Below are 114,212 nucleotides of genomic sequence, written 5' to 3'. Positions count from 1 at the left end.
CGGCCTCGTCTACCGCCAGCACGACGGCCGCTACCGCCTCGGCTCGAGGCTCTTCGCGCTCGCCGCGCAGGCCGTCGAGCACCTGGACGTACGCGGCATCGCGCACCCGCACCTCGTCCGCCTGGGCGAGACGTGCGGGCACACCGTCCACCTCGCCGTGCACGAGGAGGGTGAGGTCGTCTACCTCGACAAGGTCGACAGCCGCTACCCGGTCCGCATGTACTCGCGGGTCGGCAAGACCGTCCCGATGACCGTCGCCGCCGTCGCGAAACTCATCCTCGCCGACCTCCCCGAGCCCGAGCGCCGCGCCGTCGCCGAACGCCTCGACTACCCGCGCTACACGCCCCGTTCGACCCCGGACGCAGCCGCGTACCTCAAGGAACTCGCGCGCGTACGCGAACAGGGCTGGGCCACCGACCTCGGCGGCCACGAGGAGTCCATCAACTGCGTCGCCGCCCCCGTGCGCGGCGCCGACGGACGCGTGGTCGCCGCCCTCTCCGTCTCCGCGCCGAACGTCGTCGTCAGCGCGGACGACCTGCTCAGTCTTCTCCCGCTCGTGCGCCGCACTGCCGACGCCGTGAGCCGGGAGTACGCGGGAACGCCCGTGCCGGGTGGGACCGTGTCGGGATCGCCCGTGCCGGGTGGGACCGTGTCGGGATCGCCCGTGCCGGGTGGGACCGTGTCGGGATCGCCCGTGCCGGGCGCGCCCGTTGCCGCCAGTGAAACGCCGAACAAGGAAGCCTGACCCGCCATGCCGACCGAGAAGACCGCCCTCACCCCCGCCACGCACACCGTCCCGCCCGCGAAGTTCTCCCACGGCGTGAAGAAGGGGAACATCCTCCAGGTCGCCGGCCAGGTCGGCTTCCTCCCCGCCGTCGAGGGCCAGGCCCCCACCCCCGCGGGCCCCACCCTGCGCGAGCAGACCCTCCAGACCTTCGCCAACGTCAAGGCGATCCTTGAGGAGGGCGGCGCGAGCTGGGACGACGTGATGATGATGCGCGTCTACCTGACCGACGTCGACCACTTCGCCGAGATGAACGAGATCTACAACGCCTACTTCGAGGAGCAGGGCCTCACGCAGGCCCCCGCGGCCCGGACGACGGTGTACGTGGGACTGCCGAAGGGCCTGCTGATCGAGATCGACGCGCTGGCTGTGCTGGACAGCTGAGTCCCGGCGGGCGAGTGCGGGGGGCAGGTGTCGGGGGCGCGGTGAGGTGTTCGGGACGGGATGAGGTGGGGCGGGGCCTGTTCGCCGACTTCGTACGGTTGGCGGCTCCGGTGCCTGTCTTGGTTCCGGTTCCGGACCCGCCCTGTCGCCCTCGCCCCCCCCGTTTCGCCCCCGCCTTACGGAGCCGCCGCTTCCCGCCGCCCCGCCCGCCGTCGCGTCTCTTCGCGTACGGGGGCGGGGCGGCGTGCTGTCTGGGTGGGGGCGGTGCGAGACGGTTCGCGGTTGGCCTCGCGTGCCAGGGCGTGGCCTCCGGGTCCGGTCCTCACTCCCCGGGGGCCGCCGCGAGCAGTCCGTTCAGCTCCGGGTACGCGATCCCGTCGGCGAGAACCCCGTACCCGCCCCCGGTGAGCAGGTCCCGCGCGGCCCGCCGCGCCACCGCGTACGCCGCCTCGGCGACCGCCGAGCCGAGACTCACCCGCGCGACGCCCAGCCGTCCCAGCTCGGCGACCGGCGGGGTGCCGGGCCCGGCGAGGACGTTGAGGGGCACGGGGATGCCTGCGGCGAGCGCCGCGATGCTCTCCGCGTCCGTCACGCCGGGCACGAAGATCCCGTCCGCACCCGCGCGCACGTACCGCTGGGCCCGCTCCAGCGTCTCCGCGAGCCGCGTGCGCGGATCACCGAGCCCGCGCAGGTACGTATCGATACGGGCGTTGAGGAACAGATCCCCGCCCGCCCGCTCCACGGCCTCCCGCGCGGCGGCCAAGCGCTCGGCGAACTCGCCGGGCTCCCGCGCACCGTCCTCGATGTTGACGCCCGCGGCCCCCGCCGCGAGCACCTCGGCGACCGTCTCGGCGACCTCCCCCGCGTCCCGCCCGAACCCGCCCTCGATATCCGCCGTCACGGGCACGGCCACCGCCCGCACCACCCGCCCGACGAGCGCGACGGCCCGGTCCCGGCCCAGCACATCCCCGTCCGCGACCCCGAGCGACCAGGCGACCCCGGCACTGGTGGTCGCGACGGCGGAAGCCCCGGCGGCCTCGACCACCCGGGCACTGGCGACGTCCCAGGCGTTGGCGAGGGCGAGGGGCGCGGCGGGGGTGTGGAGGGCGCGGAAGGTGGGGGAGGGGGAGGTTGTGGTGGGGGGTGTGGGGGCGGCCGTCGTGGGGGGTGTGGGGGAGGTCGCGGTGGGGGGTAGGTGCGGGGTGGCGGGGGGTTGGGTGGTGTTGGTCATGGGGGTAGTCAACTGGGGGCGGGGGTGTGGGGCTGGCGGAATTCCGACGTGGGCGTGGGAGGGCTGTACCGGGCTTCGGCGCGGCGTCCGTACTGGGGGGCCCTCGGCGCCTGGTGTCCCCCCCCCGTGACTCCGCACCGGCCCCTGTGTCCGGCACCCGGTTCGGCTGTGCTCCGGCTCCCCGGCGCTGCGCACCTGGTTCCCCTCTGTCCGGCTCCAGGGCGCCCCCCCATCCGGCCTCCCGGCCTCCCGGCCTCCCGGTGCCCCGCACCCGGTTCCCCCTGCCCCGGCTCCCCGGAACCCGCATCCGGTTTTCCTCTGCCCGGCCCCCGGCCCCCGGCACCCCGCATCCGGTTCTCCGCGTCCCTGGCACCCCCCGCCCCGCATACGGCCCCCGGACCCGCCTCTCTGCGGCACCCGCACCTCCTCCTCTCGCCCCCGCGCTTCCTCCTCCCCCGCACCCCCGCACCCCCGCACCCCGCCACACCTCCCCCCACAACCGTCCCCAGCGCATGACCCGCCCTCCCAAAGGGGGGGCCACCTCCACGCGTTCAAGTCTTCCAGCCGCCACCCCCCTCCCCACCCCACCCACCCCCAATCTGTGGACAACCCCGAGGAACCCGCTCACGCCCTCACCTCATCGAGTGAGCGGATTCTCAGGATCTGCCGAGTTGTCCACAGGCGGGGCCTTCGTGGTGCCCGTGTGTGGTGGGATCTGTGTGTCCCGCGCACCCGAACCTGCGTTCCACAGGCGCGTCCGTCATACTGCGCCCCGTGGAGCAGAAGCAGAGTGAACCGAACCTTCCGCCCATCGGCGCCGCCGCCGATCCGGCGTTGATCCCCGGCCTCACGGTGCCGAGTCCTCGTACGGGGACGGACGCGCCCGGTACGGAGCAGGAAGCGGCCCCCGAGGCGCGCCCCGGCACGGACGCCGCCGCGCCCGCACCCGACCCTGACGCGGAGCCGGCCGACGCGGCCCCCGGCCCCGAAGCCGAGGCGCGTACCGGGGCCGACGCCGAATCCGGCTCAGGAGGCGCCCCCGCGGCTGCCGCCCCAGCCGAAGCGGCGGCCGACGACGAGGCCCCCGACGCCCCCACCGAACGGGAGGCAGCCGAGCCGGACGCCAGCACCCCGGCCCCGGCCCCCGATGACGCGGACGCCCCCGCCGACGAGGACGAGGACAAGGCCGAGGCCGAGGAGGCGGACGAGAACCTCCGCGCCGACGCCGCGTTCACCGCCGCCGACCGGCGCGGCTCCGTCACGCTCGACCGCGACGGCGTCCGCTACGCGCTCGACGACCAGGCGTGCGAGTGGACCTGGAGCGAGGTGGCCGCCGTCGAGTACGGCACCTCGCGCATCGGCCGCCGTCTCACCGTCACCGTGCACACCCCCGACGAGCGCTGGTACCCGCACGACGTCCAGGCCCCGGACAAGGCGACACTGAGCCGCTGGACCGAGGAACTGGACACCGCGCTCGACGCGCACTTCGAGGAGTGACGCCGGGGCGGGGCGACCGGCCGCACGGCCCGCCACCCCGCCCCCGCCCGGCAGCCCGGCCTGAACGCCGCCCGCAGCGTCACGGCAGCCGTACGACATAACGGGTACGGGGTACGGGGACGAGCAAGCGGCTCGTCCCCGTACCCCGTACCGCCGTCCCGCCGCGCGGGTTACAGCCCGTGCACGTGCGCGCCCACCGCGTCCGACCAGGAATTCCCCGCCGCGGCGTCCCAGTTGGTGGACCACGTCATCGCGCCCCGGATGCCCGGGTACGTCTTGTCAGGCTTGAAGCTGCCGCAACTCGTGCCCTTGGCCAGGCAGTCCAGCGCCGCGTTCACCACGCCGGGCTCGACGTAGCCGCCGCCCGCCGCGCTCGACGAGGCCGGGACGCCGATGCCCACCTGCGCCGGGTCGAGGCCGCCTTCGAGCTGGATGCACGCGAGTCCGGTGAGGAAGTCGACTGTGCCCTGTGCGTAGACCTGGCCGTCGCAGCCCAGCATCGAACCGCTGTTGTAGTACTGCATGTTGACGACGGTCAGGATGTCCTTCACGTCCAGCGCCGTCTTGAAGTACTCGTTCGACGTCGACTGCATGTCGATCGTCTGCGGCGCCATCGTCAGGACGAAGCCCGAACCCGCCTTCGCGGCGAGGTCGTGCAACGCCTTCGACATGTAAGTGGAGTTGAGGCCGTTCTCAAGGTCGATGTCGACCCCGTCGAAGCCGTACTCCTGCATCTGCGCGTACACCGAATCCGCGAACGCCCCCGCAGAGGCGTCGTCGTTGACGCTGACCGTGCCCTTCTCGCCGCCCACCGAGAGGATCACGCTCTTCCCCTCGGCCTGCTTCGCCTTCACGTCGGCCTTGAACTGCTCCTCGGTGTAACCGCCGAGACCCGCCGAGTCGAGCGAGAAGTCGACCGCGCCTGGGGTCGCGGTCGCGTCCGCGAAGGCGACCGCGATGATGTCGTACTGGTCCTGGACGTCCGCGAGGGTCTGGACCGTCGCGCCGTTGTCGAAGTTCTGCCAGTAGCCGGTGAGCGCGTGCGCCGGTACGGCAGCCTCCTGCTCCGCCGCGCTCGCGGGAGCGATCCCGGCCGTGAGCGCCGTGGCGCCGAGCGCGAGCGCGGCGACGCCCGCGAGCGCCGTACCGAGCGCTCCGCCACGCCTGCGGCTCGCGCGGGAGGAACGACGGTGGGGGGAATGCAGCATGAAAGTGCCTCCAGTGGGGGGAGTTGACGGCGGTGGGGCGCCATCGCCCTCCAAGCTGGTCCAGACCAATATGCGCTGTCAAGAGGCGGTACAGGACTTGTCGCTTCCGGTACGGGCCGCACTCGGCCCCTGGCCCGCCCCCCGCCGGCGACGCGCCCCCGCCCGCCGCGCGCCCCCGTCCGCGACCCGCCCCCGCCCCGCCCATCCCCGCCTCCGCGCTGCCCCGCCCGCGCCCTCCTCTGGCGTCACCTCGCTCCCACCCCCCTCCAGGCCCGATATGTCGCCCCCGCCCCGCCCCGTCGGCCCCGCACAACTTCCCGACACGTGTGGACAGATGTTTCGGCAAGGGCCCGAAGGCCCCCTTCCGTACAGCGCATCCGGACACCGAACCGGTCGGGAAGGGTGGGCAAGCCGCCACAATGGGCCCAACTCCTCCCACGTAACCGCACTTTCCGGCCAAGATCCGGCTTTCAGTCGTGGAAACCCCGCGCGGTCGTAAGGCCCTACGAACCCTGCGAAGTGGGGTGTTGAGGATGCTGCGGCTGGATATGGTGCAGGAGCGAGAGGCGGCGTGCCGCTCGACCCGGCTTCGCGCGCCCGCGCGTACGCGCTCGGGGGATTCGGGGATTCAGGGAGGGGGTGGGACCGTGCCGACCGCTGTCGCAGTGACCGGGAGCGACCTCGTACTCCCCTCGCCGGACCGCCACACGCCCGGCGCCGTACCGCTCGGAGCCGCGACGGGCGCCCCGCTCGCCGAGTCCCTCGCCGAACTCCATGCCTTACTGGAGCAGCACGGCTGGCTCATCGTGCTGCACTCCACCGCCGCCGACCCGGAGACGATCCGCCGGGTGCGCACCGCCCGCGCGGCCCTCGAAGCGGACCGCGTCACCCTCGTCGGCCTCGATCTGCCCCCGCTCGGACTCGCCCTCGTGGCACTCCAGTTGCGGCAGCTCTCCGTCTGCGACTTCACCCCGGGCGTTCTCGCCTCGGCCGCCCGCCTCCTCGCCCACTACGTGCACGCGGGCGCCGTACTCGGCTCGCTCGCCAGGCTCGACCGCGTGCCCGTCCCGCTCGGCTCGCACGCCCGCTCCCGGCTCCCCGGCACGCAGTACGCGGTCCTGGCGCACCCCGAACCCCGCCTCGTCAAGGCCGTGCCGGGCGCCGAACTCCCCGGCCCCGACTTCGCGACCCGCCTCTACCTCGCCCACGGCGACCGCCCCTCGACCTGGCTCGGCGAGACCCTCGCCCGCACCTGGCAGGTCCAGTCCGTCACCGAAGTGCCCCTCCCCAAGGACTCCGCGGCCTGGTGGGGCACGGGCAAGCTCACCGAGTTCGCCGCGGGCATCCCCGACATCTCCGTCCTCTACCAGCTCGTCTCCTCCGTGCGCCGCGAACGCTGCCGCTGGTGCGGGCTCGAATTCCTCGGCGACCGCTGCGGATTCTGCGGCGCCCCCCTCGCCCCACCGGCCCTGCGCGCCCCGGCCGGCCCCCGCGAACTCGGCCGCGAACCCGGCCGCGAGGCAGCGCGCGGGTTCGGCCGAGAGGCGGCCCGCGAGCCCGGTCGCGAGACACCGCGCGATCCGGTACGCGACCTCCCGGCCGCCCGCCGCGCGGCAGCCGCCCTCCCGCACGCCGGACCCCGCCCCGAATCCGGACTCCCCGGCCCGCCGGGCGAGTTGGGCCCCGTCGCCCCCTCGGGCACGGCGCCGCGGTCCGCCCCTCCACCGGGTACGGCCCCGCCCGACCGTCCGGGCTCGTCGCACCCCCCGTACCGCTGACCCGGGGGCCCGCCGACCCGCGGGCCCCACCTCTCCGGGGACTCGAAGCTCCACACCCGTACGGTCTCCGCCCGTAGCACCCGGAGACCGCACCACCCGGAGTCCGCACCATCCCGGAGTCCGACCCGCCCGGACACCCACAACGCCGACATCGCGATCACCCGCCCCGCCCCAACTCCGCCCCGCCCCGGTACCAGCCCCGGCCCCACCCGCCACTCCCCGTTCCCGCCCCGACTCCCGCCCCGATCGAGGTACTCCGGCCATGAACTCACGCCAGCGCCGAGGCGTCGTCCTGATGGTGCTCTCCGCCGTGTGCGCCCTCATCGCGCTCGTCGGGGTGCTCGGAGTCGTCAGAAACGTCAACTCCAAGGTGGGGGACGAGAAGACCGCCTACCGGCTCAAGGACGACATCGCCCCGTACAAGAGCCTCGACGCCTCGCAGTTCGAGAAGGTGTCCGTCCCCGAGCGCTGGCTGCCCGACACCGCCGTCACCCGACTCGGCGCCCTGCGCGGCAAGATCGCCGTCACCACGCTCCACAAGGGCTCGCTGCTCCAGGACGACATGATCGTGAACCGGCCCGCGCTCAGGGCGGGGGAGCAGGAGATCGCGATCATGATAGACGCGGCGACCGGAGTCGCGGGGAAGATCACTCCCGGTTCGTCGGTCAACATCTACGCGACCTTCAAGGGCCAGAACGAGAACCAGAAGGACGAGTCCCGGCTCATCGTCGAGCGCGCCCAGGTCCTCGACGTCGGCAAGCTCACGCCCTTCGACCAGAACAACGACGACAACCGCAACCGCTCCACCGAAGCCGTCCCCATCACCTTCGGGCTCGGCACAACCGATGCCCAACGCGTTGCCTACGCCGAGTCGTTCGCGACCCACGTCCGGCTCGCGCTCGTCGGCGCGGGCGAGCAGCCGCCCGCCGCCGCCGGCCCCGACCGCACGTACACCCTGGACAAGGACAAGTGAGGCGGCGGCCATGAGCACGCGCATCCTCCCGGTGGCGGGCGACCCCGACCTCGCCCGTTCCCTCGTCTCCCTGCTCAGCCAGCTCCCCGAGACCGAACCCGCCCTGCCCGTACCGGACTCGACCGCGCTCCTCGACGCGCTCGACCGGCTCGCCTCGGCCTCGCCCGACGAACTGCCCGAAGTCGTTCTCGTCCACGAACGCGTCGGCCCCGTACCGGCGCTGGACCTCATCCACGAGGTCGTACGACGCTTCCCGCAGGTCGGCGTCGTGCTCGTCACCGCCGACACGGGCACCACCGTCCTCACCGCCGCCATGGACGCGGGCGCCCGCGGCATCCTCCCGCTCCCGCTCGCCTACGACGCCCTCTCCGAACGGGTCCGCGCCGCCGCAGAATGGGCCGCGGGAATGCGCCGCCACCTCGGCAACAGCCCCGAGAGCGCCGCCGGTTCGGGAGGCGGGCGCGTCCTCACCGTCAGCGGTGCCAAGGGCGGCGTCGGCACGACCCTCACCGCCGTCCAGCTCGCCCTCGCCGCACAGGCGTCGGGCAGCACCGTCGCGCTCGTCGATCTCGACCTCCAGTGCGGCGACGTCGCCGCCTTCCTGGACGTCCAGTTCCGCCGCTCCAGCGTCGACCTCGCCGGAATCGCCGACCTCACCCCGCGCGTCCTCCAGGACGCGATGTTCCCGCACCCCAGCGGCCTCAGCCTCCTCCTCGCCCCCGCCGACGGCGAGCGCGGCGAGGAGGTCACCGAGCGCGCGGCCCGGCAGATCCTCGGCGCGCTGCGCGCGCGCCACGACCTCGTCGTCGTCGACTGCGGCTCCCAGCTCACGGCCGCGAGCGCCGCCGCCGTCGAACTCGCCGATCAGGCCCTGCTCGTGGTCACCCCGGACGTCATGGCGGTACGGGCGGCCAAGCGCACCGTACGGCTGTGGGAACGCCTCCAGATCCGCAAGGCCGAGGAGACCCTCACCGTCCTCAACCGCCACACCCGCTCCGGCGAGATCCAGACGGCCCTGGTCTCGCGCATCACCGGCACCGGCACCGCGCGCACCACGGTCCCCGCCGCCTACAAGGAGCTCGCCGGAGCCATCGACGCGGGCCGCGTCCACGAGCTGGACGCGCGCGGCACCGTCCGGCAGGGCCTGTGGGCCCTCGCGGGCGAACTCGGCCTCGTCCAGGTCCCCGAACAGCCCACCGGCGGGCGGCGCCGCAAGAAGGGCGCCCACACCGGGGCGTCCACCGCGCTCGCGCGCCGGGGCGACCGCGGCGCCGTCACCCTCGAATTCGCCGGGATCTTCCCCCTCGTCCTCGTCGTCATCGGCCTCATGTGGCAGTGCGCGCTGTACGGCTACACCTTCAGCCTCGCCGCGAACGCGGCCGACGAGGGCGCCCGCGCGGGCACCGCCGCCGTCGCCGCGGGCGAGGACGGCGCCGGAGCCTGCCGCGCCGCCGCCACCCGCCACCTCCCAGGCGCCTGGCAGGGCGCCGCCATCAGCTGCGGCGGCGCGGGCGACGTCTACCGGACCACCGTCCAGGCCAAGGTCCCCCTCTTCTTCCCCGGCGTCGACGGCGGCTGGACCGTCGAGGGCAAGGCGGGCGCGGCCACGGAGGGGGACCGATGACGGGCGCGGCCCACGCCGTGGCGGACGGCGAGAGCATCCGTACGGGTACGGGGCGGCGTCACGCCCGTACCCCCGGCCCCCGCGCGGCCCGTCCCACCGCGAGCCGTGCCCATCCCACCGCGCGCCGTGCCCGCGACGACCGCGGCAGCTCCCTCCTCGAATTCGCCGGGTTCCTGCCCGTGCTCCTCCTCGTCGGCCTCGCCGCCATCCAGCTCGGCCTCGTCGGCTTCGCCGCGAACCAGGCCGGGACCGGCGCCCGCGCCGGGGCGCGCGTCGCCTCGCAGGCCGAGGGCGGCAACGGGGTCGCCGCGGCGCACGCCGCCATGACCGACGGGCTCGACGCCACCGTCACGCCCGGCGGGGGCGGCGACACCACGACGTACACCGTCGCCGTCCGCGTACCGACCCTGCTGCCCTTCGTCGGCAAGGGCTGGACCGTCACCCGTTCCGCGACCATGCCCAACGACGACACCGGGGAGGTGACCCTGCCGTGAGCCTGCGCTCCCGCATCTCCGCGCCCGAGGACGAGGGCGTACTCGAAGACGGCCGCCTCGTGGCCGGATACCGCGCCAAGCTCCTGGAGGAGATCGACCTCGCCGAGATGTCCGCGCTCTCCGCGAGCGAGCGCCGCACCCGCCTCGAACGCGTGCTCGGCCACCTCATCAGCCGCGAGGGCCCGGTCCTCTCCACGTCCGAACGCAGCCGCCTCATCCGGCGCGTCGTCGACGAGGCGCTCGGCCTCGGCATCCTCGAACCGCTCCTCGAAGACGCCTCGATCACCGAGATCATGGTCAACGGGCCCGACGCGATCTTCGTCGAACGCGCGGGCCGCGTGGAGCGCCTCCCGCTCCGCTTCGCCTCGCACGACCAGCTCATGCAGACCATCGAGCGCATCGTCTCGACGGTCAACCGCCGCGTGGACGAGTCGAATCCGATGGTCGACGCGCGCCTCCCGAGCGGCGAACGCGTCAACGTCATCATCCCGCCGCTCGCGCTCACGGGCGCGACCCTCACCATCCGCCGCTTCCCGCGCGTCTACACGCTCCCCGAACTGATCGGCCTCGGCTCGCTCGACGAGCAAATGCTGCTGCTCCTCGCCGCGTTCGTCCGCGCCCGGCTCAACATCATCGTCGCGGGCGGTACGGGCACGGGCAAGACGACGCTCCTCAACGCGCTCTCCGGCATCGTTCCGGCCCACGAGCGCATCATCACCATCGAGGACTCCGCCGAACTCCAGCTCCAGCAGGCCCACGTCATCCGCCTGGAGTCACGGCCGCCCAACGTCGAGGGCAAGGGCCGCATCACCATCCGCGACCTCGTGCGCAACTCGCTCCGGATGCGCCCCGACCGCATCATCGTCGGCGAAGTGCGCGGTGGCGAGACCCTCGACATGCTCCAGGCCATGTCCACCGGTCACGACGGCTCCCTCGCCACCGTGCACGCCAATTCCGCCGAGGACGCGCTGATGCGCCTGCAGACCCTCGGCTCGATGTCCGAGGTCCGCATCCCCTTCGAGGCGTTGCGCGACCAGATCAACTCCGCCGTGGACGTCGTCGTGCAACTGGGCCGCCAGGCCGACGGCTCCCGGAAGATCACCGAGATCGCGCTCCTCACCTCGCGCGGCCACGACCCCTTCCGCATCACCACCGTCACCCGCTTCGAGACGGCCCCGCTCACGGCCGATCGCGTCGTGCGCGGCGCCTACCGGCACCTCCCGCTGCCCCGCTCGGCCGCCGAGAAGCTGCACCTCGCCGGAGAGGTGCTCCCCGCGGCCTACGGGGTCGCCCCCGACGACGCACTCGACCGGCACACGAGGGAGGCGCGCGGATGAACCCGCCCCCCACCCGCGACCCCCGGCCCAACGCCGCACCCCGCAGGACTTCGTACGAGGAGGCCCCCGCATGACCAACGGACCCGTCCTCCTCGCCCTCGGCGGGACGCTGCTCGCCGGGGTCCTCCTCGTCGTCGCCGCGCGCCTGTGGGCGCAGGGCCGCGCCGAGCGCGAAGCCCTCGTCGACCGCCTCGCGGGCGACAGCCACCTCGGCACCCGTACAAGAGGCTCCCGCCGCCTCGCCGGGCTCGACCGCGCCGTCCGCCGCACCCGCGCGGGCCGCGCTCTGCACCGCCGCCTCTCCTCGACAGGACTCCCGGTCTCCGCAGGCGAGTTCACCCTCTACGCCCTCGCCGGGCTCGCTCTCCTGTGGACCGTCGCCGCCACCGTCCTCGCCCCCTTCTTCGGCCCCATCGCCGCCCTCGTCGGCGCCTGGTCCGCGTACGCCTTCCTCAACTGGCAGCGCGCCAAGCGCATAGAGGCGTTCATCAGCCAGCTCCCCGACGTCGCCCGCCTCCTGGCCAACGCGACCGCCGCCGGGCTCGCCCTGCGGACCGCGCTCGCGATGGCCGCCGAGGAGCTGGAGAACCCGGCGGGCGAGGAACTGAGCAACGTAGCCGACCAGTTGGCCCTCGGCCGCTCCATCGACGAAGCGCTCGACGAACTCTCGCGCCGCCTGCCGTCGCGCGAACTCGTCGTGCTCGTCACGACCTTGGTCCTCTCCAACAAGGCGGGCGGCACCGTCGTCGGCTCCCTGCGCAACCTCACCGTCACCCTGGAGGAGCGCAAGGAGACCCGGCGCGAGGTCCGCACCATGCTCTCCGAGGTCAACGCGACCGCCTTCACGGTCCCCGCGCTCGGCCTCGGCTCGCTCCTCCTCGTCAACGCCCAGAACGACGGCGCCCTCCACCGCGTCACCGGCTCGGGGCTCGGCCAGTTCCTCATCCTGCTCTCCCTCGGCCTCTACACCGTGGGCTTCTTCGTCATCCGCCGCCTCGGAAGGATCGACGTATGAACGGCCGACCGGCACGCGGTACGGAAACCGGCCGACGGGCACGCGGCGCGGAGATCGGCCGACGGGCACGCAGCGCGAAGACCCGCCGACCCGCACCTCAAGCTGGGTCGCACCGACCGGCACCCCGCGTCACTACCCGCCGACCCGCACCCCGCCCCGCGACCCGCCGACCCGCACCCCGCGCCACGACCCGCCGCACGGGAAGGACCGCCGCATGAGCACCGGAACCCTCGGCGTCCTCCTCGCCCTCCTCATGGCCGCCGGTGTCGGCGGCGTCCTCCTCGGCCTGCGCATGTACCGGAGCGAGACCAAGCTCCCCGACGACCTCGCGCTCGCCCTGGAGGTCGGCTCGACCCGCGTCAAGGCGGCCGACTCCGCCGTCGACCGCCTCGGCCTCCGCTTCGCCCCGTACGTCCTCAAGCTCATGGGCCCGCGCCGCGTCGAGGCCAAGCGCCGCCGCATCGACATGGCGGGCAACCCCGGCGGCCTCACCCTCGACCGCTACGCCGCCCGCCGCGCCGTCTACGGCATCTTCGGTCTCCTCATGGCCGCGATCTTCGCGAGCTACGGCTCCCCGCTCTTCGCCTTCCTCGCCCTCGGCTTCGGCCTCGTCGCCGCCGACGCCACCATCTGGCAGGCCGTGCGCGAGCGCCGCGACGTCATCGACCGCACCCTCCCGGACTTCCTCGACGTCCTCGCCGTCGTCGTCAGCGCGGGCCTCGGCTTCCGGCAGGCGCTCGAACGCGTCGCCGAGAAGTACGAGGGCCCCTGGGCCGACGAACTCCGCATCACCCTGCGGCAGATGGACATGGGCGTGAGCCGCCGCCAGGCGTTCGACGAACTGCGCCGCCGCAACAACTCAGAACAGGTCGCCCAGTTCGTCTCCGCCCTCCAGCAGGGCGAGGAACTCGGCTCCCCGATCGCCGAGACCCTCATCCAGATCGCCAACGACATGCGCCGCACCGACGCCCAGCAGGCCCGCCGCCGCGCCGCGAAGACCATCCCCAAGGCCACCATGGTCACCCTCGTCTTCATGCTCCCCGCCACGATGATCCTCATCGCGACGGGCATGTTCCTCGGCTCCGGGTCCGACCTCGGATCGATCCTGGGCGGGTGAGCGAGACGTGACCCCCCTGACCGGGACACCCGAACGCCGCGCACGGCGCTACGGCACGTACGAGACGAACGCGCGGGGCCCGTACGAGACGAACGGCGCGCGGGGCGCGCAGGAGGGCCGGTACGGGAACCGGTACGAGGCCCCGCACGAGCCCGACCAGCACGCCCCCCGCCCGGCGCCCCCCGTCCCCGCGTCCCCGCCTCCGGCCCACGCCCTCGCCGCGCTGTGCCGCCACGTCATCGGCGCCCGCCTCGCCGTCCTCGCCCTCGGCATCCCCTTCGCCCTGCGCTCGGCGGAGCCCGGCGCCTCGCGCACCCTCGCCGTCACCGCCGCGCTCCTGAGCCTGCTCGGCTCGTACGCGGTGCTGCGCCACTGGGAGCGCGTCGTCCCGCTCCTGCTGCGCCACCCCACGCTCCTCGCCGTCGACCTCGCCGCGACGACCGTGCTCCTCCTGGTCGCGACGGCCGCCTCGCCGCTCGGCTACGCGGCCGTCGCGACGCCCCTGCTCGCCGCGCTCCTCTACACCCGCCGCTGGGCCGTCTTCTTCACCGTCCTCCAGCTCGCGATCCTCGCCGCCCTCGCCACGCCGCCCGCCGCGCCCCGCACCGGCGTGCTCCTCGTCGCCGGCTTCTGCCTCGCCGCCGCCGTCGCGGGCGCGACGCTCCGCACTTTCGTGCACCGCCTCCTCGCCGCGAGCACGACCCTCGCCGAGACCCGCGAGCGCCTCGCCGTTGCCGAGGCGCTCGCCGCCGAACGCGCCCGCCTCGCCCGGGACATGCACGACACCGTCGCCAAGACCCTGCACGGCGTCGCCCTCGCGGCCGAGGCACTCTCCACGACCGAGGACCCCGCCGTCGTGCGCGGCGACGCCGCCCACGTCGCGCGTGCCGCCCGCCGCGCGGCCACCGAGTCGCGCGTCCTCCTCGGCGGCCTGCGCCGCCGCACCGACGACCCGGGCGGCCCCGTCGACCTCGTCCCCGAACTCGACGCCCTCCTCGCCGCCCACACCGACCGCACCGCCGCCCCCGCGACCCGCTCGGCCCTCGGCCCCGCCCCGCTCCTCGCCCCCGCCACGGCCCGCACCCTCCTCCTCGTCACAGCCGAGGCCCTGGAGAACACGGCCCGCCACGCCCGCGCGCGCCACGTCGTCCTCGTCTACGGCACCGAGCCCGTCACCGGCCGCCTCGTCCTCGCCGTCCGCGACGACGGCGTCGGCCTGCCGCCCGGCCTCCCCGGCCCCCAGGAACTCGCGGCGCGCGGCCACTACGGACTCCTCGGCCTGCGCGAACGCCTCGCGACCCTGCCGTGCCCCACCCGCCTCACGATCGGCGCGCCGCCGCGCGGACCGGGCACCGAGGTCCGAGCCGAACTGACCCTTCCCACCGACCGAGAGGAGCCCGAGGACCATGCCCATCGCTCCGCCTGAACCGCTGCGGCTCGTCGTGGCCGACGACAACCCGGTCGTACGGGCCGGACTCCGCGCCCTCCTCGAAGGCCGCGCCGACGCGGTCGTCGTGGCCGAGGCGGCGGACGGCCGCCAGGCGCTGGCCGCGACCGAACGCCACCGGCCCGACGGGGTCCTCCTCGACCTGCGGATGCCGGTCGTGGACGGACTGACCGTCCTGCCCCGCCTCGCCCGGCTGGCACCCGTCCTGGTCATCACCTACGGGCGCGACGCGGAACTCCACGCGCGGGCCCGGCGGCTGGGGGCGGCCGGGTGCCTGGTGCACGGGGACTTCACGGTGCCCCAACTCGTGGGGGCGGTGCGACACTTACGGGCGGGAGCCCCCGCCCTCCCACCCCCTTCGCAAAAGCAATCACCTGTGCGACCCTCGTGGGGCGGGCCGCTGAGCGCACGGGAGGAAGAGGTCATGAACCTCATCGCGGCGGGCTTGAACAACCGGCAGATCGCGGCGGCGTGCTTCATCACCGAGAAGACGGTGAAGAACCACATCAACCGCATCTTCGCCAAGCTCCAGACCACCACCCGCAGCGAGGCCATAGCCCGCTGGCTCGGCACGGCCCACCCCGCCCTGGGAGGCCCCCATGCCTGACCTCACCCCTTGGGTCCACGGACCCTCCCCCCACCACCCTCCGTGGCCCTACGGTCACACCACCACTCCGGCCCACCCGGGAGACCACCATGCCCAAGCCCACCACCTGGCTCCCCACCCTCCGACACAGGCTCCGCAGGGACGACGGAGCGGGGTTCGTGGAGTACGCGGGATTGCTGATCATCATCGCGGGGATCTTCGTGCTGATCGACGGTCTGGGGCTCGACGGAAAGATCTCCGGGGCGATTCTGGACGCGGTGAACAGTGTGGTGGGTGGCTGAGAGCTGGCGACGGGCAGGCCGGTCAGGTGCTGCCGCTGTTCGTGTGGGCGACAGCGGCGATCCTCTTCGCGGCATTCGCGTTCTTCGCCTTCGCCCAAGCGGCGTTGGGGAGGAACGGCGCTCAGTCGGCTGCTGACGCGGCTGCGATTGCCGCGGCTCAGGAGGAAAGGGATCAGCTCACCGACGGGTTCGTCGCCGCTCTGGAGCAGGACGGGGACTGGGGCAGGTGGCTGGACGGGCTCGGCAGCGACCCCGTGGACCTCTCCCCGGCGGCAGCACGTCTGGCGTCGTCGAATGACGCGACCGTGGAAAGCCTGCAGCGTGTCGACACGGCAGTGGGGCCGGGTGTCCGTGTGCGAGTGGTACGGAACACCGGTCTCGGGCCGAACGTGGTGGTGGGCATTCAGGGGAAGCGCGCACACGCGGAGGCGACAGCCGCGGTGAAGCCCCTCTGCGCGATCGGCGAGGGCAAGCCGGAGGAGGGCCAGGTCTCCTTCGTCTGCGCGAAAGGCGAGCGTTATTCCTTTGATCCGGAAGAGCTGGACGACGCGCGACTTCCCAGCTCTTCGGAACTTTTCTCGGTGCAACTGACGGACTGATCACATGGAAGGCGGAGTCATGTCTGTTCCCCAACGGCGTGCCCTGAGGGAGCCGAGAAAGGCGGTCGTGGCGTTTTCCCTTGTTGCCGCGATGAGCCTCGCGGTCGCCTCCTGCGGTGGAGGGGGAGACGGGGATTCCGGAAAGGAATCGACAAGCTCATCTCCCGCCGCCACGCGCGAAGACCGACCTTCGTCACCGGCCGCGCAGCCTTCTTCGGAGGAGAGCGGTGACGCCGTCCTCGCCGAGGTCAAGGGCGGGCAGGAACTCGACCTGAAAATCACGAGCGCGCAACGTGATGCAGCAGGTTTCGTCACGGTCAGCGGCACCGTGACCAACGGCAGCGGAAATGCCTGGACAGCTGCCGACTGGCGCGGTGACGAGCGGGAATTGCGTGACAACGGAGGCTCCATCGCCGGAGCCTCCTTGGTCGACGGCGGGGCGAAGAAGCGATATCTGGTGCTCCGCGATACGCAGGGGCGCTGCCTCTGCACTCGTTTTGTCGGAGGTGTGAACCCCGGGGCCACGACGGACTGGTTCGCTCAGTTTCCCGCTCCTCCCGCCTCCACCAAGAAGGTCACCTTTCAGGTCGGGAGTATGCCGCCCGCCGAGATTCCGCTCAGTGAGGCGCAGTGATGGGGCGGCTTCGGGCGGGGGCTGTGGTGGCGGTCGCTTCGGCGACGCTCGTCTTCGGGCTCCCCGGGGGAGTGGCCGGCGCCGATGACGGCCCCACCGTGCCGCCGGGGAGCGTGACCACCTCGCCGCCCCCCGACGTCGATGCGAGCAGTCCCGGGCTCCGTCTCGCCGACGGCGCGCAGCTCGCGCCGGCCAAAGTGCTCGACATCAAGTCCGTCGTCGAGGACCTCGGCGGCGAGGAACGCCGCGAGGACACGAACACCGACGTCAAATTCGCCCTCCAGGCCGAAGTCCTCTTCGACAAGGACAAATTCGCCCTCGACCCCTCCGGCCGGGCCCGCATCAAGGCCATCGGAGAGGAGGCGAAGAAGCAACGGGCCCGCACCGTCCGCGTCTTCGGTTTCACCGACAACCTCGGCAGCTACGCCCACGGCAAAACGCTCTCGAAACGCCGCGCCGACATCGTCCACGACGAACTCGCCCAGTACCTCGGCCCCGAAGTCACCTTCGAGGTCCGCGGCTACAGCGAGGACTACCCCATCGCCGACAACACCACGGAGGAAGGCCGCCGCAAGAACCGCCGCGTCGAGGTCTCCTTCCCCCGCACGGGCTGAGACGGAGGGGCGGGAGCACGCGAGCGAGTATCGGCGCCACCAGTACCGCATTCAAGCCCCCGTCGGCCCGGCCCCGCGCCGGCTCCCCACCCCGAAACCCGCTGGCCACACCCCTCGCACCCGCGTCATGCTCGACCCATGGACTCCACCGCACACGACTTCGACGCCCTCGTCCGTGACGGCGCCACCTCTCCCGTCGAAGGCTGGGACTTCTCGTGGTTCGAGGGCCGGGCCACCGAGGAACGGCCGCCCTGGGGGTACGCGCGGCTGCTCGGCGAACGGATGGGGCGGGCGCGGGTGAGCCTCGACATCGACACAGGCGGCGGCGAGGTCCTGGCAAGCGCGCCCGCCGTACCGCCGTGCGCCGCCGCCACCGAGTCCTGGCCCGCGAACGCCGCGAAGGCCACCGCGCTGCTCGCCCCGCGCGGCATCGTCGTTGTGGCGACGCGCGCGGGCGAGCCGCTGCCCTTCCCGGACGGCGTCTTCGACCTCGTGAGCGCGCGGCACCCGGTCCGTACGGACTGGGCGGAGGTCGCGCGCGTGCTCGCTCCCGGGGGCACGTACTTCTCGCAGGAGGTCGGCCCGTGGAGCGGCGCCGAGGTCAGCGAGTGGTTCCTCGGGCCGCAGCCGGAGGAGACGTGGACCGGACGCGACCCCGAGAAGGCGCGCACGGCCGCCGAGGCGGCGGGCCTGGAGGTCGTGGACCTGCGCGCGGTACGGCTGCGGATGGAGTTCCACGACATCGGCGCGGTCGTCCACTACCTGCGCAAGGTCGTGTGGATGGTCCCCGGCTTCACCGTCGAGCGGTACGAGGACCGCCTGCGCGAGCTGCACGAGCTGATCGAGGCCGAGGGCGGCTTCCTCGCCCACAGCAGCCGCTTCCTCATCGAGGCCCGCAAACCGGTCTGAGCGCGGGGGAGGCCCCGAACAGCTCCTCGACGAACGCGACCCGCCCGGCCACGTCGACACACGGCAGCGGCACGACCTCGTAGCCGTACTCCTCGTACACCGCCGCGATCATCTCGCCCGTGCGCCGCGCCACGGCGGGCGACTGGGCGCGCTCCTCGTCGAGGCGGTAGATGTCCGGCCAGAAGGGCGCGAGGAGGACACGCGGGTGGTACGGGAGCGCGCGGGCCGCGCGGGGGAGCGCGGGCGGCACGGAGAGGTCCTCCAGACGGAGGTAGCCGATCGTGTCGGGCAGGCCCCGGTCGAAGAAGACCGGCGGCCCGGCGCGGTCGGCTCCGGCGTACGTGGCGGCGTCCCGCGCGACCATCAGCTCCGCGAAGCGCGCCCGGTCGGCCCACGGGAGCGCGTCCCCGCCGCACGCCCGCTGCATCCGGATGATGGCGCGACCCGCCTCCGCCGTGATCGGGTGGCCGCGCCGCGCCAGCGCGTCGAGCAGCGTCGTCTTCCCGGCCCCCGGCCCGCCCGTCACCACGACGAACGGCGGCGCGGGGGCGCCTGCCGCGCGCGGTGCGGGCGGACGCTCCGCACAACCGCCTGATTCCGCATCGTTATCGTGCGGGTCTCGTGCAGACGCCATCGATCCCCTAAGTTCAGACCAACGGAAATCGCGTGCGCAAACACGCGTGCTCCGGTACCGCGCGGTGGAGGGGGCCGCGCGGTACCGGTCCGGATTCACGTGGCCCCGAGCGGGCCTCAGGCGGTCGCGTCGTGCCCGGTGTCCTCGACGGCGACACGGGTCCCCGGGGCCAGGCCCCAGCCGGCCATCGCGCCCGCCGCCGCCTCCAGGACGTGCCGCGCCCACGGGCGGGGCAGGCCGAGGCGCCCGGGGCGCATCGTCCGTACGGACCGCACGCGCCACTCGCGGTCGAGGAACGCCACGTCGATCGCGAAGCGCATCCCGAGGGTGTGCACCGCGCTCGCCGGGCTCAGCAGCAGCGCCCCCCGTACCGCGTCCCTCCCCAGCAGTCCGCGCCCCCGCTCCCGCGCCGTCCGCGCGACCTCCAGCGGGACCTCGGAGCCCGGCGAGCCGTCCGGGGCGAGGACCCGCAGTACCGGTCCCGGCGCGAGGGGCTCGCCCGGGTGGCCGCCGGAGGCGGACTCCGTACTCGTCATACCGGCGACGGTAGTCCCCGCGCGCCGTCCGCGTACCGTCCTCTCGTCAAACCGGACGCACCGGCTTCGCCCGTGTGGGTGGGAAGCGCCCCGAACCGCCGCACGGCGGTCCCGCGCGGCCCCGCGCCGGAGAGAAACCGGCGGAAACGGGCACCAAGGGGTCGGGAAGTGAGCGAATCGATCGGCGCCACGTCGCCGCGCGAACCCGGAGAGTAGTGGTACGGCGTGAATGTCGCCGTCTTCCCTCACGAAGGGTTATGGTGGGACTCCCCCCCCTCGGGCCGGTCCGTAACCCCCCCCCCACGGACCGGCCCGTTTTCTTTGCCCGGACATGCCGGAGGCCGGTGGGGCCCCGCAAGGTCCTCACGGACCCGGGCGGCACGGCACCCCACCGGCCTCGTCGCGGCTCCCTCAAGCGGTCAGACCGCCGGGCGCCTCAGCTCACCACTCCACCGTCAGCGCGTCGATCCGCTCCAGCTCCCGCTCCGTGAGCGCGGGCGCCGACACGGCCGCCACGTTCTCGTCGAGCTGGCGGGTCGAGGAGGCGCCGATGAGCGCGGAGGTCATCCGGGGGTCGCGCAGGACCCAGCTCAGCGCGAGCTGCGCGAGGGTCTGGCCGCGACCGGAGGCGATCTCGTTCAGCTCGTTGAGCTTCTTGATCCGCTCCTCGGTCAGCGTCGTCGGGTCCAGCGACTTGCCCTGCGTGGCCCGCGAACCCTCCGGGATGCCGCCCAGGTACTTGCCCGTGAGCACGCCCTGCGCGAGCGGCACGAAGGAGATGCAGCCCATCCCGGCCGTCTCCAGCGTGTCGAGGAGGCTGTCCTTCTCGGTCCACCGCTCGATCATCGAGTACGAGGGCTGGTGGATGAGCGCGGGAACGCCCAGCTCGCGCAGGATGCGGGCCGCCTCGGCGGTCTGCTCCGAGGAGTACGAGGAGACACCCACGTACAGCGCCTTGCCCTGCTGGACGGCGGTCGCGAGCGCGCCCATCGTCTCCTCCAGCGGGGTGTCGGGGTCGAAGCGGTGCGAGTAGAAGATGTCGACGTAGTCGGTGCCCATCCGGCGCAGCGAGGCGTCGAGCGAGTTCAGCAGGTACTTGCGCGAACCCCACTCGCCGTACGGGCCCGGGGTCATCCGGTAGCCCGCCTTGGTCGAGAGGACCAGCTCGTCCCGGTACGGGGCGAAGTCCTGGGCGAGGAGCTTGCCGAAGTTCAGCTCCGCCGAGCCCGCCGGGGGGCCGTAGTTGTTCGCGAGGTCGAAGTGGGTGATGCCGAGGTCGAAGGCGTGCCGCAGGATCTCGCGCTGCGAGTCCAGGGAGCGGTCGTCGCCGAAGTTGTGCCACAGGCCGAGCGAAACGGCGGGCAGCAGCAGGCCGCTGCGGCCCGTGCGCCGGTACTCCATGGTGTCGTAACGGCCGTCCGCCGCCTGGAAGAAAGCGTTGTCTGACATGCGCGAAGAGTACGTGAGGGCCGTGTGACCCGGCGTCGGGGGCCGCCCGCGAACGGCGGTAGGGTGGCGCCTTCCGGAGTGCATTGCCTGCCGCACGGAGGGGCTGACAGACGTGAACATGCGCGACCTCGTGTACCGACTCTACGCACGGCGGGTGCGAGGGCGCCTCGACCACGCGCAGGTCCCCAAGCACATCGGCCTCATCCTCGACGGCAATCGCCGCTGGGCCCGCGCCTCCGGCGGCACCACGGCGCAGGGCCACCGCGCGGGCGCCGAGAAGATCGAGGAGTTCCTCGGCTGGTGCGCCGAGACGGACGTCGAGGTCGTGACGCTGTGGATGCTCTCCACGGACAACTTCGACCGCCCCGAGTCCGAACTCGTCCCCCTCCTCGGCATCATCGAGGACTCCGTCCGGGCCCTCGCCGCCGACGGCCGCTGGCGCGTCCACCACGTCGGCGCCCTCGACATCCTGCCCGACAACACGCGCACCACTCTCAAAGAGGCGGAAGCCGTGACCTCGGGCAACACCGGGATACTGGTCAATGTCGCGGTCGGCTACGGCGGTCGCCAGGAGATCGCCGACGCCGTCCGCTCCCTCCTCCACGACGCCGCCCGCAAGGGCACGAGCTTCGAGGAACTCGCCGAGGCCGTCGACATCGACCTCATCTCCGAGCACCTCTACACCCGCGGTCAGCCCGACCCCGACCTCGTCATCCGCACGAGCGGCGAGCAGCGCCTCTCCGGCTTCATGCTCTGGCAGAGTGCCCACTCGGAGTACTACTTCTGCGAAGTCTTCTGGCCTGCCTTCCGCAAGGTCGACTTCCTGCGCGCGATGCGCGACTACGCGGCCCGCCACCGCCGCTACGGGGGCTGAGCCGGGCGGGTCACGGCCCCGGTACGAAGGGCCGCGCGCCGGACCACGCGGCCTCGCGTGTCCGCTCGTACCGCCTCGCCTGCCCGCTCGCGCGGCCCCGCCCCGCACGCCCCGGGCGCACCCCGCCGCTCCCCGGCTTCACCCCTCGTTCCCCCACGTGTCGTCAGACGCTCGCGCATGACCGGCTTCCGGTCCGGGAATAGCTCACCCAGGCCGGTATCCGACCCACGGACACCGGATCTCAGCGGGTGGCAGGGTGCCGCCCGCCCGGGAGGGCCCTTGCGCCAGGACGACCGAGCGGTACGTCTTCACCTCACCGGCCCACACGGCCGGAGCACCGGCTCACACGGCCGGAGCACCGGCCCGCGCGGCCGGAGGGTCACGCCCCTGGCGCCTGTCACCGCCTCTCCCGGTCCCCATTCCCCGGCCGCCCCACCTCCCCGGACCCCGCACGCCCGCGTGCGCGGTGCGGGGGCGCGCGGGGCGGCCGTTCCCCGTCCTCGTCCGAGGGGGTATGTCTCTCCGTGGTGACCAGCACGCAGCGCCGCAAGCCCGACCGGCGCACCTACGTCATCGACACCAGCGTCCTGCTGGCCGACCCCAACGCCGTGCACCGCTTCGACGAGCACGAGGTCGTGCTCCCCGTCGTCGTGGTCACAGAACTGGAGGCCAAGCGCAACCACCCGGAACTCGGTTACTTCGCCCGCGCGGCCCTGCGCCTCCTGGACGACTACCGGGTGCGCTACGGACGGCTCGACGAGCCGCTCCCGGTCGGCGAGATCGGCGGCACGCTCCGCGTCGAACTGAACCACTCGGACCCCTCGGTACTCCCTTCGGGGTACCGCCTCGGCGACAACGACTCGCGCATCCTCGCCGTCGCCCGCAACCTCCAGGCCGAGGGGTACGACGTCACCGTCGTCTCCAAGGACCTGCCGCTGCGCATCAAGGCGTCCTCGGTCGGCCTGCTCGCCGAGGAGTACCGCGCGGAACTCGCCATCACCGACTCCGGCTGGACCGGGATGACGGAGGTGACGCTGACGGGGGAACAGGTCGACCGCCTCTTCGAAGAGGAGGAGGTCAGCGTCCCGGAGGCCGCCGAACTGCCCGTGCACACCGGGCTCACCATCCAGTCGGAGCGCGGCAAGGCGCTCGGCCGCGTGACGGCGGCGGGGGACATCCGCCTTGTACGGGGCGACCGCGAGGTCTTCGGCCTCAAGGGGCGCAGCGCCGAGCAGCGCGTCGCGCTCGACCTGCTCCTCGACCCCGAGGTGGGCATCATCTCGATGGGCGGCCGGGCAGGTACCGGCAAGTCGGCGCTCGCGCTGTGCGCGGGCCTCGAAGCGGTCCTGGAGCGCCGTCAGCACAAGAAGGTCATGGTCTTCCGGCCGCTGTACGCGGTCGGTGGCCAGGAGCTCGGCTACCTGCCCGGCAGCGAGTCCGAGAAGATGAACCCGTGGGCGCAGGCCGTCTTCGACACCCTGTCCGCCGTCACCAGCCGGCAGGTCATCGAGGAGGTCGTCTCACGCGGGATGCTGGAGGTCCTGCCGCTCACGCACATCCGCGGCCGGTCGCTGCACGACGCGTTCGTCATCGTCGACGAGGCCCAGTCGCTCGAACGCAACGTGCTGCTCACCGTCCTCTCCCGGATCGGCGCCAACTCGCGCGTCGTGCTCACCCATGACGTCGCGCAGCGCGACAACCTCCGGGTCGGGCGGTACGACGGGGTCGTTGCCGTCGTGGAGAAGCTGAAGGGGCACCCGCTTTTCGCACACGTGACCCTCACCCGTTCGGAGCGCAGCCAGATCGCGGCTCTTGTGACCGAACTCCTGGAGGACCGCGAGCTGTGAGAGGTACGGGTCAACACCCGCCCTGAACAGGGAAGTTGACCCGTGGCCCCGCGTGATCCCGAGACGCCGCCCGGCAGATGGCCAAGGAGCCTAGCCGGGCGGCGTCCGTGTGCGCTGCCTTATCCATCAGAAACATCACCCAAACGGCGTGTGACCTATCCCACGCAACGGAGAATTGCCTTGCGGCGTCCAGTTCCGGCAGAGTTCTCAGCCGTCAGGCCCCGCACACAGCTTGTGTCTCCACGGCCCCGGCACCGCACCCGCTTCACGGGTGGGGCAAGGGGCCCCGCAACTCCATAGAGAAGCTGTGTGCCACCCGTGTTCCACGGGGCGCCCCGCTGTGAGGAAGCAGCCGGGCAGCGCCCCTCGGGTCCGTGCTTCCCGTGACCACGAGCAAGGGGAAGCCAGTGTCAGGGGCACGATCGCGCCCGCGAGGTCACCTAAGCGGGCGACGCTGGAAGGAAACCGTGTGAGCCGGATCTCGGTCCGGGGATTCGCGGTGGCTTCGGCCACCGCGGTCACCACCGTCGGAGCCGTGGTGGGCGTTGCCTCGGGCAGCACCCCCCAGCAGACCTCGAACGACTTCGAGGCGACCGCGGCGGAAGACGCCACCCTCCTCGCGGACATCCCGGCGGGCCAGCAGGCCCGCGTACAGACCGCGACGCTGACCCAGCAGGCCGACGCCCAGGCGGACGCCGCGCAGGCAGGCGCCCGCAAGTCCGCCGAGGAAGCGGCCCGCAAGAGCGCGGCCGAGGCCGCGACCGCCAAGAAGGAAGCGGCGGTCAAGAAGGCCGAGGAGGCGAAGAAGAAGGCCGACGAGCTCGCGAAGCAGCGCGAGAAGGAGGCCAAGGAGAAGGAACTGGCCGCCAGCCGTTCCGCTACCCGCGACGCGTCCTCCTTCACGGTCCAGAGCTCGTACTCGGTCGGCGACGTCCAGGCGATGGCACGCCAGATCGTGCCCGCGGACCAGTTCCAGTGCTTCAGCAACATCGTGAGCCACGAGTCGGGCTGGAACTACCGCGCCACCAACGCGGGCAGCGGCGCCTACGGCCTCGTCCAGGCGCTCCCGGGCTCCAAGATGGCCTCCGCGGGCGCCGACTGGCAGACCAACCCGGCGACCCAGATCAAGTGGGGCCTCAACTACATGGACGGCCGTTACGGCAGCCCGTGCGGTGCCTGGTCCTTCTGGCAGGCCAACAGCTGGTACTAGACCGGCCCGCCGGTACGCCCCGGCAACGCCCCGGTACTCGCACGTACCCCGGAACCCCTCGCCCACCCCGGCGGGGGGTTCCGCCGTGTACGGTCTTTCCCCAGGACCTCGGGGGTGGTCCAGGACTGACGGGGAACAGGGACGTACATGCCGAAGAAGCCGGAGTGGTTCGGGCGCGCGAGCGCGCGTATCACGCACATGGGGCAGAAGCTCGACGAAAGACGCAGCGCCGCCGAGGAACGGGACGAGCCCGTCCCTCCCGCGGCCACGGGCGGCCTCGCGGGCGAGCCCCCGCCGCCCTACCGCCCGCTGCCGCGCCCGCGACCCGAGCCGGCCACAGCCGTCCCGTGGGGCGTGCGGGTCGCCGCCGAGGCGGGCTGGCGGCTGCTCGTGCTCGCCGCGACGGTGTGGGTGCTGATGAAGGTCATCAGCGCGGTCCGCCTCGTCGTGCTCGCCTTCGTGGTCGCCCTGCTGATCACGGCGCTTCTCCAGCCCCTCGTGGCCCGGCTCACCCGGCACGGGGTCCCGCGCGGCCTCGCGACCGCGCTCACCACGCTCTTCGGCTTCCTCGTCATGGGGCTCATGGGCTGGTTCGTGGTCTGGCAGATCATGGACAACGTCGACCAGCTCTCCAGCCAGGTCCAGGACGGCATCGAGGACCTGCGCCGCTGGCTCCTCGACAGCCCCTTCCACGTCACCGAGAAGCAGATCAACGACATCGCGAAGAACCTGCGCGAGGCGATCGGCACCAATACGGATCAGCTGACCTCCGCGGGCATCGAGGGCGTCACGATCATCGTCGAGATGTTCACCGGGCTGCTCCTCGCCTTCTTCTCCACGATCTTCCTGCTCTACGACGGCCAGCGGATCTGGGGCTGGTTCCTCAAGCTCGTCCCGGCCGCCGCGCGCGAGGGCGTCGCCGGCGCGGGCCCGCGGGCGTGGAACACCCTCACCTCCTACGTGCGCGGGACGGTGATCGTCGCTCTCATCGACGCGGTCTTCATCGGCATCGGCATCTACGTCCTGGAGGTGCCGATGGCGGTCCCCCTCGCCGTGATCATCTTCCTGGCGGCCTTCGTGCCGCTCGTCGGCGCCGTCGTCTCGGGGGCGCTCGCCGTGCTCGTGGCGCTCGTGACGCAGGGGGTGTGGGCGGCGATCATCGTGCTCGGTGTCGTCCTGCTCGTGCAGCAGATCGAGGGCCACGTCCTCCAGCCCTTCATCCTCGGGCGCGCGGTGCGGGTCCACCCGCTCGCCGTCGTCCTCAGCGTCGCGGCGGGCGGCATGATCGCCGGGATCGGCGGGGCGGTCGTCGCCGTGCCGCTCGTGGCCGTCCTCAACACCGTCGTGGGCTATCTGCGGCGCTACTCGGCCCGTGTGGATCCGCCGTTGCAGGGCGGGCCGCCGGAGATCGAGAAGGTCAAGGACCCGGGTCCCGGCCCGGGAGCGGTGCCCGAGCCGGAGCCGCGCCCGGTGGACTGAGCCGTATCCCGCCGGTACGCACGAGAGGGCCCCGTGGATCGTCCACGGGGCCCTCTCACGTACGTACCGCGCGCTCTCAGGCGGAGAGGCGCTCCTCGGCGTCGATGGTGACGCCGACGGCCTGGAGGACCGAGGCGACCTTGACGGCCTCCTGGATCGTCTCGCGCTCGACACCGGCCTTGCGGAGCACCTGCTCGTGCGAGTCGAGGCACTGGCCGCAGCCGTTGATGGCGGAGACCGCGAGGCTCCACAGCTCGAAGTCGGTCTTCTCCACGCCCGGGTTGCCGATGACGTTCATCCGCAGACCGGCCCGCAGGTTCCCGTACTCGGGGTCCGACAGGAGGTGGCGGGTGCGGTAGAAGACGTTGTTCATCGCCATGATCGCGGCGGCCGACTTGGCGGCCGTGTACGCCTCGGCGGAGAGGTTCGCCTTCGCCTCGGGCTCCAGCTCGGCGAGCACCTTCGGCGAGCGCGAGGCGATCGCGCAGGCCAGTACGGTGCCCCAGAGCTGCTGGGTGGGCAGCGGCGAATTGCCGATGACCGAGCCCAGGTTGAGGCGGAGGTCCTTGGCGTAGTCCGGTATCGCGGACTTCAGTTCGTCGAGGGCCATGGCTCACTCACCGGCCAGGAGCGCGACCGGGTCGAGGGTCTCGTCGCCCTTGCTCCAGTTGCACGGGCACAGCTCGTCGGTCTGGAGCGCGTCGAGGACCCGCAGGACCTCCTTGGGGTTACGGCCGACGGAACCGGCGGTCACCATGACGAACTGGATCTCGTTGTTGGGGTCGACCACGAAGACGGCGCGCTGCGCGAAGCCGTCCTCGCCCTCGATGCCGAGGTCGCGCATCAGCTCGTGCTTCGAGTCGGCCAGCATCGGGAAGGGGAGGTCGGTCAGGTCCGGGTGGTCCTTGCGCCAGGCGTGGTGCACGAACTCCGAGTCGCCGGAGAAGCCGAGGATCTGGGCGTCGCGGTCGGCGAACTCGCCGTTCAGCTTGCCGAAGGCGGCGATCTCGGTCGGGCACACGAAGGTGAAGTCCTTCGGCCACGCGAAGACGACGCGCCACTTGCCCTCGTAGGACTTGTGGTTGATCTGCTCGAACTCCTTGCCCTTTTCGAGCGAGACACAAGCAGTGAGGTCGTACGCGGGGAACTGGTCACCGACAGTGAGCACAAAAGCCTCCGATGGTGCGGGGTTGGACAGGGCACAGCGTGCCACACAGCCGATCTAGCAGGGAAATCGATCAGTCGGTTCGTGTCGATAGGTGCTACCGATCAATAGTCGATCAATAACGGTCTGTTCCCGAACAGGACCGGAGTGTTCCGCTGCCACCGCGCCTGCGGAGGCTCGAACGGGGGTTCTGTACCCTCGGGTGTCCCGCGTCCGACTCCACGGGCGAGGGCGGGAGTTGAACAGTGCGGTGCGAGGGGGAGACCGGGTGACGGGCGGGCACAGGCAGCAAGCGCGACGGGGAGCGGCCGGGCCGGGGAAGCGCAGACACGTACTGCGGTGGACGGCGGTCACGGCGACCGTGCTCGTGCTCGGCACCGGCGCCGCCGGATACGCGTACTACGAGCACCTCAACGGCAACATCAAGAAGGACGAGCTGAACCTCGGCAAGCACGGCGTCGCGAAGGCCGCGCCCAACGCCGAGGGCCAGACACCGATGAACATCCTGTTGCTCGGCTCCGACGACCGCAACAGCGCCGAGAACCTGAAGCTCGGCGGCGCGAAGAACGAGGTGGGGCGGGCCGCGCTCGCCGATGTGCAGATGCTCCTGCACCTCTCGGCCGACCGGAAGAACCTGTCCGTCGTGAGCCTGCCCCGGGACACCATGATCCCGGTCCCGGAGTGCACCGACCCGAAGACCAGGAAGACCTACCCCGCCGCGAACCTGGAGATGGCCAACGCCTCGCTCTCGCACGGCGGTCCGGGCTGCTCCGTGGCGACGTGGGAGGCGCTGACCCGTACCCACATCGACCACTTCATGATGGTCGACTTCGGCGGGGTCGTCTCGATGGCCGACGCGGTCGGCGGCGTCCCCGTGTGCGTCAAGCAGAACGTGTACTCGCACACCCCCGACGGCCACGGCTCGGGGCTCAGGCTCAAGGCGGGCACGACCTCGGTCAAGGGCGAGCAGGCCCTCCAGTGGCTCCGCACCCGCTACGGCTTCGAGGACGGCACCGACCTCGGCCGCACCCACGCCCAGCACATGTACATGACGTCGATGGTCCGCGAGCTGCGCGAGAACGCCACGCTCACCAACCCCGGCAAAATGCGCTCGCTCGCCGAGACCGCGACGAAGGCCCTCACGGTCGACGACCACCTCGACACGGTGAAGAAGCTCTACGACCTCTCGAACGAACTCCGGAAGGTCCCGAGCAAGCACATCACGATGACGACCCTGCCGACCGCGCAGTGGTCCGAGGACCACAACCGCCTCGTCCCCAAGCCGGGCGACGCGGAGGCCCTGCTCTCCCTCGTCCGCAAGGACCAGGCGCTCGACGGCAGCGGCACCAAGCCCAAGCCCAAGAAGAAGCCCGCGCCCGCCCACCCGGCCGCCTCCCTCGGCATCCAGGTCCTCAACGCCTCCGGGGCCGGCGCCGAAGCACCCGTCCCGGGGCGCGCGGGCCAGGTCGTCGGGCGGCTCAAGGCCAAGGGCTACACGGACGCCGAGATCAACGCGCAGCCCACCCCCGGCCAGGAGACCGCGGTCCTCTTCCCCGCCTCGGTCCCCAAGGCCGACGCCCAGGCCGCCGGACACGCCCTCGGCATCCCCGCCGACCTGCTCCGCAAGTCCGCCGATGTGTCGCGCATCACGATCCTGGTGGGCACCGACTGGCGCGAGGACACCGCCTACCCCGCCGAGAAGCAGCCGAAGAAGGCCCCGGAGTCGGCCGCGGTGCTCAACGGCGAGGACAAGGGCGCGTGCATGGCGGTCCAGCCGGGATTCACTTGGTGACAGCGGTCGTACGGGGGCCCGCGCCGTGGGGGACGGCGCGGGCCCCGCCCGCAGGGGCTCGTCCCGTTCCGTACCCGTCTCGTCCGCGCCCCGTACGACGAAGAGGCCCCCCATCTGCGTTTCCGCAGGTGAGGGGCCTCTTCCGAGAGGGTGAGTGACGGGACTTGAACCCGCGGCCACCTGGACCACAACCAGGTGCTCTACCAACTGAGCTACACCCACCATGACCGGCGCTTTTCTGACCGGCCGAGAAAAAGTGTACAGGGTTTTGGGGGGTGCTCGCGCACACCTTTTCCCGGGCGGCCCGGGAGCACCGGGGAGAGGGGTCAGGAGAGCTGGTACTTCGCGGCCACGGCCTTCGCCGTCTCGGAGTCGGGGCCGGGCTGCGGGACGAAGACGGCCTCGCGGTAGTAGCGCAGCTCCGCGATCGACTCGCGGATGTCGGCGAGGGCGCGGTGGTTGCCCTTCTTCTCCGGAGCGTTGAAGTAGGCCCGCGGGAACCAGCGGCGGGACAGCTCCTTGATCGAGGAGACGTCGACGATGCGGTAGTGGAGGAAGCCCTCCAGGTCCGCCATGTCGCGCGCGAGGAAGTTGCGGTCGGTGCCGACCGTGTTCCCGCACAGCGGCGCCTTGCGGGGCTCCTTCACGTGCTCCCGCACGTAGGAGAGGACGCGCTCCTCCGCGTCCGCGAGCGTCGTGCCGCCGTCCAGCTCGGCGAGGAGGCCCGAGGAGGTGTGCATGTCGCGCACCACCTCCGGCATCGTCGCGAGCGCCTGCTCGGGCGGGCGGATCACGATGTCCACCCCGTCCCCGAGGATGTTCAGCTCGGAATCGGTGACCAGTGCGGCCACCTCGATGAGCGCGTCGTTCGCCAGCGAGAGACCGGTCATCTCGCAGTCGATCCACACCATGCGATCGTTCATATGTCCCAGCCTACGCGGGACGCTCCCGCTGGCTGGGCAGTACGCCGCGGGCGGGCAGCCCCGCGAGGGCCTCGGCGCGGTCCTCGCCCTGGCGCCGCAACTGGGCCGGGACCGCGCTCGGCGCGGGCATCCGCTCGACCGCGAGGGCGGCCGTCGGCTGCTCGGCGCGCTCCTGCTGCGGACGGCGGGCCCGGTAGGCGGCCCGGTACGCGGCGGGGGACGAGCCGAGCTGACGGCGGAAGTGGCCGCGCAGCGCGACGGGGGAGCGGAAGCCGCAGCGCCCGGCGACCTCGTCCACCGAGTAGTCCGAGGTCTCCAGCAGCCGCTGCGCCTGGAGCACCCGCTGCGTGATCAGCCACTGGAGCGGGGCCGAGCCCGTCAGCGAGCGGAACCTGCGGTCGAAGGTGCGGCGGCTCATGTACGCGCGCGCGGCGAGGGTCTCCACGTCGAACTGCTCGTGGAGGTGCTCCAGCGCCCAGGCGACGACCTCGGCGAGCGGGTCGGCGCCGATCTCCTCCGGTAAAGACCTGTCCAGGTAGCGTTCCTGACCGCCCGTGCGGCGCGGGGGCACGACGAGCCGGCGGGCGAGCGCCCCGGCCGCCTCGTTGCCGTGGTCGGAGCGGACGATGTGCAGGCACAGATCGATCCCGGCCGCCGTACCGGCGGAGGTCAGGACGTCGCCGTCGTCGACGAACAGCTCGCGCGGGTCCACGTGGACCGAGGGGTAGCGCTTGGCGAGCGTCGGGGCGTACATCCAGTGGGTCGTGGCGGGACGGCCGTCGAGGAGTCCCGCGGCGGCGAGCACGAAGGCGCCGGTGCACAGGCCGACGATCCGCGCGCCCTCCTCGTGCGCCCGGCGCAGCGCGTCGAGCGCCTCGGCGGGGGGCGGCGCCGTGATGGACCGCCAGGCGGGGACCACGACGGTGCCCGCCCGCGAGACGGCCTCCAGGCCGTGGGGCGCGGTCAGTTCGAGGCCGCCCGTGGTGCGCAGCGGACCGTCCTCGCCGGCGCACACGAGCAGGCGGTAACGCGGCACCCCGGCGTCCTGCCGGTCGATGCCGAAGACCGAGAGCGGGATCGAACTCTCGAAGATGGGACCGCCGCTGAAGAGGAGCACCGCGACGATCTCGCGGCGTCTGCGGCCCGAGAGCCTGCGGCCCGGCGCCTCCGGTGCGACAGTGACATCCTGGCTCATGGCGCTAAGCCCCCCTCGGTCTTCGACGCACCCCGTCCTTGTCGGGCGTTCCGCTCCTGCACCTTGTCCCCTCGGTCCGGCACGAGTCCCCCGCCGTACGACAGTCATGATCGAATCTACTGTGTCCCGCGGTGCTCACGTGACCTGTTCGCCACCGGCCACTATGTCGACATGGCAACGTGGCGTAAAGCATTCGATCACGAAGCGTTGCACTTGGCGGCCCGACTGGGAAGTACGCCTCTCGCCGGTGGCCAATCCCCATAGGGTGCGTGGCGCCCGCGCGAGGCTTTCCACCCTGCTCGGACGGGGCTTTGGCGGGGGTAAGGGGCACTCAGCCGGTTGCCCGATAAGTTGGCTGAAAAGCTACGGGGGGCGTGTGCGGGAATGCGTCACTCCCTCAGGGCGCGCGCCCCTGTGGCGCGTTGCTCCCACCGCGCTCCCGAGCGCGCCTCGGGCGCCGGGGCGTACTCGGGCGTACGGGCCTCGCACCTCGCCAGATGAGCGGGCGCTCGCTCAGCCTGACGCAGCATCACATGACAGCCCGCGCACACCGCCGCGAGCCCCAGCGCCGCCCCCGCGCCCCCACCCGCGCGCAGCCCGCAGGCGAGCGGGACCACCGTAAACAGGACGCCGCCGAACACCGCCCAGCGCGTGATGACTTCCCGGTGGGCGGGGGCGGGGGAGGTGGTGCGGGGGGCGGTACGGGAGGTGGCGGGCGCGGTGGGGCGGGTGGCGGCTGCGGTGTGGCGTACGGGGGCTGCGGCGTGGCGGGTGGGGGCTACGGCGGGGTGGGCGGGGGTGATCGGGGGCTCCTGTACCTGCGCCTGTGCGCGCGTGGGCGCGGAAGTGAGGGTGTCGGCCGGCCCGGTGGGACCGGTGCGGGACGGAAGGGGCACGGGCGGCACTCCCTGGCGGGCTGGCGGGCTGGCGGGCTGGCGGGCGGGCAAGGGGCGGCGATATGGGGCCGGGACGGCGTGCGAGGCCGGAGCGGCGGTGTGGGGCCGGGCGGTGAGCGGGCGGGGCGGTGGTGCGGGAGGCGGGGCGCTGCTGTGGGGTGCGGGCCGGTGGTGCGGGGGGCGCGGGCGGGTGGGTCGGCGTGTGTGCCGGTGGTACGAGGCTCCGGGTGGTCCGCCCGTTCAACGTCCGCCCCCGCGCGCGGTCACTCCCGCACGCCGGGGCGCGCACCCGCATCACCCGCACGCCACCGCGCCCACCTCCGCGCCCCCGCTCCCTCCACGCCCGCTCCCGCCCCGTACCTCTGCCGCCGTTCCACCCCAGGGGCCAGCTTGTGAACGTGGCACGCGCCACCGGCCATTGCCAGAGGGGGCAGAACTCGGGCATGCTCCCTGGAACGCGTCGGCGGACCGCCTCGGGCGGGCCCTTCGGGGAGGAGTGAGGCCGTACCCTTGGGGGTATGGGCTGGGGAAGGCGATTCCCGGACAGTCGCACGGTCCGTCGATCGCGCCGCTCCCTGCTCCTCCCCCTGTGCCGTTTCCCCGCATTTCTCCCTGATTCGCTTTCCCTGATTCCTTCTTCCCTCTTCCTTGTCACGAGGACTCACTCGCCGAGACACCGATGGCCGGTCACGAATTCCCCGAACCAGCGGACCGCAAGCGGCCCACCGCCGAAACGGCGGCCGATCCCCTCGCGCTGGAGGAAAACCGCCCGTCCTGCGATCCGGCCTTCCGGCACGGCGTCGTGGTCGGCTTCGACGGTTCGACCTCCAGTGAACGGGCTCTCTCCTACGCCGTGGGGCTCGCGCTGCGCGCCGCCTCCGCGCTGATCATCGTCCACGTGGCCAACCGGCTGCCCACCACGGTGTGGGCGGGCTGCGAGCCACCCGTCTTCGTCGACGTCCCCGACCACCGCACCGAGGTCCTCGGCCTGGAGCTGGCCTGCGCCGACTTCCTCTCCGAGGTGCCCTGGGTCCTGGTGGAGCGGGGCGGCGACATCTGCCACGAACTGGAGGAAGTGGGCAAGGAGTACGAGGCGGACGCCATCGTCGTCGGCACGACGCACGGCGTCGTGGGCCGCATCTTCGGCTCCGTCTCCGGCCGCCTCGCCCGCCGCGCCCAGCGCCCGGTGATCGTCATCCCCTGAGCGGGACGGGACACGGGACGCGGGACACACGGCAAGGGGCGCCCCCTCACGAGGGGACGCCCCTTGCCCGTACGAGTGATTCCCGTACCCGCACCCGCATGCGGGCCTGGGTGAGTGCCGTCGTGCCGTCGGCTACTCCACCGTCACCGACTTCGCGAGGTTGCGCGGCTTGTCGATGTCGCGGCCCATCGCGAGGGCCGTGTGGTAGGCGAAGAGCTGGAGCGGGATGCCCATCAGGATCGGGTCCAGTTCGTCCTCGTTCTTCGGCACGACGTACGTGTCGTCGGCCTTCTCCTGCTTCTGGTGGGCGACGGCGAGGACGCGGCCCTCGCGGGCCTTGATCTCCTCGATCGCCGCGCGGTTCTTCTCCAGGAGGTCGTCGTCGGGGACGATCGCGACCGTCGGCAGCGCGGGCTCGATGAGGGCGAGCGGGCCGTGCTTGAGCTCCGAGGCCGGGTACGCCTCGGCGTGCACGTAACTGACCTCCTTGAGCTTGAGGCTCGCCTCGCGCGCCACCGGGTAGCCGCGCACGCGCCCGATGAACATCATCGAGCGGGCGCCCGCGTACGCCTTCGCCAGCTCCTGAACCTCGTCCTCGCGCTCCAGGATCTCGGCGATCTGCCCGGGAAGCCGCCGCAGCCCCTCCAGGAGCCGCTTGCCGTCCGCGACGGACAGGTCGCGGATGCGGCCGAGGTGCAGGGCGAGCAGCGCGAAGGCGACGGTCGTGTTGGTGAAGCACTTGGTCGAGACGACGCAGACCTCGGGCCCGGCGTGCACGTAGATCCCGCCGTCCGTCTCGCGGGCGATCGCGGAGCCCACGACGTTGACGAAACCGAGGACCTTGGCGCCCTTGCGCTTCAGCTCCTGCACGGCCGCGAGCACGTCGTACGTCTCGCCGGACTGCGAGACGGCGATGTACAGCGTCTCGGGGTCGACGACGGGGTTGCGGTAGCGGAACTCGCTCGCCGGCTCGGCGTCGGCGGGGATGCGGGCGATCTCCTCGATGAGCTGCGCGCCGATCTGCCCGGCGTGGTACGAGGTGCCGCAGCCGAGGATCTTGATGCGGCGCACGGTGCGGGCGTCGCGGGCGTCGAGGTTGAGCCCGTCGAGCCGCACCGTCGAGAAGCGCTCGTCGATCCGGCCGCGCAGCACGCGGTCGACGGCCTCGGCCTGCTCGCTCATCTCCTTGTGCATGTACGTGTCGTGGCCGCCCATGTCGTACGACTCGGCCTCCCACTCCACCGTGGTCGTCTCGGGGTTCGTGCGCGAGCCCTCGGTGGTGTAGGTGCGGAAGTCGTCGGCGGTGAGGGTCGCCATCTCGCCGTCGTCGAGCGTGACGATCTGGCGGGTGTGGGCGACGAGGGCGGCGACGTCGGAGGCGACGAACATCTCCTTGTCGCCGATGCCGAGGACGACGGGGGAGCCGTTGCGGGCGACGACGATGCGCTCGGGGAAGTCGGCGTGCAGCACCGCGATGCCGTACGTGCCCTCGATCTGGCCGAGCGCCGCGCGGACCCTGTCCTCCAGGGTCTCGTGGGGGGCGCGCGCGATGAGGTGGGTGAGGACCTCGGTGTCGGTCTCGGAGGCGAAGACGACGCCGTCGGCGGTGAGGCGGGCGCGCAGTTCGTCGGCGTTGTCGATGATGCCGTTGTGCACGACGGCGACCTGCTCGGCCGGGTCGAGGTGGGGGTGCGCGTTGTGGTCGCTGGGGGCGCCGTGGGTCGCCCAGCGGGTGTGCGCGATGCCGGTGGTCCCGGCAAAGCGCTTGGGGACGCGTGCCTCCAGGTCGCGGACGCGGCCCTTGCCCTTGGCGAGCTTGAGGCCGGGGGTCTTCGCCTTCGGGCTGGTGATCACGACACCCGCCGAGTCGTACCCCCGGTACTCCAGGCGCTGGAGCCCTTCGAGCAGCAGCGGAGCCACGTCGCGTCGCCCCACGTATCCCACGATTCCGCACATATCGCTTCCGCCCCTTGTGGTGGTACGGGCCGGTCCGGTGGTCCGGGCCCTCTCGGGTGGTGCAGCCCCTCTCGGGCGGCGGGTCCCTCTCGGGTGCCGCCGCACCTCGCGGGTGCTGCGGGCCGGGTCCGCGCGTCCTGGGCGCGCCCGGCCGTGACGAGCCTCAGCCGTAGACGAGGCGCCGTAGCTGCCGCAGGGACAGCCGGGGCGGGGCCACCGCGCGGTGCGGCAGCTCCTCGGAGATCCGCGCGAAGATCGCCGGGTTGGTCAGGCCCTTGGCCTGCAGCTCCCGGTGCCGTCTGCGGACCCACTCCTCGGTGGTCTCGTCGTAGAACGCCAGGACGTCCAGCACCACGCGGTGGGCCTCGCCACGGCTCAGCGGGGTGCTCCGCGTGAGGTGGTCGAGCAGCTCGTCGAGCGGGTCGGGGTCGGTCCGGCGTTCTTGCACTCGTCGATATTGGGGGAGGGGGGTGGGGTTCTGCAAGAAATCTGCCCGATATCGGGCAGGGGGGTGAGGGTGAGGGGGGTGCGGGGTGGGGTGGGGTGGGGGGGTGCGGGAGGTGCGGGGTGGGGTGGGGTCCTTCGGGCGAGTGGGTGGGCGTGTGAGGCGAGGCAGCCCCCTCCCGCCCGGGGGGACGACCCCTACACCATCATCCCAAGCCGCCACGCTCCGTAACCCCGCGAACCCGTTCCGCGCCCGAATCTGTGGATAACCTCGCTGAAACCGCACAACGGCTCACTCCGAAGAGTGAGCCGTTGTGCGGCGACGACCTGGTTTTGCACAGGGGGCGAGTGGTCCGCAACCGCTCGGTGTACGGCGGGCTGCCGGTCAGCGCCTCTTCGGCTGCCCGTGCGTGGCAGCCGGCCCACCCGTCCGTGGCAGACGGCCTCCCCGTCATGGCCACCTGGGCTGCCCTTCATGGCCACCTGGGCTGCCCGCCCTCGGCCACCCACCCCTCACCACCCGGCCGCCCGCGCCTGGCTGTCCGGGCCGCCGCCCCTCAGTGGCGGCTCTTGCTCGTACCGCTGCGGCTGCGGCTTCGGCTCTTGTTCGTGCCGCTCTTGTGGCTCTTCCGGTGGCCGTTCGAGTACGAGGAGGACGAGCCGTGCGACGACTTCTCGCAGTCGTCGTCCTTCGGCGTGAACTTCAGCCGGGCGCCCGGCGCGGCGGAGCTGGCCTTGCTGTAGTCCTTCTGCTTCACCTCGTACCAGCGGCCGTCCTGGCTCGACTTGCCGTTGACGTCGTCGAGTTGCACGCAGTAGAGCGAGGAGGGGTTGTTCGTGGTCCGCACGAGCGTCCCCCTCACCGCCTTCTGCCCGCCGCCGCACGCCGTGAGCGAGAGGCTGAGCGCGAGGCCGAGACAGGCGGTGGCGACGGTGGTGGTGCGGCGTCGGGTGTGCATGGAGATCCCCCCGGGTAACGGACGCCGCCCCCTGCGGCGCCTCTCCAGTAAGTCCGCTCCGTATGCCCGGACGGTTCCCGCACGGGTGTACGGAGCAGAACCTTGGAACTTTACCCGAAGGGCGGCGGCGTCATCCCGACGGGGGCGCGACCCCGTGCGGCGGGCCCGACCGCCCCCAAGCGGCCGGACCCCCGCGTCCGGCTCGCGCTGCCCGCACCGGCCCAGCTCGCGCCGCTCGCGCCCCCCAGCCCCGCTCGCGCAGCCCAACGCCTCCAGCCCGCCCCCGCTCTACGCCCGCCCGCCCCCGCTCAGGCCGCCGTCGGCAGCCCCAACTCCCGGGCGATCAGCATCCGCTGGACCTCGCTCGTGCCCTCGCCGATCTCCAGGATCTTCGCGTCCCGCCACATGCGCGCGACCGGGTACTCGTTCATGAAGCCGTAGCCGCCGTGCACCTGCGTGGCGTCGCGCGCGTTGTCGACGGCGATCGTCGACGAGTACAGCTTCGCGAGCGCCGCCTCCTTCTTGAACGCCTCCCCGCGCACGAGCCTGCTCGCCGCGTCCCGCCACGACAACCGCGCGGTGTGCGCCCGCAGTTCCATGTCCGCGATCTTGAACTGGAGTGCCTGGTTGGCCCCGATGGGCTTCCCGAAGGCGTGCCGTTCCTTCGCGTACGCGACCGACTCGTCCACGCAGCCCTGCGCGAGCCCCGTCGCGAGCGCCGCGATCGCGACCCGGCCCTCGTCGAGGATGCGGAGGAACTGCGCGTACCCGCGACCGAGTTCGCCGAGCAGGTTGGCTGCCGGGACCCGTACGTCCTGGAAGGACAGCTCGCGCGTGTCCGAGGCGTTCCAGCCGACCTTCGAGTACGGGGCCGCCACGGTGAAGCCGGGGGTTCCCGAGGGCACGATGATCGAGGAGATGCGCGGGCGGCCGTCGTCCTTGCGCCCGGTCACCGCCGTCACCGTCACCAAGCCCGTGATGTCCGTACCGGAGTTGGTGATGAAGCACTTCGAGCCGTTGATGACCCACTCGTTCGTCGCCTCGTCGAGCACCGCCGTCGTGCGGGTGCCGCCCGCGTCCGAGCCCGCGCCCGGCTCGGTGAGGCCGAAGGCGCCCAGGAGTTCGCCCGCGCACAGGCGCGGAAGCCACTCGCGCTTCTGCTCCTCGGTGCCGAAGAGGTGGATCGGCATGGCGCCGAGCGAGACGCCCGCCTCCAGCGTGATCGCCACCGAGGAGTCCACTCGGGCGAGTTCTTCGAGCGCCAGGCCGAGCGCGAGGTAGTCGCCGCCCATCCCGCCGTACTCCTCGGGGAACGGCAGCCCGAAGAGCCCCATGCGGCCCATCTCGCGCACGATCTCGTACGGGAACTCGTGCCGCTCGTAGTAGTCGCCGATCTTCGGCGCGACGACGTCGTGCGCGAACTCCTCGACGGTGCGGCGCAGTTGTTCGTGCTCCTCGGTGAGCCTGTGGTCCAGCGGCATGGGGGTCACTCCTCGGTACGGGTGAGCGGGGGCGCGTCCGGGGTGCCGGGACGCGGGGGAGGGGGAGGGGTGCCGCCGGTCGGGCGACGGAGGGGACGGGGCAGGGGTGGGGACGGGGATGCGTACGGGGTCAGGAACCCGCCAGTGCGCGGACCGTGCGGGACGGGGACGGGCGGCCCAGGTGGCCGGCCATCCACGTACTCGTCGCGACCAGGGAGTCCAGGTCGACGCCGGTCTCGATGCCGAGGCCGCGCAGCAGCCACACGAGGTCCTCGGTCGCGAGGTTCCCCGTCGCGCTGCGCGCGAAGGGGCAGCCGCCGAGGCCGCCGGCCGAGGCGTCGACCGTGGTCACGCCCATGTGCAGCGCCTCCAGGGTGTTCGCGAGGGCCTGCCCGTACGTGTCGTGGAAGTGCACGCCGAGCGTCGCGAGCGGCACGCCCGCTTCCGTGAGGGCCGTGAGCAGCGCCCGTACGTGCCCGGCCGTCGCGACGCCGATCGTGTCGCCGAGGCTCAGCTCGTCGCAGCCCATCGCTTCGAGCGCCTTCGCGACCCCGACGACCCGCTCGACCGGGACCGGGCCCTCCCACGGGTCGCCGAAGCACATCGACAGATAGCCGCGCACGTGCGCTCCGGCGGCCTTCGCCTGCGCGACGACCGGCGCGAAGACCGCCAGGGACTCGTCCACGGTGCGGTTCAGGTTGGCCTTCGCGAAGCTCTCCGTGACGCTCGCGAAGATCGCCACGCGGTCCGCGCCGAGCGCGAGCGCCCGCTCCAGGCCGCGCGCGTTCGGGACGAGGACGGGCAGCCGCACGCCCTGCTCCCGCAGATCCGCGAGACGAGGGAACAGCTCCTCGGCATCGGCGAGTTGGGGCACCCACTTGGGGTGAACGAAGCTCGTGGCCTCGACCGTCGTGAGCCCGGCGCTCGCGAGCCGGTGCACGAACTCGGCCTTCACGTCGACGGGAACGGTGCTCTTCTCGTTCTGGAGTCCGTCGCGCGCACCGACCTCGTGGATACGGACGCGGGAGGGCAGCCCGTCGAGCGGAACCGTCATCGGGAGTCCCGTGCTCATCGCGCCACCTCCGTCAACGGCTCGACGACCGCGAGGACTTCGTCCATCGCGACGGTGCTGCCCTGCCGCACGGCGATCCGGGTCACCGTGCCGTCGTGCGGCGCGGTGATGACGTGCTCCATCTTCATCGCCTCCACCACGAGCAGTCCGTCGCCCGCCCGGACCGCGTCGCCCTCCTGGGCCTTGACGACCGTGACCGTGCCCGGCATCGGCGCGGTGAGCGAGCCCGTGCCGCCCGCGCCCCCGGCCGCGCGCAGCGCCGCGGCGACCGGGTCGTGGTCGCGCACCTCCCACGCGTCCCCGTCCCGCCCGAGCCAGTCCCCGGCCCGTACGAAGCGGAGCCGCCGCCCGACCGCCGTGACCGTCACGGCCTCCTCGCTCACCTCGGCGTCCGCGGGCACGGTCCGCTCGACCGGCTCGTGGCCCGGCACCCGCAGCGGCACCCGCAGCGGAGCCGGGGTCCCGCCGAGCCGCCACCCGTCCCCGGCGGCGAAGGGGTCGCGCCAGCCGGGGCCCGCGCCGCCCGCCGTCACGGCCGCCCTGCGCACCGCCGCTGCCGCCGCGTACACCTCGCGCGGCACCTCCGGCTCCACGAACCCGGCCGCCTCGCGCTCGACGAGGCCCGTGTCCAACTCGCCCGCCACTACCCGCGGATGGGCCAGCAGGCGACGCAGGAAGCCCGCGTTCGTCTGGACGCCGAGTGTGACGGTGCGGGAGAGCGCGCCGCGCAGGCGGCGCAGGGCCGTGTCCCGGTCCGGGCCGTACGCGATGATCTTGGCGAGCATCGGGTCGTACGCGCTGCCGACCTCGACGCCCTCGCTGAGCCCCGAATCGACCCGCACGCCCGGCCCCCCGGGCTCTTCGAGGCGCAGCACCGTGCCACCGCTCGGCAGGAACGCCGGTGAACCGTCGAGTACTTGGACGGACTCGGCGCAGATGCGCGCCTCGACCGCGTGCCCGTCGAGCCGTACGTCCTCCTGCGCGAGCGGGAGGGGCTCCCCGGCCGCGACCCTGATCTGCCACTCGACGAGGTCGAGTCCGGTCACCAACTCGGTGACAGGGTGCTCGACTTGGAGACGCGTGTTCATCTCCATGAAGTAGTACGCCTCGGGGGCGGTACCCGCCGGGGCGTCGGGGTCGGGCCCGGGGACGATGAACTCGACCGTGCCCGCGCCCTCGTAGCCGCAGGACCGGGCCGCGCGGACCGCCGCCTCGCCCATCGCCGCGCGCGTCGCCTCGTCGAGCAGGACCGAGGGAGCCTCCTCGATGAGCTTCTGGTGGCGGCGCTGGAGCGAGCACTCGCGCTCGCCGAGGTGGATGACGTTGCCGTGCCGGTCGGCGAAGACCTGGATCTCGATGTGCCGGGGGCGCTGCACCCAGCGTTCGACGAGGAGGGTGTCGTCCCCGAAGGAGGAGCGGGCCTCTCGGCGGGCCGCCGCGATCTCCTCGGCGAGCAGTGCCTCCTCGTGCACGAGGCGCATCCCCTTGCCGCCGCCGCCCGCCGAAGGCTTGAGCAGCACCGGCATCCCGATCTCCCGGGCCGCGTCGGCGAGTTCCTCGTCGTCCAGGCCGCTGCCGCTCGACCCGGGCACGACGGGCACGCCCGCCGCCTTCACCGTCTCCTTGGCGCGGATCTTGTCGCCCATGAGGTCCACGGCGTCCGCCGGGGGGCCGATGAAGACGAGGCCCGCGTCCGCGCAGGCGCGCGCGAAGGCCGCGTTCTCCGCGAGGAAGCCGTAGCCGGGATGCACCGCCTGGGCGCCCGTGCGCCGCGCTGCCTCCAGCAGCGCGGGCACCGAGAGGTAGCTCTCGGTCGCGGGCGCGGGGCCGATGCGGACGGCCTCGTCGGCCTCCCGTACGTGCCGGGCGCGCGCGTCGGCGTCGCTGTAGACCGCGACCGAGCGGATGCCGAGGGCGCGCAGGGTGCGGATGACGCGGACGGCGATCTCGCCGCGGTTGGCGATGAGGACGGTGTCGAACAGAGCGGTTCCTGGCATGGCCACCTTCGAAGTCGCCTTTGACGTCGGGGGATGTGAGGTCGTCACGGGGGTCGTCATCGGGATCACATCCGGAAGACGCCGAAGCGCGGTTCGGGCAGCGGCGCGTGGGCGCAGGCGGTGAGCGCGAGGCCGAGGACGCGGCGCGTGTCGAGCGGGTCGATCACGCCGTCGTCCCACAGGCGCGCGGTCGCGTAGTAGGCGTCGCCCTGCTTCTCGTACTGCTGCCGGACCGGCGCCTTGAAGCGCTCCTCGTCGTCGGCGGGCCACTCCTCGCCGCGCGCCTCCAACTGGTCGCGCTTGACGGTCGCGAGGACGGACGCGGCCTGTTCGCCGCCCATGACGGAGATCTTCGCGTTGGGCCACATCCACAGGAAGCGGGGGCCGTAGGCCCGGCCGCACATCGAGTAGTTGCCCGCCCCGTACGAGCCGCCGATGACGACGGTCAGCTTCGGTACGCGCGTCGTCGCGACCGCCGTGACCATCTTCGCGCCGTGCTTCGCGATGCCGCCCGCCTCGTAGGCGCGGCCGACCATGAAGCCCGAGATGTTCTGGAGGAAGAGCAGCGGGATGCCGCGCTGGTCGCACAACTCGATGAAGTGCGCGCCCTTCTGGGCCGATTCGGAGAAGAGGATGCCGTTGTTGGCGACGATGCCGACCGGGTGGCCGTGGACGTGCGCGAAGCCCGTCACGAGCGTCTGCCCGTACTCGGCCTTGAACTCCTGGAAGCGCGAGCCGTCCACGATCCGCGCGATGACCTCGCGCACGTCGTACGGGGTGCGCGAGTCGGCCGGGACGGCCCCGTACAGGCCCGCCGGATCGACGGACGGCTCCTCCGGCTCCCGTACCGCCCACGGGAGTTCCTTGCGCCCGGGCAGTGTCGCGACGATGTTCCGCACGATCCGCAGCGCGTGCGCGTCGTCCTCGGCGAGGTGGTCCGTGACGCCGGAGACGCGGCTGTGGACCTCGCCGCCGCCCAGCTCCTCGGCCGTCACGACCTCGCCCGTCGCCGCCTTCACGAGCGGCGGGCCGCCGAGGAAGATCGTGCCCTGGTCGCGCACGATGACCGCCTCGTCGCTCATCGCGGGCACGTACGCGCCCCCGGCCGTGCACGAGCCCATCACCGAGGCGATCTGCGGAATCCCGGCCGCCGACATACGGGCCTGGTTGTAGAAGATCCGCCCGAAGTGCTCGCGGTCGGGGAAGACTTCGTCCTGCATCGGCAGGAACGCGCCGCCGGAGTCCACGAGATACACGCACGGCAGGCGGTTCTCCAGGGCGACCTCCTGCGCGCGCAGGTGCTTCTTGACGGTCATCGGGTAGTACGTACCGCCCTTGACCGTCGCGTCGTTGGCGACGACGACGCTCAACCGGCCCGAGATCATGCCGAGTCCGGCGACGACCCCGGCGGCGGGCGCGGCCCCCTCGTACAGCCCCTCGGCGGCGAGCGGTGCCAGCTCCAGGAACGGCGAACCGGCGTCGAGGAGCCCGTCGACCCGGTCGCGCGGGAGCATCTTGCCGCGCGAGACGTGCCGCTCGCGGGCGCGCTCGCCGCCGCCGAGCCGGGCCCGCTCCAGGCGCGAGCGCAGCTCGTCGGCGAGCTTCGCGTGCGCGGCCTCGTTGGCGCGCCACGTCTCGGAAGCGGGGTCGGCGGCGGTGGTGAGGACGGGGGCGAGCTGGGAGGACGCCGCGGGGTGGACGCCGGAGGGGGCGGCCTGGGGGCCGGGGGAGTGGGCGCGGTGGAGGTGCGGGGCCGTGCCGCCCGTACTGCCGCCGCCGCCCGTCGCCGTCATCTGGTCCGCCATGCGGTCGATCCCCTCGCCGGCCGGGCTCCGTCGCCCGGCGGTCGCTGAACGTATGAATAAGCGTGTTAGTGAGCGTTAACGTCTGCCATTCAGGTTAACGAGCGCTAACGGCCTTGTCTAGAATGACTTCCCATGAGCACCAGCCCCGCGAGCGCAGACGCGCCGACAAGACGGGTCCAGATCCTCCGGGAGGCCGCCCGCCTCTTCGCCGCGCGCGGCTTCCACGGGGTCGGGGTGGACGAGATAGGCGCGGCCGTGGGCATCAGTGGCCCCGGCCTCTACCGGCACTTCGCGGGCAAGGACGCGATGCTCGCCGAACTGCTCGTCGGCATCAGTGAGCGCCTGCTCGCGGGCGGACGCGCGCGCCTCGCGGCGGCCGAGGGACCCCCGGAAGCGGTACTCGACTCGCTCCTCGCCGGCCACATCGACTTCGCTCTCGACGACCGCGCCCTGATCGTCCTCCACGACCGGGAACTCGACCGCCTCCGCGACGAGGACCGCCGCCGGGTGCGCCGCCTCCAGCGCGAGTACGTCGAACTCTGGGTGGACACCCTCCGCAAGGTCCGCCCCACGACGGACGAGCCGAGGGCCCGCGCGACGGTCCACGCGGTCTTCGGCCTCCTCAACTCGACCCCGCACCAGGTGGCGGACGGCATCGGACGGGCCGAGATGGGGGAACTGCTGCTGCGGCTGGCGCGGGGAGCGTTCGGGGTGGCGTGACCCGCGTGCGGGGTGGGGGCGGGCCGGTGCGGAGGACGGCCGGGCGCGGCATCCGCCCGGATGCCCCGCGCCCGCACCGCCGCCGTACCTCGCCCCGCACCGTCCGGCGTCGCTCACGCCGTCTCCGTCGCCCCCTTGCCGCCCTCCGCCACCGGCTTCGCGGGCTCCTTGCCCCGCAGCGGGACCTCCTCGATCGCCAGGGCCGCGAGGAGGGCCGTCACGCCCACACACGCTCCCACCAGGAAGATCAGGTGCGTGGCGTGGGCGACGTGCGCGGCGTAGACGGGGCCCTTCGCGGGGCCGCCCTGGACGCTCGACGTGAAGAGCGAGGCGAAGATCGCGAGGCCGAGGGAGCCGCCCAGGGTGCGGAAGAGGTTGGTCGCCGCCGAGGCCGCGCCCATGTCCCGCATCGAGACGGAGTTCTGCGCGATCGTGTTCGACATCTGCATGGCGAAGCCGCTGCCGATGCCCAGGAAGATCATGGAGACCGTGGTGAGGGAGTGGGGCGTGCCGGTCCCCGCCGTCGACAGCAGGCCCATGCCGACGACCATGCTCGCCGCGCCCACGACGGGGAAGAGCTTGTAGCGGCCCGTCGCCGACATGACCTTGCCCGCGACGCTCGTCGCGACGAGCGTCGCGATCATCATCGGGAGCAGCAGCAGGCCGGAGTGCGAGGCGGTCGCGCCCTGCACCACCTGCTGGTAGAGCGGGAGATAGAGCGTCGCCCCGAACAGCGTCATGCCCGTCACTGTCAACAGCACCGCCGCGAGCGGGAAGTTGCGGTGGGCCGTGTAGACGCGCGGCGGCATCAGCGGGTCCGCCACGCGGCGTTCGGTCACGACGAAGCCCGCGAGGAGCGCGACGGCGAGCGTGCCGAGGCCGAGGATCTGCCACGAGCCCCACGCGTACGTGCTGCCCGCCCACGTCGCCGCCATCACGAAGGCCGAGATGGCCCCGCTGAGCAGCACGATCCCGGCCCAGTCGATCCGTACCGCCCCCTGTCGCTCCCGCGCCGGGAGCCGCAGCAGCAGGCCGCACCACGCGAGGCACACGAGACCTACGGGGACGTTCACGTAGAACGCCCAGCGCCAGCCGAAGTGCCCGGTCACGAAGCCGCCGACGAGCGGCCCGCCGAGCTGCCCGACCGCCATCACGGCGGCCACCATGCCCTGGTACCTGCCGCGTTCGCGCGGCGGCACGAGCGCGCCGATCAGCGCGAAGGCCCCCGCGCCCATGCCGCCCGCGCCGAGTCCCTGCACGACGCGGAAGGCGATGAGCGCGTTCATCGACGGCGCGAGCCCGCACGCCACCGACGTCACGAGGAAGAGCACCACCGAGGCGAGGAAGACCCGTTTGCGGTCGAAGAGGTCACCGAGCTTGCCCCACACGGCGGTCGAGCACGCGGTCGCGAGGGTGTAGCCGGTGACGACCCACGACATCCGGTCGAGCCCGCCGAGGTCGTCGACGACGGTCGGCATCGCGGTCCCGACGATCAGGCCGTCGAGCATGGACAGGAGCAGGGCGAGGAGCACGCCGAGCAGGACCCAGCGGACCCGCACGGGGCGGCGGGCGGGCGCGGGGGCGGCAGGAGAGGGGTCCTGGCGCGGAGTGTCGGCCATGACGTCCCCCTTTCTCGGTCTGGGGCAGGGGAGCGGCGGTACGGGGACGTGCCTGCCGTACGACGAGCGTAACGAACGCGTTCGTCACGAACAAGTTCGTCGCGCTGCGTCGGCACCCGCCCCCGCGCCCCGGCACCCCCTCGGTGGATCTGATCAATGACTTCCCACCGGGGAACGACGCCGCACCTCGCGGCGGCACGCGCAGACGTACGAAGGCGCTCGCGGGCCGCCCCTCGCCCCCTCGGCCCCGGGGAGATCGCGTCGCCGTACGCCCTTGATCGCCGTACGCGGAATGCCGCCGCACCACCCCGCCCCCAGGTGTACCTTCAGCCCAGCCCAGCCCAGCCCAGCCCAGCCCAGCCCAGCCCAGCCCAGCCCAGCCCAGCCCAGCCCAGCCCAGCCCAGCCCAGCCCAGCCCCCTCCGTTCGTTGTTCGTTCCGCCGAGGAGTCCCCGTCATGACGCAGCAGCCCGCGCCCGCCGCCGACTTCCCCGTCGTCCCGCTCCCCGGCGCCCGCCTCGCCTGCACCGTGCGCGGGACGGGCCCCGCCGTCCTGCTCGCGCACGGGATCACGTGCAGCCGCGCCCATGACGCCCGCTACGGCCTCCCCGACTACGCGCCCGTCGCGGCGCACCACCGCCTCGTCGCCTACGACGCGCGGGGGCACGGCGAGAGCGGCGGCAGGCCCGAACCGGCCGCGTACGAGTGGAGCGCCCTGGCCGGGGACATGCTCGCGCTCGCCGACCACTTCTCGCCGGAGACCCCCGTCGCCGCGATCGGCTGCTCCATGGGCACCGCGACGGCGCTGCACGCCGCGCTGCGCGCCCCCGAGCGCTTCTTCGCGCTGGTCCTCACCGCCGTCCCCACCGCCTGGGAGACGCGTGCGGCGCAGGCCGGGCTCTACCGGCGGATGGCGGCGCTCGCCGCCGAGGACCCCACCGCGCTGGACGCGCTGCGCGCCGCCGCGCCCACCCCGCCGATCTTCGCCGGGCGCGACCAGGGCGGCGTCGACGTCCGCGCGGCCCTCCTGCCCGCCGTCCTGGAGGGCGCCGCGGGCTCCGACCTTCCGGCCCCGGAGACCCTCGCGCGCATCACGGTCCCCACGCTCGTCCTCGCCTGGGACACCGACCCGGGCCACCCCGTCTCCTCCGCCGAGACCGTCGCGCGGCACATCCCGGGCGCCCGCCTGTCCGTGGCGCGGACGGCGGCGGAGGTCGAGGGCTGGGGGCAGGTGGCGGCGGACTTCCTGCGGGAGGCGGGGAGCTGAGGGCGGGGCCCTCGTACGCCGCCCGCTGCCGGGCGTGCGGCGGGTGGAGGAACTGCGTCTCCTGGGCGGGCCGTTGGGTTCGATCGGGACCGGGCGGCTCGGGCTCCGCACGCCCGGCGCCCGGGGCCGGGCGGCCTTCGCCGCACCGCTCGCCCCGCCGGACGTCCGCACCGGCCCCGGGGGCCCGCCCCTGCGACGCGCTCGTGCGTGAGCCGCGGAGGTGCCCAAGTCGTGGGCGGGAAGTCTCGTCATCGCGCGCAAGACGGGGCGATGACCGGGCACGCCTGGAGCGCCGGGCAACGGACTCCATCCGCCCGGCCGTTGAGGGCACGGCCGATCCCGGCTACCTGTTCCTGCCCGGCGCCTGCGAGCGCGGGTACGCCGTGGCCCGCGCGGCCGTGCCGGACTGATTCGGCGGCGCTTTCCCCGGCGAAGCGATCGTGCTCAGCGTGTGGACCGCCGACACCGCATCGACGCGGCGCGCAAGCGGGCTCGGCCTCGCCGAGGCGGAGCGCTACGGCGCTCCCGGGGCGCCGGGCGACGGCTCGGCACGCGCCCCCGCCCGGGGCCCCGCCTCACCCCCGCACGAGCAGTTCTGCCCGCGCCCGGCTCCCCTCCACCACCCGCGCGTTGACCTCGTCCGACTCCGCCACCCACCGCTCCGCCTCCGCGCGCGGCCTCCCGTACCGCACGTGCCGCTCCACGAGCCGCCGCACACGGGTCGCCGGGTCCGGGGCGAGGAACCACGTCTCGTCGAGCAGGTCCCGTACGGGCGCCCACGGGCCCGTGTCGAGCAGCAGGTAATTGCCCTCCGTGACGACGAGCGGCACGTCCGGCGGTACGGGCACGGCACCGGCGAGCGGTTCCTCCCACTCCCGGCGGAACAGCGGCGCGTAGACGACCTCGTCCGCGACCGGCTCCCGCAGCCGCCGCAGGAGCGCCACGTACCCGGCCGCGTCGAAGGTGTCGGGCGCCCCCTTGCGTCCCGCGCGCCCCAGCCGCTCCAACTCCGCCTGCGCCAGGTGGAATCCGTCCATCGGTACGAGCACGGAGCCGGGCACGGCGGCCACGATCCGCTCCGCCAGCGTCGACTTCCCGGCCCCGGGAGCCCCGGCGATCCCGAGGAGGCGACGGCGGCCGGGGACGGAGAGGCGGCGGGCGCGGGCGACGAGGGCGTCGAAGGAGGGGTCCACGGGCGGCGATTATGCCGAGGCGGGACTGTTTCCGGGCGTCCGGCCGTGGCGCACGCGCGGGTCTCGGCGGGTGTGCGCCTGCTGTACGAAGATTGTTCCGGCCCCGACGCCCGACATCCTCCCCCGAGGGACGCCCTGTACGTGCGGGCGCCCCCGCGTACAGTCGGTTCCGCACGACCACACACTCCCCGGAGGTGCCCCATGACCGCTTTCTTCCCCCTCGGGCAGCTGAAGGCCGGGCCGCCTCCCGAGGCCGAGCCCGAGCCGGTCGGGATGGACCCCGTCGTCGAGGGCGAGGACGACGTCGACCCGGACGAGATGGCGGCGCTCCTCGTCTCCACGCGCGCCCAGCGCGGGCGGCCCGGGGGCGGCTCCTGCGCGGTGTGAGCCGGGCCGGTTCCGCCGTGCGGAGTGCCCCGCGCCCGCCCCTCGGTCGTCTGGACACCCGCCGTACGTGCGGGTAACTTCAAGGGTGAGCGGGCGCTTAGTATGTCCGGCGCCCCGCCTTCGCACGTACCGCGCGGACCGGCCCGCACCGGCCGCCGAGGGGCGGACCGGCACCGGCCGCCGAAGGAGGGTGGCGTCAGTGCGCCGTACCGTTTACAACGAGGACCACGAGGCGTTCCGCGAGACGATCCGCGCCTTCATCGAGGCCGAGGTCGTGCCGCGGCACGAGGAGTGGGTGGCCGCCGGGCAGGCGCCGCGCGATTTCTACTACAAGCTCGGCGAGCTGGGCATCTTCGGTATCGAGGTGCCCGAGGAGTACGGCGGGGCCGGCGAGGAGTCCTTCAAGTTCCAGGCGATCCTCTCCGAGGAGACCGCCCGCGCGGGCGTCTCGCTCGGCGGCAGCGGCGTGCACGTCGCGCTGTGTCTGCCCTACCTCAAGGCGTACGCCACCGAGGAGCAGAAGAAGCGCTGGCTGCCGGACTTCGTCTCGGGCCGCGCCATGTTCGCCATCGCGATGACCGAGCCCGGCACCGGCTCGGACCTCGCGGGCATGAAGACGACCGCGAAGCTCTCCGCGGACGGCACGCACTACGTCCTCAACGGCGCCAAGACCTTCATCACCGGCGGCGTCCACGCCGACCGCGTCATCGTCTGCGCCCGCACCGCGCCGCCGAAGGAGGACGACCGCCGCTTCGGCATCTCGCTGCTCGTCGTCGACACGAAGTCCGAGGGCTACGCGGTCGGCCGCAAGCTCGACAAGCTCGGCCTCAAGACGTCCGACACCGCCGAGCTGTCCTTCACGGATGTGAAGGTGCCGGTCGCGGACCTCCTCGGCGAGGAGAACAAGGGCTTCGCGTACCTCGGCCAGAACCTCCCGCAGGAGCGCCTCGGCATCGCCGTCGGCGCCTACGCGCAGGCCGCCGCCGCCGTCCGCTTCGCACAGCAGTACGTGCAGGACCGCACCGTCTTCGGCAAGCCCGTCGCCGCGTTCCAGAACACGAAGTTCGAGCTGGCCGCCTGCAAGGCCGAGGTCGATGCCGCCGAGGCCGTCTGCGACCGCGCGCTCGAAGCGCACGACAAGGGCGAGCTGACCGCCGCCGAGGCCGCGTCCGCGAAGCTCTTCTGCACCGAGGTCGCCTCCCGCGTCATCGACCGCTGCCTCCAGTTGCACGGCGGTTACGGCTACATGAACGAGTATCCGATCGCCCGCCTCTACGCGGACAACCGCGTCAACCGCATCTACGGTGGCACGAGCGAGGTCATGAAGATGATCATCGCGAAGAGCATGGGGCTGTGAGCCGGTCCGGGACGAGGGCCGCGCACGCGTGCGCGACCGGGGAGCACAGGGAGTACGCCGTATGAGCGAGGCACTCGACGACCTCCTCGACCTGCTCGATCTGGAGCGGATCGAGGTGGACATCTTCCGGGGCCAGTCCAGGCCCACCCTCGTCCCGCGCGTCTTCGGCGGGCAGGTCGCGGCCCAGGCGCTCGTCGCCGCGGGCCGCACCGTGCCCGCCGACCGGTACGCGCACTCGCTGCACGCGTACTTCCTCGTCGCGGGCGACCCCGGCGCGCCCATCGTCTACCGCGTGGACCGCATCAGGGACGGCCGCTCCTTCACGACCCGGCGCGTCGTCGCGATCCAGCACGGCCAGCCGATCTTCCACCTCTCGTGCTCCTTCCAGATGTACGAGGAGGGGCTCGACCACCAGGCGCCGATGCCGCCCGCGCCCGACCCCGAGTCGCTGCCGAGCGCGCCCGAGGCGCTGCCCCGGTACACCGAGGCGGTCGGCGGCCCCGAGGTCGTGCGCAAGCTGCTCGAAGCCCGCGAGGCGGTCGACCTGCGGTACGTGGACGCGCCCCCGTACGCGACCGCCGGGCAGCCGCGCGAGCCGCGCTCGCAGGTGTGGTTCCGCACCAACGGCAAACTCGCGGGGGACGACCCGCTCCTGCACGTCTGCCTCGCGACGTACGTCTCGGACATGACGCTGCTCGACTCCGTCCTCCTCGCGCACGGGCGCGGCGGCTGGGTCACGGGCGACATCGTCGGCGCGAGCCTCGACCACGCGATGTGGTTCCACCGGCCCTTCCGCGCCGACGAGTGGCTCCTGTACGACCAGGAGTCCCCCTCGTCCTCGGGCGGCCGGGGCCTGGGCCAGGCGCGCATCTACACGCAGGACGGGCGGCTCGCCATATCGGTGATCCAGGAGGGGCTGATGCGGGTGCCGCGCGAGCGGTGACGCGCCCGGATCCTCCGGTACGGGCCCGGCGGGGCGTGTCCGCCGGGCCCGTACCCGTACCGCTGGGCATACTGCGCCGCTATGAGCAGCAGTGATCCCGTACAGCGGTCCGCGACGACGCCCGACCCCGGTGGCGGGAGCGGTGAGAACGGCGAGAGCACCTTCACCGTCCTCGTCGCCGCCGGGGCCAACCTCGGGATCGCCGCCGCGAAGCTCCTCGCCGGGCTCGTCAGCGGCTCCTCGGCGATGCTCTCGGAGGCCGCCCACTCGCTCGCGGACACCGTCACCGAGCTGCTGCTCCTGCTCGCCCTGCGGCGCAGCGCCAAGCCCGCCGACGAGGACCACCCGCTCGGCCACGGGCACGAGCGCTACATCTGGGCGCTCCTCGCCTCCGTCGCGACGTTCGTCGGCGGCGCGGTCTTCTCCGTCTACGACGGCGTCCACACGCTCACGCACGGCGAGACCCTCGGCAACCCCCTCCTGTCGTACGTCGTCCTGGCGATCGCCTTCGTCCTGGAGGGCTACTCCCTGCGGACGGGGCTCAAGCAGATGGCGGGGGAGGCGCGCGCCGCGCGGACGACCTTCCGCAAGCACCTGCGGTGGACGAGCGACACGACCGTCAAGGCCGTCGTCTTCGAGGACTCGGCGGCGCTCGCGGGCCTCGTCCTCGCCGCGGGCGGCATCGCGCTCGCGCACGCGACGGGCGACGGGACCTGGGACGGGATCGCCTCGCTCCTCATCGGCGTGCTCCTCGTCTGGGTCGCGTGGGTGCTCGGCCGCTCGAACGCGGAACTGCTCACCGGGCGCCCCCTCCCGCCCGCCGAGCGCGCGGCGATCCGCGCCGAACTCCTCGCGACGGAGCACGTCGAAGCCGTCCTCGACCTCGTGACGCTCGTGCAGGGCCCCGACGAGGCCCTGGTCGCCGCCAAGATCGACTTCCGCGACGCGTCGACGGCGGCGCAGGTCGAGTGGAGCTGCGAACGCGCCGAACGCCGCATCCGCGAGCGCTTCCCCCGCGTGACCCGGGTCTACCTCGATCCCACGCCGGGAGCGGGCCAGCGGCGCCGCGAGGGGCTGAACCCCTGGGGGGACGCGGGCCGTTGAGCGGCGCGCGGGCGCCCTTGTGGCTGTACGGGGCATGTACGTCACCAGGCATGACGCCCCCGCGACCGGGCACGCGGCCCGCAACACACCAGGGCCGAGACCGCTCGCGCCCACGGCACAAGGAGCCCCCCATGGTCGTCCTCGGCATTGTCGGCGTATGCGTCGTTCTTCTCGTCCTCGCCTTCCTCGTCCCCCGGTTCTCGCACAAGCCGCAGCGCGGCACCCAGCGCACGCTGGGCCTCGGCTCGCGCGCCGGTTCCAAGGCGCCCGGCATTCTCGGCCGGCTCTTCAGCAAGCCCTTCAGCAGCAGCTCCAAGGCGGTCGGGCACAGCGGCTCGGCGGGCCGCAAGGCACGCGGTCACATGCCGTTCTGACCGGGACGGCGACTCACGACCCCCGGCGGGGCGCGGGCACGCGGGGCAGCAGCTCCCACAGGGGGCGCGCCCCGCTCGCCCATGTCCCCAGCAGCTCCCGGTCCACGAGGTGCATCCGCAGGGCCCCGGCCAGCTCGGGGCACTTGCCGCTGAAACGGCCGTTGGTGACGACGAGGACGACGTCGGCGCCGTGGAGCTGACGGGCCGTGCCGTTGACGCGCTGGAGGTCCGGGGTGCCGACGGCGGGCCCGGCCGCCCCGTCCCTGCGGTGCTTGCACTGCACGAGCCACCTGCGGCCGTACGGGTCCGTCGCGAGCACGTCGGCACCGCGGTCGTTCGCCCCGCCGACCTGCTCCGCGTCCGCGCAGCCGTCGCGGCGCAGCAGGTCCCGCACGGCGTACTCGAACTGCCGGTGGTCCAGCGCGTCGAGCGTCCCGAGCCCCAGGCGCAAGGCCCGTTGCCGCGCCTGCTCCCACCGCGCCCGCTCGGCCCGGCGCCGCAGCGCGAGCCCCCACACGGCCGCCCCGGCGAGCGCGAGCCCGAGCGGCAGCCACCAGTGCGTGGCGAGCCAGCGGAGGAGGGCGAGGAGGAGGAAGAGGCCGAGGACGGCGAGACCGGCGAGGCCGAGGGCGTCATCGCGACGGAGCGGGCGGCGGGCGGGAGAGCCACGGCGTGCGGCGGAGCGGTGCGTCCCGGGGCGGCGGCGCGTGGGGGAGTGGCGGCGGGCGGGCGTGCGGCGGCGCGTGGGTGAGCGGCGGGTCACCGGGCGCACCGGACCCGGCGCGAGCACGCCTCCCGTGCGCGTACGGACACCGGAGTCCGCCCCCGCTCCCGCGCGGCGCCCCCGCGCGCCCGCCCCTCCGTGCCGTCCCGCCGGACGTGTCTGCCGCTCCGGACCACGCGGACCCCCCTTCGACGTCCCGCATGACTACCCGCGCCCGCGAGCGACGACACCTCGTGAGGGAGGCATCGCACAGGGTCATCCGCAGGAGGTGCGGAGAAGGCCGCCGCCTCCTTCCGCGCTCCCGTGCGGGCCGTGCCGCGATCGCCCCGGACCTCGGCATACGCTGGGCGGATGCCCGCCGAGTCCCCCTCGTCCCCCTCCGCGCCCACCCCGCTCGCCGCGTTCCTCCGCGCCCGCCGGGCGCTCGTCCGGCCCGAGGACGTCGGGCTCACCGGTTCGGCGCGGCGGCGGCTGCCGGGGCTCAGGCGGGAGGAGGTGGCCGCGCTCGCGGGGATCTCGGCCGCGTACTACCTCCGGCTCGAACGCGGGCGCGACCGGCACCCCTCGCCCGAGGTCGCCGACGCCCTCGCCGACGTGCTGCGGCTCGACGCCGACGCGCGCGCCCACCTGCGCGCCCTCGCGCTCGGCCGCCCGCGGCACCCGGCCCCGCACGCCCCCGAGACGGTCCCCGAACCGGTCCGCCGCCTCGTCCTCTCGCGCCGGGACACCCCGGCGTACGTACAGGGCCGCTACCACGACGTCCTCGTCGCCAACCCGCTCGCCACGGCGCTCTCCCCGAGCTACCGGCCGGGCGTCAACCTCCTGCGTGCGGTCTTCGTGGACGAGACCCCGCGCCCGCTCTACGAGGACTGGGAGTCCGTGATCGCCGCCCTGGTGGCCTCCCTGCGGGTGCGGGACGACCCGGGACTCGCCCCGCTGGTGGCCGAACTACGGGAGAAGAGCGCCGACTTCAGGAGGCTGTGGGCCCGCCACGACGTGAGCCCGCGCACGGCGGGCCGCACCCGGCTGCTCCACCCGGACCTCGGCCCGCTCGACCTCGCGTACGAGAAGCTGACGGTGCTGCCCGACGAGGGGCAGGTGCTCGTCGTCTACCACGCCGAGCGCGGCAGCCGCACCGCCGGGCTGCTCGCCTCGCTGGGGGAGCGGCTCGGATGACCCCCTCCCTCGCCGCTTTCCTCCGCGCCCGCCGCGACGCCCTCACCCCCCGGGCGGCGGGGCTGACGCCGGCCCCCGGCCCGCGCCGCGTGCCCGGGCTGCGCCGCGAGGAGCTGGCCGACCTCGCGGGCATCAGCCACGACTACTACACACGCCTCGAACAGGGCCGCGACCGGCGCCCGTCCCCCGAGATCCTGGACGCCCTGGCCCGCGCCCTCCGCCTGGACGCCCCCACGACCCGCCACCTCCACCACCTGGCGGGCCACCTCCCCCGGCCCGAGCCCGCGTGCACCGAACTGCCCGCCGGGCTCGCGGAGTTGCTGACGGTGTGGCGGGACATCCCGGCGGTCGTCCAGACCGCGACCCTCGACGTCCTCGCCGCCACCCCGCCCGCCACCGCCCTGGCCCCCTTCTACCGTCCCGGCGCCAACCTCCTGCGCGCGGCCTTCCTGACCCCCGAGGTGCACCGCCTCTACGCCGACGCGCCCACCCTCGTGGCCCGCGCGGTCGCCACCCTCCGGGCCCAGGCCGACCACACGCCCGACGACCCCCGCGTGCTCGCCCTGCGCGACGAACTCCTCTCCCGGTCGGCCGGCTTCCGCGCGATGTGGCAGCGCTACGAGGTCAACCCCCCACCCGTCGGTGAACTCACCCTCACCCACCCCGTCGTCGGCCCCCTCACGCTCACCTACCAGCGCTTCGCCGTCCCGGCCCATCCCGGCATCCTCCTCGTCGTCCACTCGGCGGAACCGGGCTCCCCCTCGGAACGGGCCCTCGACCGGCTGCTCGCGGACACGGGGACGCCCACGCCTCCCGGGCGGGCATGACCGCCGCGCCCCCCGCATCCCGGGGGACACCAGGGCCTCCGCCGCCTCCGGCCGGAGTGCGCTCGGCGCCGGGAGCCCTCGGTGCCGGGAGCCCTCGGCGCGGGGAGCCCTCGGCGAGAGCACCGGCCCGGACCGTGTCAGTGCCTCCTGACAGCATCACCGTCGTGACCGAGACCGATGAACTCCTGCGCCGCGTCGCCGCCAGGGCTCTCTCGGAGAGCCCGCACCTCCCCGCGCCCGTCCCCGAGGCCCGGCTCGCGGAGGCCGAGGGGCGGCTCGGGTTCCCGCTGCATCCCCTGCTCGCGCGGCTGTACCGCGAGGTCGCGGACGGCGGCTTCGGCCCGGATTACCGCCTGCTGCCCCTGCTCGGCCCGGACGAGAACGTCGTCGGCGAGTACCTGGCACGGCGCGAGGAGCCGGGCGAGCACCCGATGTGGCCCGAGGGGGTCGTGCCGGTCCTGACCTGGGGCTGCGCCATGTACGCGGCCGTCGACTGCTTCGACGAAAACGGGCAGGTCCTCCTCTTCGAGCCGAACGCCTACGCCGGGGGACCGTGGGACGGCTGCTGGTTCCACGACTCCGGGAGCCTCGCGGCCTGGCTGGGGACGTGGCTCGCGGGGACCGGCTGGTACGAGGAGGACGCGCGGGACGGGGACGGGGACGGGGCGGCCGAGCCGCGGGCGTGGGATCGGGCGGCGAGCCGGCTGTCGGCCGAGGCGTAACGCGGACGCCCACCCGGCTCCTTCACCAACGCCCGCGCCATCGGGGCGCCTTGGTCGCCGAGTCCGAGGAGACCGACGCCCGTGCCGCTCACGCCGCGATCAGCTCCCCGGCGAGCTCCCACAGCCGGTCCGCGTTCGCCGCGTCCAGCGCGTACGGGGCCACGCCGCCCGAGCCGACCGGTCCCGCCTGCTCCACGACCGGGGACTCGCCGCAGTCCTCGAAGTAGCGTCCGCCGACGCCGTCCAGGAGCGGCGAGGCAGCGAGCAGCACGCTCGTCGCCGCGCCCTGGGGCACCGTCTTGCGCAGGGGCTCGGGGGTGCGCAGACCGCCCGTGTGCTGCTGGAGGTTGGTCGCGATCGCCCCGGGGTTCAGCGCGTTCGCGCGGATGCCCTCGCCCGCCCACCGCCGGTCCGCGCCGACCGCGAGCAGGACGTCCGCCGTCTTCGACTGCGCGTACGCCGCCCACGGATCGTAGGGGCGGAAGCGGAAGTCCACGTCGTCGAAGACCACCGGGGACATGAGGTGCGCCAGCGAGCTGACCGAGACGATCCGTGCCCCGCCCGCCGCCGCGAGCGCCGGGTACAGGCCCGTCGTGAGCGCGAAGTGCCCCACGAAGTTCGTCCCGAACTGCGCCTCCCGCCCCTCCGGAGTCCGTCGCAGCTCCGGGAGGGCCATGATCCCCGCGTTGTTCACCAGGATGTGCAGCGGTCCCGTGAAACCGGCCGTGAACTCCCGTACGGAGGCCAGGTCCGCCAGGTCCAGCGGCGCCGCCGAGACCGCCGCGTTCCCCGTCGTGCGCGTGATCTCCGCCGCCGCCTCGGCCGCCGCTCGCGGCCTGCGCGCCGCCAGCACGACCTCGGCGCCCGCCGCCGCGAGCGCCCGCGCCGTCTCCGTGCCGAGCCCGGAGGTCGCGCCCGTCACGACGGCCCGCCTGCCCGCCAGCGAGACGCCCTCGAGCACGTCGTCGGTGGTGGACGAGAAGCCGAAAGGTGTGGTCAACATGATGGTATTTCCTCGCAGTTGGTGAAGTGGTGACCCGGAGGCGCGCCGGGTCGGTCAGGAGACCGCCGCCGCCGACAGCTCCCACAGCCGCCCGGCGGCCTCCGCGTCGCGCGCCCAGGCCGCGACGCCGAACGGCTCCGGCTCCCCGGCCGCCCGCGCCGGATCGAGCACGGGGGCCTCCTGGCAGTTCTGCAAGTAGGCGCCCGTCACGCCGTCCAGGAGCGGTGAGGCCACGGCGAGCACGGACGTCGCCGCGCCCTGCTCCGCGCTGCGCCACGGGTACGCCTCGTAGACCGCGCGCGCCCGTGCGTCCATGTCGTCCCCGAACGCGTGGCGCTGGAGCGGGGACTTGATGCCGCCCGGCATCACCGCGTGCGCCGTGATCCCGTCCGCCGCCCAGCGCTTGCCCGCCTCGACGGCGAAGAGCGCGTCGGCGGTCTTCGACTGGCCGTAGGCGGTGAAGGGGTCGTACGGGCGGTGCGCGAAGTTGATGTCGTCGAAGACGACGGGGGAGGCGAAGTGGCCCGTGGACGAGAGCGCCGCGACGCGCGCGCCCCCGGCCGCCGCGAGCGCGGGCCGCAGGCCGGTCGCGAGCGCGAAGTGCCCGAGGTGGTTCGTCGCGAACTGGCGCTCCCAGCCCTCCGGCGTGAGGTCGAGCGCGGGGAGCGCCATGATGCCCGCGTTGTTCACGAGCATGTGCAGCGGGCCCTCCCAGGCGGCGACGAAGGCGCGCACCGAGGCCGGGTCGCTGAGGTCGAGCGGGGCGGCCGTCACGGCCTCGTTCCCCGTCCCCGCCGTGATCCGCGCCGCGACCTCGCGCGCCGTGCCGAGACCGCGCGCCGCGAGCACGACCCGCGCGCCGGCCCGGGCGAGCGCGTGGGCCGTCGCGGCGCCGACCCCGGAGGAGCCGCCCGTGACGAGGGCGGTGCGACCGTGCAGGTCCACCCCGGCGAGGACGTCGTCGGCGGTGGAATCGCGGTCGAAGGGGGTGGTCGGGAGAGACATGCGCACGTCCTCGCGGAAGTCGGGTGGCTTGCCACTCCACCGTGCGACGGACGCGGGCGGGCTGCCAGTGCTCCCCCGAGAGGGGTAGTACGGGGGCCAGGCTCGGAATACGCCCCCTGCCCCGGCCGGTCACTCGCGCGGGCGCTGATCCAGGTCCGTCAGCTCCTGCGCGAAGGTGAGGTGGAGCGGCTCGGGCCCCACGTACCGCTGGCACGGGCAGTCCCGCGCCTCGTACCGCTCCGGCTTCTCGTCCGCGTCCCAGGCCACGGCGGTGCGCACCAGCTCGTGGCAGCGGCCCCCCGTGTCGTGTGTCGCGAGGTGGTGCCCGCAGCCGCACACCGGCTCCGGCGGTCGCCCGGCGTCCACCCGCGCCCGCTCGGCCCGCTCCTTCGCCTCCGTGAGTTCGAGCCTGCGCTGGTGACGCGTCCGCAGCGCCCTGCGCGCCCGCTCACCGATCCCGCCGCCCCCGAAGACCACCACGAAGAACAGCACCCACAACCACGTACTCACGTGCCCAACCCCCGTCCGGCATGAATGACCCGAGTCTACGCGCGCAGCACGGGGAGGGGAGGGGCGCGAGCGGGCCGACGGGCGCGGGGCTGTGGGGGTGCGGTGCGCCTCCCGGTCCGCCCGGCCCCGCCCCCTGCTCCGGCGGCCTTCCGCGACGGCCTCCCGCGACGGCCTTCCGCGAGGACCCGCGCGGCGATGACCGGGTCCTCGCCGAGGCGGCCCGCATGATGGCTCTCTCCCTCACGACGCCGCCGAGGGCCGAGGACACGAGCGAGGAGCCGAGCACATGAGCAGCAGCAGCCCTGTCCACTGGGGGTACGCCTTCGTCGACCGCCCCCGCGCGGGCGCCGACCGCGACCGGGCCTTCTGGGCCGCCGTGACCGGTACGGAGATCTCCGAGGCGCGCGGCGAGGACGGCGAGTTCGTCACCTTCCTGCCGCCCGAGCCCTACGACGCCGTGCTCAAGCACCAGTCGCTGCGCGAGGGCCGGGGCGGTACGCACCTCGACCTCGGTGTCGACGACGTCGAGGGCTTCGCGCGCCACGCGGCCGGCCTCGGCGCCCTCACGGAGCACGAGGAGCCCGGCCTCGTCGTGCTCCGCAGCCCGGCCGGGCTCGGCTTCTGCGTCGTCCACGACGACGGGCTCAACGTCCCCCCGCCGAGCTTCGGCGGCGCGCGCCTCGACCAGGTGACGCTGGACATCGGCCCCTCGGCGTACGACGAGGAGGTGGCCTTCTGGACCCGCATGACCGGCTGGGAGGCGGAGCCGACGAACCAGCCCGAGTACCAGCACCTGCGCACGGCCCGGGACTTCCCCTTCCGTATCCTCGCCCAGCGCCTCGCGGCGGACCGCGAGCCCGGCGCGCACATCGACTTCGCGACCGCCGATCGCGAGGCGGCCCGCGCGCGCCACGAACTCGCGGGTGCCACGTACGTGCGGGAGGGCGCGGAGTGGCACGTGATGCGGGACACGGCCGGTATCGAGTACTGCCTGACCGACCGCTCGCCGGAGCAGTGAGGGGCGAACGGCGCACTCGCGGTGGCGGGTTGTTGCCGCACGGCCGGTGCACCCCCCCGCATAGGCTCTCCCCATGGTCTCAGCTGTGCAGAACGTGGCGATCGACTGCGGCGACGCGTACGCGCTCGCGTGCTTCTGGAGCGAGGTGACGGGCCGCCCGCTCGACCCGGACTGCGCCCCGGGCGACCGCGAGACGGCGGTGCTCCTCGCGGAGGGGCCGATGCTGTACTTCAACCAGGTGCCGGAGCCCAAGACGGGCAAGAACCGCGTCCACCTGTGCCTGCGCCCGGACACCACCCGCGACGCGGAGGTGGACCGCCTGCTCGCCCTCGGCGCCGCCTTCCTCGCCGACCACCGCGAGCCGGACGGCTCGGGCTGGGTGATCCTGACGGACCCGGAGGGCAACGAGCTGTGCGTGCTGCGGGGGGACGCGGAACGGTCGGACTGAGCCCGGCGCGGCACGACGGCGGAGTGCGGGGGCCCACGGGGTTGCGGACACGCGGGCCCCCGCCGGGTGCGTCGAAGACCGGTATCGCCCCGCCGCGTGCGCCGAAAACCCGTACCTCCCCCGTCGCACGCCCTGTTACTCTCCCCGCGACCCAGGGCATGCCCGCTCTCTCCGTGGAGCCGACTGCCGTAAGGCCGGTGCGTCCGCGCCGGTCCTGCGCCGACCGGCAGGAGAGTGTCGTGACGACCGTCCGTCCAGCAATTCCGCGCGCCGGTACCGCACTCGGCGCCGCCACCGCGTGCTACGCGCTCGCCATGTCCGTGTTCGGCACCACGACGAGCCTCTTCCTCGCCGACGAGGCGGGCGCCGGGCCCGGCCGGGTCGGGCTGTACTTCGTCCTGTGCGCGGTCGTCTCCGTGGGGCTCGGGCTCACGGTGGGGCGGTGGTCGGACCGGCTCGCCGACCGCAGGAGCGTCCTGGTCCTCGCGGCGCTCGCCGGGGTCGCCGGAGCGGGCGGCTTCGCTCTCGTACGGGAGTACGCGCTCGTGTGCGCGACCGGCGCCCTCCTCGGCGGCCTGGCCAACACGTATGCCTCGCAAGTCTTCGCTTACGCACGGGAGTTGTCGGAGCTGACGGGGCGCTCCCTCGCGCGCGGGACCGCCGCCGTGCGGGCCGTGTTCTCGGCCGGGTGGGTGCTCGGGCCGCCCGCCGGACTCCTCCTGCTCGCGCGGACGGGCTTCGGGACGCTGTACGCGAGCCTCGCGGCGCTCCTCCTGCTCGCGGCGTTGCTCGCCCGCCTGGTGCTGCCCCGCGTGCCGCGCACGAAGACGCCGCCCGCGAAGTTGCGCCACGTGCTCGCCCAAGTGCCGCGCCGCACCTGGCTGTTGCTCGGCGCCGCGACGGCCGTCAACGTCGCCGACCAGATGTACCTCATCGCTCTCGCCCCGTACGTGACGCGTGAACTCGGCCTGAGCCCCGCGCTCGTCGGGGTGCTCGCGGGGACGTGCGCGGCGCTGGAGATCCCGCTGCTGATCGGGGTGGGGCGGCTTGCCGCACGGCTCGGCGAGGAACGGCTCGCGCGGGCCGCCGCCGTGCTCGCGGTGGCGTTCTTCTCGCTCGTGCCGTTCGCCGCATCGGGCCCGTCCCTGCTGCTCCTCCAGGTACCCAACGCCCTGTGGACGGCCGTGCTCGTGAGCCTGCCCATGGTGCTCGTGCAGCGCGAGGTCCCCGGCGGCGCGGGCACGGCCGCGGCGCTCTTCTCGGCGACTTTCCCCGTCGCCCAGCTGATCTCCGGCGCTCTCACCGGCCTCGTCGCCGCCGGGACCGGCTACGGGGGCACCTTCTGGTGCGGCGCGGCGCTCTGCGCGCTCGCCTGTGTGCTCCTCCGGGCGCGGCGCGCGGCGTGAGCGGCCGGGCCGGGACCGGCTGGAGGGGCCCGGTACCGGGCCCCTCCAGCCGGTCCGGCGCGGGCCCCTGCCCCTGCGGGCGGCTACCGCGTGCGTTCCTCGCCGGAGGGCTCCACCGCCGTGGACGGCGCGAGTGCCGCCGTCGGCTCGAAGTCCTCCGAGGGGCCGAAGACGATGTCCAGGACGTGGCTCATGCGGACGTCGAAGGTGTGGGTGCCGGGGGTGACGAGCTGTTCGGGCCTGTCGTACTTCCAGCCGTTGTTCACCCCCTGGTAGTGGCGGTGGTGGATGAGGTCGTTCTTCTCCGCGTTCGAGCCGGCGACGCTGTGGACGCGCCACTGCGTGGACCGCCAGTCGACGATGCCGGGCAGGACCGCCCACTTGACGGTGGTCGTGCCCTTCGCGCGGTGCCGGTAGTCGGTGAAGCGGCGCTGGCGCGCGGGGTCCATGGGCTCCGCCGTCGCCTTGGCGATCCAGCGACCGTCGAACATCACCGCCCCGGCCGCCGACTCCTCCGCGTGGTCGAAGACCGAGCGCGCGTCGTCGCACAGGACCAGCTCGTCGATGTCCACGCTGACGACCCCGGCCGCCCGCGAGAGGTAGCGGAACCGCCCGTGCTCCAGGAGCCCGTACTGGCAGTAGTCCGAGTCCCAGACCTCGTTCGGGCCGCAGTTGGGGCCCCAGGGGTAGCGCCAGTCCACGACGACGGCCGTCGTGATCCCCTCCACCGCGGCGATCGCGTCGGCCACGTCCTGCGGGGTGTAGCGCGTCGAGTTGTTGTCGTAGAACACGACACCCGTGACGCCGTGCACGAGGTGGTAGTACTGGAGGAAGTCCTGGATCCAGACGAGGTCGTTGTCCTGGGACTTCGTGATGAGCGTCCGCTGTCCCGCGAAGAGCGCGGACTCGTCGGGCGCGATGTCCGCGCTGAAGCGCTCGTCGCCGAGCCCGAGGGTCAGGCGTTCTCCCGGAGCCGCGTCCCTGATCCGGGAGCGCTGGGTCCTGCCCCAGTCGGAGAGCGAGACGGACGCGGCGACGTCCGTGCCGTCCACCCGCCAGTCGGCCTTCTCCAGCGGCTCCTTGAGGTTGTTGAGCGGCGGCCCCGAGAGCCACACGTCCTCGCCGAGCCGAAACGCGTCGTAGAACAGCGTCCGGCTGTCGAACTTCTCCAGGTAGTCCGGCTGCTGGTCCTCCGGCTTGCGCGGCGGCACCCGGCGCAGCGGCGAGTCCTCGGGGAGCGTGATCCCCGAGGGCCGTACGACCTTCACGGTCTTCTGCTCCGGCTGCCCCACCGAACGCCGTACGTCCCAGGCCGCGCGCGCCTCGCGCAGCGGCCGGAGGAACTCGTCGAGCGTGCGCGCGCCCGGGGGGCGGGCGCGCTCCGTCTCCAGGCGGGTGAGGCGCCGGTCGAGCGCCGCGAGGTCGGCGGGCGGCGGGGAGGTCGCCCCCGTGCCGTGCGCCGGTCCGGTTCCGGTCTCGCCGAAGGCTCCAGTGGTCACGTTCGCTCCTGTTCCGGAGAGCGCCCCTCCCGGCCCGGTGTGCGGTGCGCACCGGAAGGAGGGCGCGGAGAGGGTCGGGTCGTGCGGTCCCACTGATATCGCCGCCCGGCGCGCGGGGCACGGCGGGCGGGCGGGAGGAGGGCCGTTCGGGGGAACCGGGCGGGTCGGGCGGGTGATGTCCCGGGCGGGTGCGGCGCGGGTCCGCCGGGGGTACGGGGTGCTCCCCTACGCGGCCGGGGCGGCGAGCCCGCGCGCCGTCCGGGTCTCGCCCGTGACCCGTACGAGCCCTTCCTTGACCGCCTCCGGGAGTGTCAGCGTGCCCTCGCCCAGGGCGCGGCACGTGTCGGCGCTCATGTGGAGGCGCGCGTCGGGGGCCTCGGCGGGGCCCTCGGCGTAGGGCGGGTGGTCGCCGGGGGTGTGGGGGCGGAGGTGGAAGAGGCCCTCGGGGAGTTCGACCTCGATGACGGCGGGGGCCGGGAGGGTCGCGGCGAGCGGCGTGAGGAGGGGGAGCGCGAGCCAGTGCGCGCGGACCGCGTCGGTGGGGCGGCGGCTCGTGAGGTCGGGGGCGCCCCAGGCCGCGAGCGCGGTGAGCACGGGCAGCAGCTCGCGGCCCCGGGCGGTCAGCTCGTAGACCGAGGCGGACGAGGGGGCCGGGAGCCTGCGGCGGCTCGCGAGCCCGTCGCGCTCCATGTCGCGCAGCCGGGTCGCGAGCATGTCGGTGCTCACGCCGGGGAGGTCGGCGAGCAGATCGGTGTAGCGGCGCGGGCCCGCGAGCAGTTCCCGTACCACCAGCAGGCTCCAGCGGTCGCCGACCGAGTCGAGGGCGCGCGAGACCGCGCAGTACTGGTCGTAGCTCCGGCGGCGGGGCGGGGACTGCCGGGTCTGCGTCTGTCGGGTCTGCGTCTGACGTGGCATGAGTCGCAGTCTAGACACAGGGTTGGACTTTCCAAGTGCCCGCTTGGTAAAACCAAGCATCACAGTTTCCGTGGAGGCATCGATGGAGTTCCGGCAGTCGAACAAGCTGAACGGGGTCTGCTACGAGATCCGGGGCCCGGTGATCGAGCAGGCGAACGCGCTGGAGGAGGCGGGCCACAGTGTGCTGCGGCTCAACACGGGGAATCCCGCGCTCTTCGGCTTCGAGGCGCCGGAGGAGATCGTCCAGGACATGATCCGGATGCTCCCGCAGGCCCACGGCTACACCGACTCGCGCGGCGTCCTCTCCGCGCGGCGCGCGGTCGCGCAGCGGTACCAGGCGCTCGGCGTGGAGGGCGTGACCGTCGACGACGTGTGGCTCGGCAACGGGGTCTCCGAACTCATCACGATGGCCGTGCAGGCGCTCGTCGAGGACGGCGACGAAGTCCTCGTGCCCGCACCGGACTTCCCCTTGTGGACCGCCGTCGTCACCCTCTCGGGCGGCAAGGCCGTGCACTACGTGTGCGACGAGTCCGCCGAGTGGAACCCGGACCTCGCCGACATGGAGTCCCGGATCACGGACCGCACCAAGGCGATCGTCCTCATCAACCCCAACAACCCGACGGGGGCGGTGTATCCGAAGGAGATCGTCGAGGGCGTGCTCGACCTCGCGCGGCGGCACGGGCTGATGATCCTCGCCGACGAGATCTACGACCAGATCCTCTACGACGACGAAGTACACCACAGCGCCGCCGCGTTGGGTCCCGACGTGGTCGTCCTCACCTTCAGCGGGCTCTCCAAGACGTACCGCGTCGCCGGGTTCCGCTCCGGGTGGCTCGTCGTGAGCGGGCCCCGGCAGCACGCGCGGGACTACCTGGAGGGGCTCCAGATGCTCGCCTCGATGCGGCTCTGCGCCAACGCGCCCGCGCAGTACGCGATCCAGGCGGCCCTCGGCGGGCGGCAGTCCATCCGTGAACTCACCGCGCCCGGCGGGCGGTTGCGCGAGCAGCGGGACCGGGCCTGCGAGAAGCTGAACGAGATTCCGGGGGTGAGCTGCGTCAAGCCGAAGGGGGCGCTGTACGCCTTCCCGCGGATCGACCCCGCCGTGCACCCGATCGTGGACGACGAGCGGTTCGTCCTGGACCTGTTGCTGCGGGAGAAGATCCAGGTGGTGCAGGGGACGGGGTTCAACTGGGCCCGGCCCGACCACTTCCGCATCCTGACGTTGCCGTACGCGGACGATCTGGAGTCGGCGATCGGGCGGATCGGGCGGTTCCTGGCGGGGTACCGGCAGGCGGTCTGAGCGGGGGGCCGGGGGCCGGCCTGTGAGCGGGGGCGGGGGCTCGGCCTCGCGGGGCTCCGCCCCGGGCCCCGCTCCTCAAGCGCCGGAGGGGCTGGATTTCATGGCCCGGATCTGGGGGCGTCCGGATCGCGGCGTGTCTCGCGGTGCTCCGCCCCGGGCCCCGCTCCTCAAGCGCCGGAGGGGCTGGATCACGGGCCGGTTGTCCCGGCCGGGGCCATTCCCGTTTTCAGGCCCGCTCCGCACAGCGGCACCACCGCTTCCGTGTCGCCCAGCGCCCCCTCCCGGACCGCCGCCCAGCACGCCACCCCCGTCGCCTCCACGTACAGGCCCCGCTTCGCCAAGTCCGCCTGGGCCGGGGCGATCGCGGATTCGGGGACCGTGTGGAAGGCCCCGCCCGTCGCCCGTACCGCCGCGAGGATCTGCCGGGCGCGGGGCGGGCGGGGGATCGCGATGCCCTCCGCGAGGGTCGGGGCCGCCGGGGTGTCGCCGCCGAGGTCGTCCAGGCCCTCGCGCCACGCCCGCGCCAGCGGCGACACCGCTTCGGCCTGCACGGCGTGCAGGGCGGGGCGGTGCGGGATCAGGCCCGCCCCGTACAACTCCTCGACCGCCAGGGCCGCGCCGAGGAGCAGGGTGCCGTTCCCCACCGGCACCACGAGCGCCTCGGGGAGCCTGCCGCCGAGCTGGTCCCACAGTTCGTGCGCGTACGTCTTCGTGCCCTGCGTGAAGTACGGGTGGAAGACGTGGCTCGCGTAGAAGACCCCGGGCTCGTCCGCCGCCGCGCGGGCCGCCCGCGCCGTCGCCTCGCGGTCGCCGGGGACGCGGACGACGCGGGCGCCGTGCGCGGCGATCTGCTCCGTCTTCTTCGGTGACGTCGACTCCGGTACGTACACCGTGCACCGCAGTCCCGCGCGGGCGCAGTAGGCCGCCACCGACGTCCCCGCGTTGCCGCTGCTGTCCGCCAGGACCTCGCGCGCGCCGAGGCGCTGGGCGAGGCCGACGAGGAGGACCGCGCCCCGGTCCTTGAACGAGAGCGTCGGCATGAGGAAGTCCAGCTTCGCGGAGACCCGTTCGGTGAGCGGTACGAGCGGGCTGCCGCCCTCGCCGAGCGAGATCCCGGGCGCCGCCGGCGGCAGGATGTCCGCGTACCGCCACAGCGAGGTCGCGGGCCCGGCGGGGGGCTCGGGCACGGGGTGGAAGTCGAGGTCCAGCGGGCCCGCGCACGCGGGGCAGCACCAGGCCGGGTCCGCGAGCGGGACACGGGTGCCGTCGCGGGGGCAGAGGCGGTCGGGCAGGGCGGCGGAGGACGGCGCGGCGGAGGTCATGGGAGTGAGCCTAGGAGCGGACGGGCCCCACGCTGTGTGAGGGGGCAACTTCCGGGCGCGGGTTTTCCGGTGGCCTTTAGCGGACAGGAAGTCCCTGCGCAAAGCCGCTTCATCACATCGGGTGAAACTTTGGCCTCCGCTTGCGGGCGACAACTTTCGGTTGTCACGCTGTGGCCGTCTGTCAACCTGAGGAGTGGCTTGTGACTTTCGGTGAGCAGCCGGCGTATCTGCGTGTCGCGGGTGATCTCCGGCAGAAGATCGTCGACGGTTCGCTCCCGCCGCACACCCGGTTGCCCTCGCAGGCGCGTATCCGCAAGGAGTACGGCGTCTCGGACACCGTGGCCCTGGAGGCACGCAAGGTGCTGATGGCCGAGGGGCTCGTGGAGGGGCGATCGGGCTCGGGGACCTACGTGCGCGAGCGCCTGGAACCCCGGCGGATCGCCCGCTCGGGCTTCCGCGCCCCGGCCGGCGCCTCGACCGCCTTCCGGCAGGAGCAGGCCGCGGAGGGGGCGCAGGGGTCCTGGGACGCGAACAGCGCGCAGGAGCCCGCGCCCGACGACATCGCGGAGCGGCTCGGCGTCGCGGCGGGCGAGCGCCTCATGCGCACCCGCTACGTCTTCCGCGAGTCCGGGCGGCCCATGATGCTCTCCACCTCCTGGGAGCCGCTCTCCCTCACGGGACGGACCCCCGTCATGCTGCCGGAGGAGGGACCGCTCGGCGGCTGCGGCGTCGTCGAGCGCATGGCGGCGATCGAGACCGTCGTCGACAACGTGGTCGAGGAGGTCGGCGCGCGCCCCGGGCTCGCCGAGGAACTGGTCCTGCTCGGCGGGGTCCCGGGACACGTCGTCATCGTCATCTCCCGTACGTACTACGCCTCCCAGCGCGCCGTGGAGACCGCCGACCTCGTCGTCCCCGCCGACCGCTACCGACTCGCCTACCATCTCCCGGTCCGCTAGGCTGCCTCGCCCCCCGCGAGACAAGTGGCAGCGCCGGGGGGCGCGTTGGGCGTGTGCGCCCCCGTGCGACCCCCCGCTTCCCGGCGCCGGACGGCCGGTTCGTCCCCTCGTATCGTGCCAAGTCGCATGCGGTGCGTAAAGGCGAGGGGTAGGGTCGGGCATATGCGAAACGGAGTTTCCACGGGGGGCGTCGCCAGGGTGGGACGCCAGGTCCGCAGGGCCGGCACGGCCGATCCCGTCGCCTCGCTGCCCTGGCAATTGATACGGCGTGACAACGGCGAAGAGGACAGCTACCGCGTCGCCAGCTACGCCACCCGCGCCGAGGCCGAACGCCGCGCCGACGTCCTCAACGCCCGTGTCCCCGCGCCCCGCGCGCTCTACGTCGTCGAGCACGCCGACGACCGCCCCCGCCCCGAAGGCGTGATCGGCGCCCTGGACGAGGACCCGCTCCGCTAGGGGCTGGCCTCTAGAGTCGTTCACCGGACGGACGGTGCCGACAGGGGCGCGGACCGGCGAGGAGGAGCGCGAGCGGTGCTGATCGACACGGTGGCCTGGGTGCGCGTCGAGGACGGGCGCGTCCTGTGCGCCCGGCCACGCGGCAAGGACGTCTTCTACGTGCCGGGCGGCAAGCGCGAGCCCGGCGAGAGCGACGTCGACGTCCTCCTGCGGGAGGCGGAGGAGGAGCTGACCGTACGGCTCGACGCCGCGAGCGCGCGCCACCTCGGCACGTACGAGGCCGAAGTGCCGGAGTCGCCGGGGACGCGGGTGCGGATGAGCTGCTGGACGGCCGAGCACAGCGGGGACATCGCGCCGAGCAGCGAGATCGAGGAGATCGCCTGGTTCACGCTCGCCGACCGCGCCGAGGTCCCGCCCGTCGACCGCCTCCTCTTCGACGAACTCGCGCGGTGGGGACTGCTCGACTGAGGGCCGCCCCCACGGGTGTTCCGCCGAGGCCCGCCCCGCGGGCTCCCGGCCGACGCTCCGCGGGTCTGCGGCCGACGCCCCGCGCAACCGTGGTCACCACCCCGCAAGCCCACCGCGCCGGGCCCTCCTCCCCACCTTCCTCCCCGTCCACCGGGCGGGCTCCCCGTGCTGCGCCATTCGTGCCAACCCGCCGGGAAGTACGCGCGATTCCGTCTGAAAAGCGCGGCTTGGGGCTATTGATGGCGCAAGGGATTCTCCGCCAAGGGTCTTCTACGGTCTTTCTGGGGAAGTGATCGTCTTGATCGACACCGAGGGCGTGTGCGCCGAGTGGACCTTTCCGGCTGAGCCCGGGGTGGCGCGCAGGGCCAGGGACCTGACCCGCGAGCGCCTCACCGACTGGGGCCTCGCCGCGATGACCGACGTGACGATTCTCGTCGTCAGCGAACTCGTCACCAACTCCCTCAGATACGCCCACGGCCCCATCGGCCTGCGCCTCTCGCGCCGCAGGGACAGCCTCTTCGTCGAGGTCTCGGACCCGGTCACGCAGGGCCCGCGCGAACGCAGACCCCACCACGACGAGGAACGCGGGCGCGGCATCCGGCTGCTCAGCAGACAGTCGCGGAACTGGGGAACGAGCGTGGACCCCGCGCGCACCGGCAAGACGGTGTGGTGCGAGCTTCCCATCCCGGTCGTCTGACCCCGTACGACGCCCTCGCGCGGCCCCCGCGCCGCACCCACCCCGCCTGAACCCCCGTACGAATTCCGCGCATTCGTCGCTTCCGTACGGCGCGAAAACGGCGGTACGGGAGTTGCGTGTGCGCCCCTGTGCCCCCGCACGCCTCCTTGCTTGCCGCCGCGCGCGCCTGTTCGCGCTCCTGTGCGACCCGCGCGAATCACGCCGTGCGCGCGCCCGCCGTCGTGCCCTCCTCCGCGCGCGCCGGGACGGCTGTGCGACGCGGGTGCGCAGCACGGACGTACGAGGCGGGTTAGAGGAGGGGGCGGCTGGTTAGGAGAGAGGAAGTGTCGATCTCCAGGTCAGGGCCCAGGGCAGAAGTCGGGGCCGCGCGCGCGTGGGCGTGCGCGGTGGGCTCCGCGTGCGCGGGCGTGTGCGTGGCGGGGGCCGGAAAGCGTCGGGATCGGCCGGTGATCGTGAAGGCCGTTGGGTGTCGCGCCGTGGTGCTGGATACTGCGGGAAGCCGCCGCCCGGAGCGCCCCCCGGTCGCGGTGGGCTGGAGGGGACGGTACGCGTGAGCGAGATACCTGCGAGGGCGGCGGGCCCCCGCCGTACCCCGGACGAGATCGTGTGGCAGAGCAGCCCCGCGGGCTCCATCTACGACTACATCAAGGTCGCCGCCTTCTCGATAGGGCCGGACGGCACCGTCGACCAGTGGAGCGAGCGGGCCGAACGGCTCTTCGGCCTCGGCGCCGAGGACGTCGTGGGCCGCGATCCCGTCGAGACCTTCGTGCCGCCCAGGCTGCGCGGCCAGGGACATCGCAAGCTCGCCGAGATCCTCGACGGCCGCGAGTGGACGGGGATCGTCCCCTTCCGCCTGCCCGCCAGGCGGGACCCGGCGGCCCGCGGAACCACGCTGGGTGAGGGGCCCGATCCCGTCGCCGCCGACCGTGCCCCCGGCGGCGCGGGGACCGGTACCGGCATCCCTGATTCCGCTTCGGGGCGCCTACCCGCACAGGAGGGCATCGCGGAGATCTACGTCATGCCCACGCGTACCGAGGACGGCGATCCGGCGGCCGTCTGCATCGCCGTGGACGTGCGGACGCTGCGCGGCATCGAGACGGACCTCGCCGCCTCGCAGGCGATTTTCGGCCAATCTCCCTTCGGTTTCGTGCTCTTCGGAACCGATCTGCGGATACGGAGGGTGAACGAGCGGTTCGCCTCCGTCTTCGGTCGCCCGGCCGCGGCGCACCAGGGGCTCGGCGCGCGGGACTACCTCGTACCGGCCGAGCGCGATCGGCTGGAGGCCGCGCTGCGACACGTCCTGGAGAAGGGCGGGGCGCTCAACGACCTCAGCCTCACCGGGACGCCCCCCGGCGAGACCCAGCCCCGCCACTGGTCGCTCGACCTCTACCGCGTGCACAGCGGCACAGGCCGCCCGCTCGGCGTCGCCGCGCTCGCGACCGACGTGACCCGGCGCCAGGCCGCCGCGCGCGAGGCCGCGAGCGCCCGGCGCAACCTCGCCCTCCTCAACGAGGCCGGCTCGCGCATCGGCAACTCGCTCGACCTGGAGACCACCGCCCGCGAACTCCTCGACGTCGCCGTCCCCGGCTTCTGCGACCTGGCCTCGGTCGACCTCTACCAGGCGCTCCTCCTCGGCGACGAGCAGGCGCCCGGGATGGCGGACGGCAGCGCCGAGCTGCGCCGGGTCGCCTTCGCGAGCTCCGTCGCCGACGTGCTGCCGTTCCTGCGGCAGCGCGAGGGCCACGTGGGGACCGGGACGGGCACGCCCGCCCCAGGGGCGAACGACCCCGCGTCGGGCGCCCCCCTGGACCAGATGCGGGAGTGGAGCGCCTCGCCCGCCGGGCCGTTCACGGTCGGGCGGCCCAGCGCCCCCGGCGAGGGACGCCGCGAGCGGGGGCGGCCCTGGTACGGGTACGGGCCGGGGCCCGAGGAGGCGCGGCGGCACGGGGCCGGGGCGGGCTCCGTCGACGTCGGCGCCGTGCACCGCTACCCGTCCGACTCGCCGCGCGCCCGCGTGCTGCGCACCGCGCTGCCCGAGCTGCTGCCCGGCACGGACGGCGACCTCGTGCAGTCCACGCTCGCCGTGCCGATGGTCGCGCACGACAAGGTCGTCGGGCTCGCGCAGTTCGCCCGGACGAAGGGCAGCGAGCCCTTCGGCGAGAGGGACCGCGCCCTCGCCGTCGAACTCGCCACCCGCACCGCCGTGTTCATCGACAACGCGCGCCTGTACCGGCGCGAGCACGAACGCGCCCTGCTCCTCCAGCGCAGCCTCCTGCCGCCCGGTGAGCCGGAGGCGGCCGGGCTCGACATCGCCTGCCGCTACCTCCCCGGCAACGAGGCGACCGAGGTCGGCGGGGACTGGTTCGACGTCATCGAACTCCCCGGGCACCGCACGGCACTCGTCGTCGGGGACGTCATGGGGCGCGGTCTGCGCGCGGCGGCGGCGATGGGCGAACTGCGCACCGCCGTAAGGACCCTCGCGCTTCTCGACCTCGAACCGGCCGAGGTCCTCTCGCACCTGGACGAGATCGCGCAGGGCCTCGGCTCGCCGCAGCAGACGACGCGTGCGGCCCGCCAGGACCAGGACACCGACCTCGCCGAGGTCTACCTCGCGACGTGCGTGTACGCGGTGTACGACTCCGTGACCCGCCGCTGCACCTTCGCCAACGCGGGCCACCTGCCGCCCGTCCTGCTGGAGCCGAGCGGCGCCCACCGGCCCGCGCTCCTGCTCGACGTGCCCCCGGGCATGCCGCTCGGCGTCGGCGGCGAACCCTTCGAGGAGGTCACCGTCGAACTCCCCGAGGGCGCCCTCCTCGCGCTCTACACCGACGGGCTCGTCGAGTCCAGGCACCAGCCGCTCGACGAGGGCCTCCTCGCCTTCCGCAACGCCCTCACCGATCCCGGGCGTTCGCTGGAGGACATCTGCGACCAGGTACTGCGGCGCCTCGACACGCACCACGGCGAGGACGACATCGCCCTCCTCATGGCGCGCGTGCAGGGACTGCCCGAGGAGAACGTGGGCGACTGGACGCTCCCGCGCGACCCGCAATCCGTCGGCAAGGCCCGCGAGTACACGCGGGAACGGCTCGCCGGGTGGGGGCTCGACGCGCTCGCCGACACCACGGAGCTGCTGGTCAGCGAGCTGGTCACGAACGCCCTGCGGTACGGGGACGGGGAGATCAGGCTCCGGCTGCTCCTCGACCGGACCCTCGTGTGCGAGGTGTGGGACGAGGGGCTCGTGCAGCCGAGGCGGCGCCGGGCCAAGGACACGGACGAAGGCGGACGCGGGCTCCAGCTCGTCGGACTGCTCGCCGCCTCCTGGGGCTCGCGCCGGACGCCGCACGGGAAGACGGTGTGGTTCGAGCTGGGCCTGCCGGACGGGGAGTCGAGCGGGGTGGACGCGGCGGAGGCGCTGCTGAGCCTGTTCTGACCAGGCGTCAACCCCGTCCCCCCTCGGCGTGTCGGTTACTCTGTGCGACGCGCCGGGGGGTTGCTCCGGGCTCGGTGGGCCGGGAGGCGGGCGGATGCAGACGGAGACCGTGGAGCGGGACGCGGACGGGCCGGACGGGCCGCTCGACGCGGAGAGTGCGGAGGCTGCCGGTTCCGGGACCCGTCGCGGGCCCCGGCCCCGCTGGGTGCGCGTACTGCGCCGGACCGCGCTCGGCGTCGTCCTGCTCGTTCTGCTGCCCGTGCTCGCCGCCGGGACCTGGCTGCGGTTCTCGTACGCGGGCGAGCCCGGGGACGGGACCCGCACGCGCGGGCGCGACGCGCTGTGGCTCGGGCACGCCTGGGTCGACGGGCGCAAGGACACGGGCGACCTCGACCGGCTCGTGGAACAGCTCCGCTACACCGGGATCCGCGACCTCTACGTGCACGCGGGCCCGCTGGAGCACGACGGCACCCTGCCGGAGAAGCTCTACCCGAAGGCCGGCTGGCTCGTCGGCGGGCTCCACGCACGACTGCCCAGGCTCCGCGTGCAGGCGTGGCTCGGCGACGTGCTCGACACCGAGTCCCCCGACGGGCTGAGCATGACGGACCCGAGGACGCGCGGCGCCGTCCTGACCTCCTCGCGGCAGATACTCGACGCCGGATTCCAGGGCCTGCACTTCGACTTCGAGCCCCTGCACTCCGGCGACGGCGACTTCCTCGACCTCCTCACCCGCCTGCACGCCCTCACGGCCGCGCGGCACGCCCCGCTCTCCGTCGCCGCGCACCAGATCGACCCGCTTCCCGGCCTGCACACCGTCTTCGGCACGGTCAGCGGCCACGAGAAGTACTGGAGCCAGGCGTACTTCGCGCAGGTCGCGCGCCGCGTCGACCAGATCGCCGTCATGTCGTACGACACCGCGATGCCCCTGGAGAGCCTGTACGGCGGCTACGTCGCCCAGCAGACCGAACTCGCCCTCGAAGCCACCCCGCCCGAGACCGATCTGCTCATGGGCATGCCCTTCTTCCACGAGAACAAGCCCGGCCACCGCGCCGCCGCCGAGACCGTCCCCGCCGCCGTGCGCGGCGCCCGCCTCGGCCTCGCGCGCACCGACCGCGAACGCGTCCGCTTCGGGCTCGCCCTGTACGTGGACTTCGCCGCGACGGAGGCCGACTGGAAGGCGTACCGCGACAGTTGGGGCGCTCCGGTCAACCGGCTGGGATAGCCCGGGACATGAGCCGGGGGCCGTGCGCCACCGTCAGGTGTGGCGCACGGCCCCCGGAGTCAACGGGCCGCCGGGGCGGGGCGGTTCAGGCGCGGCGCAGGCCCAGGAGGCGGATGCCCGGCATGGGCAGCTCGACCTCCACGCGCACCGTGCCCGCCGCGTCCGCCAGGACGGGCGCGAGCGGTTCGGCGGGCAGCCGGTCGGCCTCGCGGAGCTTCGCCCACTGGGGCGCGTCCGGCCAGTCGCCGCCGCCGATCTCCTCCCACACGGCCTGGATGTTGCCGTGCGCCTCGTCCACCCGGTACGCGCTCACCGCGTACCGGGCACCCGGCTCGAGGCCCGTGACACGGACGGTGGTCGACCGGCCGAGCGCGGCGGCGCCCGCGACCTTCGACTGGTCGAGCGTGCCGTTCCACACGAGCACGTCCACGGCCGAGCCGTCCTCGGCGCGCGTCGCGAGCGCCTCGACGGTCGCGTCCGCGCCGTCACCGCTCACGGCCACGGGGGCGCGGTCGCCCGCGAGCTGGTTGAGCAGCCACAGCGCCCAGTAGCGCGGCTTGCGCAGATTGCCGACGGTGAGCAGCCCGAAGCCGCCGTGGAAGAGCTTCGGCGGCCAGCCCAACTCCTCGAACTGGTCCGTCGCGACCCAGTAGGCGAGCGCGTCGGTCGAGGCGAGCGCCGACTTCATGCCGCGCAGCACGAACGGCGCCGAGAAGACGGAGTCGCTCACGGGGTGGAAGTGGGTCGGCGTGACGCCCCACTCGGTCCACAGGATCTCCGGCTCGGGCCGCCCGGTCGCCTCGGCGTAGGCGCGGGTCAGCGGGCGGAAGTCGAGCGGCGCGTTCCCGTACGTGTGCGTCGAGACGAAGTCGACGGGCAGGTTCTCGGCGCGGCAGTACTCCAGGAGCGCGCCGACCCAGCCCGCGGCGGCCGAGGAGGGCCCGCCGACGCGGATGCGCGGGTCGGCGGCCTTCACGGCCCGGACCGCGTACGCGTACAGCAGGTGGTAGTCGTCCTGCGTGCCGTTCCAGAAGACTTCGAGGTTCGCCTCGTTCCACACCTCGAACTCCCAGCCGGCGACCTCGTCGCGGCCGTAGCGCTCCTGGAGGTGGACGACGAGCGCGTGGCACAGCTCGCCCCAGCGCTCCCAGGACGTGGGCGTCGAGACGAGCGCCTTGTAGTCGAAGACGGTGTACCCGGGGTCCTTCGCCAGCTCCTCCGGCATGAAGGAGAGTTCGACGACGGGCTTGAGGCCGGTGGCGAGGAAGCGGTCGTAGACCTCGTCGAGCCCGGAGAAGTCGAAGCTGCCGTCGGGACGCACCGAGACCGTCTCGGGGAGGAAGGTGCCGTGGGCGCGGACCGCGCGGACGCCGAGTTCGTCCCGCACCTTGCCCAGTGCCTCGTGGTACTCGGCGGCCGTGTCCGAGCCGCCGGGACCGGGCTTGTCCCACAGCAGGAGCGAGAGGTGCTCGGCGCCGATGATCCTGTTCCACACGCGGGGGAGCGGGCTCGTCGGGGCGGCGGCGTCGACCGCGACCTCGACGGCGGCGGGCGCCTCGCCCGGGGCCTTCGGGGTGGCGGTCACGGTCTCGGCGCCCAGCGGGCCCGCGCCGTCGTCGGTCCAGCTCGCGACCTTGTAGTGGTAGGCGCGGCCGGGCTCCACGAGGGTGTCGGCGTACGGCGGGTGCGGCACGGCGAGGACGTCGCCGCCGAGGTGGTCGAGCGGCGTGAAGGGGCCCTCGGGCGAGTCGGCGCGGTGCACGAGGTAGCCGAGCGCGCCCGCGACGGGCCGCCAGTCGAGCCGTACGAGCCCGGTGCCCTCCTCGGCGCGCAGTCCGGCCGGAGCGGCGACGGCGGCCGTACCGGTGAGCCGGGTGTCGCTGGGCTTGCCGATGCGCTGCTCCCAGTCGGAGCGGGCGGCGGACTTCTCCGGCGCGGCGGTGGGGGCCGCCGGTGCGGCGGCGGGGGCGTCCGGCGCGGCGGGATGCGCCGGAGCGGCGGGCTTTTCGGGCATGGCGAACAGAACCTTTGCTGGGGGGAGAGGAAGAAGAGGGGGGTACGGGCCGGGCGCGCGGGGCGGGTCGAGTGCCCTGGGCCCGTACCGGGGATCGCGCGAAGGGGCGCGGCTACTTGAGCCCGGCCGTCGCGAGATCCGGCTTGAAGTGCCGCTGGAGCACGAGGAACACGAGCAGGACCGGCAGGACCACGAGGAGCGAGCCCGCCATCAGGACCCCGTTCGAGCCCGCGACCTTGTTGGGGTCGTTCGCGAAGGTCGCGAGGGCCACGGGGAGCGTGTACTTGTCCGGGTCGTTGGTCGCGATCAGCGGCCACACGAAGTTGTTCCACGAGCCGAGGAAGGTCAGGATGCCGAGCGTCGCGAGGGCGGGCTTGACCAGCGGCATCACGATCCGCCAGAAGATGTACCACTCGCTCGCGCCGTCCATCCGCGCCGCTTCGAGCAGCTCGTCCGGGATCGACTGCATGAACTGCCGCATGAGGAAGACCCCGAAGGCACCGGCCGCGAAGGGCAGCACCAGGCCCGCGTAGCTGTCGAGCAGGTCCAGCTTGTTCATCAGCACGTACATCGGCAGCAGCATCAGGTTGCCCGGCACCATGAGCGCGGCGAGCACGAGTGCGAAGACCTTGTTGCGGCCGAAGAAGTCGAGCTTCGCGAGCGCGTAGCCGAGCATCGAGCAGAAGACCAGGTTGCAGACGGTCACGAGCACCGCGACAACCACGGAGTTCATGAAGTACAGCGGCAGGTCGAGCTTGTCGAGCAGCGCGCGGAACTGGTCGAGCGTCCACTCCGAGGGAATCCAGACGGTCTTGGAACCGCCCAGCTCCTCGTCGGTCTTGAAGGCCGAGAGCGCCATCCACAGGAACGGCGCGGCCATGATCAGCAGGCCGATCGAGAGGGCGACGTACGTGAGGGGCTTGCGCAGCCGCTCGCTCAGCGGGGTCCGCGGCACGCGCGGGCGTCCCGGGTCCTGGCCCGCGTCGTGGCCGGGATCGTGGCCCGGGGCCTTCGTCGCGTGCGTTCCGGGGTCGCTGGGGGTACGGCGCGGGGCCGGTGTCGTGGCGCTCACTTCGTGTTGTCCTTCAGCAGTCGGAGCTGGAGCACCGTGATGGCCATGATCACAATGAAGAGGACGTACGCCATCGCGCTCGCGTAGCCCATGTGGAAGAAGTTGAAGCCTTCCTTGTACATGTCCAGCGACACGGTGAGGGTGCTGTTGTTGGGGCCGCCCTGCGTCATCACGAAGGGTTCCTCGAAGACGTTGAGGAAGCCGATCGTGGTGATGACGGTCGAGTAGAGCAGCGTCGGGCGCAGGAGCGGGACCGTGATCCTGCGCAGCTCCTGGAAGGCGCCCGCGCCGTCGAGCTTCGCGGCCTCGCGCACTTCCTGCGGGATCGCCTGGAGGCCCGCGATGAGCAGCACCATGACGTTGCCGACGTTGCGCCACACCGCCATCGCGATCATGGACGGCATCGCGAGGTGCTCGTTGCCGAGGAAGTCGGGCGAGGTGAGCCCGACCGCGTCGAAGAGCCCGGCCACGAGCCCGTCGCTCGGATCGAGCACGAAGCGCCACACGACGGCCACCGCGACGATCGTGGTCACGACGGGCGCGTAGAAACCGACCCGGAAGAAGGTCCGCGCGCGGTCGATGCCGTTGTTGAGCAGGACCGCGACGAGCAGCCCGGCGGTGATCGTGACGGGCACTCCGACGACCACGAAGTACCCCGTGTTGAACAGGGACTTCAGGAACTTGTCGTCCTGGAAGAGGTTGACGTAGTTGTCGAGGCCGATGAACTTCGCGTCGAAGGGGTGCGTCACGTTGGCGAGGCCGAAGTCGGTGAAGCTCATGAGGAGCGTCGCGACGATCGGCAGCGCCATGAAGACGGCGAAGAGGACGAGGAACGGGGTGGAGAAGAGCCAGCCCGCCAGGTGGTGCGTGCGCACCGAACCGCCCCGGCGGGCGGGCCCGGCCCCCCGGCCCCCGCGCGAGGCGGGGGCGGGCGGGCCCTGCGTGGCCGCCGGGGCGGCCGTGTCTGCCGTGCTGCTCATGACCGCTTACCCCAGGAGGCTTTCGATCTCGGACTGGGCCTTGTCCAGGGCCGACTTGGCGCTCGCCTTGCCCTGGGTGACCTGCTCGATCGCGTCGTCGACCTTCGAGGAGATCTCCGACCACTTCGCGAGCGCGGGCGAGGTCTTCGAGTTCTCGACCTGCGTGCGGAAGGTCTGGAGGTTCTTGTCGGTCGCGAGCTCGCCGCTGTCCCAGGCGGAGGTGCGGGCCGGGAGGTCGCCGCTCGCCTTGTAGAACTCGGTCTGGCCCTTGGCGCTCGTCAGGTACTTCACGAAGTCCGTGGCGGCGGCCTTGTGGTCGCTGTCCTTGGAGATGACGAGCGAGGAGCCGCCGGCCATCGAGGTCGCGGACTCGTCGCGCGGCACCGTCGTGATGCCCCACTTGCCCTTGAGGTTCGGGTGCGTCTGGTTGATCGAGCTGATCTGCCAGGGGCCGGAGAAGAACATCGGCACGGAGCCGCTGTCGAAGTCCTTGAGCACGTCGTAGCCGGGCGTGACGCTCTTCTTCGCGAGGCCCTTGCTGAAGTACGTGCCGTACTCCGTGAGCGCGCGGACCGCCTCGGGGCTGTTGACGACGGCCTTCTTGCCGTCGTCGCTGACGATCTGGCCGCCCGCCGAGTACAGGAAGGGGTAGAAGCTCTGCACCGTGTCGGTGCCGGAGGGCTGGATCGAGAGGCCCCACCGCGTACCGGCCTGCTTCTGGTACGCGGTGGCGAGGGCCTTCATGTCCTTCCACGTCTTGGGCGCCTCGGTGATCCCGGCCTTCTTGGCGAGGTCCGTGCGGTAGTAGACGACGCGCGTGTCGACGTACCACGGCACGCCGTACGCCGTGTCGTCCACGACGCCCTGCTTCCAGGAGGCCGGGAAGAAGTCCTTCTCGTGGAAGGTCTTCGTGTCGACCGGCTCCAGGACGCCCAGCTCGGAGAACTCGCCCATGTAGCTCCCGCCCATCTGCGCGATGTCGGGGAGCTTGCTCGCGGCGGCGGCGGAGACGAGCTTCTGGTGCGCGACGTCCCAGCCGACCGGAGTCACCTTGACGGTGATGTTCGGGTGCGACTTCTCGTAGGTCTTGGCGATGTCGGCGAGCTTCTCGCCCTCGGCGCCCATGCCCCAGACCGTGAGGGTCTGCTTCTTGTCGGCGGAGACGCCCCCGCCGCCGGAGCCGCCGCAGGCGGCGATGACGACCATGGCGGCGATCGAGGCAGCGGCGACCGTGGTGTTCCGCACGGTCTTCCGGGTGCGGAGTCTCGCGGGGCGGTTCATGACGTGCTCCTCCTTGAGCGGGTTCCTCACCGGTGCGAGCGGCGGGAATGTATGCGCTGTCTGTAAGCGCATACATCACTGTGGCGTGAGAGGCGGGGCGGGCGCAAGGGGGGTCTACGTCACACTTCGTGGATGTTCTGGGGAGGGGATGTGGGGCGGGCGGGGCGAACAGAGGTGGGGGGTGGTGGCGTGGCTTGCGTTCACAACATATGAATTGTCCCGCATCGGCTGGATTGGGGGCGGGGGATGGGGAGGGCGAGGGGGACCCGGGGGTCCTCGGGCGCGGGGGCGGGGCGGGTCCGGGGGGCTTACCTCGGCGGGAGGGGCGCGTCGGCAAGGGGGTACGAGCGCTCGGGCGGGAGGCGCGGGGCGGCGGGAGGCGCGTTCCGGCGGGGCGGATGGCGGCGGGAGCTGCGCTCCGGCCTGAGGCGCGCCTCCGGCGGGGCGGATATCGGCAGGAGGCGCGCTCCCAGCCCGAGGCGCCCGAGGCGGGCGGGCGCGTGACCCGTGGGGCGGCCACCGAGTCGTTGGGCCTGGTGGGAGGCCGTAGGGTCGGGAATCATGGTGCACGCAGACGACACGCCGCCGCAGGGGCCGGGCGGGGCCTCGCGGGGTCCGGGCGAGAGCCCGTACGGCTTCGATCCCACGTACGGCTACGAGCTGCCCGCCCTGCTCGCCGTGCCCGCGCCCCCGGCGCCGGACGACTTCGGCGCGTTCTGGGGGCGGCTGCGGGAGCGGGCGCGCGCGGTCGCGACGGAGCCCGAGCCGGGGCCCGTCGAGGACGAGCGCGACGGGCTCGTGATCCGCTCCGTCACGTACACCTCGCTCGGCGGGGTGCGGCTCGGCGGCTGGTTCGCGATGCCGACCGAGGGGCCCGTGCGGCACGGCTTCGTGATCGGGCACGGGTACGGGGGCCGGGATCGCCCCGGGCCGGATCTGCCGCTGCCGCTCGGGCAGTCCGCCGCGATCCTGCCGTGCGTGCGCGGGCTGCCCGCGCGCGGGCTCGTCGACGGCATCCCGGCCGACGCGGACGCCCATGTGCTGCACGGCATCGGGAGCCGTGAGACGTCCGTGCTCGGCGAGTGCGTCGCCGACCTGTGGTGCGCCGCGAGCGCGCTCGTCGAGCTGTTACCCGCACTCGCCGGACCCCGCCTCGGCTACCTCGGCGAGAGCCTCGGCGGCGGCCTCGGCGCGCTCGCGCTGCCGTGGGACGAGCGCTTCGTCGCGGCCCAGCTCACCGTGCCGACCTTCGGCAACCACCCGCTGCGGCTCACGCTGCCGAGCGTGGGGAGCGGCGAGTCGGTACGGAAGTACCACGCCGCGCACCCCGAAGTCACCGACGTGCTCACGTACTTCGACGCGGCGACCGCGGCGGCGCTGATCCGCGTCCCGGTCCTCGTCGCCGCCGCGCTCTACGACCCCGCCGTGCCGCCCCCGGGCCAGTTCGCCGTGCACAACGCCCTCCCGGCGGCGGGTGACCCCTTCCTGCTCCGGGCCGGCCACCACCCCTACGCGGAGGAACCGACCGACCGCACGGCACTGGCACAGGCCCGCACGGACTTCTTCGCGGCCAACATGCCGGGCTAGCGGGGCGGTTCGGAAAGGGTGCGCGGCTCGTGCGGCGACACCGGCACCGCCCACGGCCCCCGAAGGGCCCCCGCACACCGTGGACGCACGGATGACGGTGGAGATCAGCGCGGGCATCATCCGGCACGTCACCGTCACCTGTGCACGGCACCGGCCGGCGCGCCTCGCTTCACGCATCCCCCGGCAGTCCCGGAGGCCGCGCGGAACCGCGTCCGCGTTCGCCATGCCGTCGTCGGCCGCGCGGCTGTCGGCCGGGGCTCACCGAACCCGGCGAGAGCAGAGAGCCGACGAAGCGGTCAACGCCCTCGTGAACGGCTCACCTCGTCCTGCCGACCCGGGTGGCGGCGCTCCGGATCACCGGGCGCCGCCGGTGTGCCGGTTCACCCCTCGCCCTGCGCCGCGCTGCCCCTCCACCCCACCTCGGCCCGGCGACCGTCGTCGTCCGTGACCGGGAGCGAGGCCCCACCGGGCCACTTCGGCGTCACGGATTCCGTCTCGTCCGGCGGGGTGATGACAAGGCCCGTGATGCGTACGCCCGAGCCGCCGCTCTTGTTGAGCGGGTCCCACACGCCGAAGCGGATCTTCTTGCCCGCGCCGAGGCGGACGCCCGTGGTGACTCAGAGGAGTGCGAGGTTCCATTGCGCGGTGACGGTCTTGCCGGTGGCATCGGTGTGGACGGCGAAGTGATGGCTGAGGCGGCGGATGATGTGCAGGCCGAAGTGCCCTGTGCCGTCGAGTGCTGACGAACCTGGCATCGGGGACAGCCGGCCGAGGTCGTGGACGGCGATGCTCAGCAGGCGCGTGCTGTGCCTGATCGCCAGCCGCCAGGTCCCGGCCGTGTGGCGTTCGGCGTTCGAGAGCAGTTCGGCCACGACCAGGGCGACGGCGGAGCGGTCCAGGCGCGGGCAGTGGGTGGCCGCGTAGGTCTGCGCCAGGAATCGCGCGTCGGCGGCGGTGAGTTCGGTGGAGTCCAGGGAAAGCACCGGCGCGCTCCTCGTCTCGGGTGGCAGGAGAGTACCCCCTGTGCGACTGCGAATGCCTCGGAGTCGGCGGGCTGACGCGGCAGACGTCGGCACGAGGGGCGACGCGGGCGGCGGACGGGTACCTGCGATACCTCCGAGCGAGGCTGTCGCAGCGCCCGCGGACAGGTTCCGCATGACGCATACGGGCGGAAGCGAGGCGTCCGGTCCCGCGCGGCACGCGAGGGCAGGTCGCGTCCACGGGCCTCGCGGGCCGCCGGATCGCGGGCCTCGCGTCGGGGGACCGGCGCCCGACGTCGAGGACCGCCGTGGGCCGACCGTCGGGAACACCGTCGGCACCCCCGGATCTTGTCGCGAAGGCCGCGTGGCAGCGGATTGCGGCGAAGGCGGACCGAAGCACGACGAGGGTGCCGTGGACGACCCGGGTGCGCTTGCCGGGGACAGGTGCTTGATCCGGCGTGGTCGCGGGGGGTGGCGACCGCCGGAGGACGGAGCGGGTCGCGGATGCTCAGGCCGGGCTCCCGCCGCGGCCCGCCCGCGGCGGGTCGTCCGCCCGGATTCGTCCGTGTCACCCTCGCGGATTCGTCCGTGTCACCCTCGCGGGTGTTTCTGGGCGTCCCCAGCCCGGGAAAAGAGGGCGCGCGGCCGTCAGGAGCGGCGCGGGGGGTGAGTATGTGGTGCCCGGCTTCGCGGCGGTGGTCGGCGACCTCCCGCCAGGCGGCGGGGTGCGTTCCGCACGGGCCACCGGTCGTCCGGGAGCGGTCGCACACCGGCCGGGGAAGAGTGCAGGGGCACGACCAGGGGGAAGCACTGAAGCGCGGTACGGCAATCCGTCATCATCTGTTCTCCGGCTCGGCCCTGGCCGTGGCCCTCACGCTCGGAGCGCCCCAGGCGCATGCTGCGGGCAGTGATCCGGTGGTGGTCCCGGCCGGGAGTGCCGCGACAGCCGCCGCGCTTCCGCTCGGTCCCCTGGCCGGGCTTCTCGTGGAACGGCTCTCGGCCGGGGACCGGGTGGCGGCGTCGAAGTTCGGCACCGGCGCGCCGATCGAGGACCGCGTCCGGGAAGAAGACCTGCTGGACGACGTGCGGGAGAAGGCCGGGGCCCACGGCCTGGAACCGGACGCGACCGTGGCCTTCTTCCGGGATCAGATCGCCGCGAGCAAGGTGGTGCAGCGAGGGCTCTTCCGGTACTGGACGGCGCACCCCGAGCGGACTCCTGCGACGCGTCCGGACCTCTCCGCGCTCCGCGCGCGGCTCGACCGCCTGACCACACGGCTCCTCCAGGAGCTCAGCGCGACACGGCTTCTGCGGAGCCTCCCCGGAGGATGCGAGGCCGAGCTGCTCCTCGCCACCGGGGCCGTCTCGGCCCCCTCGGGCCCCCGCGGGCTGGACGCGCTCCACCGCCGGGCCCTGGAGACGGCGTCCTCGTCCGTCTGCGTGACCGGCGGAGCTGCCGCACTGCCCGCACCCGCAACCGGCCCCGGAGCACTCGCACACGACGGCGACTGAGACCGGCTGCGACAGGGCCGGCGCCCGAACGCCGTGGCCGACCACGACATCCGGGCATCCCGCACACGCCCCTCGGCGGCCGAGCACATCCGTGACCGGGCCCCGCGCGAGGCCACGGGGACCGCCCGTCCGCCGACACGAGGTGTCCTCGTGCCGGAGTGCTCCGCGCCCCACCGCCGCAGGCCCTGTGCCCCCGGGGGAGACGTGGCGCCGTATGCGCACCGGGGCCAGGGGTGCGCCCAGTCCCCCCGGCCCGGCGTCGGAGCATCACGGTGCGCGGCGCCGATATGGTCGCCGTCCTTGTCGCCGGATCAGCCACGAGGGGGCGGCGCGAGGTGTCGCGCCGGATGGCGTGCCACGCCCGCGCGGCTTTCCGGCGCGCGGCACGGCGCCCGCGTCGCACCCGCCCCCGTGCGCCCCCCGGACGGCGGTGACCCCCACGGATTCCCGCCCCGGACAGGCGGACCCCCCGGGCCCCCGCCGCGCGCGAGGCGTTCCGGCCCACACGCGCTGCGAGGAGCCCGGTGCGCGGCGAGGAGCGTCGCCGTGGTCCGTGGGCGTCACCTCCGTCCCCGGTCCTCAGCCCCTGTCGCCCGCCGGTCCGTCCTCCGGAGCGAGGCGGAGGTAGAGGCGGGTGCCCAGGGGGCGGTAGCCCAGGCGTTCGTAGACGCGGCGGGAGTCGTCTCCCGAGAACTCCAGCCAGACGGAGGCGGCGCCGCGCGCGAACATGTCGGCCGTGAGCGCGGAGACGACGGCGGCGGCGACGCCCCGGCGGCGGTGCGTGGGGCGCGTGCCGACCCCGCTCAGCTCGGCGGTGCCGAGCGCGGGCGCCGTGCAACTCGCCCCGCCCGCGCAACTCCCGTCAGCGGCCCGTACGTACCGCACCGCGCCCCCGCCCTCGCTCGTCCGCCGCAACCGCGCGACCCCCTCGGGACTCGCGGTCCCCGGGCCGCCGAAGGACGCGCTCAGCGCGGCATCGAGAGCGGCGAACTCCTCGTCATCGGCGGGGGATTGGGTGACGAGGCGGTTCTCGGCCGGGGTGTACGTCTCCGGTGTGCACACCAGGAAGTCGTGCTCGGCCTCCACGGTGAAACCGGCGGCGAGGAGCGCGGGCGCGACGGCCGGCGCCGCCGCCGGGACGAATTCGAGCCGGGGCATCAACTCCCTTGTACGGAAGGCTTCCACGAGGGCGGCGACGTCGGCGGTGGAGGGCTCGGCGCCGGGCAGCGGGGTCGCGTAGTTGAGATACGGGTTCGGGTCGTCGGCCTGGAATCCGGCGACGAAGCCCGGCGTCTCCACCACCCGTGGCCTGCGCCGCAGTTGCTCGGCGGTCGCGGACTGCACGAGCAGCCCGGGGGAGGGGACGTCGGGGGACGTGGAGGGGTCCACGAAAGTCATCTGGGGAAATCCTTGAGGGAGTCGCACGGTCGCCCGGACACGCGGGAATCGCGTGCGGGCAGGACAAGGCACGGCCGTGGGAGGCCGGAACGTGGGACCACCGCCGGAAGGCGCGGAGCCTTCCTCAGTGCGCGCGGCGGTCGCTGACGGACGCCGTGCTCATGGACTTCATTCCCTCGGGACATCGACTGCGGAGACACCGGGCGCTGCTCGCCGCGATGCGGTGCGCGGGGGCGAACTGCTCGCCCCCGCACGCGAAAGCGGTTCACTCTGACACGCGCGAGGCCGCGATTCAACCGCTTTACGGGTGCATCCGCGCCCCCTTCAAGGTCTTGTCCACCGCGTTCCTCGGGCCGTACACCGCGAGCCCCACGAGGTCGAGGGCCGCGCCGGGGACCGCGCGGACGGCGGCGCGGTTGGCCGCGTCGTGGCCCGTCGCGAAGAGGTCGGCGGTGAAGACGGCGCGGGGCAGGGCGCGCGCGAGGGCGCGGGAGTGGGCCGTCGTGAGCAGCGCGGCGGAGCCTTCGAGGACGAGGACGGGCTGCCGGAACATCGGCAGGTACGGGGTGCTGTCGGCGTCCGCGTACGGCTCGCCGATCACCTCGGGGACCTCGGTGCCGAGGCCGCTGACGAGGAACGCGGTCACGTTGAGCCGCTGCCAGGGGGCGAGGTCGTCGCGGAGCAGGACGGCGATCTTGGTGTCGAAGCGGACGGGGGCGTCGGTGCTGGTCATGGGGCCAGCCTCGCGGTGGGGGCCGGGCGCTTTCTTGTACGTTCCTGGCGTACGTTCGGGGTATGGCGACCCGGCACGAGATCTCGGCGTGGCGGCCCGCCGTCGCCGGGGTGACGGAGGTGCTGCACGCGCGCTTCACGGACCACGCGTACCCGATGCACGTCCACGAGGCGTGGACGCTGCTCATCGTGGACGACGGCGCGGTCCGCTACGACCTGGGCAGGCACCCGCACGGCACCCCGCGGGACACCGTCTCGCTGCTGCCCCCGTACGTCCCGCACAACGGCTCGGCGGCGAGCCCCGGCGGCTTCCGCAAACGCGTCCTGTACCTCGATCTCACCCGCCTGGGCACGGACTTGACCGGCCCGGCCGCCGACACCCCTGACCTCGCCGATCCCCTCCTCCGCGACCGCGTGGGGCGCCTGCACTCCGTACTGGCCCACCCGGGCGAGGAGTTGGAGGCGGAGAGCAGGCTGGCCCTGGTCGTGGACCGGCTGCGCCGCCACCTGCGCGCGACGCCCGAACAGCCCACTCCCGCACGGTCGTTGCCGCGCGACCTGCGCGATCTGCTCGACGCCCGCCTCCCCGCGTCCCTGGGCCTCGCCGAGGCGGCCCGCCTCCTGCACGCCGACGAGACCCACCTCGTCCGCGCCTTCACGCGCGCCTTCGGCATCGCACCGCACCAGTACGTGACCGCCCGCCGCCTGGACCGTGCCCGCCGCCTCCTCCTGGAAGGCGTCCCGGCGGCCCGTGCCGCCACGGAGTCCGGCTTCTACGACCAGCCCCACCTGAGCCGCCACTTCCGCCGCTTCCTGGGCACGACCCCGGGGCGGTTTGCGCGGGAGCGCCGCGCCACGGAGGGGTGAGGAGGCGGAGCGGAGAGGCGCGCCAAGGCGGTCGGCCGGGGCCGCCGTGCCGAAGCGGTCGGCCGGGGCGTGCCCGTCCGTGGTCAGCGGACCAGGAGCCGGATCGCGAGGGCGAGGCGTTCGGTGTAGAACGCGTGCGACGGGGCTTGGTGCTTGAGGCCGACCGACGTGCTGATCAGGGTGCGCGCGATGCCCACCGGGTCCTGTCCGTCCGCGTCCGGCCCCTCGGCCAGTGCCGCCGTGACCAGTTCCTCGAAGCGGCGCGGCGCCCGCTCCGCGCACTCCCCGAGCAGGCCCGGATGTGCCTCGACGACCTGCGGGATGTCACGTGCCGGCGGCTCCGTGTAGCGGCCCGCCCACTGGTCGAAGGCGGTGGCGAGGCGCTCGGCGAGGGGGCGCCGGGTATCGGAGAGGACCCGTTCCACCGCCGCGAGATCGCGCTCCAGGAGCTGTTCGACCGCCGCGCGGAACAGGAGTTCCTTCGAGGAGAAGAGGAAGTAGAGGCCCGGCCGCGAGATGTCCGCCGCGCGGGCCACCTCCGCCATCGACGTCTTCCGGTACCCGAACCGCGCGAACGTGGTCATCGCGGCGTCCAGCACGGCACCCCGCCGACCGGGACCGGGATCGGCCCTGGCACCTGGCTCGTCCCGGGGGCCCGGCTTCTCCCGGGGGCCCGCCTCGCTACGGGGTTCGGTCTCGCGGCTCATGCGAGAAGCCTACGAGAGCAAGACGCGCTATACAAACCAAGTCTCATGTGTAAAGTTCGGGGGCATGGCTCAGCACCCACGGCTCGTGACCTCCTTCACCGCCGCCAGCACGGCGGACGACGTGCTGCGCGGGCACGACCTCGGCGGCGTCCGCGCGCTCGTCACCGGCGCTTCCTCCGGCATCGGGGCCGAGACGGCCCGTGCCCTCACCGCCGCCGGGGCGCGCGTCACACTCGCGGTGCGCGACGCGGACGCGGGGAGCGCCGTCGCCGGGGAGATCGCCCGCTCCACCGGGCGAACCCGCCCCGACGTCGCGCCGCTCGACCTCGCCGACCGGGCCTCGGTCGCGCGCTTCCTCGCGGCGTGGCGCGGACCGCTCCACCTCCTCATCAACAACGCGGGCGTGGTCACGGGCGGCCTCTCCCGCACCCGCGAGGGCTGGGAGTGGCAGTTCGCGACCAACCACCTCGGGCACTTCGCGCTGGCCACGGGCCTGCACGGTGCGCTGGCCCGGGGAGCGGCCGAGCGCGGCGGTGCCCGCGTCGTCGCGGTCAGCTCGACGGCCCACATGCGGGCCGGGGTCGATTTCGACGACCTCCACCACACGCGCGGCCCCTACGACCCGCAGCTCGCCTACGCGCGGTCGAAGACGGCCAACTCGCTCTTCGCCGTGGCGGCGACGCGCCGCTGGGCGCGGGACGGGATCGTCGCCAACACCGTCAACCCGGGAGGCGTCGCCACCGGGCTGCAACGGCACTTCACGCAGCGGCAGCGGCGCTCGCTCGACGCGGCGGAGGCCGCGGGGGTCTTCACGTACAAGACGGTGGGCCAGGGCGCGGCGACGACGATGGTCGCCGCCGTCCTCCCCGCCCTCGCCCAGGCGGGGGGCCGCTACCTCGACGACTGCCAGGAGGCGTACACCGTGCCGGACGACGCGGCCCTCGCCGAGCACCCGCACGGCGTCAAGGAGTGGGCGCTCGACCCGGCGCTCGCCGAGCGCCTGTGGACGGTCTCGGCCGCGCTGACGAGCGCGCCGCTTGCCTGAGGCCGCCGGACGGTCCAGGGCGTGCGCGGGGGAGCGGCCGAAGGCGCGCGTGAAGGTGCGGGCAAGGTGTGCGCGGGGGTACGGCCGAAGGCGGTCGCCCCCGTACCGCCGCCTCAGCCTTCAGCGCCCGGAAGCGCCGCTCCGGAAGCGCCGCCCCCGGAAGGCTCGCCGCAGCCGCAGCTTCCCCGGCGGGTCACCTCGACGGGCAGGACCCGGGAGACCGGCGGGGTGCGCTGGGGCTCCGTGACGCGCTGGATGAGGAGTTCGGCCGCCTCCTCGCCCATGCGGCGCATCGGCTGGCGGACCGTGGTGAGCGGGGGGCGCACGACACGGCTCAGCGGGATGCCGTCGAAGCCGGTCACGGCGACGTCCTCCGGGACCCGTACCCCCGCCTCCTCCAGCGTGTGCAGGGCGCCGACCGCCATCTGGTCGTTCGCGAAGACGAGCGCCTCGGGGCGCGGTCCCGGGCGGTCGAGGAGGGCGCGTGTCGCGCGGGAGCCCTCGGCGCGGGTCATCAGCGGGGCGCGCAGGTCCGGTGCCTCGGGTACGGGCAGGCGCGCCTCGCGCAGCGCGTCGCGGTAGCCCTCGAAGCGGGCGCCCACGTCGGGCGACTCGTCGGCGCTGCCGATGAAGGCGAGGCGGCGCAGGCCGTGGTCCGCGAGGAGGTGGCGCGTGAGCTGGTACTCGCCGTCGCGGTTCGCGACCTCGATGTGGTCCATGTGGTCTATCTCGCGCGGGCCCGCGAGCATCACGACGGGCACGCGCCGCGAGATGACCTCCAGGTCCTCGGTCGGCACCGTCCGCGCGAGCACGGCGAACCCGTCCACGCGCCCCGCGACCTTCGCCACCAGGCTCTCCGGTCCGCCCGCCAGCGAGGCGGCGATGAGCAGCGCGTACCCGTGGCGGCGGGCCGCGCGCTCCATGCCCCTGATGATCTGGTCCGAGTAGAGGGTGCCCGCCTCCTCGTCGCCCTCACCTGCTCCGGAGTCCGCGTCCGGGTCGGCGTAGTCGGGGAAGCACAGGCCGATGATGCCGGTGGTGCGGCTCGCGAGTCCGCGCGCGCTGCCGCTCGGCACGTAGCCGAGGGCGCGGGCCGCCGCGAGCACCTTCTCGCGCGTCGCGGGACGTACGGAATCCGGACTGCGGTAGACGCGGGAGACGGTGGCGATGGACACGCCCGACTGCTCCGCCACGTCGTAGACCGTGGGAGTGTCGCTCACAGCAGCACCATCGCCTGTTCTGTCCACACCGAATGAAAGCGCATTCATCCTAGGTTTCGTGACGGGCGAGAGCAAGGGTATCCAGAGGTGAGTGAGCGCTCACCCCCCTCGCACGTACCCTTTCCCTGCCTCGCGATCGACAAGTAAGTTTGCAAGTTTCCCTGCCGAACTCGTACGGTGGCCGTCATGACCGAGCCCACCGCACCGCCCGAGCGGCCCGCCCCCGGCGCACCGCACCCGGACAGCGCGCGACTCGCCGACGAGCTGACCTCGGTGGCCGGGCTGCTCATGCGGCGCCTGCGGACGCAGTCCGCCCGCAGCCTGCTCAGCCCCACCCAGCGCTCCGCGCTCTCCCGTCTCGACCGCGAGGGCCCGATGACCACGGCGGCGCTCGCCCGCGCCGAGCACGTACGCCCCCAGTCGATGCGCGCCACGCTCGGCTACCTGCACGAGCAGGGCCTCGTCGCCCGCGCGCCGGACCCCGGGGACGGCCGCCAGTCCGTCGTCTCGGTCGCCGAGCGCGGCCGGACCGTCCTCGCCGAGGTCCGCGCCGCCAAACGCACGTGGCTCACCCACGCCCTCGACACCCAGCTGTCCCCGGAGGAACGCGCCCTCGTCGCCGAGGCCGTGACCCTCCTCGGCAAGGTGGTCGAAGGGTGACCGGCCGCACCGCCGCCACGGACGCCACCGCCGTCACGGACGCCACCGCCGCCAGGGACGCCACGAAGGGCGCCGCCCTCCTGGACCGCTCCCCGCGCCCCCGCGCCTGAGCGGACACCTCACCCCCCGATACGAAGGAGCACCACCCATGACCGCCACGACCCTCGACCCCCGCACCGCGCTGATCGTCGTCGACCTCCAGAAGGGCATCGCCGGGATGCCCGTCGCGCCCGTCCCGGCGCAGGACGTCATCGCGCGTTCCGCCGCACTGGCCGCCGCCTTCCGCGCCAAGGGCCTGCCCGTCGTGCTCGTCAACGTGACGGGCGGCGCCCCCGGCCGCAACGAGGCCCCGGCGCGCGGCGGGCAGCCCCCGGCCGACTGGGCGGACCTCGTCGCGGAGCTGGACGCGCAGGACTCCGACATCCGCGTCACGAAGCGGACGTGGGGCGCCTTCTACGGCACCGACCTCGACTCGCAGCTCCGCCGCCGGGGCATCACGCAGGTCGTGCTCACCGGCATCGCGACGAGCATCGGCGTCGAGTCCACGGCGCGCTTCGCGCAGGAGTACGGCTACCACGTCACCGTCGTGACGGACGCCGTGTCCGACATGAGCGCCGAGGCGCACGCCAACAGCGTCGAGCGCGTCTTCCCGCGCCTCGGCGAGACGGGCACGGCCGAGGAGATCACCAAGCTCCTCGGCTGAGCACCACGAGGCCGAGCACCACGAGGCCGAGCACTACGAGTCCCCCCGGGGGCGGTCGCCGGAAACGGTGGCCGCCCCGGGCGTATCCACACCCCACCCGCTCACAGCACGTCGTACGTGAGGTGTGTCGCCGTGGACGTCACGCGCACGTCCCGCTGCACGAGCGAGCGCGCCGTGCCGCCGGTGAAGAGCGGCGTGCCCGCGCCGAGCAGCACGGGGGAGAGGTGCAGCGAGAGGACGTCCACGAGCCCCGCCGCGAAGGCGGAGCGGATCAGCGCGGCACCGCCCATCAGGACGACGTCCAGTTCCCGCCCCGCGGCGGCGGAGGCCGCCTCCGCGCGGGCGCGCGCGGCGGCGACGGCGTCGGGCAGGCCAGTCGTGACGAAGGTCCAGTCGAGCGCCCCGAGCCGCACGGACCGGGGCTCCGCGCCCGTCACGACGAGGAAAGCGGGCCGACCGACCTGCCCGGCCCCGTACCCCACCTCGTCGTCCCACCCCTCGGGTCCGTCGACGATGTCGAAGAGCCGCCGCCCCAGCAGGACGGCCCCGGAGCGCGCCATCCCCTCGCCGAGCACCCGCCGGTCCTCGGGATCGTCCGAGAACGCCCAGGTGTGCAGCGCCTCGCCGCCGTCGCCGAGGCCGTTGCGGGGCCCCGGACCGGGGCCGGTGACGAAGCCGTCGAGGGACACGGAGATATCGGCGACGATGCGGGTCATGGGGGACACGTACCCGCCCCGCGCCCGCCTCTCCCCCCACTGCTTCCCCCGGGGGACTTCCGTGGGCCAACCGGGTGCGCTGCTCAGCGCACCCCGCGTGAAGGGCAATAGATGTGATCGGACAGTAAGCAGACAGTCGGACAAGGCGTCACGCCACGGAGGTACCAGCACGATGTCGTCGTACAGCGGCCCGAGACTGCGTTCCGCCGTGTTCCTTGTGGCAGGCGTGCTCGCCGTGCCCGCCCTCGCCTCCTGCTCCGGCGACGGCGGCGGCACGCACGCGGGGCGCGTCGTCGCGCCCGACGTCCACCAGGCCGCACGGGACCGCGTCGCCGAGGGCGGCACCCTGCACTGGGCCGTCGACCGGCTCCCCAGCACCCTCAACACCTTCCAGGCGGACGCCGACACCACGACCGCGCGCGTCGCCTCGGCCACGCTGCCCTCGATGTTCCACCTCGACCGGCAGGGCCGCCCCGCCCGCTCCGCCGCGTACCTGCGCGACGCGAAGGTCGAGACCACCGAGCCCCGGCAGGTCGTCGTCTACCACCTCGACCCCAAGGCCGCCTGGAACAACGGCCGCGACATCGGCGCCGACGACTTCGCCGCCCAGTGGCAGGCCCTGCGCGGTTCCGACAGCAAGTACTGGACGGCGCGCAACGCCGGCTACGACCGCATCGCGAAGGTCGAGCGCGGCGCGAACGCCCAGGAGGTACGGGTCACCTTCGCCAAGCCGTACGCGGACTGGCGCGCCCTCTTCTCGCCGCTGTACCCCAAGGAGGTCATGGGCAGCGCCGAGACCTTCAACGACGCCGCCCGCACCGGGCTCGCCGTGAGCGCGGGCCCCTTCCGCGTCGGCAAGGAGGACCGCAAGAGCGGCGACCTCACGCTGGAGCGCGACACCCGCTGGTGGGGCGACCGCGCCAAGCTCGACGGCCTCGTCCTGCGCGCGGTCCCCGCCGGGAAGCGGGTCAAGGCCATGCTCGACGGCCGCGTCGACCTCGCCCCCGTCGAACAGGACGAGGCCGCGCGCGTCGCCCGCGCCGGCAAGGGCGACGGCGGCCCGCTCGCGCCGCAGAGCGGACCGAACGCCGCGGGCGCCGTCGCCGCCGACGTCTACTCCCGCGCCTTCGCGAAGGGCTCCCCCGAGCAGGTCAACCGCCTCGACCGGCAGAACCGCGCCGACCTCGCCGAGGCCCGCGCCGTCGAGGAGGCCCAGCAGCGCAGCCTCGGCCGCTACCGCCTGCGCAAGAGCCTCGAACCCGCCTACACGCAGCTCGCGCTCAACGGCGAGTCCGGCCCCCTCTCCGACGAGCGCGTACGCCGCGCCGTGGCCCGCGCCCTCGACCGCAAGTCCCTCGCCCAGCTCGTGCTCAAGCCCCTCGGCCTGCCCGCCGACCCGGTCGGCAGCCACCTCGCCCTCGCGGGCCAGGACGCCTACGCCGATAGCAGCGGCGCCCTCGGCAAGCAGGACGCCGTCGAGGCGCAGGCCCTCCTCTCCGACGCGGGCTACAAGCCGGCCCCGGTCTCCGGCGAAGCGGCGAAGAAGGACGAGGCCGCGCAGGGCAAGGCGGGCGCGGACGCGGACGGCAAGGCGGGCACCGGAGCACGTACGGACGGCAAGGCGGGCACCGGAGCACGTACGGACGGCAAGGCACCCCGTACCGACGCCAAGGCCCCCGAGGACGAGGCCCGCAGCGAGAAGAGCGGCGCCGACGCCGGGAAGGCGCGGACGGCCGGGAAGAAGGCCGGGGCGGAGAAGAAGGCCGGGGCCGGGAAGAAGGCGAAGGACGCCGCCGCCCCGCTCGCCCCCGCGCCCGTGCCCCCGCAGTCCGTCCTCCTCCACCAGGCGTACGCGATGGCGGCCCGGCCCGCGAAGGCCGCGGGCGCCGCCGGGGCCTACGCCCCCAAGGGCACCCCCGCGCCGCCGCGGGCGGAGGAGAAGGACCAGGCCGCGCCCAAGGCCGGTCCCGCCGGGGTCCCCGCCGTGCTCGGCAAGGACGGCAAGCCCCTCACGCTCCGCTTCGTCGTCCCCGCGGGCGCCGGTTCCGCGCAACTGCGCGAGGTCGGCGAGAAGATCGCGGGCATGGTCGAGAAGATCGGCATCCGCACCCAGGTGCAGAAGGTCTCCGACGCCTCCTACTTCAAGGACCACATCGCGACCGGCGACTACGACATGGCGCTGTGGTCCTGGCCGGGCACCGCCTTCCCCGCCACCGACGCGCGCCCCGTCTACGGCAAGCCCGTCCCGGCGGCGGACGGCTCGCTCAACGTCGACCAGAACTACACGCGCGTCGGCACCGACCGCATCGACCAGCTCCTCGACCAGGCCGCCGGGACCCTCGACGCCAAGGAGGCCGGGCAGCTCGTCAAGAAGGCGGACGCCCGCATCTGGGCCGCCGCCGGTTCCATCCCGCTCTACCAGCGCCCCGAACTCGTCGCCGCGCGCTCCGACCTCCTGAACGCCGGGGCCTTCGGCTTCGCCACCCCGGACTGGGAGAACATCGGCTTCGCCGCGAAGGGCGCGAAGGGCGCGAAGGGGACGAAGGCGCCGGTCGGGAAGCCGGCGGGGAACACGACGGCCCCCGTCGGGGAGTGACCCCCGTCTCCTCCTGAGCCCGCCCACGGGGCCCGTACCGCGCCACCCGGTACGGGCCCCGTACGATGGGGTGAGGCCGTGGCATGTTCCGCCCGGCAGGGCGCGCGTACGACACCGGACGCGCAGCCATCCACGACTCGGGAGAATCGCCGCAAGTGCCCACGCGCCATGACATCCGTAACGTCGCCATCGTCGCCCACGTCGACCACGGGAAGACGACGCTGGTCGACGCCATGCTGAAGCAGGCCGGGGCCTTCGCCGCGCACGCGGCGGAGCACCTGGACGACCGCATGATGGACTCCAACGACCTGGAACGTGAGAAGGGCATCACGATCCTGGCCAAGAACACGGCCGTGAAGTACCACCCCAAGGACGGGGGGGAGCCCATCACGATCAACATCATCGACACCCCCGGCCACGCCGACTTCGGCGGTGAGGTCGAGCGCGGCCTGTCGATGGTGGACGCGGTGGTGCTCCTGGTCGACGCCTCCGAGGGCCCCCTCCCGCAGACCCGCTTCGTGCTCCGCAAGGCGCTCGACGCGCGGCTGCCGGTCATCCTCTGCATCAACAAGACGGACCGCCCCGACTCGCGGATCTCCGAGGTCATCGACGAGACGTACGACCTCTTCCTCGACCTCGACGCGGACGAGGAGCAGATCGAGTTCCCGATCGTCTACGCCTGCGCGCGCGACGGCGTGGCCTCGCTCACCAAGCCCGAGGACGGCACCGTTCCCGGCGACTCCACCAACCTGGAGCCGTTCTTCACGACCATCCTGGACACCGTCCCGGCCCCCGAGTACGACGCCGAGGCCCCGCTCCAGGCGCACGTCACCAACCTCGACGCCGACAACTTCCTCGGCCGCATCGCGCTGTGCCGCGTCGAGCAGGGCGAGCTGCGCAAGGGCCAGACCGTCGCGTGGATCAAGCGCGACGGCTCGATCCAGAACGTGCGCATCACCGAGCTGCTCATGACCGAGGCGCTCACCCGCAAGCCGGCCGAGAAGGCGGGCCCCGGTGACATCTGCGCGATCGCGGGCATCCCCGACATCATGATCGGCGAGACCCTCGCCGACACCGAGAACCCCATCGCGCTGCCGCTCATCACGGTGGACGAGCCGGCCATCTCCATGACCATCGGGACCAACACCTCGCCACTCGTCGGCAAGGGCGGCAAGGGCCACAAGGTCACCGCCCGCCAGGTCAAGGACCGCCTCGACCGCGAGCTGATCGGCAACGTCTCGCTCCGGGTGCTCGACACCGAGCGTCCCGACGCCTGGGAGGTGCAGGGCCGCGGTGAGCTGGCGCTCGCCATCCTGGTCGAGCAGATGCGCCGCGAGGGCTTCGAGCTGACGGTCGGCAAGCCCGAGGTCGTCACCAAGGAGATCAACGGCAAGATCCACGAGCCGATCGAGCGCATGACGATCGACTCCCCCGAGGAGCACCTCGGCGCGATCACCCAGCTCATGGCGACCCGCAAGGGCCGCATGGAGACCATGACGAACCACGGCTCCGGCTGGGTCCGCATGGAGTGGATCGTGCCCTCGCGCGGCCTCATCGGGTTCCGTACCGAGTTCCTCACGCAGACCCGCGGCACCGGCATCGCGCACTCCCTCTTCGAGGGCCACGAGCCCTGGTTCGGCGAGCTGCGCACCCGCCACAACGGCTCGCTGGTCGCGGACCGCGCGGGCGTCGTGACCCCCTTCGCGATGGTCAACCTCCAGGAGCGCGGTGTCATCTTCACCGAGCCCACGACGGAGGTATACGAGGGCATGATCGTCGGCGAGAACTCGCGCGCCGACGACATGGACGTGAACATCACCAAGGAGAAGAAGCTCACCAACATGCGTGCCGCTTCCGCCGACACCACGGAGAACGTGGTGCCCGCGCGCAAGCTCTCGCTGGAGCAGTCCCTGGAGTTCTGCCGCAACGACGAGTGCGTCGAGGTCACCCCGGAGACGGTCCGCATCCGCAAGGTCGTCCTCGACGGCCGCGAGCGCGCCCGCTCGGCCTCCCGCGCCAAGCACAACTGACCCCGCGCCACACCGGGGCCCGGCACTCCCGCGGGGGGGCCGGGCCCTCGGCGTGCCGGGACGGGGATTCCTGTGAAGAGCCCACCCCTGGCTGCCTGTTGAGGGCGTGTCGGGCGCCGGGTGTCCCAACGGCCGCCCGCGAGGCGGGACTTCGCTTCCGCGGGGGCGCGAGCAGGCCCCGGCGCCGGGCGCGGCCCGGCCCCGCGCGGGGGCGGTACGGGGCGGTCGGGCCCATTTTCCGAAGGCGCCCTCCCCTCCGCCGCGCCCGCGTGGCACTCTGGTGCGCGGCAACGCTTCAACACCCCCGGAGTCCCGCTCCGTTGGCCGGAGTTGACGCGCGTCGACCACGCAGGGTCATCACCACGCGGGACGACTCAAGGGCCTACTCTCCGCAACCCCTTTTCCTTCGGAAAGTGTCCGAATAGCGGAACACCCTGACCGATAGGTGTGTAACGAGTCCGTTTCGCACCCATCTGCTTCGCCTCTATTTGTCCGGATTTTAAGAGTCGACTGGAACAGGTGTGACCGAACCGAGACCAAAAGGGTGTGGTCAGTCGTCGTTCAAATGACGAATAGTGTTCGGCGTAGAGCTCGGGTCAATGGGTCACGCGCTGTCGCGCCGACTCACGAGCACACTGAGGCGCAGCACTCCATGAAGGCACCGTCGTCGGCATGTGTCGTGCGCCCCTCTCTTTGCAGTGGACAAGTGGACTCATGAGGAGGAACCCCATGCGTGGTGCGACAAGCGCCAAGTGGGTTGCGGGCGCGGCGATCATCGCTCTGGCGGCTACCGCCTGCGGCAGCGACGACGGCGACAGCAACGACAGCAGCAAGAAGCCGGCCGCGGGCGCGGTGAACGCCAAGGGGATCTTCTCCGTCGAGGTCGGCGAGCCGCAGAACCCGCTCCAGCCGGCGAACACGATGGAGTCCAACGGCAGCATCGTCGTCAAGTCGCTGTTCTCGCAGCTCGTCGACTACGACGCCAAGGGCCAGATCAAGATGGTCAACGCCCAGTCGGTGGAGACCAAGGACAGCAAGACCTACACGGTCAAGCTGAAGCCGGGCTGGAAGTTCCACGACGGCACCACCGTCACCGCCGAGTCCTACGTCAAGGCGTGGAACTGGGCCGCCCAGCCGGCGAACAAGCAGACCAACAGCGCCTGGTTCTCCGACATCAAGGGTTACGACGACGTCGCCCCGGCCAAGGGCAAGCCCAAGGCCGAGGAGATGTCCGGCCTGAAGGTCGTCGACGACAACACCTTCACGATCGAGCTGAGCAAGTCCCTGCCGTACTTCGAGTACAAGCTCGGCTACGAGGTCTTCTCGCCGCTCCCCGAGTCCTTCTACAAGGACCCGAAGGCCGCCGGTGAGAAGCCGATCGGCAACGGCCCCTACAAGTTCGCGAGCTGGGACCACAAGAAGCAGATCAAGGTCACCAAGTTCGACGGCTACCAGGGCCCGGACAAGGCGCAGAACGGCGGGGTGATCTTCAAGAACTACTCCAGCCTGGACACCGCCTACGAGGACCTCAAGTCCGGCAACGTCGACGTGCTGCGCCAGATCGGCCCGAAGGACCTCCCGGTCTACAAGACGGACCTCGGCGACCGCGCGGTGGACAAGGCGTACTCCGCGATCCAGACGATCGTCCCCGCCTTCTACGGCAAGCAGTTCAAGGACGTCGACCCGAAGGTCATCCAGGGTCTGTCCATGGCGATCGACCGCGACACGATCACCAAGACCGTGCTCCAGGGCACCCGCGAGCCCGCGACCGGCTTCGTCGCCAAGGGCGTCAACGGCTACCAGCCGAACGTCGCCGGTGACGTCACCAAGTACGACCCGGCCAAGGCGAAGCAGCTCATCAAGGACGGCGGCGGCGTCCCGGGCAACAAGATCTCGATCCAGTACAACGCCGACGGTGGCCACAAGGAGTGGGTGGAGGCCGTCTGCGGTTCCATCACCAAGGCGACCGGCATCAAGTGCGTGGGCGACTCGAAGGCCGACTTCCAGGCCGACCTGAACGCCCGTGACGCCAAGCAGGTCAAGTCCTTCTACCGCAGTGGCTGGGTGCTGGACTACCCGATGAACGCCAACTTCATCCGTGACCTCTACGGCACGAAGTCGGACGGCAACCAGAGCGGCTTCTCCAACAAGGAGGTCGACGCGCTGATCGCGAAGGCCGACGCCGCCAAGACCCTTGAGGACTCCGTCAAGGAGTACCAGGAGGTCGAGAAGAAGCTCGTCGAGTTCATGCCCGGCATCCCGCTCTGGTACTACAAGGTCAACGCCGGCTACTCGCCGAAGGTCCAGAACGTGGACTACTCGCAGACCGGTGACCCGATCCTGACGCAGATCCAGGTCAAGAAGTAACAAAAGAATCCAGGCTCGTTGCGCCCGGCCGGTGTGAACACCGCCGGCCGGGCGCATAGCCGCAGCTGGGGGCCCTTTTCCGACGGACGCACCGGACGTCGGGGGAGGGCCCGTTGGCTGTCAGCTGTGACTACATGGAGGCACGATGGGGCGCTACGTCATACGACGCCTGCTCCAGATGATCCCGGTGTTCATCGGGACCACTCTGCTGATCTTTATCGCGGTCTACGCCCTACCTGGCGACCCCGTAAGAGGTCTCTTCGGGGACAAAACCCCCTCTGGAGCGCAGCTCGCCTCGCTCCGGCACGAATACGGTCTCGACCGCAACATATTCGTGCAGTACGGCAACTACATGTGGAACATGGTTGCCCACTTCGACTTCGGCACGCAGATCGCGAGCGGACGTCCGGTGACCGACATCCTCGGTGACGCCTTCCCGGTGACCATCAGGCTCGCTGTCTTCGCACTCGTCCTGGAGATCGTCTTCGGCATCGCCCTCGGCGTCATCTCCGGCATGTTCGCGGGCAAGTTCCTGGACCAGGCGATCCTGGTCCTGACGCTGCTCTTCATCGCCATCCCGGTCTTCGTGCTCGCGTTCCTCATCAAGGCCGCGATCCTGTTCCCGGCGGATCTGCCACCCAATGTCAACGACAGCAACAACTTGGGGCAGATGCTCGCGCCCGCGGCGGTGCTGGCGACAGCCTCACTGGCCTATGTCGCCCGCCTGACCCGGGGCACGCTCGTCGAGAACCGCCGCGCCGACTACATGCGCACCGCCGTCGCCAAGGGCCTGCCCCGCCGTCGTGTCATCGGTGTGCACCTCATGCGCAACTCGCTGATCCCCGTCGTCACCTTCCTCGGCACCGACCTCGGCGCCCTGATGGGCGGCGCGATCGTGACCGAGGGCGCCTTCAACATCAAGGGCGTCGGCGGGACGATCTACGAATCCCTCGTGCGCCGTGAGGGCACCACGCTGGTCGGACTCGTGACGATCCTCGTCCTCGTCTACCTGCTGTGCAGCCTGCTCGTCGACCTGCTCTACGCGGTCCTGGACCCGAGGATTCGCTATGCCTGACATCACCAAGGAAGCGGCCGACGAAGCCGCGAAGCACACCCTCGGCGAGCCGGTCCCCACGGCCGACACCGCCGTGGTCGAGAAGGCCGCCGCGGACAAGAACCGCAGCCTGTGGGGCGACGCGTGGGTGGACCTGCGCCGCCGGCCGATGTTCATCATCTCGGCGCTGATCATCCTGCTGCTCATCGTCATGTCGGCGTTCCCCGGCCTCTTCACCGGCACCGACCCGACGGCGACGGACCTCCAGAACCACTACCTGAGCAAGCCGAAGCTCGGGCACGTCTTCCAGGCCGACTGGCTGGGCTACGACCAGCAGGGCCGCTCGGTGTACTCCCGTCTCGTCCACGGCACCCGCAACTCGGTCCTCGTGGGCTTCGGCGCGACGATCATCGTGACGCTGCTCGGCAGCTTCGTCGGCATGGTCGCCGGTTACTTCGGCGGCTGGCTCGACGCGATCCTGTCCCGGGTCACCGACATCTTCTTCGGCATCCCGTTCCTGCTCGGCGCCATGCTGGTCATGAACGCCTTCACCGACCGCAAGTGGTGGCTCGTCGCCGCCGCGCTCGGCATCCTCGGCTGGACGCAGATCACCCGCGTCATGCGCGGCTCGGTGCTCACCGTCAAGCAGTCCGACTACGTCCAGGCCGCGAAGGCCCTCGGCGCGAGCACCTCGCGGATCATGCTCCGGCACATCCTGCCGAACGCCATGGCCCCGGTGATCGTCGTCGCGACCATCGCGCTCGGCACGTACATCGGCGCGGAGGCCACGCTCTCCTACCTCGGCCTCGGGCTCTCCGCCCCGGCCGTCTCCTGGGGTGCCGACATCTCCGACGGCCTCGCCCAGATCCGGGTGGCCCAGCACGTGCTGCTGTACCCCTCGATCATGCTGACGCTCACCGTTTTCGCCTTCATCATGCTCGGCGAAGCCGTCCGCAACGCCCTCGACCCGAAGCTCCGCTGAGGGAGACGCTCGTGACCATCATCGATTCCACTCCGGACACCGTCCCCTCCCCGCGCGAACCCGGCGCCGAGGGCGGCCCGCTCCTGGACGTGCGCGACCTGCACGTCGAGTTCCGCACCCGCGAGGGTGTGGTCAGGGCGGTCAACGGTGTCAACTACACCGTCGGCCCCGGCGAGACCCTCGCCGTCCTCGGCGAGTCCGGCTCCGGCAAGTCCGTCACCGCCCAGGCGATCATGGGCATCCTCGACATGCCCCCCGCCACGATCCCGCAGGGCGAGATCCTCTTCCGCGGCAAGGACATGCTCAAGATGTCCCGCGAGGAGGCCCGGCAGATCCGCGGCCAGAAGATCGCGATGATCTTCCAGGACGCGCTCTCCTCGCTCAACCCCGTTCTCACCGTGGGCTACCAGCTCGGCGAGATGTTCCGGGTGCACCAGGGGCTGTCCCGCAAGGACGCCAAGGCCAAGGCCATCGAGATGATGGACAAGGTCAAGATCCCGGCGGCCAGGGAGCGGGTCAACGACTACCCGCACCAGTTCTCCGGCGGTATGCGCCAGCGCATCATGATCGCGATGGCGCTGTGCCTGGAGCCCGACCTCGTCATCGCCGACGAGCCCACCACGGCGCTCGACGTGACGGTGCAGGCCCAGGTCATGGACCTGCTCGCGGAGCTGCAGCGCGAGTACAACATGGGGCTCATCCTCATCACCCACGACCTCGGCGTGGTCGCCGACGTCGCGGACAAGATCGCCGTCATGTACGCGGGCCGCATCGTCGAGACCGCGCCCGTGCACGACATCTACCGGAAGCCGGCCCACCCCTACACCAAGGGGCTGCTCCAGTCGATCCCGCGCCTGGACATGAAGGGTCAGGAACTCTTCGCGATCAAGGGCCTGCCGCCCAACCTGCTGAACATCCCGCAGGGTTGCGCCTTCAACCCGCGCTGCACCATGGCGCAGGACATCTGCCGCACCGACCGCCCGCCGCTGGTGGACGTCCTCGGCCCCGACGGCGAGCCGCTCGCGGGCCGCCGCAGCGCCTGCCACTTCTGGAAGGAGACGGTCAATGGCTGAGAAGCCGGAGCAGAAGAAGGCTGACGCCGCCCCCAACGTCTCCGCCGTGGAGACGGTGAAGGCCACCACCGAGGACGAGGCCGTCGCGGCGATCGACGCGAACGTCGGGCGCGGGGAGCCGATCCTCCAGGTGCGCAACCTGAAGAAGCACTTCCCGCTCACGCAGGGCATCGTCTTCAAGCGCCAGATCGGCGCGGTCAAGGCCGTGGACGGGGTCTCCTTCGACCTCTACCAGGGCGAGACGCTCGGCATCGTGGGCGAGTCCGGCTGTGGCAAGTCCACCGTCGCGAAGCTGCTCATGACGCTGGAGACGGCGACCGCGGGCGAGGTCTTCTACAAGGGCCAGGACATCACCAAGCTGTCCGGGCGCGCCCTGAAGGCCGTCCGCCGCAACATCCAGATGGTGTTCCAGGACCCGTACACCTCGCTGAACCCGCGCATGACGGTCGGCGACATCATCGGCGAGCCCTTCGACATCCACCCGGAGGTCGCGCCGAAGGGGGACCGCCGCAAGCGCGTGCGGGACCTCCTCGACGTCGTCGGGCTCAACCCGGAGTACATCAGCCGCTACCCGCACCAGTTCTCGGGCGGTCAGCGCCAGCGCATCGGCATCGCCCGCGGCCTCGCGCTCAACCCCGAGGTGATCATCTGCGACGAGCCGGTCTCCGCGCTCGACGTCTCGGTGCAGGCGCAGGTCATCAACCTGATGGAGCGACTGCAGGACGAGTTCAACCTGTCCTACATCTTCATCGCGCACGACCTGTCGATCGTCCGCCACATCTCGGACCGGGTCGGGGTCATGTACCTCGGCAAGATGGCCGAGATCGGCACCGACGAGCAGATCTACGAGCACCCCACGCACCCCTACACGCAGGCGTTGCTCTCCGCCGTCCCGGTCCCCGACCCGGAGGCGCGCGACCACCGCGAGCGCATCATCCTCACGGGTGACGTGCCCTCGCCGGCGAACCCGCCGTCGGGCTGCTCCTTCCGCACCCGCTGCTGGAAGGCGCAGGACAAGTGCGCGCAGGAGACCCCCCTCCTCGCGGTGCCGGAGGTCTTCCGTACGAAGGACATCCCGGCCGCGCACGAGTCGGCGTGCCACTTCGCCGAGGAGAAGGACATCGTGAACGCCGCCTGAGGCGTTCCGTCCGGCCCCGGAGGCCCCGTCACCGCGAGGTGACGGGGCCTCCGCCGTACCCGGGCCGTGCCGAGCGGACCCGGGCCGTACCCGGGCCGCACCCCAGCGGGACCCGGGCCGCCCCCGGGCCGTCCCCGCCTGCCCGTGCCCTCGCCGTCCCGGCCGCGCGCCTCCCGCGGCCTCCCCGCCCTCTCCGGGTGACTCGCCCGGCTCAGCTCGCCGTGCGCACTTGTACCTTATGCGATGGTATGAGGCACTAAGTGCGATATGACGCTCACGAGGAGGCACCGATGCGAGGAGCCACGCACGCGAAATGGGTCGCGGGGGCGGTCGTCGTCGCGCTGGCCGCGACGGGCTGCGGCGGCGGTGGCGACAGCGGCGGCGGTGGTGGCGGCGGTGGCGGCGGTGGCATCGTGCGTGCCTCGTGGGGCGACCCGCAGAACCCCCTGGAGCCGGCGAACACCAACGAGGTGCAGGGCGGCAAGGTCCTCGACCTGGTCTTCCGGGGTCTCAAGCGGTACAACCCGAAGACCGGCAAGGCCGAGGACATGCTGGCCGAGAAGATCGACACCAAGGACTCCCAGACCTTCGACATCACCGTCAAGAGCGGCTGGAAGTTCTCGAACGGCGAGAAGGTCACCGCCAAGTCCTTCGTGGACGCCTGGAACTACGGCGCGGACCTGAAGAACAACCAGAAGAACGCCTACTTCTTCGGCCAGATCGACGGTTACGACAAGGTGCACCCCTCGTCCGGGCAGGCGAGCGCGCAGACGCTCTCCGGGCTCAAGGTCACCGGGGACCGCACCTTCACCGTCAAGCTCAACCAGAAGTTCTCCACCTGGCCCGAGACCCTCGGTTACGCGGCCTTCGCCCCGCTGCCCCGGTCCTTCTTCGACAACCACGCGCAGTGGCTCAAGAAGCCCGTCGGCAACGGCCCCTACACGATCAACTCCTACAAGCGCGGCTCGCAGATGCAGCTCCGCAAGTGGGACGGCTATCCCGGCAGCGACAAGGCGCGGAACAACGGCGTCGACCTCAAGGTCTACACCGACGTCAACACCGCCTACACCGACCTGACCGCCGGGAACCTCGACCTCGCCGACGACATCCCGGCCAACCAGCTCCGGAACGTCAAGAACGACCTCGGCAACCGGTACATCAACCAGCCGGCCGGGATCATCCAGACCCTCGCCTTCCCCTTCTACGACAAGGCGTGGAACGGTCCCAAGAGCGCGGACCTGCGCAAGGGCCTGTCGATGGCGATCAACCGCAAGCAGATCACCGAGACGATCTTCCAGAAGACCCGCACCCCCGCCACCGACTGGACCTCGCCGGTGCTCGGCGAGGACGGCGGGTACAAGCCGGGGCTGTGCGGCGAGGCGTGCGACTACAAGCCGGACGAGGCGAAGAAGCTCATCGAGGGTGCGGGCGGCATCCCCAACGGCCAGGTCAAGATCGGCTACAACGCCGACACCGGCTCCCACAAGGAGTGGGTCGACGCGGTCTGCAACAACATCAACAACGCCCTGGACAACGACAAGGCGTGCGTCGGCGACCCGACCGGCACCTTCGCGGACTTCCGCAACAAGATCGGCCAGCACAAGATGCCCGGCCCCTTCCGCGCCGGCTGGCAGATGGACTACCCGCTCATCCAGAACTTCCTCCAGCCGCTGTACTTCACCGACGCCTCGTCCAACGACGGCAAGTACAGCTCGAAGAAGTTCGACAGCCTCGTCAACAAGGCAAACGCCGAGACGGACACCAAGAAGGCCGTGACGACCTTCCAGGACGCCGAGAAGGTCGTGCGCGACGACATGGCCGCGATCCCGCTCTGGTACCAGAACGGCAACGCCGGCTACTCCGACCGCCTCTCGAACGTGGCCCTGAACCCCTTCAGCGTCCCCGTCTACAACGAGATCAAGGTCAGCTGACGGCGCACCGCCCCGGCCGAGAGCCCCGGTGCACTCCCCGTGCGCCGGGCATCGGCGTTTCCCCGTCCTCCCGCCCCACCCGCCAGGGCCCGCGCCCCCAACCCCGGAGCTGTCCATGGGACGTTATGTGATCCGGCGTCTGCTCCAGATGATCCCGGTCTTCATCGGCGCCACGCTGCTGATCTTCCTGATGGTGAACGTGATGGGCGACCCCATCGCGGGCCTGTGCGGTGACCGCCAGTGCGACCCGGCCACCGCGAGCCAGCTCCGTCACGACCTCGGCCTCGACAAGCCGGTGTGGCAGCAATACCTCACCTACATGGGCAACCTCTTCACCGGGGACTTCGGCACCGCCTTCAACGGCGAGTCCGTCCTCGACCTGATGGGCGACGCCTTCCCGGTCACGATCCGGCTCACGATCATCGCGATCATCTTCGAGATCGTCATCGGCATCAGCCTCGGCGTCCTCACCGGCCTGCGCCGCGGCAAGCCCGACGACACCGGCGTCCTCATCCTCACCCTCGTCGTGATCTCGGTGCCGACCTTCGTCACCGGCCTGCTGCTGCAACTGCTCCTCGGCGTGAAGTGGGGCTGGATCAAACCGGCCGTGTCCGCCGAGGCCCCCTTCGACGAACTGATCCTGCCCGGACTCGTCCTCGCCTCGGTCTCGCTCGCCTACGTCACCCGGCTGACGAGGACCTCGATCGCCGAGAACCGCCGCGCCGACTACGTCCGCACCGCCATCGCGAAGGGCCTGCCGCGCCACCGCGTCATCCTGCGGCACCTGCTGCGCAACTCGCTCATCCCCGTCGTCACGTTCATCGGCACCGACATCGGCGCCCTCATGGGCGGCGCGATCGTCACCGAACGCATCTTCAACATCCACGGCGTCGGCTACCAGCTCTACCAGGGCATCCTGCGGCAGAACACGCAGACGGTGGTCGGCTTCGTGACCGTACTCGTCCTCGTCTTCCTGATCGCCAACCTCCTCGTCGACCTTCTCTACGCCGTTCTCGACCCGAGGATTCGCTATGCGTGAGCCCGAGCCCACTCCGGAGTCCGAGCCGGAGCCGGAGAACCACCTCCCACCCGCCGACGAGGCCGTCGGCGCCATCGGCCAGGGCGGCGCGACGGCCCTCGCGACCGGTGAGGGCGGCAGCCTGGTCGGCGAGGAGCCCGAGGGCGGCGACCCGCGCGAGAAGCCCCGCAGCCTGTGGTCCGACGCCTGGCGCGACCTGCGCCGCAACCCGGTCTTCATCATCTCCGCGCTGATCATCCTCTTCCTGGTCGTGATCTCGATCTGGCCGTCCCTGATCGCCTCCGGCAACCCGCTCAAGTGCGACCTCTCCGACGCCCAGAAGGGCGCCCGCTCCGGGCACCCCTTCGGCTTCACCAACCAGGGCTGCGACGTCTACACCCGCACCGTCCACGGCGCCCGCGCCTCGGTGACCGTCGGCGTCTGCGCGACCCTCGGCGTCGCGATCCTCGGCTCGATCCTCGGCGGGCTCGCCGGGTTCTTCGGCGGCTTCTGGGACTCGATCCTGTCCCGCCTCACCGACATCTTCTTCGCGATCCCCGTCGTCCTCGGCGGCCTCGTCCTGCTCTCCGTCGTCACCTCGAACACGGTCTGGCCCGTCGTCGGCTTCATCGTGCTCCTCGGCTGGCCGCAGATCGCCCGCATCGCCCGCGGCTCGGTCATCACGACGAAGCAGAACGACTACGTGGAGGCCGCGCGCGCCCTCGGCGCCTCCAACACCCGGATGCTGCTGCGCCACATCGCGCCGAACGCCGTCGCGCCCGTCATCGTCGTCGCGACGATCGCACTCGGCACGTACGTGGCGCTCGAAGCCACCCTGTCCTTCCTCGGCGTCGGGCTGCGGCCCCCCACGGTCTCCTGGGGCATCGACATCTCGGACGCCTCGGGGAACGTGCGCAACGCCCCGCACATGCTCCTGTGGCCCTCCGGGGCCCTGGCGATCACCGTGCTCGCCTTCATCATGCTCGGCGACGCGGTGCGCGACGCCCTCGACCCCAAGCTGCGCTGAGGAGCCCGCCATGCTGCTGGAAGTGCGAGACCTGCACGTCGAGTTCGCGACCAGGGACGGCGTCGTCAAGGCCGTCAACGGGGTCAGCTACGACGTCGACGCGGGCGAGACCCTCGCCGTGCTCGGCGAGTCGGGCTCGGGGAAGTCCGTCACCGCCCAGGCGATCATGGGCATCCTCGACATGCCGCCCGGCCGTATCCCCTCCGGCGAGATCCTCTTCGAGGGCCAGGACCTGCTGAGGATGAAGGAGGACCGGCGGCGCAAGGTGCGCGGCGCGCAGATCGCGATGATCTTCCAGGACGCGCTCTCCTCGCTCAACCCCGTCCTCACCGTCGGCCAGCAACTCGGCGAGATGTTCACCGTCCACCAGGGCATGTCCCAGAAGGACGCCCGCGCCAAGGCCGTCGAACTCATGGAGCGGGTCCGCATCCCCGCCGCCAAGGAACGCGTGCGCCAGTACCCGCACCAGTTCTCCGGCGGGATGCGCCAGCGCATCATGATCGCGATGGCGCTCGCCCTCGAACCCAAGCTGATCATCGCCGACGAGCCCACCACGGCGCTCGACGTGACGGTGCAGGCCCAGGTCATGGACCTGCTCGCGGAGTTGCAGCGCGAGTACCACATGGGCCTGATCCTCATCACCCACGACCTCGGCGTGGTCGCCGACGTCGCGGACAAGATCGCCGTCATGTACGCGGGCCGCATCGTCGAGACCGCGCCCGTGCACGAGATCTACAAGGCCCCCGCGCACCCGTACACCGAGGGTCTCCTCCAGTCGATCCCGCGCCTGGACCAGAAGGGCCGCGAGCTGTACGCGATCAAGGGGCTGCCGCCCAACCTCCTGCACATCCCGGACGGGTGCTCGTTCAACCCCCGCTGCCCGCGCGCCCGCGAGCGCTGCCTGCACGACGACCCGCCGCTCTACGAGGTCTCGCCGACCAGGGCCAGCGCCTGCCACTACTGGAAGGAGACCCTCGATGCATCGCGATGAGCACGGCAGCCGCAGGGAGGCCAGGCGCGAGGGGCGCGAGGCCGCACGGCTCATGTCCGAGGCGCACCAGAAGAACGCCTACGCGGCCGGCGAGCCGATCCTCGAAGTGCGGGGCCTCGCCAAGCACTTCCCGCTCACCCAAGGCGTCGTCTTCAAGCGCCAGGTCGGCGCCGTGAAGGCCGTCGACGGTGTCGACTTCGACCTGCGGGGCGGCGAGACCCTCGGCATCGTCGGCGAGTCCGGCTGCGGCAAGTCGACCGTCGCCAAGATGCTCGTCCACCTGGAGGAGCCCACGGGCGGCACGATCCGCTACAAGGGCGAGGACATCGCGAAGCTCTCCGGCCGCGCCCTGAAGGCGGTGCGCCGCAACATCCAGATGGTCTTCCAGGACCCGTACACCTCGCTCAACCCCCGGATGACGGTCGGCGACATCATCGGCGAGCCGTACGACATCCACCCGGAGGTCGCGCCGAAGGGGGACCGGCGCAAGCGCGTGCAGGAACTCCTCGACGTCGTCGGGCTCAACCCCGAGTACATCAACCGCTACCCGCACCAGTTCTCCGGCGGCCAGCGGCAGCGCATCGGCATCGCGCGCGGTCTCGCGCTGCGCCCCGAGATCATCGTCGCCGACGAGCCCGTGTCGGCCCTCGACGTCTCGGTGCAGGCGCAGGTCATCAACCTCATGGAGCGGCTCCAGCAGGAGTTCGACCTCTCCTACGTCTTCATCGCGCACGACCTCTCGATCGTCCGCCACATCTCCGACCGCGTCGCCGTCATGTACCTCGGCCGCGTCGTCGAGACGGGCACGGACGAGCAGATCTACGAGCACCCCACGCACCCCTACACGCAGGCGCTGCTCTCCGCCGTCCCGGTCCCCGACCCCTCGCGGCGCGAGCACCGCGAGCGGATCATCCTCACGGGGGACGTGCCCTCGCCGGCCAACCCGCCGAGCGGCTGCCACTTCCGGACGCGGTGCTTCAAGGCGCAGGAGAAGTGCGCGGTGGAGGACCCGGTGCTCGCGGTCCCCGAGTGGTTCAAGGGGCGCGGTGTTCCGGCGGAACACCCCTCCGCCTGCCACTTCGCGGAGGAGAAGCGGATCGTTCCCACGGAGTGAGCGGGGTCGGGAGGGGCTTAACACGGAGGCAACTCCGTGGACGCGGTTCCGATATACGGACGGGGGAGGGTTCTTCTTGTACGGCCGTGCGGGTGCCGTTTGAAACCGGTCGGGGTGACACTGTCGCCCCGGCCGGTTTTTGTTCGCCCCCCGCCGGGTCACGTCTCGGGGCTCCCCCCGGGCCCCGCTCCTCGATCTCCCCCGGAGGGGCTTTGTCCATGGCGCGTCGTCTGTGTGGCACCTTTGGGCGCATGGGGCGTGTTTCGGGTGGTCGTGCGCGGTGGGCCGGGGTCCTCGCCTGCGCGTTGCTCGCGGCGGGCAGTCTCGCGTGGGCCGTGCGGGATCTCTCCGTCGCACACTGGCATCCCGGGCGGGTCTGGTGGCTGTGGGCCGGTTCGCCCTCCGCCTGGGGCGGGCGGTCGGTGCAGGTGACCTCGCTCGGGGACGGGGTACTGCTCCTGCTCGGCGTGTGGGGGGCCGTACGGGGGGTCAGGGCGCCCCGTACCGCCGCCCCGGCGCTCGCCGCCGTCGGTGCCTGCGCGCTCGTCGTGCGCCTGCCGTCCTCGTGGCTGCTCGCGCAGCCGTGGACCGGGCCGTGGGGCGGGGAGGGGCTGCGCGGGCTCGCGCGCGCCACCGATCTCGCGGGGCTGTTGCTCGGGGTGCTCCTGCTCGGCTGCGCCTTCGCCGTGCGGCGCCCCCGCGCGGACAGGCCGCCCCCGGCCCGTACCGCCGCCGCGGTCCTGCTCCTGTCCGCCGGGCTGCTCGCCGTCTGGGAGGCCGTGCGCGTCGACGACTACGGGGCCGTCGCCTACCGGGGCGCCCTGCTCGGCAACCGCAGCACGACCCTCACGCTCCTCGCGACCCCGCAGCCCTGGTGGGCCGCCGCGCTCGTGCTGCTCGCCCTCGCCGCGGGCATCGCCTGCGCGGCCCGCGCGCGGGCCGGGCGCGCGCTCGGCACCGCCGCCGGGGCGATGCTCCTCGCCTGGGGCCTCGTCAGGCTCTCCGTGGGCCTGCGCCAGGAGCGCTTCGACGGGGCGCTGAGCGGCACGCCGCGCCTTCAGCTCTCGCTCGCCAGCACCCTCGCGTACGTCCTCGCCGGGCTCGCCGTGCTCGCGCTGCTGCGCACGCCCGTACGCGCGGGGGCCGCCGTCGAGGAGCGGGCGGCGGCCCCGGCACCGGTCAGTCGCGCGCGCTGAGCCCCAGCGAGCGGCGCAGGAAGTCGACCTGGAAGAGCAGCAGGTTCTCCGCGACCTCCTCCTGCGGCGTCATGTGCGTCACGCCGCTCAGCGGCAGGAACTCGTGCGGGCGGCCCGCGGCGAGGAGCGCCGAGGACAGGCGCAGGCCGTGCGCCACGACGACGTTGTCGTCCACGAGGCCGTGGATGAGCATGAGCGGGCGGTGCGGCTCGCGCGCCTCGGAGAGCCCTTCGTCGGTGACGAGGGAGTTGTGCGCGTACACCTCCGGCTCGGCGGCGGGGTCGCCGAGGTAGCGCTCCTGGTAGTGCGTGTCGTAGAGGCGCAGGTCCGTCACGGGGGCGCCGGAGACGCCCGCGTGGAAGACGTCGGGGCGGCGCAGCACGGCCATCGCGGCGAGGTAGCCGCCGAAGGACCAGCCGCGGATCGCCACGCGCGAGAGGTCGAGCGGGAAGCGGTCGGCGAGGCCGTGGAGCGCGTCGACCTGGTCGTCCAGGCTCAGCGTCAGCCGGCGGTTCACGGCCTTCTCCCACGCGGGCGAGGGACCCGGTGTGCCGCGCCCGTCGGCGACGACGACGGCGAAGCCCTGCTCGGCGAACCACTGCGAGGTCAGGTGCGGGTTGCGGGCCGCCACGACGCGCTGGCCGTGCGGTCCCCCGTACGGGTCCATGAGGACGGGAAGCGGACCCTCCTCCTCGCGGTACCAGGACGGCAGCAGTACCGCGCACGGAATCTCCCGTGCGCCCCCCGTCGTGAACACCGGGCGCGGCACGAGGTCCGGGGTCTCGGCGTACGAGGCGAGGCGGGCGACCTCCTCGCCGTCCCGCAGCACCCGGTACGTCGTCCCGAAGGCGTCCGGGGTCGCGGTCGACAGGACCGTCAACGGGCCGCCGCGCACGGCCGAGTGGACTCCCGCGCCGGCGCTGACCCGCTCGACGCCGAGCGCGCTCACGCGGTGCACGTGGATCTCGCCGGTCTCGCGGTCCGCCGCCTCCGCGCCCGCCGCCGCCGAGATCAGCACGTCGTCGGCGCCCACGTCGAGCACCGCGCGGACCTGGAGCGTCCCGCCGGTCAGGAGCCGGTCGCCGACCGCGAGGACCCGCGCGCCGCCCTCGTCCGTGATCCGGACGAGCTTCCCGTCCGGGGTCCACGCCGGGGAACCGCCGCGCAGCTCCACCCAGTCGGGGTCCTCGTCCGCGTGCACCATCCGCGTCGCGCCGCTCTCCTCGTCCACGCCGAGGTAGAGCACCGCGCGCTGGTCCCTGGACTGCACGAGCAGCAGCGGCGCCCCGGCGGCCGACCAGTGCACGCGCGCGAGGTACGGGTAGCGGACGCGGTCCCACACGACCTCGGTGCGGCCCCCTTCGAGGTCGTGGAGGAAGAGCCGCACGTCCGCGTTGGCCGTCCCGGCGCGCGGGTAGGCGATCGCGGACGGCTCGCGGTCCGGGTGTGCCGGGTCGGCGATCCACCAGCGCTGGACGGGGGACTCGTCGACGCGCGCGACGAGGAGCCGCGCGCTGTCCGGCGCCCACCAGAAGCCGCGCGTCCTGTCCATCTCCTCGGCGGCGACGAACTCCGCGAGGCCGTAGGTGACCTGGGCCTCCTCGGGCGCCGCGAGGGCCCTGTCCCCGTTCCCGTCCGCGTCCACGAGCCGCAGGGCGCCCTCGGACACGTAGGCGATCATCGACCCGTCGGGAGAGAGGCGCGGGTCGATGACGGGTCCGGGCACGGCGAGCGCACGGCTCGCCCCGGAGCGCAGATCCGTCGTCCACAGGCGCCCTGACAGGGCGTACACCGCCGTCGAGACCTCCGCGTCGCTCGCGTACCCGACGATCCCCGCCGCGCTCTCCCTGGCCCGCTCACGCCGGGCGCGCTCCCGCGCCGAGAGCCGCTCGCCGCCCGCGCCGAGCAACGCGGCCGGATCGGCGAGCAGCCGCTCGGCGCTCTTGCCGTCCTCGGTCACGTCAAGAACCCAGAGCATCTGGGAGCGATCAGTCCCTGACCTGGAACGAAGGAAAACGATCCGCGAGCCGTCGGGGGCGACGGTGAGGGAGCGCGGCGCTCCGAGGGTGAAGCGCTGACTGCGCGCGTACTGGCGGGGGAAACTCAGGGACTCCGTTGTCATGGGCTCAGCCTAGAAGCCCGGTTGGCGGACGGTGCGCCCCTCATGCTCCGGTGCGACGACTCATGCGCAGCCACTCATAGTTATGATCCGTAGCGCAAGGTGGGTGCAGGTCCGCCGTGCGCGGCGGGTGCGTGGGGACAGCGCTGTTCCCGGGTGTCCGCACTCCCGGCGCCGACCGCCGGGGGACTTCTCCGCAGTTCGCGAGCATGGGAGGTGAGCCGCCGTGGCGCTCTCGATTTCGGCGGTGGTCCTGATGTTGATCATCGTCGTCCTGCTCGTCAGGAAGTCGGGGCTGAAAGCGGGGCACGCGGTCGTCTGCGTGCTGCTCGGCTTCTTCCTGGCCGGCTCCTCGATCGCACCGACGATCAGGGAACTGACGAACAACGTGGCGGGGATGCTGGGCGACATCAAGTTCTGAGACCCCGTCGCCGGTACGGGGGCCGGCGCGCGGGGTGCGACGGGGCGGGTACGGGGGCCCGCCGCCCGCTCGCGGCGGGTGGCGCGGCGCCGTCCCCGCGGGGGCTCGTAGGCTTGGCCCATGACCGAGAACGCCCGCCCGCGACTGCTCCTCGTCCACGCGCACCCGGACGACGAGTCGATCAACAACGGTGCCACGATGGCCGCCGCTGTCGCGAGCGGCGCCGAGGTCACCCTCGTGACCTGCACCCTCGGCGAGGAGGGCGAGATCATCCCGCCCGCCCTCGCCCCCCTCGCCGCGGACCGCGCCGACCGGCTCGGCACGTACCGCAGCGGCGAACTCACCGCCGCCATGGCGGCCCTCGGCGTCCGCGACCACCGCTTCCTCGGCGGCCCGGGACGCTACCGCGACTCCGGGATGATGGGCGCCCCGCAGAACGACCGCCCCGGCTCCTTCTGGTCCGCGCCGCTCGACGAGGCGGCCGGGCACCTCGTCGCCGTCATCCGCGAGGTACGGCCCGACGTCCTCGTCACGTACGACCCCGACGGGGGCTACGGCCACCCCGACCACATCCAGGCCCACCGCGTCGCGATGCGCGCCGCCGAACTCGCCGCCGAGCCGGGCCGCCTGCCCGCCGCCGGACCCGCGCACACGATCGCCAAGACGTACTGGAACCGGCTCCCGCGCCCCGTCGCCGAGGCCGCCTTCGCCGAGGCCCGCCGCGCCCTGCCCGGGAGCCCCTTCGCCCGGCTCGCCGCCGTCGACGACGTCCCCGGCGTCGTCGAGGCGGCCCGCGTCACGACCGCCGTCGACGCCCGCGCGCACCTCCCCGCGAAGCTCGCGGCGATGCGCGCCCACGCCACGCAGATCACCGTCGCCGAGCCCCTCTTCGCCCTCTCCAACGACCTCGCGCAGCCCGTCTTCGGCGTCGAGTACTACGAGTTGGTACGGGGCGAGGCGGGGCCGCCCGGACCGGACGGCTACGAGACGGGGCTCCTCGCCGGGCTCGTGCCGCCATCCCCTTCCTCCTCCAGGGAGCCGCAGTCATGAGCAACAAGCCCAAAGTCCCCGCCCAGCGCACCGCCCCCGAGGGGAACTTCCTCACCGCGCCGCCCGGCCCCGCGCGCATCGCCGGATACGCGGGCGGCGCCCTGCTCGGCCTCGTGACGGGGCTTGCCGGGGCGCTCGTGCAGGCCGCGCTGCCGCCCGGCGGGCTCGCCCTCGCGCTCGCCGCGCTCGCCGGGCTCTGCTACGGGGGCGCCCACCTCGCCCGCACCCTCGCGGGCGGCCTGATTCCCGCCGTCGGCTGGCTCGTCGCCGTCGTCCTGCTCACCACGACACGCCCCGAGGGCGATTACGTCTTCGGGGCCGGGCTCGGTTCGTACGGCTTCCTGCTCGGCGGGATGGCCGTCGCTGTGATCTGTGCCACGGGCGGGCGGCCGGGCGGCTGGGCCGGTCCGGGAGCGGTGCGTACGAGCGCCTGACGGGGTACCCGGTCCCGCATCCGGCACAGCCGTGACCGCGCACGTGACCATTCACGCGAAAGCCCCGGAAGCCCCGACTTCGGCCAGCGGGCCGGACGGAGGGCGTCCGGCGGCCAGTATGGTGGTGCGCGCCGCCGAGCCACCCCCCACCTTCGGCAGGGGAGCCCCCTCGCGGGAGGTCGTGACGGGCGGTGGAGCCAACCAGGAGAGCCTGCCTTGAGTCGTGATACTGAGAGTTCGTCCTCCGGCCCCCGGGGGAGCGGCGGCGGTGCCGCCTACCCCTCGGGCACGCCCCCGTACGGCACCCCGGCGCAGGGCGAGGACGGCACAGCCGCCCCCCAGGACGCCGCGGCCTCCGGCGCGGGTCGCTCCGAGGAGCGCAGGACCGAGACGACCATGACGACCCGGATCAAGATCAACATTCCCGGGTCGCGGCCCATCCCGCCCGTCGTGCTCCGCACGCCGATGAGCGAGAGGGAGAAGGAGGAGCGCGCCGCGCGGGGCGAGGACGCGGGGGGCCCGCAGGGCACCCAGGGCGCTCCCCAGGGCCGCGAGCGCACCCGGCCCGCGCCCTCGGCACCGCGTGAGCGGGACGGCGGCCAGGGGCCGCGTCCCGGCGAGCGTCCGGCCCCTCCCGGGCAGTCCGCGCAGTCCGGCCCCGCGGGGCCTTCCGGGCAGGGCG

General features: G+C 72.9%; 103 protein-coding genes and 1 tRNA gene (2 of these 104 running past the window's edge). 66 read left to right on the top strand and 38 right to left on the bottom strand.

The genetic code is table 11. The features are described 5' to 3' along the window. Window positions 1-745: the 3' portion of an IclR family transcriptional regulator gene (locus STTU_RS10765; RefSeq protein WP_043254794.1), read on the top strand. The gene continues 137 nt to the left of window position 1, outside the view; only the last 745 of its 882 coding nucleotides appear in the window; its start codon lies beyond the left edge, outside the window; it ends in the stop codon at window positions 743-745. 6 nt (window positions 746-751) lie between these two features. After that, window positions 752-1,168: a RidA family protein gene (locus STTU_RS10760; RefSeq protein ID WP_007822645.1), complete on the top strand. Its 417-nt coding sequence runs from the start codon at window positions 752-754 to the stop codon at window positions 1,166-1,168. Between the two features lie 322 nt (window positions 1,169-1,490). Here the strand turns inward: STTU_RS10760 and STTU_RS10755 are convergent, their stop codons facing one another. Beyond that, window positions 1,491-2,399, bottom strand: a complete 909-nt coding sequence (locus STTU_RS10755; RefSeq protein ID WP_007822643.1) for an isocitrate lyase/PEP mutase family protein — start codon at window positions 2,397-2,399, stop codon at window positions 1,491-1,493. A gap of 774 nt (window positions 2,400-3,173) precedes the next feature. Between STTU_RS10755 and STTU_RS10750 the strand changes: the two genes are divergently transcribed. Then, entirely contained in the window at window positions 3,174-3,896 is a 723-nt protein-coding gene (locus STTU_RS10750; RefSeq protein WP_007822640.1) for a hypothetical protein, read from the top strand. A 170-nt stretch (window positions 3,897-4,066) separates the two neighbouring features. On the opposite strand, the gene STTU_RS10745 is transcribed toward STTU_RS10750, so the two are convergent. Then, entirely contained in the window at window positions 4,067-5,104 is a 1,038-nt protein-coding gene (locus STTU_RS10745) for a chitinase (RefSeq protein WP_007822638.1), read from the bottom strand. A 647-nt stretch (window positions 5,105-5,751) separates the two neighbouring features. On the opposite strand from STTU_RS10745, the gene STTU_RS10740 reads away from it, so the two are divergent. The 14 genes from STTU_RS10740 to STTU_RS10680 all read left to right on the top strand — a co-directional run bounded on the left by STTU_RS10740 (window position 5,752) and on the right by STTU_RS10680 (window position 18,533). Next, window positions 5,752-6,882, top strand: a complete 1,131-nt coding sequence (locus tag STTU_RS10740) for a hypothetical protein (RefSeq protein ID WP_234019207.1) — start codon at window positions 5,752-5,754, stop codon at window positions 6,880-6,882. 262 nt (window positions 6,883-7,144) lie between these two features. Continuing rightward, window positions 7,145-7,855 carry a Flp pilus assembly protein CpaB gene (cpaB, locus tag STTU_RS10735; protein ID WP_007822631.1) on the top strand — a complete coding sequence of 237 codons (711 nt, stop codon included), beginning with the start codon at window positions 7,145-7,147 and terminating at the stop codon, window positions 7,853-7,855. A gap of 10 nt (window positions 7,856-7,865) precedes the next feature. Further along, entirely contained in the window at window positions 7,866-9,479 is a 1,614-nt protein-coding gene (locus STTU_RS10730; protein WP_007822630.1) for an AAA family ATPase, read from the top strand. Continuing rightward, window positions 9,476-9,973 carry a TadE/TadG family type IV pilus assembly protein gene (locus STTU_RS10725; protein WP_043254792.1) on the top strand — a complete coding sequence of 166 codons (498 nt, stop codon included), beginning with the start codon at window positions 9,476-9,478 and terminating at the stop codon, window positions 9,971-9,973. Before STTU_RS10730 ends, STTU_RS10725 begins: the two co-directional genes overlap by 4 nt. Continuing rightward, window positions 9,970-11,310, top strand: coding sequence for a CpaF family protein (locus STTU_RS10720; protein WP_010264657.1), 1,341 nt, complete (start codon window positions 9,970-9,972; stop codon window positions 11,308-11,310). The genes STTU_RS10725 and STTU_RS10720 overlap by 4 nt, the downstream gene beginning before the upstream one ends. 70 nt (window positions 11,311-11,380) lie before the next feature. Continuing rightward, on the top strand, window positions 11,381-12,325 hold the full coding sequence (locus STTU_RS10715; RefSeq protein ID WP_007822626.1) for a type II secretion system F family protein: 945 nt from the start codon (window positions 11,381-11,383) through the stop codon (window positions 12,323-12,325). Between the two features lie 214 nt (window positions 12,326-12,539). After that, window positions 12,540-13,442, top strand: coding sequence for a DUF5936 domain-containing protein (locus tag STTU_RS10710; protein ID WP_043254790.1), 903 nt, complete (start codon window positions 12,540-12,542; stop codon window positions 13,440-13,442). A 7-nt stretch (window positions 13,443-13,449) separates the two neighbouring features. Then, on the top strand, window positions 13,450-14,868 hold the full coding sequence (locus tag STTU_RS35860; RefSeq protein WP_052862350.1) for a sensor histidine kinase: 1,419 nt from the start codon (window positions 13,450-13,452) through the stop codon (window positions 14,866-14,868). Next, a complete protein-coding gene (locus STTU_RS10700; RefSeq protein WP_010264664.1) occupies window positions 14,849-15,496 on the top strand; it encodes a response regulator in 648 nt (215 codons plus the stop codon). The genes STTU_RS35860 and STTU_RS10700 overlap by 20 nt, the downstream gene beginning before the upstream one ends. An 89-nt stretch (window positions 15,497-15,585) precedes the next feature. Continuing rightward, complete coding sequence (locus STTU_RS10695) at window positions 15,586-15,777, top strand: hypothetical protein (RefSeq protein WP_043254789.1); 192 nt, start codon at window positions 15,586-15,588, stop codon at window positions 15,775-15,777. Window positions 15,778-15,803: 26 nt separating this feature from the next. Further along, window positions 15,804-16,376 carry a pilus assembly protein TadG-related protein gene (locus tag STTU_RS10690; RefSeq protein ID WP_007822617.1) on the top strand — a complete coding sequence of 191 codons (573 nt, stop codon included), beginning with the start codon at window positions 15,804-15,806 and terminating at the stop codon, window positions 16,374-16,376. Window positions 16,377-16,443: 67 nt separating this feature from the next. Continuing rightward, window positions 16,444-17,010 carry a hypothetical protein gene (locus tag STTU_RS32945; RefSeq protein WP_007822615.1) on the top strand — a complete coding sequence of 189 codons (567 nt, stop codon included), beginning with the start codon at window positions 16,444-16,446 and terminating at the stop codon, window positions 17,008-17,010. Next, complete coding sequence (locus STTU_RS10685) at window positions 17,010-17,624, top strand: OmpA family protein (protein WP_043254787.1); 615 nt, start codon at window positions 17,010-17,012, stop codon at window positions 17,622-17,624. The genes STTU_RS32945 and STTU_RS10685 overlap by 1 nt, the downstream gene beginning before the upstream one ends. A 138-nt stretch (window positions 17,625-17,762) precedes the next feature. Further along, window positions 17,763-18,533, top strand: coding sequence for a methyltransferase domain-containing protein (locus tag STTU_RS10680; RefSeq protein WP_007822613.1), 771 nt, complete (start codon window positions 17,763-17,765; stop codon window positions 18,531-18,533). Here STTU_RS10680 and STTU_RS10675 read toward each other — a convergent pair. From STTU_RS10675 to mgrA, 3 genes are all read right to left on the bottom strand, one after another. Beyond that, the gene (locus STTU_RS10675) at window positions 18,508-19,059 is read right to left on the bottom strand and encodes an AAA family ATPase (RefSeq protein WP_234019206.1); all 552 of its coding nucleotides are present in this window, start codon (window positions 19,057-19,059) and stop codon (window positions 18,508-18,510) included. The genes STTU_RS10680 and STTU_RS10675 overlap by 26 nt on opposite strands. 224 nt (window positions 19,060-19,283) lie before the next feature. After that, a complete protein-coding gene (locus STTU_RS10670; protein WP_007822611.1) occupies window positions 19,284-19,703 on the bottom strand; it encodes a DUF192 domain-containing protein in 420 nt (139 codons plus the stop codon). 441 nt (window positions 19,704-20,144) lie between these two features. Beyond that, window positions 20,145-21,152 (bottom strand): L-glyceraldehyde 3-phosphate reductase, encoded by a 1,008-nt coding sequence (gene mgrA / locus STTU_RS10665; RefSeq protein WP_043254783.1) that lies wholly within the window; start codon window positions 21,150-21,152, stop codon window positions 20,145-20,147. A 112-nt stretch (window positions 21,153-21,264) separates the two neighbouring features. Here mgrA and STTU_RS10660 point away from each other — a divergent pair, with 112 nt between their 5' ends. The 4 genes from STTU_RS10660 to STTU_RS10645 all read left to right on the top strand — a co-directional run bounded on the left by STTU_RS10660 (window position 21,265) and on the right by STTU_RS10645 (window position 26,562). Beyond that, window positions 21,265-22,026 carry an isoprenyl transferase gene (locus STTU_RS10660; RefSeq protein ID WP_043254780.1) on the top strand — a complete coding sequence of 254 codons (762 nt, stop codon included), beginning with the start codon at window positions 21,265-21,267 and terminating at the stop codon, window positions 22,024-22,026. A gap of 524 nt (window positions 22,027-22,550) precedes the next feature. Beyond that, window positions 22,551-23,873, top strand: coding sequence for a PhoH family protein (locus STTU_RS10655; RefSeq protein WP_007822607.1), 1,323 nt, complete (start codon window positions 22,551-22,553; stop codon window positions 23,871-23,873). A 469-nt stretch (window positions 23,874-24,342) separates the two neighbouring features. After that, entirely contained in the window at window positions 24,343-25,083 is a 741-nt protein-coding gene (locus STTU_RS10650) for a lytic transglycosylase domain-containing protein (RefSeq protein WP_009068446.1), read from the top strand. 147 nt (window positions 25,084-25,230) lie between these two features. Then, window positions 25,231-26,562: an AI-2E family transporter gene (locus tag STTU_RS10645; RefSeq protein WP_007822602.1), complete on the top strand. Its 1,332-nt coding sequence runs from the start codon at window positions 25,231-25,233 to the stop codon at window positions 26,560-26,562. A 76-nt stretch (window positions 26,563-26,638) separates the two neighbouring features. On the opposite strand, the gene STTU_RS10640 is transcribed toward STTU_RS10645, so the two are convergent. Together STTU_RS10640 and STTU_RS10635 are read right to left on the bottom strand one after the other, a co-directional pair. Continuing rightward, the gene (locus STTU_RS10640; protein WP_007822600.1) at window positions 26,639-27,172 is read right to left on the bottom strand and encodes an alkyl hydroperoxide reductase; all 534 of its coding nucleotides are present in this window, start codon (window positions 27,170-27,172) and stop codon (window positions 26,639-26,641) included. Window positions 27,173-27,175: 3 nt separating this feature from the next. Further along, complete coding sequence (locus tag STTU_RS10635; RefSeq protein WP_007822598.1) at window positions 27,176-27,730, bottom strand: peroxiredoxin; 555 nt, start codon at window positions 27,728-27,730, stop codon at window positions 27,176-27,178. 358 nt (window positions 27,731-28,088) lie between these two features. Between STTU_RS10635 and STTU_RS10630 the strand changes: the two genes are divergently transcribed. Continuing rightward, window positions 28,089-29,519 carry an LCP family protein gene (locus STTU_RS10630; RefSeq protein ID WP_007822585.1) on the top strand — a complete coding sequence of 477 codons (1,431 nt, stop codon included), beginning with the start codon at window positions 28,089-28,091 and terminating at the stop codon, window positions 29,517-29,519. A gap of 149 nt (window positions 29,520-29,668) precedes the next feature. Here STTU_RS10630 and STTU_RS10625 read toward each other — a convergent pair. From STTU_RS10625 to STTU_RS10615, 3 genes are all read right to left on the bottom strand, one after another. Then, a tRNA-His gene (locus tag STTU_RS10625) sits at window positions 29,669-29,741 on the bottom strand. 104 nt (window positions 29,742-29,845) lie between these two features. Next, on the bottom strand, window positions 29,846-30,442 hold the full coding sequence (orn, locus tag STTU_RS10620) for an oligoribonuclease (protein WP_007822584.1): 597 nt from the start codon (window positions 30,440-30,442) through the stop codon (window positions 29,846-29,848). A gap of 10 nt (window positions 30,443-30,452) precedes the next feature. Then, a complete protein-coding gene (locus STTU_RS10615; protein WP_007822583.1) occupies window positions 30,453-31,637 on the bottom strand; it encodes a helix-turn-helix domain-containing protein in 1,185 nt (394 codons plus the stop codon). A gap of 1,575 nt (window positions 31,638-33,212) precedes the next feature. On the opposite strand from STTU_RS10615, the gene STTU_RS10605 reads away from it, so the two are divergent. Further along, window positions 33,213-33,737 carry a universal stress protein gene (locus STTU_RS10605; protein ID WP_007822581.1) on the top strand — a complete coding sequence of 175 codons (525 nt, stop codon included), beginning with the start codon at window positions 33,213-33,215 and terminating at the stop codon, window positions 33,735-33,737. 132 nt (window positions 33,738-33,869) lie between these two features. Here the strand turns inward: STTU_RS10605 and glmS are convergent, their stop codons facing one another. From glmS to STTU_RS10570, 7 genes are all read right to left on the bottom strand, one after another. Continuing rightward, entirely contained in the window at window positions 33,870-35,693 is a 1,824-nt protein-coding gene (gene glmS / locus STTU_RS10600; RefSeq protein WP_010264707.1) for a glutamine--fructose-6-phosphate transaminase (isomerizing), read from the bottom strand. A gap of 163 nt (window positions 35,694-35,856) precedes the next feature. Then, window positions 35,857-36,141, bottom strand: a complete 285-nt coding sequence (locus STTU_RS10595; RefSeq protein WP_007822579.1) for a hypothetical protein — start codon at window positions 36,139-36,141, stop codon at window positions 35,857-35,859. A 553-nt stretch (window positions 36,142-36,694) separates the two neighbouring features. Beyond that, on the bottom strand, window positions 36,695-37,096 hold the full coding sequence (locus tag STTU_RS10590) for a hypothetical protein (RefSeq protein WP_007822578.1): 402 nt from the start codon (window positions 37,094-37,096) through the stop codon (window positions 36,695-36,697). Window positions 37,097-37,404: 308 nt separating this feature from the next. Further along, a complete protein-coding gene (locus tag STTU_RS10585; protein ID WP_007822571.1) occupies window positions 37,405-38,577 on the bottom strand; it encodes an acyl-CoA dehydrogenase family protein in 1,173 nt (390 codons plus the stop codon). Between the two features lie 130 nt (window positions 38,578-38,707). Continuing rightward, window positions 38,708-39,649, bottom strand: coding sequence for a hydroxymethylglutaryl-CoA lyase (locus STTU_RS10580; RefSeq protein ID WP_043254775.1), 942 nt, complete (start codon window positions 39,647-39,649; stop codon window positions 38,708-38,710). After that, entirely contained in the window at window positions 39,646-41,646 is a 2,001-nt protein-coding gene (locus STTU_RS10575) for a biotin carboxylase N-terminal domain-containing protein (RefSeq protein ID WP_007822558.1), read from the bottom strand. Before STTU_RS10575 ends, STTU_RS10580 begins: the two co-directional genes overlap by 4 nt. Window positions 41,647-41,711: 65 nt before the next feature. Beyond that, window positions 41,712-43,451, bottom strand: a complete 1,740-nt coding sequence (locus tag STTU_RS10570) for a carboxyl transferase domain-containing protein (RefSeq protein WP_007822556.1) — start codon at window positions 43,449-43,451, stop codon at window positions 41,712-41,714. Between the two features lie 132 nt (window positions 43,452-43,583). Here STTU_RS10570 and STTU_RS10565 point away from each other — a divergent pair, with 132 nt between their 5' ends. Continuing rightward, window positions 43,584-44,171 (top strand): TetR/AcrR family transcriptional regulator, encoded by a 588-nt coding sequence (locus tag STTU_RS10565; RefSeq protein WP_007822554.1) that lies wholly within the window; start codon window positions 43,584-43,586, stop codon window positions 44,169-44,171. A gap of 113 nt (window positions 44,172-44,284) precedes the next feature. Here STTU_RS10565 and STTU_RS10560 read toward each other — a convergent pair whose 3' ends face one another. After that, window positions 44,285-45,790 (bottom strand): MDR family MFS transporter, encoded by a 1,506-nt coding sequence (locus tag STTU_RS10560; protein ID WP_007822553.1) that lies wholly within the window; start codon window positions 45,788-45,790, stop codon window positions 44,285-44,287. Window positions 45,791-46,246: 456 nt separating this feature from the next. Here STTU_RS10560 and STTU_RS10555 point away from each other — a divergent pair, with 456 nt between their 5' ends. Further along, the gene (locus tag STTU_RS10555; RefSeq protein WP_007822551.1) at window positions 46,247-47,056 is read left to right on the top strand and encodes an alpha/beta fold hydrolase; all 810 of its coding nucleotides are present in this window, start codon (window positions 46,247-46,249) and stop codon (window positions 47,054-47,056) included. 575 nt (window positions 47,057-47,631) lie between these two features. Here STTU_RS10555 and STTU_RS10550 read toward each other — a convergent pair. Then, the gene (locus STTU_RS10550) at window positions 47,632-48,249 is read right to left on the bottom strand and encodes a nucleoside/nucleotide kinase family protein (RefSeq protein ID WP_007822548.1); all 618 of its coding nucleotides are present in this window, start codon (window positions 48,247-48,249) and stop codon (window positions 47,632-47,634) included. Window positions 48,250-48,450: 201 nt separating this feature from the next. Between STTU_RS10550 and STTU_RS10545 the strand changes: the two genes are divergently transcribed. The 5 genes from STTU_RS10545 to STTU_RS10525 all read left to right on the top strand — a co-directional run bounded on the left by STTU_RS10545 (window position 48,451) and on the right by STTU_RS10525 (window position 52,414). After that, window positions 48,451-48,636 carry a hypothetical protein gene (locus tag STTU_RS10545; protein WP_007822546.1) on the top strand — a complete coding sequence of 62 codons (186 nt, stop codon included), beginning with the start codon at window positions 48,451-48,453 and terminating at the stop codon, window positions 48,634-48,636. A 199-nt stretch (window positions 48,637-48,835) separates the two neighbouring features. Further along, on the top strand, window positions 48,836-49,993 hold the full coding sequence (locus STTU_RS10540) for an acyl-CoA dehydrogenase family protein (RefSeq protein ID WP_007822545.1): 1,158 nt from the start codon (window positions 48,836-48,838) through the stop codon (window positions 49,991-49,993). Window positions 49,994-50,054: 61 nt separating this feature from the next. Further along, on the top strand, window positions 50,055-50,936 hold the full coding sequence (locus tag STTU_RS10535; RefSeq protein WP_043254773.1) for an acyl-CoA thioesterase: 882 nt from the start codon (window positions 50,055-50,057) through the stop codon (window positions 50,934-50,936). 81 nt (window positions 50,937-51,017) lie between these two features. Then, on the top strand, window positions 51,018-52,040 hold the full coding sequence (locus STTU_RS10530; protein WP_007822540.1) for a cation diffusion facilitator family transporter: 1,023 nt from the start codon (window positions 51,018-51,020) through the stop codon (window positions 52,038-52,040). A 131-nt stretch (window positions 52,041-52,171) separates the two neighbouring features. After that, entirely contained in the window at window positions 52,172-52,414 is a 243-nt protein-coding gene (locus STTU_RS10525) for a DUF6411 family protein (protein WP_007822538.1), read from the top strand. 13 nt (window positions 52,415-52,427) lie between these two features. Here the strand turns inward: STTU_RS10525 and STTU_RS10520 are convergent, their stop codons facing one another. Then, window positions 52,428-53,177: a restriction endonuclease gene (locus tag STTU_RS10520; RefSeq protein WP_078519085.1), complete on the bottom strand. Its 750-nt coding sequence runs from the start codon at window positions 53,175-53,177 to the stop codon at window positions 52,428-52,430. Between the two features lie 312 nt (window positions 53,178-53,489). On the opposite strand from STTU_RS10520, the gene STTU_RS10515 reads away from it, so the two are divergent. From STTU_RS10515 to STTU_RS10505, 3 genes are all read left to right on the top strand, one after another. After that, window positions 53,490-54,314 (top strand): helix-turn-helix domain-containing protein, encoded by an 825-nt coding sequence (locus STTU_RS10515; RefSeq protein WP_007822534.1) that lies wholly within the window; start codon window positions 53,490-53,492, stop codon window positions 54,312-54,314. Further along, window positions 54,311-55,141 (top strand): helix-turn-helix domain-containing protein, encoded by an 831-nt coding sequence (locus STTU_RS10510; RefSeq protein ID WP_078518958.1) that lies wholly within the window; start codon window positions 54,311-54,313, stop codon window positions 55,139-55,141. The genes STTU_RS10515 and STTU_RS10510 overlap by 4 nt, the downstream gene beginning before the upstream one ends. A 140-nt stretch (window positions 55,142-55,281) precedes the next feature. Continuing rightward, on the top strand, window positions 55,282-55,863 hold the full coding sequence (locus STTU_RS10505) for an SMI1/KNR4 family protein (RefSeq protein WP_007822530.1): 582 nt from the start codon (window positions 55,282-55,284) through the stop codon (window positions 55,861-55,863). An 88-nt stretch (window positions 55,864-55,951) separates the two neighbouring features. Here STTU_RS10505 and STTU_RS10500 read toward each other — a convergent pair whose 3' ends face one another. The 3 genes from STTU_RS10500 to STTU_RS10490 form a co-directional block, all read right to left on the bottom strand. Beyond that, window positions 55,952-56,866 (bottom strand): SDR family NAD(P)-dependent oxidoreductase, encoded by a 915-nt coding sequence (locus tag STTU_RS10500; protein WP_007822529.1) that lies wholly within the window; start codon window positions 56,864-56,866, stop codon window positions 55,952-55,954. 54 nt (window positions 56,867-56,920) lie between these two features. After that, window positions 56,921-57,871 (bottom strand): SDR family NAD(P)-dependent oxidoreductase, encoded by a 951-nt coding sequence (locus tag STTU_RS10495; RefSeq protein ID WP_043254771.1) that lies wholly within the window; start codon window positions 57,869-57,871, stop codon window positions 56,921-56,923. A 129-nt stretch (window positions 57,872-58,000) separates the two neighbouring features. Next, window positions 58,001-58,381: a hypothetical protein gene (locus STTU_RS10490; protein ID WP_007822526.1), complete on the bottom strand. Its 381-nt coding sequence runs from the start codon at window positions 58,379-58,381 to the stop codon at window positions 58,001-58,003. 286 nt (window positions 58,382-58,667) lie between these two features. Here STTU_RS10490 and STTU_RS10485 point away from each other — a divergent pair, with 286 nt between their 5' ends. The 3 genes from STTU_RS10485 (at window position 58,668) to STTU_RS10475 (ending at window position 61,253) form a co-directional block, all read left to right on the top strand. After that, window positions 58,668-59,399 (top strand): VOC family protein, encoded by a 732-nt coding sequence (locus tag STTU_RS10485; protein ID WP_043254768.1) that lies wholly within the window; start codon window positions 58,668-58,670, stop codon window positions 59,397-59,399. Window positions 59,400-59,472: 73 nt separating this feature from the next. Continuing rightward, on the top strand, window positions 59,473-59,847 hold the full coding sequence (locus tag STTU_RS10480) for a VOC family protein (RefSeq protein ID WP_199785011.1): 375 nt from the start codon (window positions 59,473-59,475) through the stop codon (window positions 59,845-59,847). Between the two features lie 239 nt (window positions 59,848-60,086). After that, a complete protein-coding gene (locus STTU_RS10475) occupies window positions 60,087-61,253 on the top strand; it encodes an MFS transporter (RefSeq protein WP_007822518.1) in 1,167 nt (388 codons plus the stop codon). 83 nt (window positions 61,254-61,336) lie between these two features. Here STTU_RS10475 and STTU_RS10470 read toward each other — a convergent pair whose 3' ends face one another. Both STTU_RS10470 and STTU_RS10465 read right to left on the bottom strand, forming a co-directional pair. Continuing rightward, complete coding sequence (locus tag STTU_RS10470) at window positions 61,337-62,752, bottom strand: hypothetical protein (protein WP_007822509.1); 1,416 nt, start codon at window positions 62,750-62,752, stop codon at window positions 61,337-61,339. A 225-nt stretch (window positions 62,753-62,977) separates the two neighbouring features. Further along, on the bottom strand, window positions 62,978-63,667 hold the full coding sequence (locus STTU_RS10465; RefSeq protein ID WP_007822508.1) for a winged helix-turn-helix transcriptional regulator: 690 nt from the start codon (window positions 63,665-63,667) through the stop codon (window positions 62,978-62,980). An 82-nt stretch (window positions 63,668-63,749) separates the two neighbouring features. Between STTU_RS10465 and STTU_RS10460 the strand changes: the two genes are divergently transcribed. Next, on the top strand, window positions 63,750-64,967 hold the full coding sequence (locus STTU_RS10460) for a pyridoxal phosphate-dependent aminotransferase (RefSeq protein ID WP_007822507.1): 1,218 nt from the start codon (window positions 63,750-63,752) through the stop codon (window positions 64,965-64,967). Between the two features lie 188 nt (window positions 64,968-65,155). Here STTU_RS10460 and STTU_RS10455 read toward each other — a convergent pair whose 3' ends face one another. After that, entirely contained in the window at window positions 65,156-66,289 is a 1,134-nt protein-coding gene (locus STTU_RS10455) for a threonine synthase (protein ID WP_007822506.1), read from the bottom strand. A gap of 200 nt (window positions 66,290-66,489) precedes the next feature. Here STTU_RS10455 and STTU_RS10450 point away from each other — a divergent pair, with 200 nt between their 5' ends. The 6 genes from STTU_RS10450 (at window position 66,490) to STTU_RS10425 (ending at window position 73,518) form a co-directional block, all read left to right on the top strand. Continuing rightward, a complete protein-coding gene (locus STTU_RS10450) occupies window positions 66,490-67,245 on the top strand; it encodes a GntR family transcriptional regulator (protein ID WP_007822505.1) in 756 nt (251 codons plus the stop codon). A gap of 162 nt (window positions 67,246-67,407) precedes the next feature. Next, the gene (locus STTU_RS10445; protein WP_234019204.1) at window positions 67,408-67,701 is read left to right on the top strand and encodes a hypothetical protein; all 294 of its coding nucleotides are present in this window, start codon (window positions 67,408-67,410) and stop codon (window positions 67,699-67,701) included. A gap of 75 nt (window positions 67,702-67,776) precedes the next feature. Further along, the gene (locus STTU_RS10440) at window positions 67,777-68,169 is read left to right on the top strand and encodes an NUDIX hydrolase (protein WP_007822504.1); all 393 of its coding nucleotides are present in this window, start codon (window positions 67,777-67,779) and stop codon (window positions 68,167-68,169) included. Between the two features lie 289 nt (window positions 68,170-68,458). Continuing rightward, window positions 68,459-68,866, top strand: coding sequence for an ATP-binding protein (locus tag STTU_RS10435; RefSeq protein ID WP_043254764.1), 408 nt, complete (start codon window positions 68,459-68,461; stop codon window positions 68,864-68,866). Between the two features lie 550 nt (window positions 68,867-69,416). Then, window positions 69,417-72,296 carry a SpoIIE family protein phosphatase gene (locus STTU_RS10430; RefSeq protein ID WP_199785010.1) on the top strand — a complete coding sequence of 960 codons (2,880 nt, stop codon included), beginning with the start codon at window positions 69,417-69,419 and terminating at the stop codon, window positions 72,294-72,296. A 94-nt stretch (window positions 72,297-72,390) separates the two neighbouring features. Then, window positions 72,391-73,518 carry a hypothetical protein gene (locus STTU_RS10425; protein ID WP_007822502.1) on the top strand — a complete coding sequence of 376 codons (1,128 nt, stop codon included), beginning with the start codon at window positions 72,391-72,393 and terminating at the stop codon, window positions 73,516-73,518. Window positions 73,519-73,603: 85 nt separating this feature from the next. Here the strand turns inward: STTU_RS10425 and STTU_RS10420 are convergent, their stop codons facing one another. The 4 genes from STTU_RS10420 to STTU_RS10405 all read right to left on the bottom strand — a co-directional run bounded on the left by STTU_RS10420 (window position 73,604) and on the right by STTU_RS10405 (window position 78,865). Further along, the gene (locus tag STTU_RS10420) at window positions 73,604-75,532 is read right to left on the bottom strand and encodes a GH39 family glycosyl hydrolase (protein WP_007822501.1); all 1,929 of its coding nucleotides are present in this window, start codon (window positions 75,530-75,532) and stop codon (window positions 73,604-73,606) included. Between the two features lie 112 nt (window positions 75,533-75,644). Next, window positions 75,645-76,487, bottom strand: a complete 843-nt coding sequence (locus STTU_RS10415; RefSeq protein WP_007822500.1) for a carbohydrate ABC transporter permease — start codon at window positions 76,485-76,487, stop codon at window positions 75,645-75,647. 113 nt (window positions 76,488-76,600) lie between these two features. Then, entirely contained in the window at window positions 76,601-77,584 is a 984-nt protein-coding gene (locus tag STTU_RS10410) for a carbohydrate ABC transporter permease (protein ID WP_009068491.1), read from the bottom strand. A 6-nt stretch (window positions 77,585-77,590) separates the two neighbouring features. Further along, complete coding sequence (locus STTU_RS10405; RefSeq protein WP_043254759.1) at window positions 77,591-78,865, bottom strand: sugar ABC transporter substrate-binding protein; 1,275 nt, start codon at window positions 78,863-78,865, stop codon at window positions 77,591-77,593. Between the two features lie 561 nt (window positions 78,866-79,426). Between STTU_RS10405 and STTU_RS10400 the strand changes: the two genes are divergently transcribed. Continuing rightward, window positions 79,427-80,452, top strand: a complete 1,026-nt coding sequence (locus STTU_RS10400; protein ID WP_007822498.1) for an acetylxylan esterase — start codon at window positions 79,427-79,429, stop codon at window positions 80,450-80,452. Window positions 80,453-80,832: 380 nt separating this feature from the next. Here the strand turns inward: STTU_RS10400 and STTU_RS10395 are convergent, their stop codons facing one another. Next, on the bottom strand, window positions 80,833-81,021 hold the full coding sequence (locus STTU_RS10395) for a hypothetical protein (RefSeq protein ID WP_007822497.1): 189 nt from the start codon (window positions 81,019-81,021) through the stop codon (window positions 80,833-80,835). A gap of 48 nt (window positions 81,022-81,069) precedes the next feature. Further along, complete coding sequence (locus STTU_RS10390) at window positions 81,070-81,435, bottom strand: ATP-binding protein (protein WP_007822492.1); 366 nt, start codon at window positions 81,433-81,435, stop codon at window positions 81,070-81,072. 912 nt (window positions 81,436-82,347) lie between these two features. Here STTU_RS10390 and aroQ point away from each other — a divergent pair. Then, complete coding sequence (gene aroQ / locus STTU_RS10385; RefSeq protein WP_043254756.1) at window positions 82,348-82,941, top strand: gamma subclass chorismate mutase AroQ; 594 nt, start codon at window positions 82,348-82,350, stop codon at window positions 82,939-82,941. 579 nt (window positions 82,942-83,520) lie between these two features. Here aroQ and STTU_RS10380 read toward each other — a convergent pair. Further along, a complete protein-coding gene (locus STTU_RS10380; RefSeq protein ID WP_052862348.1) occupies window positions 83,521-84,339 on the bottom strand; it encodes a GNAT family N-acetyltransferase in 819 nt (272 codons plus the stop codon). Between the two features lie 301 nt (window positions 84,340-84,640). After that, a complete protein-coding gene (locus tag STTU_RS10375; protein WP_007822484.1) occupies window positions 84,641-85,072 on the bottom strand; it encodes a DUF2000 domain-containing protein in 432 nt (143 codons plus the stop codon). Window positions 85,073-85,134: 62 nt separating this feature from the next. On the opposite strand from STTU_RS10375, the gene STTU_RS10370 reads away from it, so the two are divergent. After that, entirely contained in the window at window positions 85,135-85,938 is an 804-nt protein-coding gene (locus tag STTU_RS10370) for an AraC family transcriptional regulator (RefSeq protein ID WP_007822482.1), read from the top strand. Window positions 85,939-86,021: 83 nt separating this feature from the next. On the opposite strand, the gene STTU_RS10365 is transcribed toward STTU_RS10370, so the two are convergent. Continuing rightward, window positions 86,022-86,537 (bottom strand): TetR/AcrR family transcriptional regulator, encoded by a 516-nt coding sequence (locus tag STTU_RS10365; protein WP_007822480.1) that lies wholly within the window; start codon window positions 86,535-86,537, stop codon window positions 86,022-86,024. A gap of 172 nt (window positions 86,538-86,709) precedes the next feature. Between STTU_RS10365 and STTU_RS10360 the strand changes: the two genes are divergently transcribed. Next, a complete protein-coding gene (locus STTU_RS10360; RefSeq protein ID WP_007822478.1) occupies window positions 86,710-87,690 on the top strand; it encodes an SDR family NAD(P)-dependent oxidoreductase in 981 nt (326 codons plus the stop codon). A gap of 113 nt (window positions 87,691-87,803) precedes the next feature. On the opposite strand, the gene STTU_RS10355 is transcribed toward STTU_RS10360, so the two are convergent. Continuing rightward, window positions 87,804-88,958, bottom strand: coding sequence for a LacI family DNA-binding transcriptional regulator (locus STTU_RS10355; RefSeq protein ID WP_202531998.1), 1,155 nt, complete (start codon window positions 88,956-88,958; stop codon window positions 87,804-87,806). Between the two features lie 129 nt (window positions 88,959-89,087). Between STTU_RS10355 and STTU_RS10350 the strand changes: the two genes are divergently transcribed. Next, window positions 89,088-89,570 carry a MarR family winged helix-turn-helix transcriptional regulator gene (locus STTU_RS10350; RefSeq protein WP_007822474.1) on the top strand — a complete coding sequence of 161 codons (483 nt, stop codon included), beginning with the start codon at window positions 89,088-89,090 and terminating at the stop codon, window positions 89,568-89,570. A 148-nt stretch (window positions 89,571-89,718) separates the two neighbouring features. Beyond that, window positions 89,719-90,273, top strand: a complete 555-nt coding sequence (locus tag STTU_RS10345) for an isochorismatase family protein (RefSeq protein WP_007822472.1) — start codon at window positions 89,719-89,721, stop codon at window positions 90,271-90,273. A gap of 101 nt (window positions 90,274-90,374) precedes the next feature. Here STTU_RS10345 and STTU_RS10340 read toward each other — a convergent pair whose 3' ends face one another. Next, a complete protein-coding gene (locus STTU_RS10340; RefSeq protein WP_007822470.1) occupies window positions 90,375-90,989 on the bottom strand; it encodes a dihydrofolate reductase family protein in 615 nt (204 codons plus the stop codon). Window positions 90,990-91,161: 172 nt separating this feature from the next. Here STTU_RS10340 and STTU_RS10335 point away from each other — a divergent pair, with 172 nt between their 5' ends. The 13 genes from STTU_RS10335 (at window position 91,162) to STTU_RS10275 (ending at window position 109,506) form a co-directional block, all read left to right on the top strand. Then, window positions 91,162-93,585, top strand: coding sequence for an ABC transporter family substrate-binding protein (locus tag STTU_RS10335; protein WP_007822467.1), 2,424 nt, complete (start codon window positions 91,162-91,164; stop codon window positions 93,583-93,585). A gap of 155 nt (window positions 93,586-93,740) precedes the next feature. Next, window positions 93,741-95,615 carry a translational GTPase TypA gene (gene typA, locus STTU_RS10330; RefSeq protein ID WP_007822460.1) on the top strand — a complete coding sequence of 625 codons (1,875 nt, stop codon included), beginning with the start codon at window positions 93,741-93,743 and terminating at the stop codon, window positions 95,613-95,615. A gap of 729 nt (window positions 95,616-96,344) precedes the next feature. Then, complete coding sequence (locus STTU_RS10325) at window positions 96,345-97,982, top strand: peptide ABC transporter substrate-binding protein (protein WP_007822458.1); 1,638 nt, start codon at window positions 96,345-96,347, stop codon at window positions 97,980-97,982. 145 nt (window positions 97,983-98,127) lie between these two features. Beyond that, entirely contained in the window at window positions 98,128-99,057 is a 930-nt protein-coding gene (locus STTU_RS10320; protein ID WP_007822457.1) for an ABC transporter permease, read from the top strand. Then, window positions 99,050-100,018: an ABC transporter permease gene (locus STTU_RS10315; protein ID WP_043254751.1), complete on the top strand. Its 969-nt coding sequence runs from the start codon at window positions 99,050-99,052 to the stop codon at window positions 100,016-100,018. Before STTU_RS10320 ends, STTU_RS10315 begins: the two co-directional genes overlap by 8 nt. Before the next feature lie 11 nt (window positions 100,019-100,029). Beyond that, complete coding sequence (locus STTU_RS10310) at window positions 100,030-101,091, top strand: ABC transporter ATP-binding protein (RefSeq protein ID WP_007822453.1); 1,062 nt, start codon at window positions 100,030-100,032, stop codon at window positions 101,089-101,091. Next, complete coding sequence (locus STTU_RS10305) at window positions 101,084-102,229, top strand: ABC transporter ATP-binding protein (protein ID WP_043254750.1); 1,146 nt, start codon at window positions 101,084-101,086, stop codon at window positions 102,227-102,229. The genes STTU_RS10310 and STTU_RS10305 overlap by 8 nt, the downstream gene beginning before the upstream one ends. A 290-nt stretch (window positions 102,230-102,519) precedes the next feature. Further along, the gene (locus tag STTU_RS10300; protein ID WP_007822449.1) at window positions 102,520-104,160 is read left to right on the top strand and encodes a peptide ABC transporter substrate-binding protein; all 1,641 of its coding nucleotides are present in this window, start codon (window positions 102,520-102,522) and stop codon (window positions 104,158-104,160) included. A 115-nt stretch (window positions 104,161-104,275) separates the two neighbouring features. After that, entirely contained in the window at window positions 104,276-105,199 is a 924-nt protein-coding gene (locus tag STTU_RS10295) for an ABC transporter permease (RefSeq protein ID WP_009068515.1), read from the top strand. After that, entirely contained in the window at window positions 105,192-106,205 is a 1,014-nt protein-coding gene (locus STTU_RS10290; RefSeq protein ID WP_043254747.1) for an ABC transporter permease, read from the top strand. Before STTU_RS10295 ends, STTU_RS10290 begins: the two co-directional genes overlap by 8 nt. 10 nt (window positions 106,206-106,215) lie before the next feature. Beyond that, window positions 106,216-107,196, top strand: coding sequence for an ABC transporter ATP-binding protein (locus STTU_RS10285; RefSeq protein ID WP_043254746.1), 981 nt, complete (start codon window positions 106,216-106,218; stop codon window positions 107,194-107,196). Next, window positions 107,183-108,310 carry an ABC transporter ATP-binding protein gene (locus STTU_RS10280; protein WP_043254744.1) on the top strand — a complete coding sequence of 376 codons (1,128 nt, stop codon included), beginning with the start codon at window positions 107,183-107,185 and terminating at the stop codon, window positions 108,308-108,310. The genes STTU_RS10285 and STTU_RS10280 overlap by 14 nt, the downstream gene beginning before the upstream one ends. 251 nt (window positions 108,311-108,561) lie before the next feature. Beyond that, complete coding sequence (locus STTU_RS10275) at window positions 108,562-109,506, top strand: hypothetical protein (RefSeq protein ID WP_234019202.1); 945 nt, start codon at window positions 108,562-108,564, stop codon at window positions 109,504-109,506. Here STTU_RS10275 and STTU_RS10270 read toward each other — a convergent pair. Further along, complete coding sequence (locus STTU_RS10270; protein WP_007822442.1) at window positions 109,490-111,628, bottom strand: prolyl oligopeptidase family serine peptidase; 2,139 nt, start codon at window positions 111,626-111,628, stop codon at window positions 109,490-109,492. The two genes, STTU_RS10275 and STTU_RS10270, sit on opposite strands and share 17 nt — an antisense overlap. Before the next feature lie 223 nt (window positions 111,629-111,851). On the opposite strand from STTU_RS10270, the gene STTU_RS10265 reads away from it, so the two are divergent. The 4 genes from STTU_RS10265 to STTU_RS34125 form a co-directional block, all read left to right on the top strand. After that, window positions 111,852-112,046, top strand: a complete 195-nt coding sequence (locus tag STTU_RS10265) for a DUF2304 family protein (protein WP_007822441.1) — start codon at window positions 111,852-111,854, stop codon at window positions 112,044-112,046. A 120-nt stretch (window positions 112,047-112,166) separates the two neighbouring features. After that, complete coding sequence (mshB, locus tag STTU_RS10260; RefSeq protein WP_007822440.1) at window positions 112,167-113,096, top strand: N-acetyl-1-D-myo-inositol-2-amino-2-deoxy-alpha-D-glucopyranoside deacetylase; 930 nt, start codon at window positions 112,167-112,169, stop codon at window positions 113,094-113,096. Further along, window positions 113,093-113,530 carry a DUF6113 family protein gene (locus STTU_RS10255; RefSeq protein WP_010267069.1) on the top strand — a complete coding sequence of 146 codons (438 nt, stop codon included), beginning with the start codon at window positions 113,093-113,095 and terminating at the stop codon, window positions 113,528-113,530. Before mshB ends, STTU_RS10255 begins: the two co-directional genes overlap by 4 nt. A gap of 216 nt (window positions 113,531-113,746) precedes the next feature. Next, on the top strand, window positions 113,747-114,212 hold the 5' portion of the coding sequence (locus tag STTU_RS34125; protein WP_007822436.1) for a hypothetical protein. Its footprint extends 1,844 nt past the window's final position; the window shows 466 of its 2,310 coding nt (coding positions 1-466); its start codon is at window positions 113,747-113,749; its stop codon lies off the right edge, out of view.

Source organism: Streptomyces sp. Tu6071 (genome assembly GCF_000213055.1).
Taxonomy (GTDB): Bacteria; Actinomycetota; Actinomycetes; order Streptomycetales; family Streptomycetaceae; genus Streptomyces; species Streptomyces evansiae.
Note: the sequence above shows the minus strand (reverse complement) of the source record. Positions and strands in the feature narration are given on the sequence as shown.

Excerpts from the sequence above, each read along its gene's own strand:
- mshB (WP_007822440.1), top strand. The coding sequence starts at position 112,167 with ATGACCGAGAACGCCCGCCCGCGACTGCTCCTCGTCCACGCGCACCCG.
- STTU_RS10580 (WP_043254775.1), bottom strand. The coding sequence starts at position 39,649 with ATGAGCACGGGACTCCCGATGACGGTTCCGCTCGACGGGCTGCCCTCC.
- STTU_RS10370 (WP_007822482.1), top strand. The coding sequence starts at position 85,135 with ATGGCGACCCGGCACGAGATCTCGGCGTGGCGGCCCGCCGTCGCCGGG.
- STTU_RS10605 (WP_007822581.1), top strand. The coding sequence starts at position 33,213 with ATGGCCGGTCACGAATTCCCCGAACCAGCGGACCGCAAGCGGCCCACC.
- STTU_RS10515 (WP_007822534.1), top strand. The coding sequence starts at position 53,490 with ATGCCCGCCGAGTCCCCCTCGTCCCCCTCCGCGCCCACCCCGCTCGCC.
- STTU_RS10480 (WP_199785011.1), top strand. The coding sequence starts at position 59,473 with ATGGTCTCAGCTGTGCAGAACGTGGCGATCGACTGCGGCGACGCGTAC.
- STTU_RS10500 (WP_007822529.1), bottom strand. The coding sequence starts at position 56,866 with ATGTTGACCACACCTTTCGGCTTCTCGTCCACCACCGACGACGTGCTC.
- STTU_RS10685 (WP_043254787.1), top strand. The coding sequence starts at position 17,010 with ATGGGGCGGCTTCGGGCGGGGGCTGTGGTGGCGGTCGCTTCGGCGACG.
- STTU_RS10280 (WP_043254744.1), top strand. The coding sequence starts at position 107,183 with ATGCATCGCGATGAGCACGGCAGCCGCAGGGAGGCCAGGCGCGAGGGG.
- STTU_RS10715 (WP_007822626.1), top strand. The coding sequence starts at position 11,381 with ATGACCAACGGACCCGTCCTCCTCGCCCTCGGCGGGACGCTGCTCGCC.
- orn (WP_007822584.1), bottom strand. The coding sequence starts at position 30,442 with ATGAACGATCGCATGGTGTGGATCGACTGCGAGATGACCGGTCTCTCG.
- STTU_RS10530 (WP_007822540.1), top strand. The coding sequence starts at position 51,018 with ATGAGCAGCAGTGATCCCGTACAGCGGTCCGCGACGACGCCCGACCCC.
- STTU_RS10335 (WP_007822467.1), top strand. The coding sequence starts at position 91,162 with ATGTCGTCGTACAGCGGCCCGAGACTGCGTTCCGCCGTGTTCCTTGTG.
- STTU_RS10420 (WP_007822501.1), bottom strand. The coding sequence starts at position 75,532 with ATGCCCGAAAAGCCCGCCGCTCCGGCGCATCCCGCCGCGCCGGACGCC.
- STTU_RS10585 (WP_007822571.1), bottom strand. The coding sequence starts at position 38,577 with ATGCCGCTGGACCACAGGCTCACCGAGGAGCACGAACAACTGCGCCGC.
- STTU_RS10375 (WP_007822484.1), bottom strand. The coding sequence starts at position 85,072 with ATGACCAGCACCGACGCCCCCGTCCGCTTCGACACCAAGATCGCCGTC.
- STTU_RS10290 (WP_043254747.1), top strand. The coding sequence starts at position 105,192 with ATGCGTGAGCCCGAGCCCACTCCGGAGTCCGAGCCGGAGCCGGAGAAC.
- glmS (WP_010264707.1), bottom strand. The coding sequence starts at position 35,693 with ATGTGCGGAATCGTGGGATACGTGGGGCGACGCGACGTGGCTCCGCTG.
- STTU_RS10590 (WP_007822578.1), bottom strand. The coding sequence starts at position 37,096 with ATGCACACCCGACGCCGCACCACCACCGTCGCCACCGCCTGTCTCGGC.
- STTU_RS10670 (WP_007822611.1), bottom strand. The coding sequence starts at position 19,703 with ATGACGAGTACGGAGTCCGCCTCCGGCGGCCACCCGGGCGAGCCCCTC.
- STTU_RS10295 (WP_009068515.1), top strand. The coding sequence starts at position 104,276 with ATGGGACGTTATGTGATCCGGCGTCTGCTCCAGATGATCCCGGTCTTC.
- STTU_RS10405 (WP_043254759.1), bottom strand. The coding sequence starts at position 78,865 with ATGAACCGCCCCGCGAGACTCCGCACCCGGAAGACCGTGCGGAACACC.
- STTU_RS10570 (WP_007822556.1), bottom strand. The coding sequence starts at position 43,451 with ATGGCGGACCAGATGACGGCGACGGGCGGCGGCGGCAGTACGGGCGGC.
- STTU_RS10400 (WP_007822498.1), top strand. The coding sequence starts at position 79,427 with ATGGTGCACGCAGACGACACGCCGCCGCAGGGGCCGGGCGGGGCCTCG.
- STTU_RS10710 (WP_043254790.1), top strand. The coding sequence starts at position 12,540 with ATGAGCACCGGAACCCTCGGCGTCCTCCTCGCCCTCCTCATGGCCGCC.
- STTU_RS10465 (WP_007822508.1), bottom strand. The coding sequence starts at position 63,667 with ATGCCACGTCAGACGCAGACCCGACAGACGCAGACCCGGCAGTCCCCG.
- STTU_RS10645 (WP_007822602.1), top strand. The coding sequence starts at position 25,231 with ATGCCGAAGAAGCCGGAGTGGTTCGGGCGCGCGAGCGCGCGTATCACG.
- STTU_RS10315 (WP_043254751.1), top strand. The coding sequence starts at position 99,050 with ATGCCTGACATCACCAAGGAAGCGGCCGACGAAGCCGCGAAGCACACC.
- STTU_RS10455 (WP_007822506.1), bottom strand. The coding sequence starts at position 66,289 with ATGACCTCCGCCGCGCCGTCCTCCGCCGCCCTGCCCGACCGCCTCTGC.
- STTU_RS10760 (WP_007822645.1), top strand. The coding sequence starts at position 752 with ATGCCGACCGAGAAGACCGCCCTCACCCCCGCCACGCACACCGTCCCG.
- STTU_RS10345 (WP_007822472.1), top strand. The coding sequence starts at position 89,719 with ATGACCGCCACGACCCTCGACCCCCGCACCGCGCTGATCGTCGTCGAC.
- STTU_RS10270 (WP_007822442.1), bottom strand. The coding sequence starts at position 111,628 with ATGACAACGGAGTCCCTGAGTTTCCCCCGCCAGTACGCGCGCAGTCAG.
- STTU_RS10525 (WP_007822538.1), top strand. The coding sequence starts at position 52,172 with ATGGTCGTCCTCGGCATTGTCGGCGTATGCGTCGTTCTTCTCGTCCTC.
- STTU_RS10445 (WP_234019204.1), top strand. The coding sequence starts at position 67,408 with ATGCGAAACGGAGTTTCCACGGGGGGCGTCGCCAGGGTGGGACGCCAG.
- STTU_RS10380 (WP_052862348.1), bottom strand. The coding sequence starts at position 84,339 with ATGACTTTCGTGGACCCCTCCACGTCCCCCGACGTCCCCTCCCCCGGG.
- STTU_RS10300 (WP_007822449.1), top strand. The coding sequence starts at position 102,520 with ATGCGAGGAGCCACGCACGCGAAATGGGTCGCGGGGGCGGTCGTCGTC.
- STTU_RS10325 (WP_007822458.1), top strand. The coding sequence starts at position 96,345 with ATGCGTGGTGCGACAAGCGCCAAGTGGGTTGCGGGCGCGGCGATCATC.
- STTU_RS10560 (WP_007822553.1), bottom strand. The coding sequence starts at position 45,790 with ATGGCCGACACTCCGCGCCAGGACCCCTCTCCTGCCGCCCCCGCGCCC.
- STTU_RS10725 (WP_043254792.1), top strand. The coding sequence starts at position 9,476 with ATGACGGGCGCGGCCCACGCCGTGGCGGACGGCGAGAGCATCCGTACG.
- STTU_RS10545 (WP_007822546.1), top strand. The coding sequence starts at position 48,451 with ATGACCGCTTTCTTCCCCCTCGGGCAGCTGAAGGCCGGGCCGCCTCCC.
- STTU_RS10615 (WP_007822583.1), bottom strand. The coding sequence starts at position 31,637 with ATGAGCCAGGATGTCACTGTCGCACCGGAGGCGCCGGGCCGCAGGCTC.
- STTU_RS10695 (WP_043254789.1), top strand. The coding sequence starts at position 15,586 with ATGCCCAAGCCCACCACCTGGCTCCCCACCCTCCGACACAGGCTCCGC.
- STTU_RS10410 (WP_009068491.1), bottom strand. The coding sequence starts at position 77,584 with ATGAGCAGCACGGCAGACACGGCCGCCCCGGCGGCCACGCAGGGCCCG.
- STTU_RS10320 (WP_007822457.1), top strand. The coding sequence starts at position 98,128 with ATGGGGCGCTACGTCATACGACGCCTGCTCCAGATGATCCCGGTGTTC.
- mgrA (WP_043254783.1), bottom strand. The coding sequence starts at position 21,152 with ATGTCAGACAACGCTTTCTTCCAGGCGGCGGACGGCCGTTACGACACC.
- STTU_RS10255 (WP_010267069.1), top strand. The coding sequence starts at position 113,093 with ATGAGCAACAAGCCCAAAGTCCCCGCCCAGCGCACCGCCCCCGAGGGG.
- STTU_RS10745 (WP_007822638.1), bottom strand. The coding sequence starts at position 5,104 with ATGCTGCATTCCCCCCACCGTCGTTCCTCCCGCGCGAGCCGCAGGCGT.
- STTU_RS10565 (WP_007822554.1), top strand. The coding sequence starts at position 43,584 with ATGAGCACCAGCCCCGCGAGCGCAGACGCGCCGACAAGACGGGTCCAG.
- STTU_RS10700 (WP_010264664.1), top strand. The coding sequence starts at position 14,849 with ATGCCCATCGCTCCGCCTGAACCGCTGCGGCTCGTCGTGGCCGACGAC.
- STTU_RS10510 (WP_078518958.1), top strand. The coding sequence starts at position 54,311 with ATGACCCCCTCCCTCGCCGCTTTCCTCCGCGCCCGCCGCGACGCCCTC.
- STTU_RS10535 (WP_043254773.1), top strand. The coding sequence starts at position 50,055 with ATGAGCGAGGCACTCGACGACCTCCTCGACCTGCTCGATCTGGAGCGG.
- STTU_RS10340 (WP_007822470.1), bottom strand. The coding sequence starts at position 90,989 with ATGACCCGCATCGTCGCCGATATCTCCGTGTCCCTCGACGGCTTCGTC.
- STTU_RS10495 (WP_043254771.1), bottom strand. The coding sequence starts at position 57,871 with ATGTCTCTCCCGACCACCCCCTTCGACCGCGATTCCACCGCCGACGAC.
- STTU_RS10305 (WP_043254750.1), top strand. The coding sequence starts at position 101,084 with ATGGCTGAGAAGCCGGAGCAGAAGAAGGCTGACGCCGCCCCCAACGTC.
- STTU_RS10640 (WP_007822600.1), bottom strand. The coding sequence starts at position 27,172 with ATGGCCCTCGACGAACTGAAGTCCGCGATACCGGACTACGCCAAGGAC.
- STTU_RS10680 (WP_007822613.1), top strand. The coding sequence starts at position 17,763 with ATGGACTCCACCGCACACGACTTCGACGCCCTCGTCCGTGACGGCGCC.
- STTU_RS10425 (WP_007822502.1), top strand. The coding sequence starts at position 72,391 with ATGCAGACGGAGACCGTGGAGCGGGACGCGGACGGGCCGGACGGGCCG.
- STTU_RS10485 (WP_043254768.1), top strand. The coding sequence starts at position 58,668 with ATGAGCAGCAGCAGCCCTGTCCACTGGGGGTACGCCTTCGTCGACCGC.
- cpaB (WP_007822631.1), top strand. The coding sequence starts at position 7,145 with ATGAACTCACGCCAGCGCCGAGGCGTCGTCCTGATGGTGCTCTCCGCC.
- STTU_RS10355 (WP_202531998.1), bottom strand. The coding sequence starts at position 88,958 with ATGAATGCGCTTTCATTCGGTGTGGACAGAACAGGCGATGGTGCTGCT.
- STTU_RS10755 (WP_007822643.1), bottom strand. The coding sequence starts at position 2,399 with ATGACCAACACCACCCAACCCCCCGCCACCCCGCACCTACCCCCCACC.
- STTU_RS10285 (WP_043254746.1), top strand. The coding sequence starts at position 106,216 with ATGCTGCTGGAAGTGCGAGACCTGCACGTCGAGTTCGCGACCAGGGAC.
- STTU_RS10360 (WP_007822478.1), top strand. The coding sequence starts at position 86,710 with ATGGCTCAGCACCCACGGCTCGTGACCTCCTTCACCGCCGCCAGCACG.
- STTU_RS10555 (WP_007822551.1), top strand. The coding sequence starts at position 46,247 with ATGACGCAGCAGCCCGCGCCCGCCGCCGACTTCCCCGTCGTCCCGCTC.
- STTU_RS10730 (WP_007822630.1), top strand. The coding sequence starts at position 7,866 with ATGAGCACGCGCATCCTCCCGGTGGCGGGCGACCCCGACCTCGCCCGT.
- STTU_RS10460 (WP_007822507.1), top strand. The coding sequence starts at position 63,750 with ATGGAGTTCCGGCAGTCGAACAAGCTGAACGGGGTCTGCTACGAGATC.
- STTU_RS10275 (WP_234019202.1), top strand. The coding sequence starts at position 108,562 with ATGGGGCGTGTTTCGGGTGGTCGTGCGCGGTGGGCCGGGGTCCTCGCC.
- STTU_RS10575 (WP_007822558.1), bottom strand. The coding sequence starts at position 41,646 with ATGCCAGGAACCGCTCTGTTCGACACCGTCCTCATCGCCAACCGCGGC.